Here is a 111,973-nt window from a genome sequence, read left to right as displayed (position 1 = left end):
GCGGGGGTCAGGAAGCGGGCGTTCACGATCGTCCTCCCGGCGGGTCGGCTTGTTGCGCGCCAGGCTACCGGGTGCTGCGCGGGGTGCGGGCGAGCACCCACGCCGAGCCCAGCGCAAGCGCGGCCAGAGCGAAAAGGGCCGCACCGGGGGTCGAGTAGGCGGGGGCGTAGGCCACGGGGTCCCCCGTGGTGCTTTCGGTGGTGGTCGTGGCGGCGAGGAGGACGCCCGCCCCGAGCCCCGCGAGGCACGCGCTGCCCACGAGGATGGTGGCTGAAGCGCGGTTCTTCCCGGCCAGCCCGGTGGCTATGCCCGTCAACCCGGCGACGGCGAAGAGGGCGAAGGTGAGCGCCAGGGTCAGCAGGACGGTCGCCGGGGAGTGCCCTGCGCCCTCGACGACGTAGGGCTCACCGTTGGTGTCAACGAAGTCCGCTGGGCCGCGCGTGACCAGGAAGAGGTCGAAGCGGGAGTACCAGGGGTTGGCAGCCAGCTTCGCGTGCGCGGCGGCCGAGACGGCGGCGGAGAGCGCGGCGGCGCCCAGGAGGGTGAACGCCGCACCCCCGCGCACGAAGCGCCCGTAGCTGGCACCGAGCTGGTCCAGGGCGGGCCAGTTGGCGGCCAGAGAGGCGTTCAGGGCGAGAAACATGGCCCCGGCGAGGATCGTCCAACCGGTGCCGGACCCGGCGACGAAGCGGCCGCCCGCGCCAGCCAGGGCGATGAGGGCGACCAGCGCCACGGGGACGAGGAACTTGTGGGGGCTGAGGAAGAGCTTCATGTCGGTCACGCCTTTCGGGATGCGAGCAGGTCGATGAGCTGGGCGTCGTCGGGGTAGTCCAGCGTCGTGCCCGGCAGGGCGCGGTCGAGGGGCTGGGCGAGCTGCGCCCGCCACGCGGGGCCGAGCGTGGAGACGTCGAGGACGTCCAGGCCGGCGAGGACCTGCTTCCGGTCCCCGGCCTCGCCGCGGAGCACGGGGAAGCGGGTGCGGGCCTCGTCGAGAGCCACGGGGTCCGCCACCTCCCGCTCGGAGACGCGGATGACGTGCTCGGCCAGCCCGGCGAGGTCCTCCGCGCGGTGCGAGGCCATGACGACGGTGCGCCCCGGGTCGGCGGCGATGAAGTCGATCAGCCGCGCGCGCAGCCGGGTGCGGGTGTCGATGTCCAGGCCGTCGAAGGGTTCGTCGAGAAGCAGAAGCGGCTCGTTCGCTGCGAGGGCGACGGCGAAGGTGAGCTCGCGGCGCTGGCCGACGGAAAGCGTGCTGAGGCGTGAGCTTTCGGGAAAACCAAGGGAGATCTCGTCCAGCGGCTTGGCCTCGGCGGCCCAGGCGAGGTGGTCGCGGACGGTGCGGCCGACGAAGAGGGCGTCGGCGGCCGCGGGCACGAGCGCCGCGCCGGGGCCGAACAGGGAGCGCAGATAGTGGGTCTTGCCCGCGGCGTTGGGGCCGACGAGGCCGTAGAAGCCGGGGGAGCGGTCAGGGGAAAATTCCAGGGTCATCGGTTTCGCTCCTTGTCGATCATGTCGGTGAGTTCCTCCGCGCCGATGCCGAGCTTGTCCGCCTCGCGGAGCAGGGGGCGGAGGAAGTCGGCGGCGAAGGCGGCGCGCCGGGTGGCCAGCACCTGCTCGCGGGCGGTGGGGAGCACGAACATTCCGAGGCCGCGGCGCTTTTCCAGGAGGCCTTCGTCGAAAAGCGAGGTGAGCGCCTTGGCCGAGGTGGTGGGGTTGACGGAGTGGTAGTGGGAGAGCTCGTTGGTCGATGGGACGCGGTCGCCGGGGGCGAGGCGGCCCGAGGCGATGAAGTCGCGGAGCTCGTCCGCGATCTGCATGTATATTGGTTCACCACTCATGTGGGTAACCATATAACCAAGGTGCGGGACGGCGCAAGGCCCACGGTTTAGAATCGGAGAACATGACTGACAAGCAGCGCGTTCTCTCCGGAATCCAGCCCACCGCGGACTCCTACCACCTGGGCAACTACCTCGGCGCCCTCAAGCAGTGGATCGACCTGCAGGACGGCTACGACGCCTTCTACTTCATCCCGGACCTCCACGCCATCACCGTGGAGCAGGACCCGGCGGAGCTGCGCGAACGCACCCTCAAGGGCTGCGCCCAGCTCATCGCCCTCGGCATCGACCCGGCGAAGTCCACTCTCTTCGTCCAGTCCCACGTGCCCGAGCATGCCGAGCTGACCTGGGTCCTGCAGTGCCTCACCGGCTTCGGCGAGGCCTCCCGCATGACCCAGTTCAAGGACAAGTCCGCCAAACAGGGCCAGGACCGCACCACTGTCGGCCTGTTCACCTACCCCATGCTCATGGCAGCCGACATCCTCCTGTACTCCCCGCAGCTCGTGCCGGTCGGCGAGGACCAGCGCCAGCACCTCGAGCTGACCCGCAACCTCGCCGAGCGCTTCAACTCCCGCTTCGGCACAACCTTCGTGGTGCCCGAGGGGTTTATCCCCGAGGGCGCCGCCAAGATCCAGGACCTGCAGGAACCGACGGCCAAGATGAGCAAGTCGGGGGCGAACCCGAAGGGCATCATCAACCTCCTCGACGACCCGAAGACCTCCGCCAAGCGCATCAAGTCCGCCGTCACCGACAACGACGGCGTCGTTGCCTACGACAAGGAGAACAAGCCCGGGGTGTCGAACCTGCTGGTCATCCAGTCGGCGCTCACCGACACGCCTATCGACGCCCTCGTCGCCCGCTACGAAGGGCAGGGCTACGGCGCCCTGAAGACCGACACCGCAGACGCGCTCGAGGCCTTCACCACCCCGCTGCGCGCCCGCTACGACGAGCTCATGGCGGACCGCGGCGAGCTGGAGGGCATCCTCGCAGCCGGCTCCGAGCGCGCGCGGGACGTCGCCGCGCCGCTTCTTGAACAGGTGTACGAGCGCGTCGGCTTCCTCGCGCCCGCCACCCGTCGCCGCTAACCGTGCGGTGGGCCCCGCGCCCGCCGGGCAACTTCCTCTACGATTAGGTGCTGTTAGTCACAAAATTAGAGGAGGAACACCATGGCTACCTCGACCTCGCCGCGCAAGGCGTACATGGACGAGCAGGGCATCGAACGCTCGCGCAAGCAGCAGCAGAAGGGGGCCGTCGACAAGGCGACGGAACAGGCCCCCGCCCTCGGGCACGTGATGCGCATGAACGAGCGCTACACGTCCCAGGACGGCAACCAGCTCGCCGCGGGCATCACCTACTTTTCCGTCCTCGCCCTCTTCCCGCTGACCATGCTCGTCTTCGCCGGCCTCGGGTTCTTCCTCGCCGCCCGGCCCGACATGCTGGAGCAGGTGCAGCAGCAGATCACCGACTCCGCCGGCGGCGACGTCGGCACCGCCCTGTCCGGCGTCGTCGACTCCGCCGTTGAGCAGCGCGGGGCGGTGGCCGGCATCGGCCTTCTGACCACCCTCTGGTCAGGGTTGGGCTGGATGAACCACCTGCGCGTCGGCATCTCCGCGATGTGGAAGATCGACGGCGACGAGGGCGGCAGCTTCGTGAAGAAGAAGTTGGGTGACCTCCTCGGTCTCATCGGCCTCATCGTGCTGCTCCTGCTCGCCTTCGGCGTCACTGCGATCGGCACCTCGCACTACACCACCGACGCGATGAACCAGCTCGGCCTGGGCAATTTCCCCGGCGCCCGCGCGCTGGTCTGGCTCGTCGGCCTCGTTGCCGGCCTCATCGCCAACTTCCTGGTCATGGCCTGGCTGGTCGTGTTCATGCCGCGCACCAAGGTGCCGCGCAAGTCGGGCCTCCAGGGCGCGGCGCTCGGCGCCGTTCTCTTCGAGGTGATCAAGCAGTTCGCCACCTTGATCGTCTCCGCGGCCACCAACAACCCCGCCGGCGCCATCTTCGGCCCGATCATTGCCCTGATGGTCGTGCTCTACCTGATCTGGCGCGTCGTCCTCTACGTCTCCGCCTGGACGGCCACCACGCCTGAGTCCCTGGCCGCGGCGCCCGTGGAGATCCCCGAGCCCGCCGTGATCAACGTCCGCGCCGGCGCCGCCACCCAGGCGGGCGGGCAGGACCGCAGCGGCGCGCTGCTGGGCATCGGCGCGGCCGCGGGCGCTATCGGCGTCGGCGTCCTCTCCCTGCTGACGCGAGACTGACCGCCGCAGCCGCGAGAGCGGCGACGGCAACCCCGGCGACGATGGCGACGGAACGCCACGGCGTCCCAGCATCGTCCGGCCCGGCCGCCACCACCGGTGGTGCGGCCGGGCTTTCTTCGCTGTTGTCCGCCTCCGTGGGAGTGTCCCGCTCCCGCTCCAGCTTCGCGACGCCCCCGCGGCCGACGAACCCGTACGACTCGTGCAAAAGCCGCTGCGCCTGCTCCCACGGCCGCGCCTTGTCCGCCGTGGTGTCCAGCACCACCGCGAGGAGCCGGTGCCCGTCGTGGTTCACCGCCCCGACGAAGGTGTGGTTCGCGTCGTCGGTGTAACCGGTCTTGCCGCCGATGCCCTCCGGGTCGTTGAGGTAGAGGTGGTTGTCGTTCCACACCTGGTAGCCCGGCAAGTCCTCGTGGCCGGGGAAATCGTAGAACTCGGTGTCCACGATGTGGGCGAACGTGTCGTTGTTGAAGGCCGCGCGGTAGGAGAGACCGAGGTCGAACGCCGAGGAGGACATGCCGGGGGCGTCCAGACCGGAGTAGGACACCGCTCGCGTGTCGGCCATGCCGAGGCGCTGCGCCAGCTCGTTGACCTTGCGCAGCGCGGCCTCGTCACCGCCCAACTCCTGGGCCAGCGCGTGGGCGGCGTCGTTGCCCGACGCCAGCAGCAGGCCGTGGAGCAGATCGTTGACGGTGTAGGTCCCGCCCTCGACCAGGCCGACACGGGAGCCCTCCTGCGCGGCGCTGTCGTGGCTGGCGGTGACGGTGGCGTCGAGAGCAAGCTCGTCGATGGCCACCAGCGCGAGCAGCACCTTGATGACGGACGCCGGCCGGTACCTGCCGTGCGGGTCCTTCATCGCCACGACCTCGCCCGTGTCTAGGTCGGCGACGAGCCAGGCGGAGGCGAGCACGGACTCGTCCACGGTGAACCCCGGCGGGGCGCTCACGCCGCACGGCCCGGAGTACGCGACGGGCAGGGGAGCCGGGCTCGTGCCGGGAGCGAGGGCCTCCGAGGTCGAGACGGGTTCGGGTGGCCACGTGGCGCGCGGGCAGGAATCGGTCTGGGGGGCCGTCTCGCGAGACTCAGGGACGAAGCTCTCGCCCTCGTAGTGGCCGCGTACGGGCGCCGCCGGAGCCGGGGTGAGCTCCGGGGCGGGCGCCCCGGGTTCGGCGAGTGCAACCGGGGCGGAGGGGGCGGCGCCCAGGCACAGGGCGAGGGAGGCGGCGAGAACGAGGCGGGTGCGCGTGGTTGTGGGCATCGCGCGGAATTCTACGCTGCGGGCCGCCCGGGGCCGCGCGTGGTTGGGGTTGGCTCACCTAAAAACGCGCTGACCTGCGCAAACTAAGGCTTCCCTTGGTTGCGGACGTGTCAGCGGAGGGCTACAAATACATGCATGACTACAGCAGATGCAACATCAGACGTGACCTCGGCGGGACTCAACGAAAAACTGAACAAGCTGCGCGCCGGCGTGCTCGGCGCCAACGACGGAATCGTTTCCACGGCCGCGGTCGTGCTCGGCGTGGCCGGCGCGACCTCGGACATCAAGGCGATCGCCACGGCGGGCATCGCCGCCGTGATCGGTGGCGCGGTGTCCATGGCCCTGGGCGAGTACGTCTCGGTGTCCTCCCAGCGCGACACCGAGCGCGCCTACATCGCGAAGGAATCCGCCCTCCACGCCGAGGACCCCGACGAGGAGTTCGCGCACCTCGTGCGCGGCTACATGCGCGACGGTCTGAGCGAGGAGACCGCCACGCAGGTGGCGAAGGAGCGCACCGCCTCGAACCCGCTCAAGGCGCACCTGGAGCTGCACTACGGCATCGACGAGGAGGACATCGTCAGCCCGTGGTCTGCCGCGATCGCGTCCTTCATCAGCTTCTTCCTCGGCTCCATGCTGCCGCTGGCCGCCGTCCTGCTCCCGCCGGATCCGGCGCGCGTGGTCACCACCTTCGTGGTCACCCTCATCGCGCTGGCCGGGACGGGCGCCGCCTCGGCAAAGATCGGCGGTGCGGACCCGAAGAGGGCGGTCGCCCGCCTCGTCATCGGCGGCGCCCTCGGCCTGGCGGTGACCTACGGCATCGGCTGGCTGTTCGGCACCACCGCCCTGTAGCGGACCGCCCGGCTAGAACTTGGAGAACCGCTTGACCAGCTGGTTCTCCATCTCCTGCCAGGCCTGCGCCTTGTCGTCGAAAGGCGCGGAGGGGACGTAGCCCGCGGCCTCGGTCGAGCCGAGCATGTAGGCCAGGTAGTCCTGCATGCGGGGGTTGGCCAGCAGGAACGAGTTGAGGGAGTCGTCCTTGGCCCAGTCGGCGGCGTCCGCGAGCAGCTCGTAGGCCTTGCTCATCTGGGCGGTGTCAACGGCGTCGGGGCCCTTGCGGATGTCCTCGGCGAGGCCGTTGAAGGAGTAGGAGTTGTCGGGGTGGACGGCGACCTCGAGCTCGCCGGCGTTAGCGGCGCTGGTCAGGTCCGACCACGTCGAGGCGCCGGCGAGGTCGTGCTCGTCGTTTTCGATGATCCAGCGCGTCAGGTGCTTGGCGGTGGGGAAGGTGAAGATTTCGCCGTAGCAGCCCAAAAAGACGGGGGCGCCGCCGAGGTAGGTGCGCAGCGTGTAGACGCTCTTGCCCTGGATGCTCACGCGCACGGGGTCGATCCCCGCCTGCGCCCAGATCGAGGCGTCGTACGGGTCGGCGTCCGCCGCGGCGGCCTTCTCCTCTTTCGCGGCGCGGGCGCGTTCCTCCTCGCGGTCCTGCTGGGCCGCGCGGATGCGCTCCGCGGCGGAGGCCACGGCCTCCTCGCCCAGCGACGCCCGATCCGCGACCCGGACCGCGCCGTCGAGCGAGTGGACCACGTTCTCCCAGTTGGCCAGCACAACGCGGCCGACGCCCGACCACTCGCTCTCGCCGTTTTCGCCGGCGTAGTGCTCCGACCCGCGGGCGACGTTGTTCAGGATGGAGTGGGAGGCGAAGAAGATCCGGGCCTGCTCGGCGCTGGCCACCTCGGCAAGCGAGCGCGCTACCTGGAAGACCCCGCCCAGAGCGGCGACGTTCACGTAGGAGGGGCGCCCGGCGAGGTAGTTGGGCGCGCCGACGATGTCGTAGTGGCGCTCCTCGGCGGGCACGACGCGGTCGTCGCCCGCCGCCTGGAACTGGGCCCACTTCGGGTGGTCGCTGAGGTCGTGGCGCGGGGTGGCCTCCAAGTAGGCGAGCAGTTCCTCCGGGGAGGAGAAGACGATGACCGACTCGTCGTCGCCGAGGAAGGCCTGCCACTCGGAGCCCTGCTCCTTCCAGGTGGGGGCCCACAGCGTGTAGAAGTCTCCTGCGGTGAGGGAGAGCCTGACGGGGAGGATTGCGCGGGTGCTCATGGGGGATTACTCTACTAAACCTCCGCGCCCGGGCTCAGCCGGTCGGGCGCCAGAAGCCGTGGAAGGCCATCCCGATGTTTTCCGTGCGCACCGGGTTCATCTGCACGGGGTCGCCCGCCTCGATGTACATCCCGTCGCCGGCGTACATGGCGACGTGACCGTCCCACACGGCGAGGTCGCCGGGCTGCAGCTGGTCGTAGCTGACCTGCCGTCCGATCGCCTGCTCGTGCGCCATGCGCGGCAGCTCGACCCCGGCCTGCCGGTAGGCCCAGGAGGTCAGCCCAGAGCAGTCGAAGCCTCCCGGCCCCGTCCCACCCCAGGCGTAGGGGGTGCCGAGCTGCGACTTCGCCGCCTCGACGGCCGCTCGCCCAGCAGCGCTGCCCTCCCCGCCGGCGGCAGGTTCCTGCGGCGCGGCGGGTGCGTGCTCGGTGGCCTCCGCGGCGGCGGGTTCCACCCCGGCCGCGAGGGTCTGGAGCTCGCGGGTCGCGGAGAGCGCGCTGGCGGAGGGCTCGAGGCTCGGCTGGTCGGCGGCCTCCGCGACGATCCGCGCCAGCGCGGCGGTGGGCGCGGCGAGCTCGGCCTCCAACCTGGCGAGGCGTTCCTGCGCGCGGGCGAGGGTGCTCACCGTCGCGGAGGCGATGCCGCCCAGCGCTCCGGCCGCGGTCACCGGGTTGAACACGAGGGGGAGCAGGGAGGCGGCGTTCGCCTGGTACTGCGCGGCGAGAAACACGAGGTCCCGGCCCGCCTCCTCGACCAGGGAAGCGGCCTGCGTGGCGTTCTCGACGATAGCGCCGCGGTCGGAGGCCAGCGCGTCAGCGGCGCCAAGGACCCGGGAGGGGTCGCCGCCGACGGCCCCCGCGAGCTCGGCGGCAGCCGCGAACAGCGGGGAGGGAACCGGTTGGGGAGGTGCGAGGGGCGCCGGCACCCGGGCGAGGATCTCAGCGGCGACGTCGGCGGGGGAGATCACGGCTCCAGCACCCCCAGGGCCCGGCCGAGGCCGGCGTCGACGGCGCGGGCTGCGCCGACGGTCGCGTCCATCGCCACGGCGAGGCGGGAGGCCTCCGCGCGCAGGGCCTCCGTGCGCTCGTTCACGCTGCCCACCGCCGCGGCCAGCGCCTCGGTGAAGGCCCGGGCGGGGCCGGTCGCGGCTGCGGGGGAGTGGGCGAGCGGGCGCAGGGCGGCGGCATCCGCGCGGAGCTGGGCGGTCAGGGTGTCAAGGGCGGGCGGGTTGAGGTGGAAGACGGGCAGGGGCGCGGCGGATGGAGGCGTCATGGCCTTATTGGACTGCCGGGCCCGCCGAACGGTTCCCTCCGGCGGCGAATCGGCCGTTAGCATGTGGGGCATGGACATTACCGTCGTCAAGCACCCCCTCGCCGCCGCCCGGCTGACCCTCATGCGCGACGCGCGCAGCGACAACGCCGCCTTCCGTGCCGCCCTCGCCGACCTCGGCGCGATGCTCATCTACGAGGCCTCCCGCGACCTCGAGGTGGAGAACTTCGAGTGCGTCACCCCCGTCGCCACGACCGAGGGGCAGCGCCTCGCCCAGCCGCCGATCATCGTCCCCGTCATCCGCGCCGGCCTGGGGATGATCGACCCCGCGCTGTCCATGATCCCCGACGCCCAGGTCGGGTTCATCGGGCTCGCCCGCGACGAAAAGACCCACGAGCCGGTGCCCTACCTCGAGGCGCTGCCGGAGGACCTGGCGGGCCAGCCCGTCTTCCTCGTCGACCCGATGCTCGCCACGGGCGGCTCGCTCGTCCACGCCATCCGCCTCCTCCAGGAGCGCGGGGCGGACAACATCACCTGCATCTGCATGGTCTCGGCGCGGCCGGGCGTCGCCAAGCTCGAGGCCCTGGGGGCGCCGATCCGGCTGGTCACAGCCGCCATCGACCCCGAGCTCAACGAGGACGCCTACATCGTCCCGGGGCTCGGCGACGCCGGCGACCGGCTGTACGGCCCGCGCAACATCAACCTGTAGTAGCCTGAGCTCACCAACGGGGGACATTCAGCGGGGGGCTGAGAACTCATGGCAGACGTGTTGCCGAAATCGTACTGGGCAAGCTACGGCTACGCCCTCTCCGCGCGGCTCAAGGTGCTGCGCGCCATGCGAGGGCTGACGCAGCGCCGCCTGTCCGAGCTGTCCGGGGTCTCGCGCAGCCTCATCTCCAACCTGGAGCGCAACCACTACAACTGCGCCCGCAGCGCCGACCCGACGCTGTCCACCCTCTACCGCCTGGCGCACGCCCTGCACGTCCCGCCCGCGGCGCTGCTGCCCGGCGTGGACGCGGCGGTGGGCAGCCGCTGCCAGGAAAGCGCCACGGCGCTGCCCAGCGTCAGGGTGGAATGGCCGCTGACCCCCGAGGACACCGCGCGCTTCGAGGAGTCCTACCTGCTGGCGGGCCCGGTGGAGGACGAGCCGCGGTTCGCGCTGATGCTGGGCGGCCGCGAGGGGCGATAACCGCAGGTTGCTAGACTCGCACAACAGGACACCGTCGCTTGAGGAGGATCGAGGAGGATCACCGTGCGCGTAGCCGCTGACGTCAGCGCCTGGCTGGAGAAGAACCATGACACCGTCATCGGATGGCGCCGCCACCTCCACGCGCACCCGGAGCTGTCCAACCAGGAGGTTGCGACTACTCAGTTCATCTCGGACGTCCTCACCGAGCACGGCCTGAGCCCCGTGCCCTTCCCGGGCACAGGCCTCTACGTCGACCTGGGCCCGGCGGAGGGCGACCGTCTTGCCTTCCGCGCCGACATCGACGCGCTCGGGGTCTCCGAGCTCACGGGCCTCGAGTTCGCCTCGGGCACCCCGGGGGTGTCGCACGCCTGCGGCCACGACGTCCACACCACCGTCATGCTCGCGCTGGCCTGCGCGCTGTCGGAGGTGGAGCTGAGCCACGGCATCCGCATCATCTTCCAGCCGGCGGAGGAGGTGATGGGCAGCGGGGCCGTCGACGTCATCGAGTGGGGCGGGCTGACCAACGTCGCCGCGATCTACGCGCTGCACGTCGAGCCGCGGCTGCGCGTCGGGCAGGTGGGGGTGCGCGCCGGGGCGATCACCTCGGCCGCCGACATCCTCAACATCGAGGTCACCGGCCCGGGCGGGCACACCTCCCGGCCGCAGATGACGGCGGACGTGGTCTACGCCCTCGGCTCGCTCATCACCCAGCTTCCCGCGCTTCTCTCGCGCCGGGTCGACCCCCGCACGGGCACCGTCATCGTGTTCGGCAACGTGGAGGCGGGCATCGCGGCGAACGCGATTCCCGAGCGCGGCCTGGTGCGAGGCACCGTGCGCACGGCGGACATCGGCACGTGGCGCAGCCTGGAGGCGCTGATCAGCGAGCTCGTCGAGCAGGTGGTCGCCCCCACAGGCTGCGGGTTCAACCTGCGCTACGAGCGCGGGGTGCCGCCAGTGCTTAACGACGACGTGGCCACCGCCCTGATCGTCGACGCCGGCCGGGCCATCGACCCGCACGGGGTCGTCTCCGCCCAGCAGTCCTCCGGCGGCGAGGACTTCTCCTGGTACCTCGAACACGTGCCCGGGGCGATGGTCCGCCTCGGCGCGTGGTCGGGCAAGGGCCGCAAGCAGGACCTGCACCAGGGTGACCTCAACGTCGACGAGCGCAGCATCGGCGTCGGGGTGCGCCTTTTCGCCTCCCTGGTAGACAAGTATTTTGCTGCAGTCGCCGGCGAGGGGGGCGGGCTGTACACTGGCAGCTGATTTTTGACTGTAGGGCTGTCAGCGTGTCTTAATTCGTCTGCAAGCAGTTCCCGTGCAAGCGAGTACTGAAGGGCCGCGAACCCCAGGGGGCGGCGTCGTGCGAAGGAGAAGAGCTTAGGTGTCAAAGAAGATCGTCATCATCGGTGGTGGCCCGGCCGGCTACGAGGCGGCGCTGGTTGGTTCGAAGTACGGTGCGGACATCACGTTGGTGGAGGATCACGCGGTCGGCGGCTCCGGCATCAACCTGGACGTTGTGCCCTCAAAGAGCTTCATCGCGGGCGCCAACATCAAGACCGACCTGCGCCGCGCCGACGACATGGGCCTGAACCACGGCCTGGGCGAGGCGCGCCTGCTTTTCACGGCGCTGAACAACCGCGTCGTCGCCCTGGCATCCGAGCAGTCCCGCGACATCCGCCTGCAGCTCGAGCGCGCCGGCGTGAAGATCGTGCGGGGCCGCGGGGCCTTCTCCACCGCGCAGACCGGGCACACCACCCACAGCGTGAAGGTGACCTACCCGAGCGGCGAGTTCGAGCGCCTCGACGCCGACATCGTGCTGGTGTGCACGGGCGCGAACCCGCGCGTGCTCAAGGGCGCGGAGCCCGACGGGGAGCGCATCCTCAACTGGCGCCAGGTCTACGACCTCATCGAGCAGCCGGAGCACCTCATCGTCGTCGGCTCGGGCGTGACGGGCGCGGAGATGGTCTCGGCGTTCGCCGAGCTGGGCATCAAGGTCACCATGGTCTCCTCGGGCAGCCGCATCCTGCCGCACGACGACGCCGACGCCGCCGACGTGCTCGAGGAGGTCCTCGCGGACCGCGGCGTGTCCCTGGTCAAGGACGCCTACGCCGACTCCGTGGTCAACACCGGCGACGGCGTCATCGTGCGCACCAAGGACGGCCGCGAGATCAAGGGCAGCCACGCCCTGATGTCGATCGGCTCCGTCCCCAACACCGCCGACCTGAACCTCGAGGGCGCCGGCGTGGCCACCACGCCCTCCGGGCACATCCACGTCGACCGCGTCTCGCGCACCAACGTGCCCGGCATCTATGCCGCCGGCGACTGCTCCGACCTCATGCCGCTGGCCTCCGTGGCGGCCATGCAGGGCCGCATCGCCATGCACCACTCCCTCGGCGAGGGCGTGGAGCCGCTGCGTCTGAAGACGGTGGGCAACGCCGTGTTCACCCGCCCGGAGATCGCGGCGGTGGGCGTGAGCGAGAGGCAGATCACCAACGGCGAGGTCGACGCCGACGTGATCAAGCTCGACCTGTCCACGAACCCGCGCGCCAAGATGCGCTCGCTCAAGCACGGCTTTGTCAAGATCTTCGCCCGCAAGGGCTCCGGCCAGGTCCTCGGCGGCGTCGTTGTCGCCCCCACGGCCTCCGAGCTGATCCTCTCCATCACCATCGCGGTGACCAACAACCTTACGGTGCAGCAGCTGGCCGAGTCGATGGCCGTCTACCCCTCGCTGTCGGGATCGATCACCGAGGCGGCACGCCGCCTCGTCACCACCACCGACCTGGACTAGGCGTTCCTGCTCGGCGCCCCTACTCGGCGCGGTACGCCGGGAAAGCCCGCTGCGGGCACCGGGTCCGTGGGCACGTCTCGCAGCCCGGCCCGATCGGCGTGGCGGAGGCGGGGGAGAGGTCCAGCCCGTCGGCGTAGACCAGCCGCCCGGCGTGGGAGATGTCGCACCCCAGCGCCACCGCGTTCTCCTGCCGGGGCGTGCCGAACCCGGCCGTCGGCCCCTGCACCATGCGCGCCACCCAGAGGTAGGCGCTGCCGTCGGGCATCACCGAGACCTGCCGCGTCACCCGGTTCGGGGTGTCGAAGGCGCGGTGCACCACCCACAGCGGGCACGTGCCGCCGGACACCGCGAAGGGGAAGGACGTGGTGGACTGGCGCTTCGAGATGTTGCCCGCCCGGTCGGTGCGGATGAAGAAGAAGGGCACCGCCCCCGCGCCGGGGCGCTGCAGGGTGCCCAGGCGCTGGCAGGTGGACTCGAAGCTGGTGCCGAAGCGCGCGGCGACGACCTCGATGTCGTAGCGCGTGGACTCCGCCGCCTCCAGGACCTCCGCGTACGGCATGGTGGCCGCGGCGGCGAAGTACTGGCACAGGCCGTGGCGGGCGACGGAGCGGGCGGAGGGGATCGGGCCGCTCTGCCGGGTTCCGGGGTGGGCGTCGAGGTGGGCGTCGATAAGCGGTGCCTGCGTGAGCGAGGCGTAGTGGTAGGCGAGCTCGAAGCACTGCTGGGCCTCGTTGAGCCCGGTGCGCAGGCGCACCTCGCGGTTGACCGGGTCGAGCACGGAGCGCGGGCCCTCGGAGGGCTGGTTGAAGCGCACCGCGTAGCCGAGCTCGCGGTCGAATACCGCGGCGAGGTGCGTCAGGCGCAGCTGCCGGGCGCGGGCCTTGCCGGCGAGCTCCTCGGCGTTGACGTCGAGGTCGTGGAAGTAGTTGCGGTTGTCCTGGAAGAAGTTGCGCACCGCCACGTAGGGGTTGCGCGCCGCGGCGCCGAGGGTGTCGGGGAGCGCGAGGATCGCGTCGGCGAGCGCGGGGTGGCGGGTCGCGACGTCGGTGAGGACATCGGCGGGGACCCGGGGGAGCAGGCCCGCCAGCTCGGAGACGGTGCGGCGCTCGTCGTCGCCGGAGAAGTAGGTCGGGTCGAGGTTGAACGTGCGCGAGAGCTGGACCAGCACCGACACCGTCAGGGGGCGCTGGTCGTTCTCGAGCTGGTTGAGGTAGCTGGTGGAGATGCCCATCTGGCGGGCCATGTCGACCTGGGTGAGGCCCTGCTGCTGGCGCAGCGTCCGGATTCTGCCCCCCGCGAAATGCTTGGCCACGTTCCCGACCCGTCCTCTCCTCCCGGTGAACTGTGCTTTTACAAGTTTCGCAGAAACGACAGTTTTCTACCGCATATTTTCACCCTTTTAAGAATGACCTGCACCACACTGGCGGCCCTACTATGAGGTGAACCATTGAGATTCTCTACGTGAGGAGCATGACCACCCGATGATCAACCACGAAGTACGCACCCACCGCTCCGCCGAGGACTTCCCCATCGAGGAGCACCTCGCCTACAAGGTGGCCAAGGTCGCCGCCGACCCGGTCGAGGTGCCGGAGGACACCAAGGAGATGATCATCAACCGGATCATCGACAACGCCTCCGTCGCCGTCGCCTCCTACGCCCGCCGCCCCGTCACCACCGCCCGCGTCATGGCCCAGGCCCACCCGGTCAACCAGGGCGGCTCCCAGATCTTCGGCGTCAACGGCGCCTACTCCGCCGAGTGGGTCGCCTTCGCCAACGGCACCGCCGTGCGCGAGCTCGACTTCCACGACACCTTCCTCGCCGCCGAGTACTCCCACCCGGGCGACAACATCCCGCCGATGATCGCCGTCGCCCAGCACAAGGGCCTCGACGGCAAGGCGCTCATCCGCGGCATCGCCACCGGCTACGAGATCCAGGTCAACCTGGTCAAGGGCATCTCCCTGCACGAGTTCAAGATCGACCACGTCGCCCACCTTGGCCCCTCAGTCGCAGCCGGCCTGGGAACCATGTTGAACCTCGACGTCGACACCATCTACCAGGCCGTCGGCCAGGCGCTGCACACCACCACCGCCACCCGCCAGTCCCGCAAGGGCCTGATCTCCTCCTGGAAGGCCTCCGCCCCCGCCTTCGCCGGCAAGATGGCCATCGAGGCCGTCGACCGCACCATGCGCGGCGAGGGCGCCCCCGCCCCGATCTGGGAGGGCGAGGACGGCGTCATCGCCTGGATGCTGCACTCCCCGGACCGCACCTACGTCGTGCCGCTTCCCGCCGACGGCGAGGCGAAGCGCGCGATCCTGGAAACCTACACCAAGGAGCACTCCGCCGAGTACCAGGCCCAGGCCCCGATCGACCTGGCCCGCCGCATGAAGCAGACCATCGCGGACGCCGGCAAGACCACCGCCGAGATCGAGTCGATCGTCCTGCACACCTCGCACCACACCCACTACGTCATCGGCACCGGGGCGAACGACCCGCAGAAGATGGACCCGAAGGCCTCGCGCGAGACCCTGGACCACTCCATCATGTACATGTTCGCCGTGGCCCTCGAGGACGGCACCTGGCACCACGTCGACTCCTACACCCCGGAGCGCGCCGGCCGCCCCGAGACCGTCGAGCTGTGGCACAAGATCTCCACCGTCGAGGACCCGGAGTGGACGCGCCGCTACCACTCCACCGACCCGGCCGAGAAGGCCTTCGGTGCCAAGGCCGTCATCACCTTCGCCGACGGCAGCGTCATCGAGGACGAGATGGCGGTCGCCGACGCCCACCCGCTCGGCGCGCGCCCCTTCGAGCGCGAGAACTACATCAACAAGTTCCGCACGCTTGCCGACGGCATCGTGGCGCCCGAGGAGCAGGACCGCTTCCTCGCCGCCGTGCAGGACCTGGAGAACCTGACCGACCTGAGCGAGCTCAACATCGTCATCACCGACGAGGCCGCCGCGCAGGCGCCGGAGATCCCCGGGGGCATCTTCTGATGTTCACCCCGGAGAAAACGCCGCACGAGCGTCGGCTGGCGCTGCGCGAGTCCCTGAACTCGCCGACCATCACGAAGCTGCCGGGCGCGTTCTCCCCGCTGGTCGCCCGCCTGATCGAGGACATCGGCGGCTTCGAGGGCGTCTACGTTTCGGGCGCGGTGGTGGCCAACGACCTCGGCCTGCCCGACATCGGCCTGACCACCCTGACCGAGGTAGCCAACCGCTCCCGGCAGATCGCGCGGGTGACCAACCTGCCGGTGCTCGTCGACGCCGACACCGGCTTCGGCGAGCCGATGAGCGCGGCGCGCACCGTCGCCGAGTTCGAGGCGGCCGGCCTCGCCGCGCTGCACCTGGAGGACCAGGTCAACCCGAAGCGCTGCGGGCACCTCGACGGCAAGGAGGTCGTCCCGCGCGACCTCATGGTCCGCCGCATCACGGCGGCGGTGCGCGAGCGCTCCGACGACGCCTTCGTCATCTGCGCCCGCACCGACGCCGCCGGCATCGAGGGCATCGAGCAGGCCATCGACCGCGCCAAGGCCTACGCCGACGCCGGGGCCGACCTGATCTTCACCGAGGCGCTGTACTCGGAGGAGGACTTCGCCCGCTTCCGCGAGGCCGTGGAGATCCCGCTGCTGGCCAACATGACGGAGTTCGGCAAGACCGTCCTCATCCCGGCGCAGCGCCTGGAGGAGCTCGGCTACAACGCCGTCATCTGGCCGGTCACCACCTTCCGCACCGCGATGGGGCAGACGGAGCAGATGCTGCGCGAGATCGCCCAGACCGGCACCCAGGAGGCGTGGCTGGACCGCATGCAGCACCGCTCGCGGCTCTACGAGCTCGTCCGCTACGACGAGTACAACCAGTTCGACCAGTCGGTGTTCACCTACTCCGTGGACACCTACAGCCAGACATTCGAGAAGTAGTAAAGGAGACCACGTCATGACCGAGCAAGAAGTGAGGAAGGGCCTGTACGGCGTTGTCGCCGACTACACCGCCGTGTCCAAGGTCAACCCGGAGACCAACTCCCTGCTGTACCGCGGCTACCCGGTGCAGGAGCTGGCCGAGAAAGTGTCCTTCGAGGAGGTCGCCCTGCTGCTGTGGAACGGCGAGCTGCCCAGCGACGCCGAGCTGCAGGACTTCTACGCCAAGGCCCGCGCCCGTCGCGGTCTGGACGAGGAGCTCATCGGCGTCATCGAGGCCATGCCCAAGGACTGCCACCCGATGGACGTGCTGCGCACCGCGGTGTCCTTCCTCAGCTCCCGCGACCCGCACAAGTTCACCCCGAACGCCGACCACATCCGCGACATCGCCCTGACGCTGCTGACCAAACTGCCGACCATCGTCGCGCTCGACATCCGCCGCCGCAGGGGAGAGGGCTACATCGAGCCGGACCCCAACAAGGGCTACGCGGAGAACTTCCTCTGGATGGTCTTCGGCGACGGCGAGGGCTCCCCGGCGACGATCCCCTCCGACATCGAGGCCTTCGAGAAGTCGATGATCCTCTACGCGGAGCACTCCTTCAACGCCTCGACGTTCACCGCTCGCGTGATCACCTCCACCAACTCGGACACCTGGTCCGCCGTCACCGGCGCGATCGGCGCGCTGAAGGGCCCGCTGCACGGCGGCGCCAACGAGTTCGTCATGCACAACTTCGTCGAGATCGGCGACGTGGACAAGACGGAGGAGTGGACCCTGAACAAGCTTAAGAACAAGGAGCTTGTGATGGGCTTCGGCCACCGCGTGTACAAGAAGGGCGACTCGCGCGTGCCGACCATGGAGGCGTGCTTCAAGAAGCTCGCCGGCGAGCACGAGGACAAGGGAGCGTCCAAGTGGGTCGAGATGTACGACATCATGGCCAAGACCATGTACGAGAACACCTCGATCAAGATCATGCCGAACCTGGATTTCCCGGCCGGCCCGGCCTACTACATCCTCGGCTTCGACATCGAGTTCTTCACCCCGCTGTTCGTCATGGCGCGCATCACCGGCTGGACCGCGCACATCATCGAGCAATACGAGAACCCGACGATCATCCGTCCCCTGGCCGCCTACAACGGCCCCGAGGAGCGCCACATCGAGGGCACCCGCTAAACCCTCCGGACCGGTGAAAGGCGCGACCGGCCTGGCCCATCGGCCCGGTCGGTTTTTCACCCCCGCGGCCCTCCCGCGGCGCCGGAGCCGGTGCCCGCATCCGTAGAATCGAGACGCCGACTGTGCCAGTTGGGCACCTTCGCGCGACCCGTGTTGCAAGCGAAAGGACTACCTCCCAGTGACCCCCTCAGCCACGTCACTTCCCTCCTTCCACAAGATCCTCGTTGCCAACCGCGGCGAGATCGCCGTCCGCGCCTTCCGTGCGGCCTTCGAGACGGGCGCGAAGACCGTCGCCGTCTACCCGCGCGAGGACCGCAACTCCTTCCACCGCCCCTTCGCCGACGAGGCCGTCCAGATCGGCGTGGAGGGCCAGCCGGTCCGCGCCTACCTGGACATCGACGAGATCATCGCCGCCGCCAAAAAGGCCGGGGCGGACGCGGTCTACCCGGGCTACGGCTTCCTCTCCGAGCGCGCCGAGCTCGCCCGCCGCTGCGCCGAGAACGGCATCACGTTCATCGGCCCCTCGGCCGAGACCCTCGACCTGACCGGCGACAAGGCCGCGGCGGTCCACGCCGCGGAGCGCGCCGGGCTGCCGGTGCTCAAGGACTCGGAGCCGTCTGCCGATCCGAAGCAGCTGGCGGAGTACGCCAAGGACTTCGAGTTCCCAGTCTTCGTCAAGGCGGTGGCCGGCGGTGGCGGGCGCGGGATGCGCTTCATTGAGCGCCAGGAGGACGTCGAGAAGCTTGCCGCGGAGGCCTCGCGCGAGGCGGAGGCCGCCTTCGGCGACCCGAACGTCTACGTCGAGCGCGCGGTGATCAACCCGCAGCACATCGAGGTGCAGATCCTCGCGGACTCGCACGGCAACGTCATGCACCTGTTCGAGCGCGACTGCTCTCTGCAGCGCCGCCACCAGAAGGTCGTGGAGATCGCGCCGGCGCAGCACATCACCGCCGAGCAGCGCGAGCGCATCTGCGCCGACGCGGTGCGCTTCTGCCGCGAGATCAACTACGAGGGCGCGGGCACCGTCGAGTTCCTGGTGGACGAGAAGGGCAACCACGTCTTCATCGAGATGAACCCGCGCGTGCAGGTGGAGCACACCGTGACCGAGGAGGTCACGGGCGTGGACATCGTGCGCTCCCAGATGTACATCGCGGCCGGTGCCTCGCTGGAGGACCTGGGCCTGAGCCAGGAGGCCGTCTCGCTCACGGGCGCGGCGCTGCAGTGCCGCATCACCACCGAGGACCCGGCGAACGGGTTCCGCCCCGACTCGGGCCTGATCACCGGCTACCGCTCCCCGGGCGGGGCAGGCGTGCGCCTCGACGGCTCGGTCGGCGTGGGCACCGAGATCACCCCGAACTTCGACTCCCTGCTGGTCAAGATGACCTGCCGCGGCAAGGACTTCCAGGTGGCGGTGGATCGCGCCCTGCGCGCGCTCAACGAGTTCACCGTGACGGGCGTGTCCACCAACATCGGCTTTTTGCGCGAGCTGCTCTCGGACCCCGACTTCCGCTACGAGCGCATCAACACGAACTTCATCGCGGAGCACCCGCACCTGCTGGAGGCCCCGGCGGCGGCGGACGACGCCGGCCGCATCCTCGACTACGTCGCCTCCGTGACGGTGAATAAGCCGAACGGCCCGCAGCCGACCACGATCCGCCCGTCGAAGAAGCTTCCCTCGCGCGAGGGGTACGGCGAGCTGCCGCGCGGCTCGCGCGACGACCTGCTCGAGCTCGGCCCCGCGAAGTGGGCGGAGAAGCTGCGCTCCCAGACGGCCCTCGGCGTCACCGAGACGACCTTCCGTGACGCCCACCAGTCGCTGCTGGCCACGCGCATCCGCACGAACACGCTCGTGGCGGCCGCGAAGCACGTGGGCCACCTGACCCCGCAGCTGACCTCGGTGGAGGCGTGGGGCGGCGCGACCTACGACGTCGGCATGCGCTTCCTCCACGAATCGCCGTGGATGCGCCTCGACGAGCTGCGCGAGGCGATGCCGAACGTGAACATCCAGATGCTGCTGCGCGGGCGCAACACCGTCGGTTACACGCCCTACCCGGACGCCGTGACGAAGGCGTTCGTCGGCGAGGCGGCCCGCTCCGGCATCGACATCTTCCGCATCTTCGACGCGCTCAACGACGTCTCCCAGATGCGCCCGGCCATCGACGCCGTCCTGGAGACGAACACCACCGTCGCCGAGGTGGCGATGGCCTACTCAGGCAACCTGCTCGACCCGGCCGAGGACCTGTACACGCTGGATTACTACCTCAGGCTGGCCGAGGAGATCGTGGGCACGGGTGCGCACGTGCTGGCCATCAAGGACATGGCGGGCCTCATGCGCCCGGCTGCGGCGGCGAAGCTGGTCGCGGCGCTGCGCGAGCGCTTCGACCTGCCGGTGCACGTGCACACCCACGACACTGCGGGCGGCCAGCTGGCCACCTACCTGGCGGCGGCGAACGCCGGCGCCGACGTGGTCGACGTGGCCTCCGCGCCGCTGGCGGGGACGACCTCGCAGCCCTCGATGTCGGCGCTGGTGGCGGCGTTCGCCGACACGGAGCGCGACACGGGGCTGTCGCTGCAGGCCGTGAGCGATCTCGAGCCCTACTGGGAGGCGGTGCGCCAGGTCTACGCCCCCTTCGAGTCCGGCATCCCGGGGCCGACGGGGCGCGTGTACAAGCACGAGATCCCCGGCGGGCAGCTGTCCAACCTGCGCACCCAGGCGAACGCGCTGGGGCTGGGCGACCGCTTCGAGCTGATTGAGGACTACTACGCGGCGGTCAACGAGATCCTGGGCCGCCCGACGAAGGTGACGCCCTCGTCCAAGGTGGTCGGCGACCTGGCGCTGCACCTGGTCGGGGCGGGGGTGGACCCGCACGAGTTCGCGGAAAACCCGCGCAAGTACGACATCCCGGAGTCTGTGATCGGCTTCCTGCAGGGCGAGCTGGGCACCCCGCCGGGAGGCTGGCCGCTGCTGCGCGACAAAGCGCTGAAGGACAGGACGGTCGTGGACCACACGGTGCAGGTGCCGGCCGAGCTGGAGGCGGAGCTGTCCAGCGGGGACCACAGGGTGCGCCGCGCCGCGCTGGACAAGCTGCTCTTCCCGAAGCAGTACGAGGAGTTCCTCGAGCACCGCCGCACCTACGGCATCACCGACCAGCTTTCCGACCGCGTCTTCTTCTACGGCCTGGTCGAGGGCGAGGAGAACCTGATCTACTACGGCGAGGTGGACGAGGAGAAGACCCCGCTGGTGGTGCGCCTCGAGGCGATCGGCGACCCGGACGAGAAGGGCATGCGCCAGGTCATCCTCACGGTCAACGGCCAGGTGCGGCCGCTGTTCGTGCGCGACGAGAGCGCCGAGTCGACCGTCGCCGAGGTGGAGAAGGCCGACCCCTCCAACCCGGGTCACGTCGCGGCCCCCTTCGCGGGTGTGGTCAACGTGACCGTCGCGGCGGGCGACGAGGTCAAGGAGGGCGACCAGGTCGCCACGATCGAGGCGATGAAGATGGAGGCCTCCATCTCGACGCCGAAGGACGGCACGGTCGAGCGCGTCGCGCTGACGCAGGCGACCAAGGTCGAGGGCGGGGACCTGGTGGTGGTCATCTCCTAGGCACCGCTTGACGACGCCCATCCCGCGCCCCGGACACGGAGCGCGGGATGCTTTTTTGTTGTAGTTTCGTTACCGTTCCTTTGTTCGACCGAAAGAGGAAACGCATGGAACCGAGGCGCGCACTGGTTACCGCCGCCGCGACGTGCCTGCTCGCCAGCCCCGCCGCCGCCCTCGCCCACTGCGGCCGCACCGGCGACCGGGTGCGGGTGGAGGGCCCGGACGGAGTCCCGGGCGAGATCGGGACGCTGACCCGCTCCGAGCGCTACGTCAAAGGGCAGTCGTCCAACGACTGGGCGACGATCCGGTGGGACGACGCGGCCGAGGTGCGCCCCAACACCCACTCCGGCGACGCCCTCGTCTCCCCGGGCGAGCTGGCGCAGGGCGACAGGATCTGCCGCTACGGCGCGACGACGCAGCGCACGGTGTGCGGGAGCTACATCGGCAGCGTGGGTTCGAACATCTACTGGGACGCCGAGCACGGCCACCCGGGCGACTCCGGCGGGCCAGTGTGGGCCGAGGGCAAGGGGTTTGTCGCGGTCTACTCGGGATCGAACGACGTGTTCTTCCAAAACGGTTTCTTCCCCGGCGGCCGGAAAGTTTCCGCGGAGCGCGCCTCGGCGCCCGCCGGCGGGCCGGTGGTCCTGCAGGACGAGGAGATGCGCCTGATCGCCGACTACTTCAGCGTCCGGCGCCCCGCGGCCCAGGACCTGCAGTTCCGCTAATCCGCTACTTCAGCTCGAGGAGGACGGCGCCCTTGTTCACCTGGCCGCCCTGCTCGGCGGCGAGCCCCGTCACCACGCCCGCCTTGTGGGCCTTGACGGGGTTTTCCATCTTCATCGCCTCGAGCACGAGCAGGACGTCGCCCTCGGCGACCTCCTCGCCCTCGGAGACGTTGACCTTGATGACGGTGCCCTGCATGGGGGCCGCGACGGCGTCGCCGGAGGCCGCGGCCTGAGAGCCGGAGGAGCGGCGCTTCTTCTTCCGGCGCCGCGGGCCCGCGCCGAAGACGAGGGAGGAGGGCAGGGCGATCTCGATGCGCCGGCCGTTGACCTCGACGGAGAAGGTGCGCGTCTCCTCGGCCTCGTCGTCCTCCGGGGAGTCCGCGCCCTCGGTGGAGGCGGGGAGGTCGTTGGCCCACTCCTCCTCGATCCAGCGGGTGTAGACGTCGAAGCATTCGCCGTCGCCGACGAATGCCGGGTCGTTGAGGATGGCCTGGTGGAAGGGAATGACGGTGGGCAGGCCCTTGACCACGTACTCGTCCAGGGCGCGCTTGGCGCGCTGGATGGCCTCGTTGCGGTCCTCGCCCGAGATGATGAGCTTGGCCAGCATGGAGTCGAACTGCCCGCCGACGACCGAGCCGGCGCGCACGCCGGAGTCGACGCGAACGCCGGGGCCGGTGGGCTCGGCGTACTCGGTGATCGTCCCCGGGGCGGGCATGAAGTTGGCGGCCGCGTCCTCGCCGTTGATGCGGAACTCGATGGCGTGGCCGCGGGGGGCGGGGTCTTCGGTGTGGCGCAGGGGCTCGCCCTGGGCGATGCGGAACTGCTCGCGCACGAGGTCGATGCCCGTGGTGGCCTCGGTGACGGGGTGCTCGACCTGGAGGCGGGTGTTGACCTCCAGGAAGGAGATCAGCCCGTCGCTGCCCACGAGGTACTCCACGGTGCCGGCGCCGTAGTAGCCCGCCTCCCGGCAGATCGCCTTGGCGGAGGAGTGGATGCGCTCGCGCTGCTCGTCGGTGAGGAAGGGGGCCGGGGCCTCCTCCACGAGCTTCTGGAAGCGGCGCTGCAGCGAGCAGTCGCGGGTGCCGACGACGATCACGTTGCCGTGCTGGTCGGCGAGCACCTGGGCCTCCACGTGGCGGGCCTTGTCCAGGTAGCGCTCCACGAAGCACTCGCCGCGCCCGAAGGCGGCGATGGCCTCGCGGGTGGCGGACTCGAACAGCTCGGGGATCTCCTCGCGGGTGTGGGCGACCTTCATGCCGCGCCCGCCGCCTCCGAAGGCGGCCTTGATGGCCACCGGCAGGCCGTGCTCGTCGGCGAAGGCGACGACCTCGTCGGCGTCGGCGACGGGGTCCTTGGTGCCCGGGGCCATGGGGGCGTTGGCGGCCTCCGCGATGTGGCGGGCCGTGACCTTGTCGCCCAAAGCCTCGATGGACTCGGGGGAGGGGCCGATCCAGGTCAGGCCAGCGTCGATGACGCGGCGGGCGAACTCGGCGTTCTCGGAGAGGAAACCGTAGCCGGGGTGGATCGCGTCCGCGCCGGAGTCGGCGGCGGCCTTGAGGATCTTGTCGATGTCCAGGTAGGACTCGGCCGCGGTCGCGCCTCCCAGCGCGAAGGCCTCGTCGGCCAGACCGACGAACGGGGCGGAGGAATCCGGCTCCGCGTACACGGCCACCGACGCGATCCCCGCGTCCTTGGCCGCGCGGATGACGCGGACCGCGATCTCGCCGCGGTTGGCAATCAGTACCTTCGTCAATTGAGACACGAATCAATCCCGTCTGTTTCGAGTTAGTTCCCGCTAGAAAGTAGCGGAAATGAGGGGCGTTATGTTACCGCCCCGGGGTGGGGCGGCAAGCATTTGTCCCCCTAACTTACTACTCCGTAGGTTCCGGGCGCGACTTCTCCACCGGGACACGCACCATATTTCCCCATTCGGCCCACGAGCCGTCGTAAAGCGCGACGTCCTCGAAGCCGAGGATGTGGCGCAGAACGAACCACGAGTGGGCCGAGCTTTCGCCCATCTCGCAGTAGGTGACGGTGCGCGCGGCGGGGTCGAGGCCGGAGTAGACACCCTCGATCTCGGTGCGCGTCTTGAAGCGCGCGTTGGGGTGGACGGCGTCGCCCCACGGGATGTTCAGCGCCCCCGGGATGTGGCCGTGGCGCAGGAAGCCCGGGGCCTTGCCGGCGCCCGGCTGCGGGGTCCCGGCGTAGGACTCGGGGGAGCGGGCGTCGATGAGCTGGGCCGGGCGCGACGCCAGCAGCTCGGAGACGAAGGCGCGCACCGGCTCGTCGCGGCGTTCGACCACGGGGTACCGGGTTGCGGGGTAGGCGGGGACGGCGAAGGAGGTGTCGCGCTCCTCGCCCATCCAGGCGTCGCGGCCGCCGTCGAGAAGCCGCACGTCGGGGTGGCCGAAGAGTTCGAAGACCCACGCCGTGTAGGCGGCCCACCAGTTGGAGCGGTCGCCGTAGATGACCACCGTGTCCTCGCGGGAGATCCCGCGGGCGCTCATCAGGGCGGCGAAGGCCTCGCCGTCGATGAAGTCGCGGGTCAGGGGGTCGTTCAGGTCGCGCTCCCAGTCGATGCGCACGGCGCCGGGGATGTGGCCGATGTCGTAGAGGAACGCGTCCTCGTCGCTTTCTACCACCCGCAGGCCGTCAACGCCCAGGCGGGCCGACAGCCACGCCGCGGAGACGAACTTCTCCGGGTGCGCGTACTCCTGAAACAGCGGATTCGGATCGAGCTCGATCCCCATGAGCCACCTTCCCTGTCGTGCGTTGTCCCGCACCTGTCGACGCTCCTCTTGCTACCCGCCCAACCTTACCCGCGCGGCGGGCGCCCGGGCCCCGTTGGGGCGACGGGGAGCGGGGCTGTGAACTTAAACACCTTTGAAACCCCCGCCGGGCGGGGTGGGGCGAATGCCCCTAAACTTTTTTCAGGAACGCATGGAAGAAACGGTGAGAAACTCTTCCGTCTGGGTTCCGCTCTGGCTACACGATCGAAAGGGAATCCAGCATGCACAAGGCAATCGTGGTCTTCGAGGTTGAAGGCGGCTCCGACAAGTACTTCGATGGGCACCGCAAGGACACCATGCCCATCGTCAACGCCATCAAGGACGCCGGCTGGCACGCCGAGGTGGTCTACTACCGCCCCGAGTGGAGCGAGGACATCTACAAGCACGTCTCCGAAAACTTCGACGGCTACATCTCGCGCGTCAACCCGGGCAACATCCCCGGCGGCGAGAAGGGCTACTTCGACCTCCTCGGCAGGCTTTCCGACGCCGGCCTGGTGGGCATGTCCACGCCGGAGGAGATGATGGCCTACGGCGCGAAGGACGCGCTGGTGAAGCTGAAGGACACCGACCTCGTCCCCTCCGACACCGCCGCCTACTACGACGTCGAGACCTTCCACAACACCTTCCCGGCCTCCCTGTCCTACGGCGAGCGCGTGCTGAAGCAGAACCGCGGCTCCACCGGTTCCGGCATCTGGCGCGTGCGCCTGGCCGACCCGGAGCTCGCCGCCTCCGTCGAGCCGGGCACCGCCCTGCCGCTGGATACCGAGCTCAAGTGCACCGAGGCCGTGGACAACCACACCGAGACCCGCCAGCTCGGCGAGTTCATGGACTTCTGCGACCAGTACATCATCGGCGACAACGGCATGCTCGTGGACATGCGCTTCATGCCGCGCATCACCGAGGGCGAGATCCGCATCCTCCTGGTCGGCCCCCACCCGGTGTTCGTGGTGCACAAGAAGCCAGCCGAGGGCGGCGACGCCTTCTCCGCCACCCTCTTCTCGGGCGCGAAGTACACCTACAACAAGCCCGAGGAGTGGCAGGACCTGGTGGACATGTTCGCCGAGGCCCGCCCCGTCATCGCCGAGAACCTCGGCGGCGACAACATCCCGCTGATCTGGACCGCCGACTTCATGCTCGCCGACGACGACGAGACCGGCGCCGACACCTACGTCCTCGGCGAGATCAACTGCTCCTGCGTCGGCTTCACCTCCGAGCTCGACATGGGCATCCAGGAGCTCGTCGCCGAGGAGGCCATCAAGCGCGTCGAGGCGAAGCACGCCTAACGACGCCACGCCGGGCGCGCCGGAACGCCTAGCCGAGCAGCTTCTCGACGCTCCCCGGGTCCGCGTCGGAGAGCATCTGGCGACACCGGTCGTACTCGGCGTCGTCGCCGATGGCCCGCGAGGCCAGGGCGAGCATCGCGATGGCCCTGAGCACGCCCAGGTTCGGCTCGTGGCTGGCGGGCACAGGGCCCCAGCCCTTCCACCCGTTGGCGCGCAGCCGGTCCAGCGACCGGTGGTAGCCGGTGCGGGCGTAGGCGTAGGCGACCAGTCTGTCGCCGCCGTCGAGCTCGCGGGCGGCGCGGGCGGCCCACACGGAGGGGGAGTCGGGGTGTTGAAGGGCCGTCTCGTCGGCCAGCAGGTCCTTGCCGTGGGCGGGATCCTCGGGGAGGTGGACGGGCGGTGGGGCCATCATGTCTTTCATCTGCATGCGGCCCAGACTAGCTAATCCCAGAACGAGGAGGCGTCCAGCCCGAAGCTGTACAGGGCGCGGCGAAGCAGCGGCATGGACAGGCCGATGACGCTGGTGGGGTCACCGTCGATCGAGTCGATGAACCACGAGCCGAGCGCCTCGAGCGTGAACGCCCCCGCGCACTCGAGGGGCTCGCCGGAGCGGGCGTAGGCCTCGATGTCGGCGTCGGAGGCGTCCCCGAAACGGATCGTGGTGGAGACGGTTTCGGCGTACCACTCGCCGCGGTGGTGCACGGCGTGGCCGGTCAGCAGCTGCGCCTCGCGGCCGCGCTGCGCCCGCCAGCGGTCGATGGTCGCCTCGACGGTGTGGGGTTTGCCGTGCAGTGTGCCGTCGAGAAGCAGCATGGAGTCGCAGCCGACGGTGACGTCGCCGGGGTGTTCGCCGGCGACGGCGGTGGCCTTCGCGCGGGCGAGGGCGGCGACGACGTCGGCGGGTTCTGCGTCGCCGAGGGAGGCGATGAGCGCGTCCTCGTCGATGTGGGCGGGGTGGAGCACGGGTGTCACCCCGCCCTGCTCCAGCAGCATGCGCCGCGAGGGGGACTGGGAGGCGAGGACGAGGCGCATCAGAAGTAGGTGACGTTGGCGAAGGCGCCCGGGTTGAACACGTCGGGGTGGCGCAGGGAAGACGGGCGGCCCCACAGGTTGCGCTCGGCGGGCTCGGCGGTCGCGGAGGCGGCGGCCTGCAGCTCGGCGAGGACGGCGGTCAGGGCCGCGATCTCGTCGTCGGTCGGGTTGCCCTTGACGACGGTGAAGGTCGGTGCGGTCATGGCGGGTTCTCCTTAGAGGGGGATGTTGCCGTGCTTCTTCATGGCAGGGTAGACCACCTTGCGCTCGAGGAGCCGCAGCGCCTCGAGGACCTGGGCGCGCGTCTGCGCCGGCTCGATGACGGAGTCGACGAGGCCGCGCTCGGTGGCGACGTAGGGGTTGAGGTTCTCCTCGGCGTACTTCGCGGCGTCGGTGCCGAGCGCCTCGGCGGCGGTGGGGGCGTCGGCAAGCGCCACCTGTGCCGTGGGCCAGGCGAAGACGAGGTCGGCGCCGAGGAACTTCGAGCCCATGACGGCGTAGGAGGCTCCGAGCGCCTTGCGCGTCACGACGGTTACCGTTCCCACTTGGGCCTCGGCGAACGCGTAGGCGAGGGCCGCGGCCCCCGAGACGACGCCGGCGTGCTCCTCCTCGGCGGAGGGGATGAAGCCGGGCGAATCGACGAACAGCAGCAGCGGCAGGTTGAAGGCGTCGCAGGTTCGGATGAAGCGGGCGGCCTTGCGGGCGGCGGCGTCGGTGAGGCACCCGGCCAAGACGGAAGGCTGGTTCGCCACCACGCCGACTGCCCGCCCGCCCACGTGGGCGAACCCGGTGACGACGTTGTCGGCGTAGGCGGCCCCCAGCTCGAGCAAGTCGCCGTCGGTGACTGCGGCGATGACGTCGTGGACGTCGTAGGCGGCGGCCTCGTCGTCGGGCATGAAGGCGTTCAGGTCCTGCGCCTCGATCTCGGCGGGCGCGGTGACGGGGGAGGCGGCGCGGTTGTTCTCCGGCAGGTAGCCGATGAGCTCGCGGGCCAGCTCGACGGCCGCGATGTCGGTGTCGGCGACCAGCTGCGCGAGCCCCGTTTCGTTGGCGTGGATAGCGGGCCCGCCGAGGGAATCGGCGGTGGCCTCCGAGCCGCTGACCTTCGTCACGATCGCCGGGTCTGTGAGGTGGACGGCCGCGCCCGCAGCCATGATGACCAGGTCGGACAGCGGGATCTGGGCTGCGGAGAGGCCAGCGGTCGGGCCGGCGACCACCGCGACCTGGGGGATCAGTCCGGAGGCTTGGGTGGCGGCGCGGAGGATCTTCGCCTGCATCGCGGCGGCGACGACGCCCTCCTGGACACGCGGGCCGACGGAGTCGTAGATGCCGACGACGGGCACGCCCGTCTTGGTGGCCAGGTCGTAGAGCTTGAGCACCTTCTCCGCGTAGACCTCGCCGACGGCGCCGTCGAAGATGGTGGCGTCCTGGGAGAAGACGCAGACGCGGCGGCCGTCGATGAGCCCGTAGCCCGTGATCACGCCGTCTGTCGGCGGCTTCGTTCGGTCCATCTTGTAGGCCTCGACGCGGTGGCGGGCCAGCGCATCGGTTTCGACGAAGGACCCCTCATCGAGCAGCTTCTCGACGCGGTCGCGCGCCGTGGCCTTCCCCTGAGCGCGCGTCGCCTCGAAGGCGTCGAGACCGACCGGCGCCTGTGCCTCCTCCAGCCGGTTGCGCAAATCCTGCAGGCGACCAGCTGTCGTGGACATGTCGGGTTTGTCGGATTTGGGGGAAGTCATAGGCCCTTACTCTAATCGGCGGTCCGGTTCGGCGGTATTTGAGCGGAGCTAAACAGTTCCGAATGAGTGGAGTATCGCTCCCGGCGCCGTGGGCGTTTCACGGCACGGGAAGTTCGCGCAGCGTCAGGCGGCGCGTGGAGGGGGTTACGACGGGACGGCGAACAGGGGCGGGTCCCCTCCGGCCGGTTGCGGGTAGCGCGGAGCGCGGTGGTGCAGCCGCATGCCGGGAGCGTGGGCGGCGTCGTCGGTGGTGTTGAAGTGGATCGTCCCGTCCGGGTGAGCGACTCCGACGCGCCCGCTTCTCGGGTCCGGTTGGGCGTGCCTGAGCCCACCGGAGAAGTCTCGGTTGTCGTTGTTGCACCGGTGGTGCTGCCTGCACAGGCCGATCAGGTTCTCGATGTCGGTCGGCCCTCCGCCCGCGTAGGGGAGGAGGTGGTGGATCTCCAGCTCGCTGAAGGGGGTGGTGCAGCCCTCCCACGCGCAGACGCCCTGGGCGGCGAGGAGGACGAGGCGCTGGGGCAGGTTCGCCAGGCGGGTCCTTCCGATGGAAAGCGGCATGCCTGTGGCCCTGTCGAACTGGACGATGAAGTCCGAACCGGACAGCCCGAGACGCAGCAGGTCGTAGCAGTTGATGTCGATGCCCGTGTTCGTGGAGAAACGCGTGGTGTAGTCGGCTTCCGCGAGGTCGTCGAGCGTGATGGAGACAACCACGGAGGCCGCGCCCTGGGCGGATCCGGCATGCCCCGCGCTGGGGCGGGTGGACTCGTAGTGGTTGAAGATGGCTGCAAGCTGGTCGAAGCGGCGTTGCGCCGGCGTGCGCGAGTCCTTGTCCGCCTGGTCCTCCGGCAGGTTGCTCCCCGGGCGCAGGCCTGCGTCGAGGAGAGCCTTGATCAGCGCGGCCTCCCCGGCCGGAGCCGTGATGGTGATGTCGCACGAACCATCGGTGCGCTGGGTTCCGATGCGTGCGGACCGGTTGCGGTAGGGGCCGCGGGGGTCTTTGGGGCGGTCGGGTTTGGGCGCCCGGGCGTTCGCTTGCTCGACGCGGCGGCGCACCCAACGTCGCAGATCCTCGGGGCTCCTCTCTGCCGCAGCTTCGAGAGCGTCGGCGAGCAGCTTCGCCCGGTTCGGGCTGGCGCCGGGGAGCAGGGCCTCGAGCTCCCGGTCGATGATGCGCTGCTTCTCTGCGGAAATTTCTCCGGCGCGGTCTTGTGCGCGTCGGCGGTCCTTCTTCTCCTGCTTGTCGCGGTCGGGCTGGTCACCGGTGTCAGGGTTATCGGGTGCGGGCTCGGGAGGTGCGTAGAGCTTCCGGCCGCGCGAGAGCCGGCTGTATGCCTCGGACCGGGAGATGCCGAGTTTCTCGGTCAGGTAGGCGGTGGGGTAGCGCGAGCCGACGCTGCGGCCAGCATCGTCTCGCTCGCAAATATAGGCGAAGGCGGCGTCGATGGCGGCCTTAGTGTTGGCGATGCGCTCGAGGCGCTCCATGTGCTGGTGCACGTCGGCGAACGTAAGCGTATCGGGGTTAGAGAACAGGCTGGATAGGTCGTCGTAAAGCGATGCGAGTTGGTCGTTGATCTTGCCGATCTTGTCCATGTCACCCCCCTTGGTTATGGGTACAGAATAGCACACATGTTCGGCATGTCAAGGGTTTATCCGAAAAAGTTGTCGCCGATTCCGATCGGTGCCTGTGAGCTGGGATTTCGAAACGTGTTCGAAAGGTCCGGGGTCCATGTCCGGACCGTGTTCTACGTTGAACGCAGTGAAAAACAGAGCCGGGGAGCCGCCACGGCCTGACCGCCCAACGCGACCACCACCTAAGGAGAGGCAACATGTCTGAACGCGACCAACAGGAAATCTTCGACCGGTCCCCGGATACGTTGGAACCGCGTGAGCTGCTCGAGGGCGTCGAGAAGCTGCGCGACAACCTGGCAGACGGGTACACACCTGCCTGGCACAAGGCGGAGAAGCAGGGGGACGGCGTAATTGCCCTCGGGTTCCCCACCTACCCCAGGTGGCTGTGGAACGGGATCTGGTGCGGCATCCACCTGACCGAATTCCTCGGCGTCGACTGGCAGCGCCACCGCGACGACTTCCGCTTCATCACCGAACGGGAAGCCGAGAGCTTCGACCTGGAACAGCTGGCCACGTGGTTCGTCGTCTTCGGCAACCTCGAGCGCTTGGCGGAGGGCTTGATTGGGGAGGGTGCCGAAGACGGCACGGTCTATCTCATCGCGCGCAAGCTTAGCGACGTCATCACCTCCGATCGCCGTACGATGTCGGCGATCGCCGGCAGCGATTGGACAGCCGAGCGCCAGAGGCGCGCGGAGCGCTCCTACCGCGAACAGTACTAATTCGAGTATCCGTCTGAAAAGGAGAACACATGGAAACCGCAGCCATTACCGAGTGGACCTTCGTCGCGGAGACGCCCATCCCCGACGACGTCGCCACCATGCTCGTGCCCGGCGAGCAGGCAGTCGTTGCCTTCAAGACCTTCCGCGACAGCGCCATCTTCACCACCCACCGTCTCATCGTCCGCGACGCGCAGGGCATCCGCGGCAAAAAGGTGGAGGTCTATTCGCTGCCGTACTCGGCCATCAACATGTGGTCCACCGAGAACGCGGGCACGCTCGACTTCAACGCGGAGATCGAGCTGTGGACCCGCGCCGGCAAGGTCAAGATCAAAGTCGGCCGTGACCTCGACGTGCGCCGCATCGACATGCTGATCAGCCAGGCCGTGCTGGGGGCGAAGTAGCGCGGCGGCTCGAGGAAGCCGCCAGCTACGCCCCCGGGGCGGAGGCCGCGGCACGGCGGAGGCGGCGCAGCAGGGCACCGACCCGGCCGTCCACGAGCGCCGAGTGCCAAACGGTCGCACCCATGAAGCGGGCTTGTCCGTCGTAAACGGCCAAGCAGGCAAGCGCTTCTTCCGTGGTCAGAGAATCGACTGGGTGATGCGAGAGGAAAGTGGCGAGGTCGTGACCTCCGAGCGCCTCCAACGGGTTTTCGGGCAGGTGCGGCGCGAGCGCGTCGACGAGCGACGCCCGAAGCTCTTCCGTTTCGGGTAGATCGACGCTGCTGCCTTCGACCTCCTCGACAAGAGGAATGAGCGCGACGATTGAATCGTAGGGGCTGGCCACCGGATCCTCGGCGATTTCCTCTGTCTGAGCAGCGGGCACAGTGTGGCCCCGAAGGTAGAAAAGGATGTCGTCGGTGTCGTATCCGATCGTGGCGCATACTCGCCGGATCAGGCCGACCTTCTGCGTTGTGTTGGTGCTGAGACGTACACCGAGAGCGGGATCGATGGTGCGGTCTCTGCCGGTAGGCGTGGTTGTTGCAGCCACATTCTCGGTAATGAGAAGCGGTTCGTCGGCGGCCGCAGCAAGGACCCCGACCCGATCGAGTTCGAGGAGGATGCGCAGCACGACCACGACGGCTTCTGCCCACGATTGGACCGCCGTTTTCGCGCCTTCGAGTTCGACGGCGACAACCTCTGAACCACTAAAGGACCTCTCCTCCCCGAGCTGTTCAGGTTGATGGACGTCGCGGACGGGTTGGAAGGTCGTCTCCGGGAGCGGCCACAGGTCGGCGGCTCGCCGTGCCAGTGCCTCAGAACGCTCCTCCATTTGGTGGAGGCCCCACTCGGTCTGGGTCTTCACGTAATCGTTGAGCGAATATGGGGATTCGAGGAACCCGCCTTTCATCGTGAGCTTCCTGGAGAAGGGCGAGTTGGAATACGTGGAGTTGTATCCCGTGACGGTGAGGTTCGCGGCCCGGTTGAGCCAGGTCGAGTGAATCGCTTCGGCATCCGGCCCGAGCGCTTCGCGCCAGGTGTTGCTCAGCGTCTGCGGCATGATGTGCTCGATGGTTAGCTCCCCGGCTGCGATGTAGGAGGCGATGTCGGCGACATCCTTGGACTGGCCGCGCTCGAGCATTTGGAAGAAGTAGGGCCGGTAGCTCGCCTTGAGATGGTAGAAGTCGCGGGTCCGGAACGCGTCGAGAAACTCCTCGTCGCCGGGGAAGCGCCCGCTGTGGCCCCGGTTGAGCAGGATGTACGCCAGAATGTCGCTGTAACGTTCATCCGCACGTCGCAGTTTGCGTATCTCGGAGTAACCGTTGGCGAAGGTCTTGTTCAACGTACTCGATGCGACCGAGGCCACAATACGGCGGAAGATGTAGCTCTCGATGATCGCGAGCGCTGAGCCGAAGTCATCAGCGTCGATCATTCCGTCTTTCAGGTCGCGGTAGGTCAGCCACAGGAACGGCTTGACGACGTCACCGAGCACCGCATTGGCTGTCCGCAGCCTGCGGTTGATCTCCGGATAGTCGGTTTCGGCCTGGGAAAGCGCGCGGGCGAACGTCGAGAAGCGGTGCATGTCTTCGACGACCTCGACGGCGCTGCGGGGCGACTTTTCTACAAAAGCCTTGAACGCCTCGAACACATCCGCCTCTTTCGGGGTCTTGGAGGTCTGGGCCGTGATGTACCAGCGGATGAAGTTGTCGGTGTGGAAGCCGACATTCTTCTCCATCTCGTTCCAGTACTTCTCATAGACCCTTGTCTGCTCGCGGTGGGGCAGCCCCATGAGGACGTAATTGCGGATCTTGTCCGCCTCCTTCAAGGCCAGGCCTGTGGAGTTGAGGGACTCGAAGATCCGTTGGGGGTCGTCGTGCGCCTCTAGGTCGAGGTGCATGACCTCGAGACGGGAGATCCCCTGGTCCCAGAGCTGCGCGGCAGTGTATGGCGTGGCCCGGAGGCGTTCCCGGAAGTAGCGGTAGTTGGCGGTGAGCTTGGACTTCTCGTTAAAGAACTCCGCGGGCCCGAAAAGCTTGGCGTAGGAAGCGCTGTCATCCTTGATCGGCTTGAGCTTGAACTTCTGTTCGTCAACCCCTCCGAGCTGGAGGTAGTTGGTCATGAGCTTGCGTCCGAGATCGCCCGAGGGGTCGTCCACTTCGCCGGCCTCGATGGCGTGGACAAGCGCGAGCATCAGCAGGCTCACGGTGGTCATACGCTGTTGCCCGTCGATGACCACCCACGTGAAGGAGTCCTCGGGGTTGCCAACGACGGCTCCGAAGAAGTGCTTGTGACGGCGGGAGGCAAGCATCTCCTCGATGTCGTTGAAGAGCCGTTCGCACTGCTTCGTCGTCCAGTCGTAATTGCGCTGGTAGACGGGGATGACCAGCTTCTTATCGGAACCGTCGAACGCCTTGTAGATGTCGACGACATTGCCCTTCATGAGATCTCCTCACACGTAAAAACCCGGAGGCCTCATGCTATCGGGAAAGGAGAACCCGCGGGCGGCCCATCCGAAACCGCGCTCAAACGCGCCCCGGCACCAACGCCTCGCCGAGCGCACCGCCACCCCGCCCCATAAGATCAACGGCCGTGGACTTTTCCTCTGCGCCTCGCCGAGACGGTGCCGTCGGAGCGGACGGCAAGGGAGCCCGCACGCCCCGCTCCCTGAGCCGCCGCGACCTGCTTCGTGCAGGGGTGGCGCTGCCGTTGATCGGTGCCGCGTGGAGCGTGGCGCCGTGTTCGGTGCCCGAGACAAGTGCGCGGGAGTTGCGGCCCGCGGACGTCGTGAAGCGCTACCACAACGCGGGGCCCGTGACTGGGGGCTGGACCTGCCGGGAATCGTGCGGACGGTTGATCCGAAGCCGAAAACGATCGCCCCCACCTTCGACGCCTGCGGCGGGCCGCAAGGCTCGCTTGTCGACGACCCCCTCCTCGCCACCCTCCAGGAGCTGGCGGTGCCGGCGACTCTGTTCTGGAACAAGCGCTGGATCGACGCCAACCCGGACAGGGCGCGGCAGATCGCGGACAACCCGCTGTTTCAGATCGAGAACCACGGGACGCTGCACAAGCCGCTATCGGTGAACGGCCGCTCGGCCTACGGAATCGCGGGCACGGCCACTGTCGCTGAGCTCGTGGAGGAGATCGAGGCCAACCGCCGTTTCCTGCGCGGGTTCCTGGGGGTGGAGTCGAACTGGTTCCGCCCGGGCACCGCGTTCTGCGACGACGTCGCGGTCCGCATCGCCGGGGACCTCGGCGTCAGCCTCGCCGGTTTCGCCGTCAACGGCGACGCGGGGGCGACGGTGCCCGGCCCTGTGGTGGCGAGCAACCTGGTGCACAGCGCGCCGGGTTCGATTGTGATCATGCACATGAACCAGCCGGGGCGCGGCACCGCCGAGGGCGTCCGGGCGGCGATCTCCCAGTTGCGGGGGGCGGGCTTCACCTTCGTGAAGCTGGGTGCCGCGACGGTGTAGAGGTCATAGCCTTCCGCAGGGGCATCCGTACGGGGTGATTCCGATTCGGAATCTCCCCGCGAGGCGTTCTACCCCTCGTATGACGCGAGGTAGCGGATCTTCGGGGTGATCGTCACCCGCCCCTTACCTTCGTGGTCGCGCTTCATGATGAGCTTTGCCGCGGCGATCTGGCCGCGGGTGGGAGGGACATCGGTTTTCGGGACGTAGACATCGCGGGGCGCGGTCTTCTTCACGGCGACGCTCCTCTCATTGGTCAAAGTTCTGGGTGACTTCTTCGATGACGGCATCGATCAACAGATTCTCATTGTCCCCCAGGAAAGGTAGATCATCAAGAGCATCGAGTACCGCGACCCCGATGGGCACCTTCGCTGGATCGCCCGATGCGCACAACTCGGTGGCCCAGCGGAGCTCTGAGTGCCATTCCTTCAACAAATCCTGCTGACGGTTCCCCTTCATCGTCCGCGACACACCCGCCCACGCCCCCAGAGCCGCACCGATGGGGCCGATAGCTGCCGTGCCCGCTGCGAGCACGGCTAGGCGTTGCGTCGGGGAGTCTACGGCGAGCGCCACCAGGTACGTCGCGGCAAGCGGCACCGAAATACAGGCCACGAAAAAGGTCCAGAACGGCGTCCCTCCGATTTCCCCATGTTCCCTCACTCGCCAGAATCTTAGGAGCGAAACCGGCGGCCCGCAGCCCCCCACCCCCCAGGGCAAGAACAAAAGGGCAAGAATCCACCGAAATCCGGCGAAACCGGCGATTCTTACCCTTCAGTTCTTCACCTAAAGCGCGGAGCCCGACACCTACACCACGGAGCCCGACCGCGGGTACATCCCGTCGGCCCCGAGCCGCGCGTCCGCATCCAAAAGCAGCGCGATCTCGCCGTCGTGAACGTCGCCCGGGGCGAAACGGCGGTTCTCCACCTGCGTGAACAGGTCGCGCCGCCTGGTCATGCCGGCCTCGAGCCAGCCGGCGCCGGCCCGCAGCCGGGCGGTGGCCCGCGAGCGCCACCCGGAAACCGAACCACCCGAGGCCGCCAGCGCTGCCTCGAACACGCCCGGGTGGGCGAGGACCACCAGCGCGCCGACGTGGCCGAAGCCGAGGGAGGTCAGCGCCGCGGCTTTCACCGCGCCGGCGCCCAGCGCCAGCGGGGAGCGCAGCCACACCAGGTTGGAGGCCTTGGCGCCCACCAGGGGATCCACGCAGTCGAGGGAGGCGTTGGCGGGGATGAGGCCGGTGGAAAGGACGTCGATAAGCCCGCCGACCTGGAAGAGCGCGGCGCCAGCCTTGGCGTGGCCGGTGAGCGTCTTCTGCGAGATGACGTACATCGGCGCCCGCTCGTCGCGGCCAATGGCGGGCCAGAGCAGCGAGTGCAGCTCGGACTCGTTCGGGTCGTTGGCGTTGGTGGAGGTGTCGTGCTTGGACAGCACGGTGACGTCGTCAGCCGTCAAGCCGAGCGAGGCCAGCGAGCGCGCCAGGCGGGACTCCGTGCCCCCGCGCGCGGCACCGAGCACGCCCAGGCCGGGCGCCGGGATGGAGGTGTGCGCGCCGTCGCCGAAGGAGGAGGCGTAGGCGATCACCGCGCGCACCGGCAGCCCGAGGTGAGCCGCCACCGAGCCGCGCGCGATCAGCACGGTGCCACCGCCCTCGGCCTCGAGGAAGCCGCCGCGGCGGCGGTCGTTGGCCCGCGAGATGAAGCGGTCGGAGATGCCCTTGGCGCGCATCGCGGCGGTCTCCGCGGTGGCGTTCATCTGGCCGAAGCCCTCCAACGACTCGACCTGGACGTCGTCGATACCGCCGGCGACGACGAAGTCCGCCTTGCCCACGGCGATCTTGTCCACGGCCTCCTCGATGGACACCGCGGCGGTGGCGCACGCCCCCACCGGGTGGATCATCGAGCCGTAGCCGCCCACGAGCGACTGCATCGTGTGCGCCGCCACCACGTTCGGCAACGCCTCCTGCAGGATGTCGGTCTGGCGCTCCTCGCCCAGCAGGCGCGAGACGAAGACCTTGTGCAGCGACTCCATGCCGCCGATGCCGGTGCCCTGGGTGGAGGCGACGTCGACGGGGTGGACGGCCTGCATGAGCTCGGCGGGGGTGAAGCCGGCGGTGACAAAAGCGTCGACGGCCGTGACCAGGTTCCACACGGCGATGCGGTCGAGGTTGTCCACCATCTGCGCCGGGATTCCCCAGGCAGCGGGGTCGAAGTCGTCGGGCATCTGGCCGGCGACGGTGCGCGTGAGCGTGGCCTTGCGGGGCACCCGCGCGCTCGCTCCGGCGAGCCGGGTGACGGTCCATTCGCCGTCGACACGCTCCACGCGCGTCTTCGCGGGGTCGGCCTCGGCGATCTCGCGGGCAGCCGCCTCGCTCTCCACGGTGAAGGTGACGTCGCGGTCGAGGAAGACCTCGGCCAGGTCGATCGAGCCCTTGTCGGTGAGGAAGTACTTGTCCGTCAGCTCGCGCACGCCGGCGCGGGCGACCACCTCGTCGCGGAAGCGCTCGTAGATGTCGGCCTCGTCGACCTCCGCGCCCGACGCATCGTACCAGCCGGGGGTCGGGTCCTCGGCCCAGCGCACCAACCCGGTCATCCACGCCAGCTCCAGCACCCCGGCGGCGGTCAGCTCGACGGAGCCGTCGCGGCGCATGCCGTACTCGGCCTCGCGGCGGGTGCGCCCCGAGCCCCAGGAGGAGACCTCGCCGACGCCGACGATCACGATCATGTCATCGAGCCCGCAGCTCACCTCGCCGACGGCCACGCCCTCGGGCTGGGCGGGGTTCGCCACGTTCGGCAGGGCCTTGATCGAGCCTTCGCTTGTAGACGCCCCTCCCGCCGCCTCGTGCACAGCGGCGTTACGGGCCAGCTCCGCGATGGAGACCCCGGCCTCGTCCAGGCCCCCGGTCAGGTCCAGGTCGAGCGGCGCCTCGGCCGCCCGCGCGCGCGACTCGGCGCTGGCCAGCCCCATGAGCTCGGCGGAGATCTCCTCCGGGCTCCACACGCGGATGCCCGCCTCGCGCGCCGCCGGGATGAGCGCGTCGTTGCCGCCCATGAGCGCGGTGCCGGCGACCCAGCCGATGCGGGCCTGGGCGAGCGTGACGCCCTCGGGCCAGCCGGTCTCGGCGGACCACTTGTTCACGATCGCATCGAAGGCCGCCTTGACCTCGCCGTAGGCGCCGTCGCCGCCGAAGGTGCCGCGGTTCGGCGAGCCCGGCAGCACGACGTGCGTGCGGGTGGCGGGGAAGTCGTCGGACGCCTGGGCCAGCTCGGACAGCCCGGCGATGGTGCGCTCCACGGACCACAGCAGCAGGCGGGTCTGGGTCTCGGCGTTGCCGCCGACCTCCGCCAGCGAGCCGGACACGCCGGGCGCGGCGAAGGGGAAGGCGAGCGTCGGGGTCAGCGCCGGCTTGACCACGCGTACCTCGTTGCCCACGGTCTCGCGCTGCTCGGCACCGATCCAGCCGATGAGCGCGTCGATGTCGCGGTAGCTGGACAGGTTGGCGGGCACCAGCCACAGTGCCGCGCCCGCGGAAGCGTGGTCGCGGTAGAGCTCGCGGGCGAACTCCTTGCGCGCCTGGCTCACGCGCGAGGCCGTCATGACTACCGTCGCGCCGTCGGCGAGCAGCCGCTCCACCAGTGCGGTTGCGATGGAGCCGGGGGCCGCGCCGGTGACCAGGGCGACGTCACCCGCGAACTCCAGCTCTGGCGTCTCCCGCGCCGCGAGGGCGATCTCCGCCAGCGGGCCGGCGTAGCCGTTGTCCGCGTACCACTCGGCCTGCGCGGCCACCGTGGCGCCCGTGCCGGCGAAGCGTTCGACGCCGATCGAGGCCTGGCCCAGGGCCACGCGCGCCAGGTCTTCGCGGGCCTGGGCCCAGCGGTCGTCGAAAAGCACTGCCTTGCGCGCGTCGAAAACCGGGGTGACCTGCTGCACCCAGCCAGACCCGAGCTCGGCCTCGATCGTGTCGACGATCGTGGTGTCCGGCGCCTCGACCTCGGTGCGCTCCTCCTCGACGCCCAGCTTGGAAAGCAGGGTGCGCGCGGTGGAGACGAGCGCGTCGGTGACCTCCTCCTTGTACGCGTCGAGCGCCGCAGAGTCAACGACCCCGCCGCCGGCGGCGGTGTTCGCGGAGGCCCGGCTGACGCTGTGCCCGTGACGTGCGGCGACGGCTTGCACGGCGGCGTCGACAAGCGCTGCCGCGTCGGCCTTGGAGGCGACGTCCGGCAGCGTGTTCAGGCTGCCGCCGCGCACCGATTCCTCGGCGCGGGTGCCCAACAGGATCTCCGCTTCGACGTGCGGGGTCCAGGTGGCGGGCAGCCCCCACGCGCCGGTGACGGTCTCGCCGACGAAGGCGGGCTTGAGCCCGGCGGCGCCGAGCAGCTGGCGCAGGCGCGCGGTGATCGCCTCGGTGAGGACGGAGCCGAAGGGGGAGTACCCCGGCGCGGCCTGGTTGACCCGCTCGCGCAGGGTGGCCACGTCGGCCTCGGCGGCGCCGTCGATGGAAGGCACGCCCAGCTCCGCCGACATGTCCATGAGCAGCTGGTTGCGGCGCGAGGACACGCCGCCGGTGAGCTCCTCGATGTTGTCGCTGTCGTTGATCTGGTCCAGGCGGACCTTGTTCTGGAATGCGAACAGGACCATGATCGCCTCAGAGGCGTTGAAGGGCAGATGCGCCGCCGGGGAGCCGCCGGGCGCGGCAGCCGGCGCGGGCGCTGCCTCAACGGCGGGAGCCTCGGCAACCGGCGCCGGCGCCGCAGCCGCCGGGGCCTCGGCAGGCGCGGAGGTGGTGTCCTCCGGCTCGGCCTCGACCTCCGGCTCGGGAGCGGCCACGGCGTCGGCCAGCATGACGCGGTCCTGCTCGGCCTCCACGTTGAGCACCGGGATGCGGCGCCCGACGACGTCCATCTCGCGCTTGGCCAGGTTGGTCAGCGTCGGCGACGCGGCCAGGCCGACCTCGATGATCTGCTCGACACTCCGGATGAGCAGGTCCTGGGTTTCAATCCAGCGGACCGGGGAAGCGAACTGCCAGGCCAGCAACTCGATCAGCAGGGTGCGCGCAATCCCCGGGGTGGCGGGGGTGGCGCCTGCGAGGCGCTCGGAGGGGACCTCCGCGCAGACGGAGTCAATGAAGTCCTGGGTCAGCTCGAAGGGGCGGGCCACCAGGTTCGGCACGTAGCGGCCGACCAGGATGTTCGCGTCGATCTCGGCGGGAAGCAGCTCGTCGAGCTTCTCGGCGAAAGCCGGCACGCCGTCGCGCAGCACGCGGGAGTGGAAGGGCACGTCGATGCCGGGCACGGTGACGTAGGCGCGCTCGCGGACCGAACTCGCGGCCTGCGACAGCGCGGCCAGGCCCTTCTTGGTGCCGGCGACGGAGTACTGCTGACCGGAGATGTTGTAGTTGACGATCTCCAGAAACTCGCCGGATTCCTCGGCCACGCGCGCCACGTAGTCCTCGACCTCGTCGGGGCCCACGCCGATCATGTTCGGGCGCAGCGCGCCCATCCCGTAGTCGGAGTTGCCCTCGGCGTCGCGCGGGACGAGTGAGCCCATGGCGGAACCGCGGGAGTAGACGATGTCGATGACGGCCTCGAGATCGAAGATGTTCGCCAGCGACGCCAGGGCGGTGTACTCGCCGAGGGAGTGGCCGGCGAACATGGCACCGTCCGCCAGGGCGTTGTCCACCCGCAGCCGCTCGGTCTGGGCGTAGGCGACCACGGCGAGCGCGACTTGAGTGAACTGCGTCAGGTGCAGCACACCCTTCGGGTGCTTGAACTCGGTGCCGCGCACGGTCATCGCGGTGGGGTTCTCGTCGATAATGCGCTGGATGGAAAAGCCCAGGTTGGCCCTGGTGTGACGGTCGGCGCGGCGCCAGATCTCGCGGGCGGCGGGGCAGGCGTCGCGGTCGCCCTTGCCCATGCCCTCCGCCTGCACACCCTGGCCCGGGTAGACGTAGGCGGTGGCGGGCTGGGCGAGCAGCGCCTGGCCGCGGGAGACCACGTCGCCGCCGATGCGGCAGGTCACCTCGAGCGCCGGGCGGATGCCGGCGCGCCCGACGCGCTCGACGGTGATCTCCACTTCGTCGCCCAGCTGGACCATGCCGTACATGGAGTAGGTCCAGCCCGTCACCGCGCCGTGGCGCCCGGCGAGGTGCTGGGCGGTGGCGGAGAGCCACATGCCGTGAACCAGCGGGGCCTCCAACCCCACCAGCCCGGAGGCGTTGTAGGAGGAGTGGATCGGGTTGTAGTCGCCCGAGACCAGCGCGAACGGGGTCATGTCCCGCGGGGCGGTGACCACGGCGCGGTCGACGAAAGAGCGCGGGGTGGCCTCCACCTCGACGGGTGCTCCGCCGTAGGAGGGGGCCGAGCTCGGCGGGGTGGCTACGGTGGCGCGGCCGCGGATGGCGAAGCGGTGCATCTGGGTGGCCACGACCTTGCCGTCGGAGGCCAGCTCCAGCTCGACGGTGACGATGCGCCCGGAGACGGATTCCTCGATGGAGGAGCAGTGGGAGGTCACGTCGATGGTGCGGCCGTCGGCGAGTTCGTGCAGGTCGGCACGCAGGTTGATCACGTGGTCGAGGTGCACGGCGTTGAGCAGGCCCTCGATGACGGGGAAGCCGTCGGCGAGCTGGCCGGAGCCGAGCGCGGTGTAGATGGCGGGCCAGCAGGGGCCGACCAGCACGTCCGGGGTGCCCGCCTTCACGTCCGCGCCGAGCGCGGCGCCGGTCACGGCGGTGTGCGCGGCGAGAAGCGAGGCGGGGAAGGTGAAGGAGGATTTCGCCACGCCGAACGGCGCGTCCTCGGCCCGGGAGCCCTCGATGATCGCCGGCATCTCGGTGATCTCGTCGCCCGCCTCGGAGGTCGAGCCCACGCCCGCGAGGCCGGCTAGCAGGTCGAAGACGGCTGCGGGCAGGCGCTCGTCGGACACGACCGGGGAACCGCCGGTGGCGACGCCCTCCGGCAGGTCAATCGGGATCATCACGTCGCGCACGTAGAACGGGCGCTGGTCCTCGGGCAGGTCGTCCCAGTAGGAGTCGGTGTTGATGCGGATGGCCCACTCGCCGCCTTCCTCGATGATGTCGAAAGCGTCCGGATCCATTGTGTGGGCCGGGTTTTCCATCAGGTGGCCGTGCCACACCATCGTCGGGGCGGCGCGCAGGTACTCCTCGACACTCGCGGCGTCGCCCAGGCGCGCGACAACGTCCCGGGGGGTGGACCCGGCGTCGAGAAGCGAGCGCGTCGCCGCGGCCTCGAAGCGTGCGAGAAGATCGGCGACCGGCTCGTTTTTCTTCGTGATGCCGGCGACCGCGACCGGGCCCGGGATGATGCGCACCTGGTCGGCCGTGTAACGGGGGTCCTGAGCTTGCCACAGCGTGTCCTTGCCGAACCACGTCTTCAGGTCGCCGTCGATCGCCGGCACCCACGGCATCGGCTTCGGGTAGGCGTGGTGCAGGCCGATCCACCACGCGGCGTCGCGCGGGGAGACGGTGATCTCGCGCGCGGCGGGGTAGGCGCTGAGAAGCTTCGCGACGGCCTCGCGCGGATCAATCACGTCGCCTTCGGGGAAGAGCGTTTCGATCTCGCCGTGGTCCACCTCGTTCAGGCGCGCCTCGATGCGGTGCAGCAGCGACACAAAGCGCGCGTCCCAGGAGGCGTCGACGAAGGGGTAGCCGAGCTCCACGAAGCGCTCCACCCACTGCGCGTAGGTCATCTCCTCGACCTCGCCGAAGTAGGGCTTCGAGGTCTTGGACAGGGCTTCGATGATCTCGTCGCGGCGCTTGTCGTACTCCTCCAGCGCCATGTTGGTGATCAGGCGCGAAGCTTTGGCAAAGGAGTTGTCCAGGTCGTGGATGTCGGCCAAGAGGTGGCTCTGCGAAGAAGCGACTCCGTTTCGGCCCGTGCCGCGGGAGACCCAGCCGCCGTTGTCCTCCGGCTTCAGTCCCGCGGTGTTGACCAGCAGGTCCTTGACCGAGTCAGTGGCCTTGGCCTCCCTGGTGGCCATGGCGACGGTGCCGATGAACACGGCGTCGACGGGCATGAGCGGAAGATCCCAGCGGGTGGCCCAGTCGCCCGTGATGAGCTCGGACGCGCGCTCCGGGGAGTAGACGCCGCCGCCGACGGTGAGGATGGCGTTGCCGTGCTCGCGCACCCCGCCGTAGGTGTCGATCAGCAGGTCATCGAGGTCCACCCAGGAGTGGTGTCCGCCGGCGTGGCCGTCCTCGACCATGAGGATCACCGGCACCTCCGGGTTCGCCGCGGCGATCTTCAGCGCGTCGCGGATCTGCTTGGCTGTGCCCGGTTTGAAGGCGATGTAGGGGAAGCCGTCGGCGCGCAGGGTGGCCAGCAGCTCGGTGGCCTCGTCGACCTCCGGGATGCCGGCGGAGATGCACACGCCGTTGAACGGGGCTCCGGCCGCGCGCGCCTTGGGCACCATGCGGGTCTGGCCGAAGTGCATGTTCCACAGGAAGCGGTCGAAGAACATGGTGTTGAACTGGGCGGTGCGGCCCGGCTCGAGGTGCTCGACCAGGGTGTTCTTGTGCTCGTTGAACACCTCCTCGGAGTACATGCCGCCGCCGGCGAGCTCCGTCCAGTAGCCGGCGTTCGCGGCGGCCGCGACGATCTCACCGTCGGCGGTGGTGGGCGTCATGCCGCCGAGGATGATCGGCGAAAGCCCGGTCAGGGAGGAGAAGCGCGTCTGCGTGTAGGTCTTGCCGTCCGGCAGGCGCACGAGGCGCGGGGCGAAGCGTGAGTAGTCGGCGGCCTCCGGGAGCGTTTTGCCCGGCACCGCGAGATCGTCGCGCTTGGTGGGGGTGTCGACGGTGACCACGGGGACGCCGGAACCGGCGGTCAGCTTGGTGGTGATGGTGGCCAGGGACGTGTCCAGGCTGAGAATGTGGCTCGCCCCGGCGTCGATCAGCTCGCGCACCTTCGCGGGCCAGTCGTGCACGTCAGCGAGGATCGCCTGCGCGAGTTCGCGCGGGGTGGTCTCACCCAGGTCGATGCCGCAGCGCTGCGCCCAGTCCGCGGCCATGTCGACCCCGGCGCTGTTGCCGGCGCGGTGGAAGGGGTAGGCGACAGGCAGCTCGTCGAAGACGGGGACGATCTCGGAGCCGCCGTACTCCGCCGCCTCAAGCTTCGCGTTGTACGCGGCCGCGGCGGCCTCGATGCGCTCCCGGGCGGCCGCGAGTTCGTGGGGTTCGCCGGCCAGCACAATGTGGCGCGGCCCGTTGATCACGGAGATCAGCTCGCCCGCCAGCTTCTCGACGTCCCCCCGGCGCACACCCCGCACCGAGAGCATCCGGGAGGCGGAATCCGTGGAACCGTGAGAGGTGGATGCGGCGGCGCCGAGGATCAGGGCGAAGGCAAGCGCGTGCTCGGGGTGGCGCACAGCGGCCACGCCGAGGCTGCCCTGGGAGTGGCCCGCCAGCGTGGAGTTGTCCACGTCGAGGCCCACGTCGCGCAACTGCTGCACGGCCGCGATCTGCGCCAAGACGATGCCGGGGACGCTGACGGCGGGGAACACGTCGATGTCGGCCGTGCCCGCGGCCCGGTCCGGATCCATCACTGTGCGCAGGCGCTCGACAACCCCCGGCACCGCGGAAGCGAGGGGGCGGGCGACCGGCCCGGTCAGGGCCCGAGCGGCGGCGAGCAGCTCCGCCAGGCGGGCGTGGGTCAGGGGGCTGGCGGAGGCGTCGGAAAGCGCGGCCCGCCAGTTGGTTCCCTGCCCCTGAAAAACAACAGCCGGCGACGTCAGGGACAGAAGGGGAGTGAGAGTCATGAAAAGTCTTTCCTCGAAAAGTGTGGTGGGCTGGGGCGCTTAGAGCGGGATGTTGCCGTGCTTGCGGGCGGGGCGGGCGACGGTCTTGTCGCGGTAGAGGCGCAGGTTGGCGGCTACCGCGGTGCGGGTCTCCGAGGGGAGGATGACGGCGTCGACAAGCCCGCGCTCGGCGGCGAGGTAGGGGTTCAAGATGGCGTCCTCGTACTCGCGCTCGTAGCTCTTGATCAGCTCGGCGAGAGCCGCGTCGTCCATGCCGGACTCGCGGGCGGCCTTGATGTCCTTGCGGTTGATGAAGCCGACGGCACCCGCCGAGCCCATCACCGCGATCTGGGCCGTGGGCCAGGCAAGGTTGACGTCGGCGCCCAGGCCCTTGGAGCCCATGACGCAGTAGGCGCCGCCGTAGGACTTGCGCATGGTGACGGTGATCTTCGGCACGGTGGCCTCGGCGTAGGCGTAGAGCAGCTTCGCCCCGCGGCGCAGGATCCCCCCGTGCTCCTGGCTGGCGCCGGGCAGGAAGCCGGGGACGTCGACGAGCAGGACGAGCGGGATGTTGAAGGCGTCGACGGTGCGCACGAAGCGGGCGGCCTTCTCGCTCGAGTCGATGTCGAGGCAGCCGGCGAAGACGCTGGGCTGGTTGGCTAGGAAGGCGACGACCTCCCCGTCGATGCGGGCGAGCGCCGTGACGACGTTCTCCGCGCGCTGGGCCATGATCTCGAAGTACTCGCCGTCGTCGGCCAGGCGCGTGATCACCTCGCGCACGTCGTAGGGCTGGTTGGGCGAGTCGGGGATGATCGCGTCGAGCTCCTCGTCCACCGGCGTGATCGCGGGCTCGGGTTCGGCGGGCTCGGCCGGGGGCCTGTGGCGCGCGCTGTCGGGCAAAAAGCCCACGAGATCGGTGACCCAGTCGAGGGCGTCCTCGTCCGAGGAGGCGACGTAGTGGCAGTTGCCCGCCGTGGTCATGTGCGTCCACGCCCCGCCGAGCTCCTCCTGAGTGATGCACTCGCCGGTGACGGTGGTGATCACGTCGGGGCCGGTGACGAACATCCTGGAGGACTGGTCGACCATGACCACGAAGTCCGTCAGCGCCGGCGAGTAGGCGTTGCCGCCGGCGCAGGAGCCCATGATCACGGAGATCTGGGGTACGACGCCGGAGGCCTCGACGTTTTTGCGGAAGGTCTGGGCGATCCAGTCGAGGGAGACCGCCCCCTCCTGGATGCGGGCGCCCGCGCCCTCGTACAGGCCGATGAGCGGGCGGCCGGTGGTCACGGCGAGCTGCTGGATCTTCACCATCTTCTCGCCGTAGACCTCGCCGAGCGCCCCGCCGAAGACGGTGCCGTCCTGGGAGAACACGCAGACCTCTCGTCCGTCGATGGTTCCCCAGCCGGTGACGATGCCGTCGGTGACGGGGCGACGGGCCTGCATGCCGAACTCGTGGGTGCGGTGGCGCACCAGCTGGTCGGTCTCGACGAAGGAGCCCTCGTCGAGGAGGTAGTCGAGGCGTTCGCGGGCGGTGAGGCGGCCGGCGTCGCGGACCTTGTCGTGGGCGGCGGCGCCCATCGGGCTTTCGGCTTCGGACCGGCGCCGCTTGAGGTCGGCTATCTTCTGCGCGGTGGTCTGCGGCCCGTCGAGGGCGTCCAGCTCGCTGAGGTGGGAGGAAAGGGTCATGCGGGGGAGTTTAGGGTTCCGCGAAGCTAATTAGGGCAAGGAAACCACCGTTACTTACGTTTTAGTAGGTTACTGGGAGGTAAGTTATCGCCCTGGCGTGGCATTATGCTCTCACTGTGATTTCCGCCACCTATTGATCCCGGAGGCCCCATGCACGTCGGAACCGACATCGTCCACATCCCCGCCTTAGCCGCCCAACTGGCGACGCCCGGCTCGCGCTTCACTGCGGTCTTCACCGACCGCGAGCTGCGCGCCTGCGCGGGCAAGCCGGACACCGCGGCCTCCCTGGCCGCGCGCTGGGCCGCGAAGGAGGCGTACATCAAGGCGTGGTCCCAGTCCCTCTACGGCTCGGCACCGGTGCTCGCCCCGGACGCCGTCGACTTCGCCGAGATCGAGGTCGTGCCCGACGCCTTCGGCCGGGTCGCGATCGCGCTGCGTGGCGAGGTCGCCCGCGTCGGGCCCGCGGCGGCGTCGCTGTCGCTGTCGCACGACGGGGATTACGCCGTGGCGGTGTGCCTGGTGGAGTCTGCATTCATTTGAGGGTCTACTAGAAACATTTCCAGTAGATCTTCCAGCCAGACCCTTTGTGCAGGTGGGAGGGGTTTCCACTGGAAAGCTACTGGAAACCCCGCCCTTGCCAGTAGAAATAGAAAGGGCAGGTCGGGCTAGAAATCTACTGGAAATCTACTAGAAACCGCGCCGATTCAACCAGCAACTCAACTACGCAAGTGGAGGCCTGGCAAACCATCGCGCTCGAGGATCTTTGGGTGATTTCCCTTGCCACTCGATGAGCTCCGCTGCCTCGAGCTCGTTGAGGGCACGGCGGGCAGCAGGCCGGGAAACGCCTAGTTTGTCCGCAACTTCGCCGGTTCCGAGGCCGCTGGGCTGGGTTTGAAGCAGGGCCAATGTCCTGGCGGACTGCGGAGACAACCCCGCCAGTGTGGAAGTGTTCATACGTCGAACGGCTCGCAGTCGGAGAATTACTTGTCCACCGGTCTGCTGATACTCCGGATCGAGGAATCCGACGCGCCTCAATTCAGCGAAAATGCGGCGTATCCCCTCTCCCAGTTCTTGGCCAATACCTAAGTCGGTCATCACCCGCGCGATATGGGGGTTGCGCGCGAAGCGGGAAATTTTCTCCGGCTCCCGGGGGTCGGCCAATCCCGGAAAGCGGCCTGGCGAAGAGATTTCAATGCGGCTCGGAAAAATTTCGAACCTGATGTGGTCCCCCATTAAGCTGTAGGAGCGGTGAATTGCCGCGTTGACGAGGCCCTCCATCCAGGCGTCGTCGGGGATTTGGGTATCTACTGCGAATCTTCCGCCAAGCCCGAATCGGGACACGGAGGGCAGTAGTGCCCGAATGTGTGTGGAGGCTTCAGCCAGCTGTTGGGGGAGGGGCCCGCCAAATCGGCTATCCGACTCAAGCTGCTGCTGTGCTCCCGTTGCCCGCTCGTCGTCGAGGTACTTCAATACGCGAATCTCCGCGTTAGGGAAGTGCTCCTGCGGATTCCTGCCAAACAAGAGGAGCCCCGCCACCGACACTTCGCCTGACCGAGTAATGAGTCCGCGTGCCCGAAGGGCATCGGCGGGGGAGCTGGAGCCAATGCATTTTGCAAATCGAGCAACTTCATTTTCGTCGAGGTCTGCGGTGGTGGCACCGGGGACACCGGAAGCGTCGAAGAGCTGCTCGCCCTTTGAATAGCGGAGTTCCTGCTGCTGGGCGAAGTTGAGTTTGACGGATCGGTCTCCAAGTCGGAGATAGCAATTTCCGTCGGTGGTGAAGTGAACTCGTTCTCCGGGCTCGACTTCGAAAACGAGGACAGATTCGAGCTTCTGGACCTTTACCCGCACCGAAGGGTCCGTGTGGTTGATTGCTGTGGAGCGCAGGGTGTTTTCTTTTTCGGCGCTTACGGGATCTTCGGTCTTGCCGTTATCCGTGATTCCGACGACGAGTGTCCCGCCCTCAGCGTTGGCGAACGCAACAAGCGTGCGGGCGAGATCTCTGGGTGCTATGCGCCAGGACTTTCGGTCGAACCATTGATCCTCTGCGCGTGTGCGGAATTGTTCAAGGAGAGGGGCCACCATGCTGGAAACTCTACTGGAAGCCTTTCCAGTAGAGTTTCCAGCTCGCGCTTTTGTGCAGGTGGGAGGAGTTTCTACTGGAAATCTACTGGAAACTCAGCCTTTCCAGTAAGGGGTGAAAGGCAGGTCAGGGTGGAAAAACCACTCGAGATCCACTGGAGACCCACGCCACCCGGCGCACCCACCGGGGCGCGCCGGGTGGCGTCGAAAAGCAATAAACTGGCGCGCATGACAGTTCAGAACATTCAATTCATCCAGGACGAGGTCGCCGAGGTGTGGCGTGACGTCCGCTGGGCCGAGTCCGTCGGCTCCACCAACGCCGAGCTGGTTGCCGACGGCCAGCCGGGCGACGTCCTCATCGCCGACGAGCAGACCGCCGGGCGCGGCCGCATGGGGCGCGAATGGGTCACCCCGAAGGGCTCCCAGCTGTGCCTCAGCGCCCTGGTGGAGGCCGAGCCCGCCGACCGGATCGGCCTGTTGCCGCTGGCCACCGGCCTGGCGGTCACGGATGTCGTCCCGCAGGCGCGGCTGAAGTGGCCGAACGATGTCCTGGTGGGCGACAAGAAGCTCGCCGGCATCCTGGCGGAGGCTGACTTCAACGGCGAGACGCCGCGCGTCGTGGTTGGCGTGGGCATCAACGTGGCGTGGCGCCGCGAGGAGCTGCCGGTGGACAACGCCACCTCGCTCAACCTCGAGGGAGTGGAGGTGGAGTGGGACCAGTTTGCGGCGGACGTGCTGCTCGCGCTCGGCCGCCGCTTCGAGCAGTGGCGCACCGGCGACGCCCAGCTGCTCGAGGACTACCGCGCGATCTGCGCCACCATTGGCCAGCCCGTTCGACTCGAGCGCGGCGGGGGCGACGTGGAGGGTGTTGTCGAGGGCGTGTCGGACACGGGCGAGATCCTTATCGACGGCACCGCCTACTCCGCGGGCGACGTGACCCACCTGCGCCCGGCCAGCTAGTATCGCCAGCCGTGGCCGGAATGAACGTGGAGGAAGGCGAGGTGCTCCTCGCGGACACCTGCGTGCCCGTCTCCGCCCTGGTCTTCCCTCTGCTGGAGACGATCGTGCTCACCGGCGTCTGCTGGATGGCCATCGGCTGGATGGACTCCCACGCCGTCGCCGCGGGCTTCCGCAACCTCGTGGTCGGGCTGTGGGCGCTGCTGGTGGTTCTGCGCTTCGTCGTGCCGGCGGTGTCCTCGCGGCGCAACCGCTTCGTGGTCACGGATCGCCGCGTGCTCGCGCGCAGCGGGCGTGGGGGAGTGGACTCCATCCCCCTGGGGCAGATCCACTCCGCGCGCCGCTCCCGCGGGGGTCTGTCCCTGGCGGTCTACGGTTTCGAGCAGCCGCTGCACTACCCGGCGGTGGGCAAGGCGAAGAAAGTGGAGAAGCTGCTCAACGGCCAGCTCCGCTCCGCCCGGTACCACTAGCGCCGTGCCCGGTTACTAAGGTGGGTGGGCGTGAAGGATTCCGCAGCAATGCCCACCGTCGCCGTCGTGGGTGACGGCCAACTCGCCCGCATGATGCACACCGAGGCCATCGAGCTCGGCCTGAACACGCGCGTTCTCGCCGGCTCCCCGGACGCCTCCGCCGCCCAGGTCTTCGGGGAGGTGCGCCTGGGCGACTACACGGACCTCGCGGCGCTCGAGGACATCGCCGCGGGCGCCGACGCGGTCACCTTCGACCACGAGCACGCGCCCAACGGGCACCTGCAGAAGCTTATCGACGAAGGCGTGGCCGTCGAGCCCCGCCCCGCCGCCCTCCTCTACGCCCAGGACAAGCTCGAGCAGCGCACCAGGCTGGGAGCGATCGGGGCGCCGGTGCCGGAGTTCGCCCCCATCGCCTCGGCCGCCGACGCCCGCGCGTTCTGGGGGCGCGTCGACGGCGCCGTGTGCCTCAAGGCCACCCGGGGCGGCTACGACGGCCACGGCGTGTGGTTCCCCGCGGGCGAGGAGGAGTTCGCGGAGCTCGTCGAGGACCTGCTGGCCAAGGGCACCCCGCTCTACGCGGAGCGCAAGATTGCCTTCGACCGGGAGCTGTCCGCCATGGTGGCGCGCAGCCGCTCCGGCGAGGTGCGCGCCTGGCCCGTCGTCGAGTCGATCCAGGACGGCGGGGTGTGCCGCGTGGCCATCTCCCCGGCGCCCGGGCTGGGTGACGAGCTGGCCGAGTACTGCCGCGACCTGGCGGTGCGCATCGCGGAGGAGCTCGACGTCACCGGCGTGCTCGCCGTCGAGCTGTTCGAGCACGGCGGCAACGTCACCGTCAACGAGCTGGCCATGCGCCCCCACAACACGGGCCACTGGACCCAGGAGGGGTGCGTGACCAGCCAGTTCGAGCAGCACCTGCGCGCGGTGCTGGACTGGCCGCTGGGCGCCACGGACCCCGTCGCTCCGGTGACGGTGATGGTCAACACCCTCGGCGGCGAGACGGACCCGGACATGCCGATGCGCGAGCGCGTCGCCGAGGTCATGCGCCGCTACCCTGAGGCCAAGGTCCACATCTACGGCAAGGGCTGGCGCCCGGGCCGCAAGATGGGCCACGTCAACGTCACCGGCACCGACCTCGACACCGTGCGCGCGGTGGCCGAGGACGCCGCCCACTTCATCGTCAACGCAGAATGGAAGTAGCAATGCAGCCGATTGTCGGCCTGATCATGGGCTCCGATTCCGACTGGGACACCGTCGCCCCGGCCGCCGAGGTGCTCGCCGAGTTCGGCCTGCCCTTCGAAGTCGGCGTCGTCTCCGCCCACCGCACCCCGGAGAAGATGCTCGCCTACGCCAAGGGCGCCCACGAGCGGGGCCTGAAGGTCATCATCGCCTGCGCCGGCGGCGCCGCGCACCTGCCGGGCATGGTCGCGGCGGCCACGCCGCTGCCGGTCATCGGGATCCCCCGCGCGCTGAAGGACCTCGACGGCCTCGACTCCCTGCTCTCCATCGTGCAGATGCCGGGCGGGGTTCCCGTGGCCACCGTCTCCATCGGAGGAGCGAAGAACGCCGGCCTGCTCGCCGCCCGCATCATCGGAGCCTCGGACCCGGCCGTGCTGCAGAAGATGGCCGCCTACCAGGCGAACATGGCCGCTGAGGTGGAGCGCAAGGACGAGGCCCTGCGCACCCGGTTGATGGGTGAGTAGCGAGCCCATCCTGGTCCTCGGCGCCCGCGTCATCGACGGGCGCCCCTCCCGCATGCTCGAGGCACGCTTATCGACGGCCCTTTCGCTGTGGCAGGACAATCCGCAGCGCCCGCTGGCGGTGAGCGGATTCGAGGAGGCCGGCGCGATGGCCGCCTGGCTCACCGGCCGCGGCGTGCCGCGCTCCGCGATCACGCTGGAGCCCGACGCGAACTCCACCAACGAGAACTTGGAGAAGACCCGCCAGCTCTTCCCGGACGCGGCGTACCTGACCGTAGTGACCAACGGCTTCCACGTCGCGCGCACCCGGGTGTGGGCGTGGCACCTGGGCATCCCCGTCGAGGTGACCGGCGCGCCCACGCCGGGGCGGTCGAGGCTGAGGAACTACGCGCGCGAGGTGGTGGCGCTGCCGCACTCGGCGGCGCGGGTGGTGTGGCGTCGGTTGGCGTGGCGGCTGCGGGGTGGCCGGCCTTCCGGCTGAGAATCCGGACTGACGGGCGCACGCGTGTTCGCTTTGCTGGTTGCCCGCGTCGCGGGAATTCATATTATGTCAACCATGCTGAGCCACGTTGACTCCGAATACCTGTGGCAAAGGGAACTCTGCGCAGGTCACGCCTACGATTTCGAGCAGCTCCAACGCGAGGTGGACCGGCGGGTGGATGAGCTGCTCGACGAGTGCGTCGAGAGGGCACGATTCCTCATGGGCCTGGACGGAAGCTACGAGGAAGACGCGTGGTTCGCCAACCTGGACGCGATGGCGCGCGACTTCGATGTCGGCGAGGCGGACGGCTCCGCCGCGCTCTGGCCGTGGGAGGAACCCAACCTGCAGGCGGCCCGGACGATGGCCTCCACCGTGCCCTTCGGGAGGTTCCACCCCGACAGCGTCGAGCTGGGGTGGTAGGCACGCCCCCTCCCACAGTGGGCCTCAGCCAGAGGCGCCGGAGCGCCAGCGCCGCCACCTCCGCACCAGCCACCACGTGGCCAGCACGAGCGCGCCCGCCAGGAGACCCGGCCAGATCGCCGGCTCCGGGCGAAACAGGTTGAGCACCGCCTGGATCAGCGCCAGCGCGGCGAAGAATCCGACGAAGCCGATCAGCGTCTGCCAGAGCAGGTCCTTGCGTGTGTCCACGGGGTTGTAGTCTAGGCCCGCTGCGGCGCGGCGCGGCTCACTCCCGCACGTCGGCCACGTAGCCCGGCCCCGCCACGGGCAGCCCCTCCGCGAGCCAGGCCTCGAAGCCACCGTCGACGTCCGCGACGTTTTCCAGGCCCATGCGCTGCAGCTGGTGGGCCGCCACCGAGGAGGAGTAGCCGTGGCGGCAGATCAGCACCCAGGGCTGGGTCCACGACACCGCCTCGGGGATGCGCCATTCGAAGGTGGGGTCGAGGCGCCAGGGCAGGACGGTGAGGTCGATGACGATCGCCCCCGGAATGTCGCCGCCGCTGGCGCGGTGGGCGGCGGTGCGGACGTCGACAAGCAGTGCCCCGGAGGTGAGGGCCTCGAGGGCCCCGCGCGGCGTGAGGCGGGTGATGCTGGCGCGCGCCTCCGCGAGCAGGCCGAGCGAGCCGCGCATCAGCCCTTCACACCGCCGGCGGTCAGGCCCGAGACGATGCGGCGCTGGAAGACGAGCACCATGATGATCAGCGGGACCGTCACCAGGGAGCCCGCCGCCATGATCGCGGCGTAGGGGTACTCGAAGGCGCTCGGCCCGGAGAAGCGGGCGATGGCGACGGTGACCGGCTCGGTGGCGGTGGTGGAGAGCTGGCGGGCGAGCATGAACTCGTTCCAGGTGGTGATGAACGCGAGGATCGCGGTAGTGAAGATCGCGGGCGCGGCCAGGGGCAGCAGCACGAGGCGGAAGGCCTGGCCCCGCGAGGCGCCGTCGACGCGCGCGGCCTCCTCGAGGTCCCAGGGCAGCTGCTGGAAGAATGAGATGAGGGTGTAGATCGTCAGCGGCAGCGCAAACGAGATGTTCGGGATGATCATCGCCCGGTAGGTGCCGATCCACCCGAGGTCACCGAAGAGCTGGAACAGGGGGGTGACCAGCGCGATACCGGGGAACATCGACGCGGCGAGGATGATGCCCGTGATGATGCCCTTGCCGGGGAAGTCCAGCCGGGCAATGGCGTAGGCGGTGAACACGCCCACGAGCACGGCGAGCGCGGTGGTGGACAGGGAGATGATCAGCGAGTTGCCGATCGCCCCGAGGAAGTCGTTGCCCTTGTCCGTGGCCAGCGCGTCGCGGAAGTTGTCCAGCGTGACGTGGGTGGGCCAGGGGGTGGTGTCGAAGGTGTGGGAGGAGTCCCGCAGCGCGGTGATGAGCATCCAGTAGAAGGGGGCGAGCCCCCAGAACATGATGAACACGACGCCGACGTAGTGCCCGATCTTTTTCATCGCACGGCCTCCTTCGCTTCACGACGCCCGAACAACCGCCTCTTCGGCCTGTCCGCGCCCCCGACGTCCGCGCCGAGGAAGCGGATCATGATGAACGCCACCGCAAAGATGAGCAGGAAGATCAGGGTGGACAGGGCGGAGGCGGAATTGAAGTTGCCCTGGCGCATGTCCTCCACGACCAGCTGGGAAATCGTCGCGGTGGGCGAGTTGGACGACCCGGAGATCATGATCACCGGCAGGTCGTACATGCGCAGCGCGTCGAGGGTGCGGAAGAGCACCGCCACCATGAGCGCGGGGCGCACGAGCGGCATGGTGATGCGGGTGAACTGCTGCCAGCGGCTCGCCCCGTCGACACGGGCGGCCTCGTAGACGTCCTTCGGGATCATCTGCAGCCCCGCCAGGATGAGCAGCGCCATGAACGGGGCGGTCTTCCACACGTCGGCGATGATGACGGCGCCGCGGGCCGCCCACGGGTCCGTGGTCCAGGCGATGTCGGTGCCGAGCAGGGAGTTGACGATGCCCGCCGGGGCGAACATGAATTGCCACAGCTTCGCCGTCACCGCGGTCGGGATGGCCCAGGGGATGAGCACCGCGGCGCGGATGAGGGCGCGCCCGCGCATCTCCGTGTTCATCACCATCGCCATGGTCATGCCCAGGATGGTCTCCAGGGCGACGGTGACCACCGTGAAGAACAGGGTGATGCGCACCGCCGGCCAGAAGTCGGTGGCCAGCACGCCGGGCGGGCAGGCGCCGACGACGCCGGAGGGGGACATGCACCGGTTGTTGATCCAGTACAGGTAGTTCTCCAGCCCGGCGAAGCCGCCGTCCGTGAACACGCCCGTTTTCGGGTCGAGGCGGCGGTTGCCCTGGAAGGACAGCCAGACCGCCCGGACGATGGGGTATCCGATGACGGTGGCGAGGACGATGAGCGCCGGGGCGACGAGCCCGGCAGCCTTGCCGGTGTCGCGCTGCTTCCTGGTCGCGGTAGTCATGTGCTCCTCACGGTGTGCGGGTGATGGTAGGGAGTGTAGCGGGCCACAGCGCGCGAAACGCCCGCACCGCGGAATTCGGGTGCGGGCGTCGGCTGTCGACCTCGCCGGTCAGTACGGCTAGGAGGCCTGGTTGATAGCGGCCGCCATGTCGCGGGTGGCGTCATCGACGCTCTTGCCCGCGGTCAGCGCGGCGTAGGAGTTGTCCTGGATGGCCTTGGAGATCGCCGGGTAGAACGGGGAAACCGGGCGCGGCTTCGCGTTCTCGAGGGACTGCTTCAGGGCCGGCAGGTACGGGTGCTCCTTGATGAGGGCCTCGTCGTCGTAGATGGAGGCGAGCACCGGCGGGAAGGACTCGGCGGCGAAGGAGCGCTGGTTGTCCTCGGAGATGATGAACTCGATGAAGTCCTTGGCGGTCTGCTTCTTCTCGGAGTTGACGTTGATGCCGTTGTTGTAGCCGCCGAGGGTGGACACGCCCACGCCGTCCTTGCCCACGAGCGGCTGGACCTCGAAGTTGATGCCCGCCTCCTTCGCGTTGGCGTACATGTACGGCCAGTTGATGGCGAAGGCGGTGTTGCCTTCGGTGAAGGCGAGGTTCGTCTCCTCCTCGGTGGCGGCGGTGGACGCCTTGGCGATGGTGCCCTCGGCGTAGGCGTCGACAAGCGCCTGCAGGCCCGCCTTGGCCTCGTCGGACTCGACGGTGGGCTCGCCGTTGTCGTCGAGGACCTCGCCGCCCCAGCCGTTGATGAAGCCCAGGGTGTTCACGGTCAGGCCCTCGTACTGCTTGAGCTGGGTGGTGAGGCAGTCCTTGGTGACGGACTCGCAGGCGGCCTTGATGTCCTCGAAGGTGTCGGGCGCGGAGGCGACCTCGTCGGTGTTGCGGAACAGCAGCTGGCCGTTGGTGTTCTGCGGCAGGGCGTAGAGCTTGCCACCGTAGGTGGCGGACTCGACCGTCGCCGGCAGGAGGCCCGAGGTGTCCACCTTGTAGTCGCCCTCGAGCGGCTCGAGCCACTGGTTGGCGGCGAAGTCGGCGGTCCACACGACGTCGAGCGCCATGACGTCGTAGTCGGCGTTGCCCGCCTGGAGGGACTGCACGAGGGTGTCGCGCTGGTCGTCGGCCTCGCCGGCGAGCTCGGAGAGGGTGACCTTCTCGTCCGGGTGCTCGGCGTTCCACTTCTCGATGATCGGGATGATCTTGTCGGTGTCGTTGCGGCCCATCGCGAAGGTGATCGGGCCGCGGCCCTCGCCCTCGGAGGCGCTGGAGGAGGCCGCGGAGCTGGAGCCCGACGCGGAGCTCGACCCCGACTCAGATTCGGAGGAGCAGGCGGTCAGGGAGGCGGTTGCCAGCGCGGCCGCGCAGAGCACCACGCCGGTCTTACGGGTTGCCGTGAAGTTCATCGTGAGCACCTTTCAGTATGTTCGGTGCCTTCAATGTAGTTTCTGGGGGTAGTTTCCGGGTGCGGGATGGCACCCGGACATCGGGGGTCTGCCCCTATGCGGGGGTGGCGCCGGGCACAACCGGGCAGGAGGGCCGGCGGTTAACCGCCGGTTGCAAAATGGCTCACGTTTTCCGCCTCGAGAATCGAGCGCAGCCGGTCCGCGGAGGCGAGCCCCGTCACCACGACCACGGAACCGTCCGCCGCCAGCGGCGCCAGCACGCGCTCCTCGAAGCTCGCCGCGTCCGTCCACGGCTCGACGTGGTAGCGCCCGCGCTCCACGCCCGGGCGCGCCCACTGCGCCAGCTGCGCGGTGGTGCCGAAGTAGTCGTCGCCGTAAAAGCGCACCGTCGGCCCGAAGTCGACCGCCCCCAGCGGCAGCTCGCCGCCGGACTCGACGACACCGCGGCCGAAGGGGTCGGAGGAGACGACCACCACGTCCGCCGCGCCCTCCCACTCCGCGGCCCTGTCGGCGGTGGTGAACACGACCTCCGGCTCGCCCTTGAAGGCGTCGGCGCCCGCGAAGGCGGGCCGGCGCGAGGAGTTGTACGCCCCGAGCGCGACGACAGCGGCCTGCCACGAGACGGGGACGTCGATAAGCACGGGCGAGCCGGGGGAGAGCTCGAACTCGCCGTCGAGCATGTTGGCCACCTTGCTCGCCCAGTTATCCAGGGTGAGCGCGGAAAACTCCATCCGCGTGCCAGCGGCCTCGTCGTAGACGGTCAGCCGCGGGCTGGCGGGGTTTGTGTCCAGCAGGGGGGAGAGCATACTCATGGGCGCCCATCATAGGCGCGGCGCTAGTTCACGCAGCGGGGCCCGTCGCCGCCCGCGTTGATCACCGGGCCGACCTCGGCGGCGCCGAAGTCCTCGCCCGGCGTGCCCACCGTTTCGTCCTCGCTGGGCTGGTGGGCGGCGGAATCGGAGCGCGGCCCGGCGTAGTCCTCCGCCACGACCACGATGAGGCTCGTGGGCTCGAGGCCCTCGTTGGCCGTGATCGGCAGCCCGCCCAGGGCCTGGGCGAGCTCGACGGCTGCGGGGTCGGACGGGTTGAAGGCGACGACCTGGGAGAAGCTGTAGACGCCCGGCACGGCGTTGGAGACGTTGGCCACGTCGGCGCCCTGCTCCGTGAGGTGGCCCCCGACGGCGGCCGCCAGCCCGGCGGACTGGCCCGCGTTGAGCATGTACAGCTCGACGCCCCGCACGGCCTCGGAGAGCCCGGCGCCCGGGTCGCCCTGCTGGTCCTGCGGCGCGTCCCCGGCGCCCTGACCCGTGGCGTGCTGCGGCGAGACGACGTCCTCCATGAAGGTGTGCACCTGCTGGATGTCCACCGTGACGATCGACTCGCCGTAGTCGCCGGTGCCGTTGACGGAAGTCACCGGGATGGTGGTGAACTCGACGTTGCCCCCGGCGAGGCCCGACATCTGCTGGGCGAAGCCGACGATGTCCCAGCCCTGGTCGAGCGTTACCGAGCGGCCGGCCGCGTTGGACAGCTCGCGCAGCTTGGCGGGGTTGGTCAGGGTGCCGGCCGAGAGGATCTTCTGCACCAGCGAGGCCATGTAGGCCTGCTGGCGCACGATGCGGTCGAGGTCCCCGCGCGGCAGGTCGTGGCGCTGGCGGACGAAGGAAAGCGCCTGCGCGCCGTTGAGCGTCTGCTGGCCGGCGGGGAAGTTCGCGCCGGAGAGCGGCTCGTTGACGGCCTCGTTGAGGCACACGTCGACACCGCCGACGGCGTCGGTGAGCAGGGCGAAGCCGAGCAGGCCCACCTGCGCGAAGTGGTCCACCTGCACGCCCGTGAGGTTGGACACGGCGTCGATCAGCCCCTCCTGGCCGGCGCGCGCGACCTGCTGCTCGAGGGCCGCGCCGTCCGCCATGCCGCGGGCCTTGAGCTCCTCGCGCTTGGCGCCGGCGTAGGCCGCGTAGACGCCGTTGATCTTCATGTTGCCGTACTCGTCGTCGTGGACGTAGGTGTCGCGCGGGATGGAGGCGGCGGTGGCGCGGGAGCCGTCGGCGGGCACGCGGATCACCATGATGGTGTCGGTGTTGATCTCGCCGTCGGAGACGCCCGCGTTGAGGCGCGCGAGCTCCTCCTCGCTGAGGGGGTTGCCCTGGGCGTCGGTGCGCGAGTCGGAGCCGACGAGGAGGATGTCCACGGCGCCGTCGAGGGTGGCTTCCTTCCTGTCCTTGCCGATGTTGAGCTCCGAGGCGGACAGGGAGCCGCCGAGACGGCCGACGGAGAAGTGCCCCACGCCCGAGACGACGATGAGGGCGGCGGAGGTCATCGCGAGGATTCCTTTGACTACAGGATGGCCCGACTGGGTGATGTCCCTCGTACGGGAGGGGGCCGCCTGGATGTCGCGGGCACGCCTGTAGCTGTCGTTCACGCGTGGCAGTATACGACATGCGCCCGCGAAAACGTGCGCCGTGAAGCGGGAATGTCGCCCGACGTGGGTATGCTGTTGCGCATTGTGGAAAAGGTGGAAAAGGCAAACCAGACGGCCCCGGCGGGTCGGGCCGGCGAGGGCGCGGCGCCCCTGGCGGTGGTCACGGTGACGTATTCCCCGGGGGAGCACCTGCGCCGGATGGTCGAGTCCCTTCAGGGGGCCACGGCCGGGCCGACCCTGCTGGTGTGCGCCGACAACGGCTCCCGTGACGGGGTGGCGGAGGAGATCGCCGCGCGGCGCGGGGACGTGGAGTTCTACCCGACCGGGGGCAACATCGGCTACGGCGCCGCGATCAATGCGGCCGTGCGGATGCTGCGGCCGAGGCGGGAGGCCGGGCAGATCGACGGGGAGTACTTCCTCGTGACCAACCCGGACGTCAGGTTCCTGCCCGGCAGCGTCGACAAGCTGCTCGAGTGCGCCCGGCAGCTGCCGGAGGCCGGCGCCGTGGGGCCGCGGATCGAGGAGGCCGACGGCTCCGCGTACCCCAGCGCCCGCGAGGTGCCCAGCCTCGTCACCGGCATCGGGCACGCCCTGCTTTACGACGTCTGGCCGGCCAACCCTTTCTCCGCCGCGTACAAGGCGGGAGACGACATGGACACGCAGCGCGTGGCGGGCTGGCTCTCCGGCGCCTGCCTGCTCGTGCGCTGGGACGCCTTCGAGCGCATCGGCGGCTTCGACGAGCGCTACTTCATGTACATGGAGGACATCGACCTCGGCGACCGCCTCGCGCGCGCGGGCTGGACGAACGTCTACTGCCCGAGCTCGGTGATCGCGCACGACCAGGGCCACGTCGCCGACAGGTACTCGCGTGTCACGGTGCCCGCGCATCACGCCTCCGCGTACCGTTTCCAGGCGGACCGCCACCCGAGGTGGTGGCAGGCTCCGCTGCGCTGGGCGCTGTGGGCCGGGTTGAAGCTGCGCGGCGCGGCGCTCGCGCGGCGCGCCCGCCGGGACCCGGACGGGCAGGAGTGACTGATTTGGCTGAAGCGAAAGGACGGCAGATGGCGGATCCGAAACACACCGACGCGGTGGTGCTGGTCGGGGGGCGTGGCACGAGGCTGCGCCCGCTGACGGTGTCGACGCCCAAGCCGATGCTGCCCACGGCCGGGTTCCCCTTCCTGAGCCACCTTCTGGCGCGCATCCGCAAGGCCGGGATGACGCACGTGGTGATGGGCACCTCGTACCGCGCCGAGGTGTTTGAGGAGTACTTCGGCGACGGCTCGGACCTCGGCCTGGAGATCGAGTACGTGGTCGAGGAGGAGGCGCTGGGCACGGGCGGGGCGATCCGCAACGTCTACGACCGCCTGCGCTACGACAACGTGATGGTCTTCAACGGCGACGTGCTTTCCGGGGCCGACCTGGGCGAGATCCTTCAGACGCACGTCGGCTCCGACGCGGACGTCACCCTCCACCTGGTGCGGGTGCCCGACCCTCGGGCCTTCGGCTCGGTGCCGACGGACGAGGAGGGCAACGTCCTGGCGTTCCTGGAGAAGACGGAGGACCCGCCCACGGACCAGATCAACGCGGGCTGCTACGTGTTCAAGCGCTCGGTGATCGAGTCCATCCCCGCCGGCCGCGTGGTTTCGGTGGAGCGCGAGACCTTCCCCGGCCTGCTCGCGGGCGGGGCGAAGGTGGTCGGGCACGTGGACGCGTCCTACTGGCGCGACATGGGCCGGCCGGACGACTTCGTCCAGGGCTCCTCGGACCTCGTGCGCGGCATCGCCTACTCGCCGCTGCTCGAGGGCAGGACGGGGGAGTCGCTTGTCGACGACTCCGCGGGTGTTGCCGGCGGAGTGATCCTCATCGGCGGCACGGCGGTGGGCCGCGGCTGCGACATTGGCGCTGGCTCGCGCATCGATGACTCGGTGATCTTCGACGGCGTGACCATCGAGCCCGGGGCGGTGGTGCGCGACTCGATCATCGCCGCCGGTGCGCGGATCGGGGCGAACGCCCGGATCTACGGCTGCGTGATCGGCGAGGGCGCCCGGATCGGCGCGCGCTGCGAGCTGCAGGGCGGCATGCGCGTGTGGCCGGGCGTGGAGATCCCCGATTCGGGAGTGCGCTTCTCGCCCGACGCGTAGGCGACACGCCGGGAAGGGGCCGGGTTAGTTGCACCCGGCCCCCACCCCTACTACATGTAGTACCCCCGCCCTCTGCCCCCGCCCGCGGGCAGATGTGACTCGTGTGACGAAAGTGGCGAATGACGTGCGCCTCGCCCTCAATCCCCACCCGAAGGCGCCAAATGTGTTGCGGCTATTTAGTGCTACGGTGTGTAATCACTCGTGTAATCACAGTGATGTAAGCGTGACATAAACGTGACCCGTCCCTCCGGCCGCCGGGGCGGAAAGCGGGTGGCAAGCGGTTCGCATCACGGGGACCACCATCGACCAGAAACAACGGAGGAAGGGGACGGCGTGGAAGATATGGCTGGAAACGCCATTCTCCGTGGCGCAGCTGCGGGCGGGATGACCCTTGATGAGCTGTTTGGCACCGTCGAGCAGGAGTGGCAGGACCAGGCGCTGTGCGCGCAGACCGACCCGGAGGCGTTCTTTCCGGAGAAGGGCGGCTCGACCAGGGAGGCCAAGCGGATCTGCCAGGCCTGCGCCGTACGCGACGAATGCCTCGAGTACGCGCTGGAGCACGACGAGCGATTCGGTATCTGGGGCGGCCTGTCAGACCGCGAGCGGCGCCGACTGAAGAAGCAGATCGGCTAGAAGTCCTGCCGGGGCCTACCAGGGGAACTCGGGGTCGATGTCCCGGGGATCCAGGTTAAGGTAGGTGGCCACCAGGGCGGTCAGAACCCACGTGAGGAGTTCTGAGCGCTCCATTTTAGTTTTTGCCCGCCGCTCCACCGGCATGCGGAACACCACGAAGCGCGCCCGGGTCGGGTTTCCCTCCCGGTCCACCCCGGCCTGGAGGATGCGCCCCAGGGGGACGGGGCCGTCGGCGACGATCTCGTCGGGCAGGACGGTGCTGTCGGCGCGCAGCCGCATGCGGGGGATCGTGTCCACGGCGAGGTCCACGCCGGCGAGCTGCTCGAAGTAGGTGTTGTGCAGCGGGGCGTAGGCCTCCAGGACGAGCTGGTCGAAGGCCATCGAGCGGGTCCGGTAGCGGGGCACGCCGACGGGTAGGAGGGGTCCGCGCGCGCCCCGGCCGTGCGGGTCGCGGGCGGGCCGGAGGTGAAGTGGCTGGTGTTCGCGCTCCTCGCTCATGGCTTACCATGTTAAGCCGGGCGTGCCCGCGCCGCGGCCGGCCACGCCGCGTGTCTCTATCGAAATCTCTAGGAGAGGTTTAGACTTGGCCACCGTGAATACCTACCGTCGTTGTTGCCGTCCCGGCTGCGGCCGACCTGCTGTGGCTACCCTCATCTACGCCTACGCAGAATCGACGGCGGTCGTCGGTCCCCTCGCCCCGGTCCAGGACCCGCACGCCTGGGACCTGTGCGAGCGGCACTCCGCCCACATCACCGCGCCCGTCGGGTGGGAGCTGGTGCGCGTGGAGCAGGTGGAGATAGACGACGACGAGCTCGACGAACTCGACGCGGCCGACGCCGAGGGGATGGGCGGCATCTCCGGGCTGGACAAGCTCGACGAGGCGGACCTGACCGCGCTCGCCGCCGCGGTCCGCGAGGCGGGGAGGGTGACCACGGGCCTCGTCGAAACCGGGGCGGACCCCATCGAGTACGCCGCCACCAAGGACTTCAACGATCCGGCCACCTCGAACCACCCCGTGCACCGCACCAAGCGCATTGAGGAGCACATCGCGGCGGCCAAGGCGGTGCGCCGCTCCCACCTGCGCGTCGTGCCCGACCCCGAAACGCCGGACGGGGGCACTGAACTAAGATAGCCCGCATGGCTATCAAGCGTGATCGCGACAGCATCGACAGGGTAATCAAGGCGTACGACGTGCGCGGGGTCGTCGGCGAGCAGATCGACGAGGACTTCGTCGCGGACGTCGGCGCCGCTTTCGCCACCATCCTGCGCGGCGAAGGCGAGACCCGCATCGCTGTCGGGCACGACATGCGTCCCTCGTCCCCGTCCCTCGCCGAGGCCTTCGCCCGGGGGGCGGCGGCCCACGGCCTCGACGTGATCGAGCTGGGCCTGACCTCCACCGATGAGCTCTACTTCGCCGCCGGCACCCTCAACTGCGCTGGCGCTATGTTCACCGCCTCCCACAACCCGGCCCAGTACAACGGCATCAAGCTCTGCCGCGCCGGGGCCACCCCGGTGAGCACGGACACGGGGCTCGGGGAGATCGCCCGCATGCTTGTCGACGGCATCCCGGCCCACCGGGGCGAGCCCGGGGGCGTCGAGAAGCGAGACGTGCTGCAGGACTACGCGGCGTTCCTCCGCGAGCTGGTGGAGGTGCCCACCGACCGGAAGTTGGTCGTGGCCGTCGACGCCGCGAACGGCATGGCGGGGCTGACGGTGCCTGCAGTGCTCGGCGACATGGACGTGCGCCCCCTCTACTTCGAGCTCGACGGCACCTTCCCCAACCACGAGGCCAACCCCCTCGACCCGAAGAACCTGGAGGACCTGCAGAAGTTCGTCGTGGAGCAGGGCGCCGACATCGGGCTCGCCTTCGACGGTGACGCGGACCGCTGCTTCGTCGTCGACGAGCAGGGCCGCCCGGTCTCGCCCTCGGCGATCACCGCGCTCGTGGCCACCCGCACCCTCGAGCGCAACCCGGGGGCAACGATCATCCACAACCTCATCACCTCGCACGCTGTGCCCGAGATCATCGGCGAGCTCGGCGGCACGGCGGTGCGCACCCGCGTCGGCCACTCCTACATCAAGGCGGAGATGGCGCGCACGGGCGCGCTGTTCGGCGGGGAGCACTCGGCGCACTACTACTTCTCCGAGTTCTTCAACGCCGACTCCGGCCTGGTCGCCGCGCTTCACGTGCTCGCCGCCCTGGCGGAGCAGGACGGGCCGCTGTCGGCGCTGATGGGCGAGTTCGACCGCTACGTCGCCTCCGGCGAGATCAACTCCGAGGTCGCGGACCAGGACGCGGCGACCCAGCGGGTGCTCGACGCCTTCGCGCAGCGCATTGACACCGTCGACCGCCTCGACGGCGTGACCGTGACGCTGAAGGGGACCAAGGCGTGGTTCAACGTGCGCGCCTCCAACACGGAGCCGCTGCTGCGTCTCAACGTCGAGGCGCCCACCCGTGCTGAGGTCGACGCGCTGACCGATGAGATCCTCGGAATCATCCGCGCCTGAGCGAGCGGGGTGGCCCCGAGGCGCCGACGCGCCACGTAGCCTGGGGGCATGACGGACGACTATTTCACGGGCGCGGGCGGCTACGACCGCGAGGCGGTGCGCTTCTTCGACGTCGCGCACGAGGGCGCGCAGGTCCGCGCGGTGGCAGAGGCGACCGGGGCGCTGGAACGGCTGCGGGGCATGCAGCCGCGCAGCCTGGTCATCGTCGCCACCGACCAGATCTCCCGCGCCGCCGCCGAGGCGGCCGTCGAGCTGCGCGCCCCGCTGCCCCTGCCCGTGGTGGTGACCCGGGTCCTGCCCGACTACGTCGGGCCCCTGGACATCGTGGCGGTCGTGGGGGAGTGCGAGGACGATCACCGGACGGGGGAGGACACCCGCTCGCTGCTCACGGCGGCCGGGCGGGGCGCGGAGACGGTCCTGGCGGGTCCCGCGCGCGGGCCCATCACCGAGGACGCCCCGGCGAGCACGCTCGTGCTTGACGCGCCGCCGACCGCGGCCGGGCCGTCCCCGCTGCGTGCGATGGCGCTCGTCTGGGCGCTCCTCGACGCCCCGGGCACGCCTCCCGAGATCACCGCGGAGTTCCTCCGCTCGCTTGCCGACGAGGTGGACGCCGAGCTGGCGGCGCTGTCGCCGCAGCGCGACGAGTCCGTCAACGCCGCCCGCCAGCTGCGCGCCTTCGCGGCGGGGGCGAACGTTGTCCACACCGGCCCCGGCCCGTGCGGGCGGGCGGTCGCCGCCCTCGCCGCGCGGATCTGGAGCGCGCGGGGCATGCCCTCGGGCTTCGCCGCCCCTGTGGAGGAGCTGCCAGCTCCCGACATCTTCCACGACCCCTACCTCGACGAGGGGGCCGCGGTGGTACCGTTGAGGGCCGTGGTATGGGCGGAGGCGGCCTCGTCTCTGCCCGCGTCGCGCGCCGAGTTCGCCGAGCCGACCGGTCTCGGCGACTCCTCCGCGGCCGCGCGACTGGTGGTGCGCGCGTTCGCGGCGACCGCGATGGAGGCCTGAGAGACGCCGAGATGAATGGAGTCAGACATGGAGAAGCTCGACGGGATCCTCCGCGCCTACCCGTGGGGTTCGCACTCCCTAATCGCCCAGCTGCAGGGGCGCCCCGTCCCCGCGGCCAAGCCTGAGGCGGAGGTGTGGTTCGGGGCGCACCCGCTGTCGCCCTCCACCATCGCCGGCGAGGGGCTGGACGCCCTCATCGCCGAGGATCCCGCGGGCGCCCTCGGCGCCCGCGTGCGCGCCGAGTTCGGGGACAAGCTGCCCTTCCTGCTCAAGCTGCTCGCGGCGGACGAGCCGCTGAGCATCCAGGCCCACCCCTCCAAGGAGCAGGCGGAGGAGGGCTTCGCGCGGGAGAACGCTGCGGGTCTCACCCTCGACAGCCCCGACCGCAATTACCGGGACGCCAACCACAAGCCGGAGCTGGTGGTGGCGCTCACCGAGTTCCACGCCCTCGCCGGGTTCCGGCCCCTCCCGCTCACGCAGGAGCTTTTCGACGCCCTCTCCAGCCCCACCCTCGACCGCTACGCCGCCATGATCGACCCCGCACGGGAGGAAGAGAGCCTGCGGGCGGTGTTCACCACCTGGATCTCCATCCCGGCGCAGCGGCGCGGGGAGCTGATCGCCGAGGTCCGCACCGGTGCCGAGGCCCGCGCGGCGGAGCAGACCTGGATCGGGCGCACCGCCCGCAACTTCCTCTCCATCGCCCAGCAGTACCCGAACGACCCGGGCGCGCTCGTCGCGCTCCTGCTCAACCACGTGGAGATGCAGCCGGGCCAGGGGCTCTTCCTCGCGGCGGGCCAGCTCCACGCCTACCTGCGGGGGATGGGGGTGGAGATCATGGCCAGCTCCGACAACGTGCTGCGCGGGGGCTTGACCACAAAACACGTCGACGTGCCGGAGCTGGTGCGGATCCTCCAGTTCACCCCGGCCCCGGAGCCTTTCGTGGAAACGCGCGAGCTCGGGCCCGGCGCGGTGGGCTACGACGTGCCGTGCGCGGACTTCCAGCTCAGCCGGCACGCGCTCGCGGCGGGGGAGTCCCTGGAGCTGAGCGACGGCGGCCCGGCCATCGTGCTCTGCACCTCCGGCGCTGTCCGCGCGGGGGGCGTCGATCTCGGCCCCGGTGAGGCGGCGTGGGCGCCGGCCTCGGAGGGCGGGGCGAGCGTGAGCGCGCGGGGCGGGGACGCGGACGTCTTCTACGCCAGGGTGCGCTCCTAGAAACGCAGGTAGCCGCGCACCCGGCCCCACCAATTCTGGTCCTCCGACCCCGGGGTGTACTGCTGCGTCACGGCGGGGTCCGGGGCGGGTGTCGGCGCGGGGGCCTCGGGGGCGATCACCTCGGGCTTCTCACCGTTATCCAGCGGCGCGGAGGGCAGGCCCGGCGCGGGGCTCTCCGCCGGCGAGGTCGGCTGGGCGGGCGCGGTGGTCCCCGTGGTGTCGGTGCCCTCTGCGGGGGTGGGGGCCTGGGTCGGTTCGGCGGCCGTCGGGTCCGCGGGGTTCGACGCGGCCGAGGCCTCTCCTGCGTCCTCGCGGGCGACGGACGTGGGCAGGATGTTGGAGGGGCGGTAGACCTGGGTCGGCGCCACCGAGCGCGGCGCCGAGTTCACCACGGCGTTGGGGGGAAGCAGGGGGTCGCGGGCGGAGGCGGCGCCGCCCGCCTCGGCGGGGAGACTGACGGAGTCCACGTCCTGCCCGCCCTGCGCCGGGTTTGCCTCCGGGGCGGGGGAGGAGGTCTGCGGTGCGCGCGTGGAGGAGGTCGTGCTGCGCGTGCCGGCGTCGGTTGTGGCGCTGGTCGAGCTGGCCTCGTATCCGGCCTCGTCTGCGGGAGTGGGCAGCGACATCTTCCACACCACGATGCCCGTCACGATCGCGGCGACAACGCCGATGATCATGAACACCGTGACCCGATGCCGCGAAGCGCTCATCCCCGTCTCCTCTCGCGCACCCGGCGCCGTTCCAACCCCGCGGGACGTAGGTCCCCAAAGTTACAAATTCATAACATTCTTACTGCTTTTTATATCACAAACCGCGCATGTGCGAAACCCCCACGGCCGCTTCGGCCTGTGATATGTGTCATTGCCAGCGCGCTCGCCGCCCTGCCCGTCCGGCAGCGTGTGCCCCGACACGAAACGCGCACTATGTTGGGCCAGTACGGGGCCCCGGGGCGCTTCCGCAACCGGTCCTGGAAGCCGCCGGAGGGGCCCGAATGCAGGAACAACAGCAGATCCGACGAATCACACCACTACCGAAGGAGCACAGATGAGCACGTGGGACACCGAGGTTTTCTCCGCCGAGGCAAACGTGGACTTCCTCGACGACCTCGCCGAGCTCGAAACCGAGGAGATCGTCGACGCCGTCCGGGACGCCGTCCTGCTCGCGTCGAGCGACACGGCGACCCAGGAGGAGATCGACAACGGCCGGGCCGCCGCCACGATCGCCGCTATCTGGGCGGGCGCCCCCTTCAGCGCCGGCGAGGTCGCCGACTCCTACGAGTTCATCCGGGGCGGGGTGGCGGACGTCGATGAGCAGCTCGCCACCGCCGCTTCCGCCCTCCTCGAGGACGTGGGCGACGACACCGACACCGACGCCGACACAGAGCAGTTCATCGAAGCCCTCTCCTGACGGGCGGCCGGGCGTGTCCGGCCCCTCCGTTACAGTGGTGTCCGTACCGGGGCGACGAAGCGCCCCAGGCAACGACACGAAAGATGCGCAGACATGACTGAGACGCCGCGGGTGGCCGACTACAGGATCGCCGACATCGCCCTCCACGAGGTGGGGCGCAAGCAGATCGACCTCGCCGAGCACGAGATGCCCGGCCTGATGCAGCTGCGCCGCGAGTACGCCGCGGAGCAGCCGCTGGCGGGGGCGCGCATCGCCGGCTCGATCCACATGACCACGCAGACGGCGGTGCTCATCGAGACGCTCACCGCCCTCGGCGCCGAGGTCCGCTGGGCTTCCTGCAACATCTTCTCCACGGAGGATCCCGCGGCGGCGGCCGTGGTCGTCGGCAAGCACAGCTCCCCCGAGAACCCGCAGGGCGTGCCCGTCTTCGCCTGGAAGGGCGAGACCCTCGAGGAGTACTGGTGGTGCCTCAAGCAGGTATTCTCCTGGGGCGAGGGGATCTTCCCGAACATGATCCTCGACGACGGCGGCGACGCCACCCTCGCCGTGATCAAGGGCTCCGAGTTCGAGCGCGCCGGCGCCGTGCCCCAGGCGCAGCCGGGGGATCCGGACGAGCAGATCGCCTTCTACGACATGCTGCGCGAGACCCTCGCGGAGGACGCGCGGAAGTGGCGGAGCACCGCCGAGGAGGTCCGCGGTGTCACCGAGGAGACCACGACCGGCGTGCACCGCCTCTACCACTTCGCCAAGGAGGGCGTGCTGCCCTTCCCCGCGATGAACGTCAACGACGCGGTGACGAAGTCGAAGTTCGACAACCGCTACGGCACCCGGCACTCCGTCGTCGACGGCATCAACCGCGGCACCGACGTCCTCATCGCCGGCAAGAAGGCCCTCGTCTGCGGCTACGGCGACGTGGGCAAGGGCGTGGCGGAGGCCCTCGACGGCCAGGGCGCGATCGTCTCCGTCACGGAGGCAGACCCGATCAACGCCCTCCAGGCGCTCATGGACGGCTACCGCGTCGTCACCGTCGACGAGGCCATCGCGGAGTCCGACATCGTCATCACCGCGACGGGCAACCTGGGCATCATCACCTTCGAGCACATGTGCGCGATGAAGGACCACGCGATCCTGGGCAACATCGGCCACTTCGACAACGAGATCGACATGCACTCGCTGACCCACCGCGACGACGTCACGCGCACGCCGATCAAGCCGCAGGTCGACCTGTTCACCCTGCCGTCGGGCACGTCTATCATCGTCCTGTCGGAGGGCCGCCTGCTCAACCTCGGCAACGCGACGGGCCACCCCTCGTTCGTCATGTCCACCTCCTTCGCCGACCAGACCATCGCCCAGATCGAGCTGTTCACCAACTCCGCGAACTACGGCAACGACGTCTACCGTCTGCCCAAGATCCTCGACGAGAAGGTCGCGCGCATCCACGTCGAGGCCCTCGGCGGCACGCTGACCACGCTGACGAAGGAGCAGGCGGAGTACATCGGCGTCGACGTCGCCGGCCCCTTCAAGCCCGAGCACTACCGCTACTAGCGCCATGATCATCGCGGTAGAAGGAATCGACGGGGCCGGCAAGAACACCCTGGTCACGGCGGTGCGCGAGGCTCTCGGGGCGGAGAGCGTCGCCTTCCCCCGCTACGGCGAGTCCGTCCACGCGGACCTCGCCCGCGCAGCGCTGCACGGCGAGATGGGGGACCTGCCGGACTCCGCCCACGGCATGGCCACGCTCTTCGCCCTTGACAGGGCGGGGGCGAGGGAGCTTCTCGACGCCCACGCGGGGCGCATTCTCATCCTCGACCGCTACGTCGCCTCCAACGCCGCCTACACGGCGGCGCGCACCGGCGACCCGGCGGACATCGAGTGGGTCCGCGCGCTCGAGTTCGACCGGCTCGGCCTGCCGGTGCCGGACCTGCAGGTCCTCGTGGACACCCCGCCCGAGGTGGCGCGGCGCCGGGCGCTGCGGCGCGAGGCGGCCGACGCCGCCCGCGCGCGGGACGCCTACGAGCGCAACGACCGTCTCCAGCGCGACACCTTTGCCAACTACGAGCGCCTCGCCGAGACGGGCTGGGTGAGTCGGTGGGTGCGTGCGACGGAGCCCGGCACTATCATTCAGGCAGTTGAGAACTACGAGAAGGAGCAGCGATGACGCCGAAGATTCTGGTGGTCGACGACGATCCCGCCATCAACGAGATGCTGACGATCGTCCTGGAGTCCGAGGGGTTTGAGGCGCGCCCGATCATGGACGGCGCTGCGGCGGTGCCCGCGTTCCACGATTACGACCCCGACCTCATCCTGCTCGACCTCATGCTTCCGGGCATGAACGGCGTGGACATCTGCAGGGAGATCCGCAAGGAATCCGCCGTGCCCATTGTCATGCTCACCGCCAAGACGGACACGGTGGACGTGGTCCTCGGCCTGGAGTCCGGGGCCGACGACTACATCACCAAGCCCTTCAAGCCGAAGGAGCTGATCGCCCGCATCCGCGCGCGGCTGCGCCGCACGGGCGACGAGCCGGCGGAGGTGCTGGAGATCGGCGACCTCACCATCGACGTCCCCCAGCACATGGTGACCCGCGGCGACGAGGAGATCGCCCTGACGCCGCTGGAGTTTGACCTCCTGCTGGAAATGGCGCGCAAGCCCCACCAGGTGCACACCCGCGAGGAGCTGCTCGAGACGGTGTGGGGCTACCGCAACGCCTCCGACACCCGCCTGGTCAACGTCCACGTGCAGCGCCTGCGCTCCAAGATCGAGCACGACCCGGAGAACCCGGAGATCATCCTGACCGTCCGCGGCGTGGGTTACAAGACCGGCAAGCCGGGGGTGTGATCCCCTGAAGGCGTATCCGCTGCGCAGGCTGCGCGAGAACATCGCCGAGGCCTGGCGCACCTCACTGCAGGTCCGGTTCGTGGGCACGGTGCTCATTGTCTCGACGATCGTGATGCTCGTGCTCGGCTTCGCGCTGGCCTCGGTGGTGACGCAGCGGATCACCGCGACCAAGATCGACCTCGCCGCAGGCGAGGTGGAGCGCGCCCGCGCGGTCGTCGAGGAGCAGATCGACAGCTCGGGAACCTCGAGCTCGCTGCAGACCCGGCTGAACTCGGCCCGCACGGCGGTGACCCAGCGCTCCCAGCAGAACACGGAGGCGCCGACGGTCTACGAGCCCGTGCTGCTCATCCAGGGCGGCGGCGGGCAGGCCATGTCCTCGCCCGAGGGGTTCAACATCCCCCAGAGGCTGCAGACCTTCGTCTCCGAGGGCAACGTGGCCTACCAGTTCGCCTCCGTGGACCGGACCGACGGCTCCTCCTACAACGCGCTCATCGTGGGCACCCCGACCAGCGCTGAGGTCCCGGACCTGCAGCTCTACCTGGTCATGAACATGGAGAGCGAGACGGCCACCCTGGCGCTGATGCAGGGCCTGCTCGCCACGGCCTCCATCGTGGTGGTGGTGCTCCTGGTGGGCATCGCGTGGCTGGCCTCGCAGCAGATCGTCTCCCCGGTGCGCTCCGCCTCCCGCACCGCGGAGCGCTTCGCGGCCGGGCACCTGCGCGAGCGGATGCCCGTGGACGGGGAGGACGAGATGGCGGTGCTCGCTATGTCCTTCAACAACATGGCCGACAAGATCTCGCGGCAGATCAACCAGCTCGAGGAGTACGGCGACCTGCAGCGCCAATTCACCTCCGACGTCTCGCACGAGCTGCGCACCCCGCTGACCACGGTGCGCATGGCGGCCGACATGATCGCCGCGGAGGAGGAATCGCTGGAGGGCCACACCCGCCGGGCCTCCCAGCTGATGACGCGCGAGCTCGACCGCTTCGAGGAGCTGCTCGGCGACCTGCTCGAGATCTCGCGCCACGACGCGGGCGTGGCAGACCTGGCCACGACGAAGCTCGACGCCCACGCCCCGGTCTGGTCGGCGTGGGAGCAGACCAGCCACCTCGCCCGCGAGCTGGACGTGGAGGTGGAGCTCCGCCTGCCGGAGGAGCCTGTGCTCATCGAGGGTGACCCGCGCCGCATCGAGCGCATCGTGCGCAACCTCTTGGCCAACGCCATCGACCACTCGGAGGGCAACCCCGTGGTGGTGGAGATGGTGGCCAACACCGAGGCGGTGGCGATCACGGTGACCGACCACGGTGTCGGCCTCAAGCCGGGCCAGGAGGAGCTCGTGTTCAACCGGTTCTGGCGGGCCGACAAGTCCCGCAAGCGCCACTCCGGTGGCACGGGCCTGGGCCTGGCCATCGCGCGGGAGGACGCCCTGCTGCACCGGGGCAGCCTCGACGCGGCCGGGACCCCCAACGTCGGCTCCCAGTTCAGGCTGGTGATCCCGCGCGACCCGGAGGAGGGCTTCTCCTCGGCGCCGGTGGAGCTGGCCGCGCCCCGGCCCCTTCCCGCCGGGCACGACACCGCTGAGGAGGACCCCGATGCGCGCTAGCAGACCCCGCCGCGCCCTCGCCGGCGCCCTGGCGTTCGTGGCGGCGACCGCCACGTCGTGCGCCACCCTGCCGTCGAACACGGAGCCGCACGTGCTGCGCAGCTTCGAGCCCGAGTCGGCCACCGCGCCGGTCATCGCCCCCAAGCCGGGCAGCGACCCCGACCTCCTCCTGCGCGACTTCTTCGCCGCGTCCGCGGTGCCGACGTCCAACTACGAGGCGGCGCGCAGCTTCCTCACCCCACAGGCGGGGGAGGTGTGGCAGCCCACGGAGACGACGCTCGTGGTGGACCGGCTGAGCATCAACACCGTCGCCGGCGGCACCGGGGGGCGCCGCAGCTTCAGCGTCCAGGGCAACGTGATCGGGGAGATCCAGCCGGGCGGGGTGTTCAACCCCAACCGCGCGATCTACGACGCAACCATGGAGCTCGAGCAGGTCGACGGCGAGTGGCGGATTTCCTCGCTGCCCAGCGGGGTTGTCATCGAGCGCACGGAGATGCGCAACAAGTACCAGCCGCACTCGCTGTACTTCTACGGCAGCAACGCCTCCGAGCTCGTCGCCGACAGGAGGTGGATCTACGCGGAGCGGGACTCGCTGACCTCGGATCTGCTCAGCATGCTTATCGACGGCCCGTCCGAGCGCATCCGGCCCGCGGTGCGCTTCGACCTGCCGGCGGAGGCCGCGTACGTCGGCTACGAGAAAGGCGCCTACAACTTCACCGGCTTCGGCTCGGTGAGCGAGGAGAACCGGATGCGCTTCGCCGCCCAGGTGGTGTGGGTGCTGTCCCAGGCGGGCACCTCGGGGCCGATCTCGATCACGACGGACGGCGATCCCCTCATCGCGGGCATCGACAGCTTCACCACGGACGACTTCGCCGACGTCAGCCCCTTAAGCGACGCGGCGGGGGAGAAGAGCACCTACTCGCTGTCCAACGGCAGCCTGTTCCGCCTGGGCGGAGGGGAAACCGCGCCGGTGGACGGCAAGCTCGGCCAGGGCGGCACGATCGCATCGGTGGACGTGAGCAACTCGGGCAACTACGCCGCGGTGCTGGGCAAGGAGGGCGATCAGGCCTTCGAGCTGGGCACGCTGGGCGGGGCCGCCCAGGAGGTGATGCGCGGGAAGAACTTCACGCGCCCGACCTTCGAGGCCGACCGCAGCGCCGCCTGGGTGGCCGAGGACGGCAAGCGCATTGTCCGGGCGGTGCGCTCCGCGGCGACGGGGGAGGTCGTGAGCAGCGAGGTCGCCCTCGAGCTGCCGGAGGGCGTGGAGGGGAACATCTCCGTGCTGCGGCTCTCGCGCACCGGGGCTCGGGTGGCCATGGTCATCGACGGCCACCTCTACACCGGCATCGTCTCGGTGAGCGGGACGGGGGCGCGCTCGGTGGTCAACGTCATGGAGTACGCCCCCGACCTGGGTGGCAGCGTCATCGCCGCGGACTGGAACCCCGACGGCTCGCTGCTCGTGGGCACGAGCGCGGAGGGCTCCCCGGTCGTCCGCGTGGAGCAGGACGGCTCCTCGACCACCACGCTGTCCAGCGGAAACCTCACCGCCCCGGTGGTGGCGGTGGCCTCCTCGGCGGGCATGTACTACGCAACGGACGCGAACGGCACCCTGCAGCTGCCCGCCACGGGCGCGCCGGACAACTCGAACTGGCGCGAGGTGCCGGGCCTGCAGGGCGTGCGCGCGGTGCCGATCGTCGCGCGCTAGGGCGGGACGCGGTGCTCGAGTTGCTCCTCCCGCGGCGCTGCGGGGGATGCGGCGCCCCGGGGGAGCACCTGTGCGGCGCCTGCCGCCGGGCGCTCGCGCAGCCCCCGCAGCGGGTCAGCCCGCGGACCCACCCGCACGTGCCCACCTTCGCCTTCGGCACCTACGCGGGCGCCCACCGCGGGGTGGTGCTGGCCATGAAGGAGCGCAATAACCTGGCGCTGCGCCGCCACCTCGGCGCCGTTGTCGCGGCCGGCCTCGAGCACCTGGAGGCGCGCGGGGAGATCCCCGCCGGCGCGGGGCTCGTCCCGGCGCCGACCCGCGCGAGTTCCGCCCGGGCGCGGGGCGGGGACCCGGTTGAGGCGGTGTGCCGCGCCTCGGGCCGACAGACATGGCCGGCGCTCGCGCTGGCGCCGCGCACGGCGGACCAGTCGACCCTCGGGGCGGAGGAGCGGCGGGCGAACCTGGCCGGGGCGGTGCGCGCCGCGTTCGTCCCGGCCGGGCCCGTGATCGTGGTGGATGACGTGGTGACGACGGGGGCCACGCTGGAGGCGAGCGTCGCGAAGCTTCTCGCCCTCGGCTGCGACGTCGCGGCGTGCGTGGCCCTGTGCGCGGCCTGAGAGGTGAATTCTTTTTGAATCCTTTTAGGGCCCATTGGTTATTACCAGTTGTATAGTGGTGGTAGTCCCCCGTTCCGACTACTCAAGGGAGGAAGCAGATGACCTCTGCAGACAACAACGAAGTCCTGAGCCCCGAGGCCCAGGTGACCATCACTGGCCGAAACGTTGAAGTCCCTGAGCACTTCCAGGACCGTGTGAACGCGAAGCTCGCGAAGATTGAGAAGCTCGACCCGACGCTGACCTTCTTCCACGTCGAGCTGCAGCACGAGCCCAACCCGCGCCGCGAGGCCCAGGCCCAGCGCATCCAGATCACCGCGACCGGCAAGGGCCACCTCGCCCGCGCCGAGGCGAAGGAGGACAGCTTCTACGCGGCGCTGGAGTCCGCCGTCGGCAAGCTGGAGCGCTCCCTGCGCAAGGTCAAGGTGCGCCGCGAGATCTCCCGCTCCGGCCACCGCGCCCCCAAGTCGACCGGCGAGATCGCGGCCGAGCTCGAGGCCGAGGCACGCGAGGCGCGCGCCGAGTCCGCACAGGAGGACAACGCCGACCCGTACGCCGGGCTGGTGGAGGACTTCCAGCCGGGGCAGGTCGTGCGCCGCAAGGAGCACCCCGCCACCCCGATGAGCGTTGACGACGCCCTCTCCGAGATGGAGCTGGTCGGCCACGACTTCTACCTGTTCGTCGACGAGGCCACCTCCCGCCCCTCCGTGGTGTACCGCCGCCACGCCTTCGACTACGGCCTGATCGCCCTGGCCGAGGATGCAGAGGCGTAGGCTTCGCCCCTCCCACCGCCCGGCCCTTCCCCGTGAAGGTGCCGGGCGGTCTTTTCGTAGGCTTCTTTCAGCGACGCGGGCGGGCCGGTGGCGGGCCCGTGCGTACAATGACGGGTTGATACTCAATTCGCTTTTTACCGAACGAAGGACAAAACGCACGTGTTTGGACTGTCAAAGCTGCTCCGCGCCGGCGAAGGCCGCACCGTCAAACGCCTGAGCAAGATTGCCGACCAGGTCATCGAACTCGAGGACGATTACGCGGCCCTTTCCGACGCTGAGCTCAAGGCCAAGACCGGCGCGTTCCGCCAGCAGCTGGCCGACGGCGCCACGCTCGACGACATCCTTCTCGACGCCTTCGCCGCCGCCCGTGAGGCCTCCTGGCGCGTTCTCGGCCAGAAGCACTACAAGGTGCAGATCATGGGCGGGGCCGCGCTGCACTTCGGCTCCGTCGCCGAGATGAAGACCGGCGAGGGCAAGACCCTCACCTCGGTACTTCCCGCCTACCTCAACGGCCTCGGCGGCAAGGGCGTCCACATCGTCACCGTCAACGACTACCTGGCCAAGCGCGACGCCGAGATGATGGGCCGCGTGCACCACTTCCTCGGCCTCGAGGTCGGCGTGATCCTCTCCGAGATGCGCCCGCCGGAGCGCAAGCAGGCCTACGCGGCGGACATCACCTACGGCACGAACAACGAGCTCGGTTTCGACTACCTGCGCGACAACATGACCCGCTCCGTGTCCGACATGGTCCAGCGCGGGCACAACTTCGCCATCGTCGACGAGGTCGACTCGATCCTCATCGACGAGGCCCGCACCCCGCTCATCATCTCCGGCCCCGTCGACGGCTCCAGCCAGTTCTACACCGTCTTCGCCCAGCTCGCGCCGCGGATGAGGGAGGGCATCCACTATGACGTCGACAAGCGCAAGCGCACCATCGGCGTGACCGAGGAGGGCGTGGAGTTCGTCGAGGACCAGCTGGGCATCGACAACCTTTACGCGCCCGAGCACTCGCAGCTGGTCAGCTACCTCAACAACGCGCTGAAGGCCAAGGAGCTCTTCGAGCGCGACAAGGACTACATTATCCGGCAGGGCGAGGTCCTCATCGTCGACTCCTTCACCGGCCGCGTGCTCGCCGGGCGTCGCTACAACGAGGGCATGCACCAGGCGATCGAGGCGAAGGAAAACGTCGAGATCAAGAACGAGAACCAGACGCTCGCGACGGTCACGCTGCAGAACTACTTCCGCCTCTACGACAAGCTCGCCGGCATGACCGGCACGGCCGAGACCGAGGCCGCCGAGCTGCACCAGATCTACGGCCTCGACGTCGTGGCGATCCCGCCGAACAAGCCGAACCAGCGCGTCGACCGCGACGACCTCGTCTACAAGACCCAGGAGGCGAAGTTCGCCGCCGTCGCCGAGGACATCGCAGAGCACGTGGAGAAGGGCCAGCCCGTCCTCGTGGGCACCACCTCCGTCGAGCGCTCCGAGTACCTCTCCCAGCTGCTCACCCGCAAGGGCGTGAAGCACAACGTGCTCAACGCCAAGCACCACGAGGAGGAGGGCCGCATCATCGCCGAGGCCGGCCTGCCCGGCAAGGTCACGGTGTCCACCAACATGGCCGGCCGCGGCACCGACATCGTGCTCGGCGGCAACCCCGAGATCCTCCTCGACGCCAAGCTGCAGGCCCAGGGCCTCGACCCCTTCGAGGACGAGGAGCGCTACCAGGAGGCGTGGAACGAGCAGCTGCCCAAGGCGAAGGAGCGCTCCAAGCAGCTCGGCGACGAGGTCCGCGACAACGGCGGGCTCTACGTCATCGGCACCGAGCGCCACGAGTCGCGCCGCATCGACAACCAGCTGCGCGGCCGCTCGGGCCGCCAGGGCGACCCCGGCGAGACCCGCTTCTACCTCTCCATGCGCGACGACCTCATGGTCCGCTTCGTCGGGCAGTCCATGGAGAACATGATGAACCGCCTCAACGTTCCCGACGACGTCCCGATCGAGGCGAAGATGGTCTCCAACGCCATCAAGGGCGCCCAGGCGCAGGTGGAGAACCAGAACTTCGAGATGCGCAAGAACGTGCTCAAGTACGACGAGGTGCTCAACGAGCAGCGCAAGGTGGTCTACCGCGAGCGCCGCGAGATCCTCGACGCCAAGGACATCAAGGAGCAGGTCCGCCGCATGATCACCGACACCGTCGGTGCCTACGTCGACGGGGCCACCCGCGAGGGCTACGTCGAGGACTGGGACCTCGACGAGCTGTGGAGCGCCCTCGAGTCGCTCTACGGACCCTCGGTCACGGCCGCAGAGCTTGTCGACGGCTCGGAGTACGGCCGCCCCGGCGAGATCTCGGCCGAGCAGCTGCGCGAGGCGCTGACGCAGGACGCGCTGGCGCAGTACGCCAAGCTGGAGGAGAACGTCTCCGCGATCGGCGGGGAGGCGCAGATGCGCAACCTCGAGCGCATGGTCATCCTGCCGATCATCGACACCAAGTGGCGCGAGCACCTCTACGAGATGGACTATCTGAAGGAGGGCATCGGCCTGCGCGCGATGGCGCAGCGCGACCCCCTGGTGGAGTACCAGAAGGAGGGCGGCGACATGTTCAACGCCATGAACGAGGCCGTGCAGGAGGAGACGGTGCGCCAGCTGTTCATGCTGCGCCGCCAGTTCGAGCAGCAGGCCGCGGCCCCCGAGCAGGGCAGCACGGCCCAGGCCTAGAGCACCTTGAAGGACACCAGCCTCCCGTCCGCGACGCGGGCGGCGTAGGCGAAGCGGCGCCCTCCTGCCTGGACGGTGCCGAAGAATTCCCCGCCCTCGCGGGCGTGGCAGGTGAGCACGCGCACCGGCCCCGCCGGGGCGTTGGCTCTGCGGCGGGCGTTGATGTGGCCGCGCACGCCGGCGGCGTAGCTGGCGTGCCGCAGCGCTGCCGCGTCGCGCATGCCGAAGGCGGCGTCGAGGGCGACGAGGAGCAGCGGGGAGGGCCTCGCCGCGGGCCGCGGCTGCGGGCGGGGAGCGGGACGGGGGTTGAACGGCGGGTCGGGCCGCGGCTGAACGAGCACCTTGATGTGCCGGTGGCCGGGGACGGGGTAGTACATGGATTCCTCCTCGCGCGGGTAGGTGCAGGGAGGGGCGGACGCGGTACGGGGCAGGTAGTATTGTGGCACTCGCGCGTGCTGTCGCGCCCGCGAAGCGGCACACTTTAGTAGGCACGAAAGAGACGGAAGACACCTAATGCAGGGACTGATTATTGACTACGCGGGAGTGCTCGACCTCGACGACGCGGAGGACCGGAAACGCTGGACCGCCCTCATCGAGGCCGTGAAGGCGCAGGGCATCTCCACCGCGATCCTCTCCAACGCCGAGTCGGAGGGGCGGGAGGCCGACGCGATCCGCGAGTGGGAGTTCCGCGGCGTCGTCGACGCCGTCGTGCTCTCCGGCGACGTGGGCTGGGAAAAGCCCGAGCGGGCCGCCTTCCAGGCCGCGGCCAGCGCCATCGACGTTCCGCTGGCGGACTGCGTCATGATCGACGACGACATCATGAACGTCCGGGCCGCCGTCGAGCACGGGATGATCGGCATCCTCCACACCGCCTTCGAGCGCACCGCCGTGGAGATCCAGTCGCTCTTCGGCATCGAGGGTGAGTTCTAGTGCGCGTTTACGTGCCGGCCACCTTCGGGATGCTCAAGACCCTCGCGGCCGAGGGGGTGCTGCACGCCCGCAACGGCTGGGCGTTCGCGGTGACTCCCGAGCTGACCGAGTTCTACACCTCTGGCGACCAGGAGGAGCTGGAGGAGATCGCCTTCGACGAGGCCTCGCGCACCTCGCTGCGCCTGCTCACCGTGGGCGACGAGACCGACTTCCCACACAGGCGCGTGGTGGTCTCCGCCGACGTCGAGGGCGCGGAGGGCCACCCGGACATGGGGGAGGCCGTCGTGAAGCTGGGCGGGCCCGTTGGGCTCGCGGACGTCGCCGCGATCCACGTGGACGTCAAGGAGGCCGAGGAGGCCACCGCCCGCGCGATCGAGAACATCGACGCCGCGGAGCTGGGAGACGAGGACGCGGAGCTGGCCGTGGGCGACGCCCAGGACAACTACATGGCCTTCTTCGACCCCAGCGAGCTACCGTTCCTCATCGAGCTGCTTTAGCTCCCACTCGTTGTTCGAGCCGAGCGCGGCGAGCAGCCGGCGCACGGCCTGCGCGCGGCGCCATCGCACGGTGGAGGGGTCGAGCGCGTCCCAGGCGCACTCGGGGTCGGCGGGAGGGCCGAGGTGGGTGCAGCCGCGCGGGCAGCGCTCCGTCTCCTCCTCGAGGTCGGGGAAGACCTGGATGATTTCCTCGGGGGAGACGTGCGCCAGGCCGAAGGAGCGGATCCCGGGGGTGTCGATGATCCAGCCGCCGCCCGGCAGCTCCAGGGCCACGGACTGGGTGGAGGTGTGGCGGCCCTTGCCCACGCCGGAGACCTCGCCCGTCTCGCGCCGGGCCTCGGGCACAACGCGGTTGACCAGGGTGGACTTACCGACGCCCGAGTGGCCGATCAGGGCGGACAGCCGCCCCCGCACGAGCTCTTCGAGCTCGGCGGTGGGGTCGTCGATGCCCACCTCGAACACGTCGACGTCGAGGTCCTCGAGCTCGGCGCGGAAAACGGCCGGGTCGGCCAGGTCGGACTTGGTCAGGCAGACCACGGGGGTGACCCCGCCGACGAAGGCGGCGATGAGCGCCCGCTCGACGAAGCCGGTGCGCGGCGGGGGATCGGCCACGGCGACGACGATGAGCAGCAGCTCCGCGTTGGCGACGATGATGCGCTCGTAGGGGTCCGTGTCGTCGGCGGTGCGGCGCAGCACTGAGGTGCGCTCCTCGCGCTTGACGATGCGCGCGAGCGTGTCCTTGGCCCCCGAGGTGTCGCCGACGACGCCGACGCGGTCGCCGACCTCCACGGAGGTGCGCTTCAGCTCGCGGGCGCGCATGCACTGCACGACGGTGCCCGCGCCGTCGAGGACGACTCCCCAGCGCCCCCGGTCCTTCGTGACCACCATGCCGGCCACGGCGTCGGCGTGGCGGGGGCGGTCCTTGGTGCGGGGCCGCGAGCCCTTGCCGGGGCGGACGCGGACGTCGGACTCGTCGTAGTCGGAAAAGCGGCGTGCCACCTTCCCTACGCCCCCACCATGCCCGACCACATGTCGGCGAAGCCCGGCAGGGTCTTCGCGGTGGTGGCGATGTTCTCCACCTTCACGCCCCGGGTGGTCAGGCCGATGATCGCGCCCGCGGTGGCCATGCGGTGGTCGGCGTAAGAGTGCCAGGTGCCGGGCTGCAGCGGGGCCGGGTGGATGCGCAGGCCGTCGGGCAGCTCCTCGCAGTTGCCCCCGAGCCGGTTGATCTCCTCGGTCAGCGCCTTCAGCCGGTCGGTCTCGTGGCCGCGCAGGTGGGCGATGCCGGTGAGCTCGGAGGCCGTGGTGGCCTGGGTGGCCAGAGCGGCGACGGTCGGGGCGAGCTCGCCGATGTCGCCCATGTCGATGCGGATGCCGCGCAGCGTGCCGCGCTGCGGGCCGCGCACCTCGAGGTCGTGCGTCGCGCCAGCGGCGTGCAACTCGACCTCGCAGCCCATCCGGTCGAGGATGTCGCGGATCACGTCGCCGGGCTGGGTCGTGGAGATGGGCCAGTTCGGCACGCGCACCACGCCGCCGGTCACCGCGGCCGCGGCGAGGAAGGGGGTGGCGTTGGACAGGTCGGGCTCGATGGTCCACGTCCGCCCGCCGATGGGCTGGGGCGCCACCGACCACGTGTTTCCAGCGGCGGTGACCCGGACGCCGGCGTGGGCGAGCATGTCGACGGTCATCTCGACGTGGGGCATCGAGGGCAGCGTGCCGCCGGTGTGGCGCACCGTCACGCCGCGCTCGAAGCGCGGCGCGGCGAGCAGCAGCCCGGAGACGAACTGGGAGGAGCCGGAGGCGTCGATGTCCACGAGCCCGCCCTCGGCGCGTCCGACGCCGTGGACGGTGAAGGGCAGCCCGTCGCCCGCGACGCGCACGCCGAGCCGGCGCAGCGCGTCGAGGATGGTGCTGATGGGGCGCTGGCGGGCCTGCTCGTCGCCGTCGAAAAGCACCGCGCCGTCGGCGAAGGCCGCCACCGGCGGGAGGAAGCGCATGACCGTGCCGGCTAGCCCGCAGTCGACCTCCGCCCCGCGCAGCGGCGCCGGCCGGACCTCGAGCGTCCCGTCCGGGCTCTCGGAGAACTGCGTGCCCATCGCCTCGAGGGCGCCGCGCATGAGGTCCGTGTCACGGGAGCGCAGCGCGCCCGCGATCGTCGACGGCTCCCCGGCGAGCGCGGCGAGGATGTAGGCGCGGTTGGTCATCGATTTCGACCCCGGCACCACCTGGGTGTGGGTGATCGGTCCCGAGGCGAAAGGCGCAGGCCACAAGTCAGTCATGCGATCAATCATAATGGAGGCATGTGCGGTCGTTTTGTACTCTTTACCACCGGGTCGGACCTCATCGACGCGATCGGGCAGTTGCCCGGGGCCGCCCCGGTCTCCGCGCCCGACGGGACCCCGCCCCCGCGCTACAACATCGCGCCCACCCAGCAGGTGCCGCTCGTGCGCTTCGCCGACGCCGGGGCGCAGCTCGACGCCGCCCGGTGGGGCCTGCTGCCCGCCTGGAAGAAGGACGAGACCGGCCCGCCGCTGTTCAACGCCCGGGGCGAGACGGTGGCGGAGAAGCCCTCCTTCCGTGCGGCCTTCGCCCAGCGCCGCGGGCTCATGGTCCTCGACGGCTACTACGAGTGGAAGCAGGTGGACGGCCGGAAGCAGCCCTACTACGTCGCCCCGGGCGAGGGCCTGCTCTACGCGGCGGCCCTGTGGGACACGGGGCTGGGTCGCTTGTCGACGACCATGGTGACCACCGCGGCCCCCGAGAACATGGCGTGGCTGCACGACCGCCTGCCGCTGTTCCTTGCGCCCGAGGAGGTCGAGCAGTGGGTCGACGGGTCCCCGGCAGACGCCCTCGAGCTGGTCCACCCCTCGCGCGTGGCCGACCGGCTCGCCGCCCGGGAGGCGGCGCAGGAGGTGGGCAACGTGCGCAACGACTACGCCGAGCTGATGTCTGCGAACTGAGCCCCCGCCAGTGCCGCCAGGTCGGCCGGGGCGAGGCGCACCGACAGGCCGCGCTGGCCCGCCGAGACGGTGACGGTGTCGAGGTGGGCCACGGTGGCGTCGAGAAGCGTGGGCAGCCGCGTCGTCGTGCCGAGAGGGGAGATGCCCCCGACGACGTAGCCGGTGGCGCGCTGGGCGCGAGCGGGCTCAGCCATCTCGGCGCGCTTCCAGCCGAGCGCCCGCGCGGCGTGCTTGAGGCTCAGGTGCCCGGCGACGGGCACGCAGCACAGCGCGAGCTGTCTGTCCGGGCCCGAGACGACGAGGGTTTTCAGCACCGCGGCGGGGTCGATGCCCAGCTCGCGGGCGGAGTGCTCGCCGAAGTGGTCGCTGCTGGGTGCGTACTCGAGCACCTCGTGGGGTGTGTCTGCCAGCGCCTCGAGGGCGCGGGTCCTGCGTGCCATGGCTGCTCCTTCTCGTCGCGGTGGTGGCCGTGCCCCTCCCATGTTCTCAGAGGTACTGCGGCCCGACGCTACAATGTCCCCTATGGCCGACACTGACCTGCACGAGCGCTTCACCGAGGAGGCGATGCCGCTGCTGGACCAGCTCTACGGCGGCGCGCTGCGGATGACGCGCAACCCCCAGGACGCCGAGGACCTGGTCCAGGAGACCTACCTCAAGGCGTTCAACGCCTTCGACAGCTTCAAGCAGGGCACCAACCTCAAGGCGTGGCTGTACCGCATCATGACGAACACGTACATCAACAGCTACCGCAAGAAGCAGCGCCGGCCCCTGGAGACCTCCGCGGACGAGATCACCGACCACCAGCTCTACACCTCCAGCTCCCACGAGTCGACGGGCCTGGAGTCGGCGGAGGTCGAGGCGCTGAAGTCGATGCCGAACTCGCGGATCTCCGAGGCGCTCAACGCGCTCAACGAGGACTACCGCATGGTCGTCTACTACGCAGACGTCGAGGGCCTGGCCTACAAGGAGATCGCCGAGGTGATGGACATCCCCCTGGGGACCGTCATGTCGCGCCTGCACCGGGGAAGAAAACAGCTCCGGGAGATGTTGAAGGACGTAGCGAACGAACAAGGCATCGGACTCGAGCGAGGGAGTAAGGACTGATGAGCGCCGGACACGAGCACAACCCGAGCTGTCAGGAGGCGAAGGCGCTCCTCCGCGAGCTTCTCGACGACGACACCACCCCCGAGCGCGCCGCCCAGATCAGGCAGCAGCTGGACTCCTGCCCGCAGTGCTTCAGCCAGCTCCAGGCGGAGCTGGCGGTGCGCGGGCTGGTGCGCAAGTGCTGCGGAGAGGCGCACGCCCCCGAGCCGCTGCGGCAGCGCATCATCACCTCGATCAGCACCGTGTCCGTGACGCGGTACCGGTTCCAGGGCTGAGTCCAGCCTCGAGTTGCCCCACAAAGGAGACACCCCCGTCTCGCCTTTCGGCGGAGCGGGGGTGTCTCGTGTTGGGAGCGCTTAGGCGTTGGGACGCTTGCCGCGGTTGGCGCTCTTCTTGCGGCGATCCTTGCGCTTACGACCACGCTTGCTCATGGGGGCCTCCTTGTTGCCGGGTTGAAAAGGTACAGGTTGTCTACTTTATCGCCCCTGCGCAGAGGCCGGGAAATCGGGTGCCGGGGCCCTTAGGCGCTGAGGCGCTGGCGGTTGCGGGCGCGCTGCTTGTTGCGGCGCTTCAGAGCGCGGCGCTCCTCCTCGGAGAGGCCGCCCCAGACGCCGGCGTCCTGGCCGGTCTCGAGGGCCCACTTGAGGCACTGGGAGGTGACGGGGCAGCGGTTGCAGACCAGCTTGGCCTGGGAGATCTGGGCGAGTGCGGGGCCGGAGTTGCCGACGGGGAAGAAGAGTTCGGGGTCCTCGTCGCGGCAGATTGCGTCGTGGCGCCAATCCATGGTGAATGCTCCTTGTGGTTTGTGTGGGTACTGCGGTCGTATGGTGTGCGCGCGCCACAACGCCGCCCCGGTGCGGGGTGGCGTAGAGCGGAGTGCGCTGCCAGGTTTCGGGCGGGTTCCGTGGGCCCGTCATCCGTTTCCCTGGTATTCACCCGGCGTTGGCCGGGAGTTAAAGCCTGGGCAACCAAGTCTTTATTTTTGCTACCCGAGAATGATGGCACGTAAACAGCAGTTGCGCTAGAGGTAAACGTCGAAAAGTGACGCATATCATATCCAGGCGCTGAATCAAAACGAATTACAGGGCGGGCTGGACGGGCGTACACGCGGACTCCTGTTGGTCTCTACCTGCGCGTATGTGGGAAAGCTGGGGAGTACGTGGAGGGGCCCGAGGTCAAATCGCCGGGCGCCGCGACCGGCGGGCTAGACTGTCCGGGTGACTACGAACCCAGACAAGAGCGACAACCCGGTCCCGAGCGGCCGAGCACAGGCCGGAAATGCGGAAGGCGAGCCGCCGGCGGTGCTCCGCTTCGGCGCGATCGTGGTCCTCGTGCAGTGCGCGGCCCTGTTCGCCTACGCTCTCTGGCTCGCCGTGACGAACCTGCGCGGCGTGGCCGACAACAGCGTCGAATCCGAGTCAGCGGCGGCGCAGTACGTCGGGGTGGGCACGGCGGTGTTCATCGTCATCGTCTTCGGTTTCGTCGCCTACTCCGCGGTCCGCATGTTCCGGGGCCGCTCGACGGGCAGTGGCGCGATCGTCCTCATCGAGGCCATCCTCATCGGCGTGGCCTTCTACATGTTCAGCGGCGGCGCGGTGCTCCTCGGGCTGGTCACGCTCCTGTCCGCGGCGCTCGCGCTGGCCATGATCTTCCACCCCGCGTCCTGGGAGTACTCGCGGGCGGCGTACGCGCGCCGCTAGTTCGCCGCGAGGTAGACCAGCTCGGAGCCACGCTTCTCGACGACCCCTGCGCCCGCCGAATCCACGAACACCGGCCCGGCATACCCCGCCCGGTCGACGGGGATGACCGTCTCCGTCTCGCCCGTGTCCCAGTTGGCCACCGCAACACCCCGCTCGGTGGCGTAGAGCAGCCGGTCGCCGGCGGCGACGCCGGTGCCCAGTGCGTCCCCGATTGTCGCGGTGAGGCGCAGCTCGGTGGGGCTGAACAGCAGCAGGCGGCCGCCGGAGAAGTACGTCATGTGGTGGGGCAGGTCGGCGTTGGCGGGGACGTGGAGGGTGGCGTCGATGGTTTCACCCTCGCCGAGCCCCGGAGCGGGCGCCGAGGCGAGCGCGCGCCCCTGCTTGTCGTAGCTGCTCACGGTCGCCGCGGCGGGGTCGTAGACCGCCGCGGCCTGCTGGCCCACGGCCACGAGGTAGGCGCCGTCCGGGATGGGGACGCTGGCGTGGATGTCCGGCTCGCGCGAGTCCTTGGGGGTGGTGCTCTGGAGGCGGAGGAACGACCCGTCCCCGCAGCTTTCCGTGACGGCGAGCAGCTCGGTGCGGGTCAGCGCGGACGTCTGAGTGCACTGGTGGGGCTGCATCCCGGCCTCCTGGGGGGCCTCGACGGCCCCGTACTCGACCGTGCGGACGAGGTCGGAGCGCCACAGCTCGGTGCGGGTGGAGGAGGAATAGCCCACCTTGTCGTTGGAGCTCAGGCCCGCCACCTGCTCGGGGGCGGGGGCGGAGCGCGTGCCGGCGTAGTGCCCGGTGAGGGCCTCGATGGCGACGACGTCGCCGCAGCCGGCGGGGGCGCGGTAGGTCGCCACGACCTTCCCCCAGGCCTGGCTGAGCGAGCACAGGGCAGCGTCGCGCTCGTAGGTCCAGGCGGTCTCGCCCTCGGCCGTGGTGGCGGTCAGCGTGGTGCCGGAGTGGGTGATGAGCAGGCCCTCGGCCACGAGGGGGCGCCGGCCCGGGGAGTCGTCGGGGAGCCGGAACGTCTCGCTCAGCGCCGCAGGCGCCGCCGCCAGCTTGCCCTCGTCCGCCAGTTCACCGGCGGCGGGCGTGAGCTCGGCGGAGCGGATGGGGGCGGTGGCCACGGCCGCCGCCACAGCGACCGCGCTGACCGCGGCGATGATCCCGGTGGCGACAAGGTCGCCGCGGGTGCGGCGCAGGGGCGGGGTCACCGGCGCCTCCTCCTCGTTGCGCTCGCCCTGCGCGCCTTGCCCGCCTTGTCCGGGCGGTCCGGGCGGTCGCGCAGTTGGCGCGCCGGGCCCACCTTCCCGGCCGCGTTGGAGGGGATGCCGAGGGCGTCGTAGAGCTCCGGAGAGGTGGAGAACCAGGAGGGAAGCTCGCCCATGCCGAGGCCGAGATCGCCGTCGATCATCTCCCACTTGTGGCCCTCGTCGAAGCCGACCAGGGTGACGGCGGTGCCGGAGTGCTTCGCGCGGCCGGTGCGCCCGATGCGGTGGACGTAGGTCATGGGGTCGTCCGGGGTCTGGTAGTTGATCACGTGCGTGACGTCGTCGACGTCGATGCCGCGGGCGGCGACGTCCGTGGCCACGAGAATCTCCACCTCGCCGGAGCGGAAGGCGGACAGGGAGCGCTCGCGCGCCTCCTGGCCCATGTCCCCGTGCACGGAGCCGACGGGGAAGCCGCGGGCGGCCAGGTCGTCGGCCACGTCGGCGGCGGTGCGCTTGGTGCGGGCGAAGATGATGGTCCTGCCGCGCCCCTGGGCCTGGAGGATGCGGGCGGTGACCTCGGGCTTGTCCATCCTGTGGGAGTAGAAGGCCACCTGCCGCGTGGTGGCGTGGGTGGGGGCGGCGTCCGCGGCCTCGGCGCGGATGTGCACCGGCTTGTCCATCATGGAGCGCGCCAGCGTGAGGATCGGCCCGGGCATCGTCGCGGAGAAGAGCATGGTCTGAAGCGGCGCGCGCAGCGCCGACCACAGCTTCTGGATGTCCGGCAGAAAGCCCATGTCGAGCATCTCGTCGGCCTCGTCGAGGACAAGGACGGCGACGCGGTCGAGGCGCAGCTCGCCGCGGTTGTGGAGGTCGATCAACCGGCCCGGGGTGCCCACGACCACGTCGACGCCGGCCTCCAGCGCCGCGACCTGCTCCTCGTAGGGGCGGCCGCCGTAGATCGTCGTCAAGCGGACCGGCGTGTGCTTCGCCGCGGCCTCGAGGTCCTCGCCGACCTGCGCCGCGAGCTCGCGGGTGGGCACGATCACGAGGGCGCGCGGGGTGCCGTCGAGCTCGGCGATGTCGGCGTCGTCGAAGACGCGGTCGATGAGCGGGACCCCGAAGCCGTAGGTCTTGCCCATGCCCGTGCGGGCCTGGCCGATGAGGTCGCGCCCCTCAAGTGCGATGGGGATGGCCAGCTCCTGGATGGAGAAGGTGGAGGTGATGCCGAGCTCGGAAAGGGCGTCCACGATCTCGGCGGCAACGCCGAGCTGCGCGAAAGTCACCTCGGCGGCCGGCGGTCGGGGGCTGTCGGCTGAGTAGGGCACACGAGTATCTTAGCGCCAGGCCGTTACAATGGGACCAACGCAGCGCGCCAAGCCGCGCGCTCAACCCCCTGTACAACGAAGGACAGTGATTCAACCGCCATGGACATCAAGATCGGCCTTGCCGAAAGCCCCCGCGAGCTCGTCATCGCCTCTGCCGGCGACCAGGACGAGATCCTCGCCCAGGTGACCCGCGCGATCGAGGGCGGGGAGCCGACGCTGACGATGAGCGACGAACGCGGCCGCAAGTTCGTCGTCCGCACCGAGAGGATCTCTTACGTGGAGGTGGGCAACACCACCGCCCGCGCGGTTGGCTTCGCCTCTTAAGCGCGGGCTACATTAATTCGCTATGACGCCACGCCACGCCCCCGCCCCCGAGCAGCGCGGACCGGAGGGGCAAGAGTCCTTCTTCGTCCGCTTCGCCAGGGAGTACGGCTGGCGCGCCTACGCCATCCCGGTGCTCGGGGTGGTCACGGCTTTCGTGCTGGTGAACATGGTGCAGAACCCGGGGGAGAGCGCCGTCGCCGGCCCGCCCGCCGCCACGAGTGAGCAGGCCGCTGCGGGGTCCGAGACGCGGACGCCCGCGGCTCTTCCCGAGGGCGAGCCGGGGCTCGAGCAGCTGCCGCCGGGCGGCCCCTTCACAGAGCGCGGGGCGGGCACCTACCACGAGGCGGGCGTCCCCGGTGCCGCCGCGGGGCAGGGCACGGAACAGGTCATCCGCTACGTCGTGGAGGTCGAGGACGGGGTCGCCACCTCCAGCTACGGCGGCGACGACGCCTTCGCCGCGCTTATCGACGCCACCTTTGCCGACCCCCGGGGGTGGACCAACGACCCCCGCTTCCGCTTCGAGCGGGTGAGCGGGTCGGACAATCCGAACCTGCGCATCCAGCTGACGTCGGTGGGCACCGCGCGCGAGCGCTGCGGCGGGGAGCTCAGCCTCGAGGTGAGCTGCCGCACCACCATCACCGGGGAGAGCACCGTGGTGGTCAACGAATCCCGCTGGGTCCGCGGCGCCGCGCCCTTCGAGGGCGACCTGGGCCGCTACCGCCAGTACCTGATCAACCACGAGGTCGGCCACGCGCTCGGCTTCGCGGCCCACGAGCCCTGCCCCGCCAACGGGGCGCTGGCGCCGGTGATGATGCAGCAGACGCTCAGCCTGAGCAACGCTGAGCTGCACTCTATCGACCCCGAGGAGATCTATCCGGACACCGGAGAGACGTGCCTGGCAAACCCGTGGCCCTACCCGCGCCCGGCGGTTTTGTAGGCTCGCAGGCGTGAGCGAGGAGGAGCGAGTGGACGACACGGTGGATGGCGCAGTGGACTCAGTGGGCGCAGTTGACGGGCGCGGGGGCATCCCGGACCACGTGCTGGCCGCGTTCCAGCTCGAGGGGGACACGCCCGCCGCGACGGGCCCGGCCTGGGGCAACGGCGCGCGCTTCGGGCGGGTGGTGGTCTCCCGCGCGGTGCCCACGGCGGCCTGGTCCGCGAAGGTGCGGGAGCGGCTCTCCGTTCCCGGGCTGCGCGTGTCGCGCCCGGTGCGGGCGACCGACGGGCGCTTCGTCGTGGGCGGGTTCGCGGCGAGCGACTTCGCCGAGGGCGAGGTGAGCTCCCGGGTGGACGAGGTGATCGCGGCCGCGCTGGCCTTCGATGAGGCGCTGGCCGGGGTCCCCGCGCCGAGCGTGGACCGGACCGACCGCTGGGCGGAGGCCGACCGCGCGGCGTGGCGCGGCGCCGAGATGCCCGCCGCGGCCCGTCCCGCGCACGCCGACTTCTTCTACTCCTGCCTGTTTGCGGGCACGCTCCCGCCGCTGCTGACGGACATCGCCCCGACCGCCGAGCCGCGCCCGGCCGGCTACACGGCTGCGCTCGCGCTTGTCGACGGCCTCCTCGCCCACGCGGTGGACGAGCGCGTGGTGGCCCGGTGGGCGCACATCCCGGACCTCCCGGAGCTCGCCGGGCGCGCCCTCGACTACAGGGAAATCCTGGACGCCCACGAGGGGCCGAACATGAGTTCGGAGATCGCCCGGGTCCGCTCGCTGCTCGTGTCCGCCTAGCCTGACACAATGAGGGGCATGGATTCAGCCCCCTCGATTCCCGGCGCCGCGGTGCCCGTCGCTCCGCGCGCCTTCCTCGTCCCCCGCAGACGCAACCTCGCCCGCCGCGAGTGGCCGGTCCCGCCGCCGGGCCACGGCACGTGGAAGGTCACGGGGCGCGCCGGGTCGGGTGTGTCGAGCTTCATCATTGACACGGCCGTCCGGTCCATCGAGTCGGGCGCGGACCCGCGCGGGGTGCTGGTTCTCACCGCCTCGAAGGAGTCCGCCTCCCGCCTGCGCGTCGAGCTGTCGGACCGGCTGGCCGGATCCGGCTTCGTCACCGACGCCCCGCTTGTCCGCTCTGTGCACTCGCTGGCCTTCGCGCTGGTCAGGCAGCGCTCGGAGGAACCGATCCGGCTGATCTCGGGGGCAGAGCAGGACGCCGTCATCCGCCAGCTGCTGCAGGGCCACGCCGCCGACGGCAGGGGCACCTGGCCCGCCGAGCTGCGCCCGGCGCTGCCGCTCGTCGGCTTCGCGCGCCAGCTGCGCGACTTCCTCCTCCGCGCCGTCGAGCGCCGCCTCGCGCCCGAGGACCTGCGGGCGCTGGGCGCGGCGCACGCCCGGCCCATCTGGACCGCGGCCGGGGACTTCCTCCACGAGTACCAGCAGGTCATGGCGCTGAGCGGGGCGCGCAACCTCTCCGCCTCGGAGCTCGTCTCCGCCGCCTCCCGGATCCCGCTGGAGGGGCAGTGGCACACGGTGCTCCTGGACGACGCGCAGAACCTCGACCCCGCCTCCTCCGACCTCGCGCGGCGCCTGGTGGAGGCGGCCGACCTCGGCGTGGTCGGCGGCGACGCCGAGCAGTCGGTCTTCCACTTCCGCGGCGCCTCGCCGCAGTTCCTCCGTACCCTCGGCGGGCTGGACCACGAGGTCATCGACCTCGGCGCGAGCAGGCGGAACCCGCGCCGGGCGGCGGTCATCGCCGACTCCGCCGCCACCCAGCACGCCGTGCTTGTCGACGCCCTCCGCCGCGCCCACCTCGAGCAGGACGTGGCCTACCGCGACATGGCGGTGGTGGTGCGCTCGACCGGCATGCTCGAACCAGTGCGCCAGGCGCTGCTGCACGCCGGGGTCCCGGCGGTGCTCAACCCGACCGACGTCGTGCTCAGCGAGCAGCGCATCGTCGCCTCGCTCCTGCTCGGCTTGCGCGCGCTGAACGAGGAGCTCAGCGCGAGCGAGTGGCGCGACCTGCTGCTCGGCCCCGTCGGCGGCACGGATCCGGTGACGCTGCGCCGCCTCCTGCGCGGCCTGCGTCGCTGGGCGCCCGAGCAGCGGGCGGAGGAGACGCTGCGCGGGCTCCTCGTGGCCCGGGCTGGCCTGCCCGACTTCGGCACCGTCCTCACCGACCGCGAGCTGGACATCCTGCACCACGTCCGCGCCGTCCTCGACGCCGGGCGCACCGCCCAGGAGGAGGGCACCGTCGAGGACGTCCTGTGGGCGGTGTGGAACGCCACCGGCCTGGCCAACAGGCTGCTGGCCGCGGCCCTGCGCGGCGGGGCGGGCGGCTCCCAGGCGGACCGCGACCTCGACGCGGTGATGGCTCTGTTCGACGCCGCCGGCGACTTCACCGAGCGCCTCGCCACGGCGGGGGTGGAGTCCTTCATCACCCACATCAGGGAACAGGTCCTGCCCACGGGCGTGCGCGACCGCCGCACCGCCACCCCCGACGCGGTGGCGCTGCTCACCGCCCACGGCGTGGCCGGGCGCGAGTTCCGGCGCGTCATCGTGGCCGGGGTGCAGGAGCAGACCTGGCCCTCCCTGGGCGAGACGGGCACGATCTTCGGGCAGGAGGACCTCGTCGACCTCATCGACAACGGCGTCGACCCCGCCGTCCCCGTCTCCCACAAGGCCGAGCGCCTCACCGAGGAGCGTCGCCTGTTCGCCCTCGCCGCCAGCCGCGCCACCGAATCTCTCCTCGTCGTCGCGGTCGACGACCCCGACGGGGACGAGGTGGTGGAACCCTCCCGCTTCGTCGCGGAGTTCGAGGCGGAGCACGGGATCACGGCGCGCCGCGTCACCGCCGGGGACTACCCGGTGGACCCCGCGGGACCCGGCGCCGACGCATCTACCCTCCGCGTCCTCGCCCGCGACGAGCTCATCGCCGAGCTGCGCCGCGCCCTCACCGCGGAGACCAGCGACGGGGCCACCCGCGCGCAGGCGGCGCGCCAGCTCGCGCGCCTCGCCCTGGCGGGGGTGCCCGGGGCGGACCCGGGGCAGTGGTGGGCGGTCACTGGGGCGTCGACAAGCGAGGCGCTGAACCCGCGCCACCGGCTGTCGCCCTCGCGCATCGAGAGCCTGTTGGAGTGCCCGATGCGCGCCGTGCTCGAGCGCATGGTCGGGCTCGATGCCTCGCTGAACATGGTGTGGGGCTCCATCGCCCACGCCTACTTCGAGGCGCTCGGCAACGGCGTCGACGAGACCGTCGCGCGCCGGGCCGCGCTCGACGCCCGCCGCCGCGCGGACGACGCCCCCCGCTGGAAGGCGGAGCGCGACGTCGCCGACTTCGAGGCCATGCTGCTGCGCGCCAGCCGGTGGCTCGACGCCACCCGGGGCACGTTCGAGCAGGTCGCCGTGGAGGCGGAGGTGGACGTCGAGGTCGCCCCCGGGCTGCGCATCGCCGGGCGGGTCGACCGCCTGGAGCGCGAGGCCAGCGGCGCGTACCACGTGGTCGACCTCAAATCGGGCTCGGCGGTGCCCACCAAGGCGGAGGCCGAGGCCAACGCCCAGCTGCAGGCCTACCAGCTCGCCCTGTCGCGTGGCGCCCTGCGCGACGGCGCCGTGGTCACCGCCGCGCCCGGCCAGGACCCCCTCGAGGTGGGTGGAGCTGTGCTGGTGTACCCGAAGCCGGAGGCCAAGTCGACCACCACCCGGGAGCAGGCCCGGAAATCTGCGGAGCAGCTCGCCGATTTCGCCGCGGCGATCGAGCCGCTGCCGGCCGCCATGGCCGGGCCCGAACTCCTCGCGCGCACCGGCGCGCACTGCGACCGCTGCGCTGTCCGCGCGCTGTGCCCCGTCCAACCAGAAGGCCAGGTGACCCCCAATGCCTAACCCCACCCGCCGCGAGGACATGAGCCCCGTCGTCCTGTCGCGCTACCTCGGGCAGCCGTTCCCGCCGACGCCGCAGCAGGCCGACATCATCGGCGCCGAGCCGGGCCCGCTGCTCGTCGTGGCGGGCGCGGGCGCCGGCAAGACCGAGACGATGGCGGCGCGCGTCGTGTGGCTCGTGGCCAACGGATACGCCCGCCCCGACGAGATCCTCGGCCTCACCTTCACCCGCAAGGCCGCCCAGGAGCTGGGCAAGCGCATCCGGGACAGGCTCGGGGTGCTCGCCGCGAACACCGAGCTGGTACGCCGTCTCGACCCCTCCGGCCAGCTGGCGGAGAACCTCGAGGTCATCGCCCCCACGGTGTCCACCTACGACGCCTACGCCGGCGAGCTGATCCGCGAGTACGGCCTGCTCGTCCCGGTCGAGCCCGACGCGCGCCTCATCACGGCGGCCGAGCTGCACGCCATCGCCCACGACGTGGTGCGGGACTTCAACGGCGAGCTGCTGGCAGAGGAGGGGAACAACCTGTCGGTCGGCGGGGTCGTCGACACCCTGCTCGCGCTGGTGTCCTCCATGGGCAACGAGCTCTCCGACCCGGCCGCGCTGCGCGAGCACGCCGAGATCTTCCTAAAGGAGACCGAGGAGCTGCCCAAGGGGCCGCGGGCTCGCGTGGAGTTCACCAAGACGTTGGCCGGCTGGCGCGCCAAGCAGGAGGAGCGGGCGAAGTTCCTCGCGCTGGTTGAGGCGCTCGGCGCCGAGCTGCGCCAGCGCGGCGTGGTCACCTTCAACGAGCAGATGTCCGTCGCGGCCAAGCTCGCGCGCGACCACGCCGCCGTGGGCCAGTCGCAGCGCCGCCGCTTCCGGGTGGTCATGCTCGACGAGTACCAGGACACCTCGCACGCCCAGCGCGTGCTCCTGCGCAGCCTCTTCGGCGAGGGCCGCGACCCCGGTCTGACCGTCACAGCGGTGGGCGACCCGATGCAGGCCATCTACGGTTGGCGCGGGGCCACGGCGGCGAACCTCGCCGCCTTCGTGGAGGACTTCCCGCTGCCCGGCGGCGCCGCGCCGAAGAAGCAGCTCACCACCTCCTGGCGCAACCCGCCCGAGGTGCTCGGGCTGGCCAACACGGTCTCCGACGCCCTCCTCGGCACGGGCGAGGCACGCGCCGTGGCCGCGCTCGAACCGCGGGAGGGGGCGGGCGCCGGCGAGGTCGCCCTCGGCTTCTTCGCCACCGCGGAGGAGGAGATCGCCTTCGTCGCGGACAACCTCGCCGAGCAGTTCGCCGCCGGCGGGGAGTTCTCCGCGGCCGTGCTCGTGCGCAAGAACAAGACCTCGGCGGAGGTCGCGGAGGCCCTCGAGGAGCGGGGGGTGCCCTACGAGGTGGTCGGGCTCGCCGGGCTTCTCGACGTCCCCGAGGTTGCCGACACCGTCGCCATCGCGACCATGCTCGTCCGTCCCGACGACTCCGCCGCCGCCCTGCGCATCCTCGCCGGCCCGGCCGTGGGGCTGGGGCTGAAGGACCTCGACGCCCTGGCCGGCCGCGCAGCGAACCTGCGCGGGGCCGACCGCGCGCCGGAGCACCCGGCCGCAGACGACCCGCTGCAGCACCTGGAGGAACAGCTGGAGAGCCTCGTCGCCGAGGCCGAGGACATCATGGCTGCCGCGGACCGGCCCGCCGGCCTGACGGACGCGGTGGCCGATCTCGGCGAGCCCGAGCGCTACAGCGCGGAGGGGCTGGCCCGCCTGCGCGACCTGGCGGCGAAGCTGCGCGCCCTGCGCACCCGCAGCCTGGGCAAGCGCCTGCCGGATCTGTTCGCCGACATCATCTCCGTCTTCGGCATCCGCACGGAGGTGCTGGCGCGCAGCTCCGCGGCGGGCACCGTGCACCTCGACAGGCTGCTGGCCGAGGTGGCCGACTACCCCGGGGCGAGCGTCGACGCACTCCTCGACTACTTCGAGCTGGCGCGCGCCCACGAGGACGGGCTCACCCCCGGCAGCGTGGCCGTGCGCACGGACCGCGTGCAGATCCTCACCGCGCACAAGGCGAAGGGTCTCGAGTGGGACACCGTCGCCGTCGTCCACGCGGACTCGAACACCTACAACGCCAAGGCGGAGACCTTCCTCACCTTCGTCAAGCACCTGCCGGGCGAGGACTTCGAGGCCTTCGAGGAGGCGGGCGACCGCACGGAGTTCGAGAAGGCCGCCAAGGCCTACGTCGACGACCGCCGCGACGGCCTGGCGGAGGAGTCGGCGCGGCTGTTCTACGTGGCCATCACCCGCGCCGCCCGCAAGCTCCTGGTCACCGCGGCCAGGCGCAGCCCGGGGGTGGCCCGGGAGAACGAGCCCTACGAGCACTTCGCGGCCCTGCACGGTCTCGTCCCCGGGGACTGCGTCGTCGCCTGGGAGAGCGAGGGCGGCGACGCCGACGAGCCCGCCGCGCCGGTGCCGGCCAAGGAGGGCTTGTGGCCGCACCTCGCCGTCGCGGCGGGGCAGGCCCGCGCCGCCGAGGCGGTGCGCGGCGCGATGGGCGAGCTCCCCCCGGCGGCGGCGGGCGAGCTGTTCTCCCTCTGGGAGCGCGACACGGAGGCGCTCATCCGCGAACACGAGGCGCTGAGCAGCGCCGAGGTCCCCGTCGTCGTGCCGGGGGAGCTGACGGCCTCCGACATCGTGGCGCTGAAGGCCGACCCGGCCCAGTTCGCCCGCCGCGCCCGCCGGCCCGTGCCGTTCAAACCGAACGCCTACGCCAAGCGCGGTACGGCGTTCCACGAGTGGATCGAGCAGTTCTACGGGGCGCGGCCCCTCCTGACGGAGGACGAGCTGCCCGGGGGCGAGGAGCCGGACGTCGACAAGCGCACGCTCGCGCGGCTGAAGGAGAACTTCGAGGAAAGCCCGTGGGCGCGGCGCACCCCCGCCTTCGTCGAGCACCCCTTCGAGCTGGCGCTCGGGGAGTCGGTGGTGCGCGGGCGCATGGACGCGGTGTTCGAGGACGCCGACGGCTGGACCGTCGTGGACTGGAAGACCGGCGGCAAGCCCACGGCGGGGGAGATGGAGTCGCTGAAGCTGCAGCTCGCGGTGTACCGGGAGGCGTGGAAGCGCATCGCCGCCGACGGACGCGAGGTGCGCGCGGTCTTCTTCTACGTGCGCACGGGCGAGACCTACAGTCCCGCCGACCTGCCCGGCCACGGGGAGCTGTCGCAGCTGCTTCGGGATTCCTCGCGTGAGGGGCTAGAGTTCGTAGCGGAAGCAGGACGATGAGGGGTTGTCAGCGTGAAGTGGATCGGTAGCATCATGCCGCAGATGACGTGGCGCGACAGGTTTCAGGGCGACGCGCACGTCGTCGACACGCCGGTCCACACGCTTCTCGACGTCGTCCGGATCCCCGCCTCGGAGAGGTCCTCGCCGTGGCTGCTGATCAGCCGCCGCTTCCTCTACGCCACGCTCATCGTCATCGGGGTGTCGATCGCCGTCTACTTCGACAAGGACGGCTACACCGAGCCCCTGACCTTCATCGACGCGACCTACTACTCGGCCGTGTCGCTGTCGACCACCGGCTACGGCGACATCACCCCCGTCACCCAGGGGGCGCGCCTGATGAACATCCTGGTCATCACCCCGCTCAGGATCGCCTTCCTGATGCTTTTGGTCGGCACCACCCTGTCCGTTCTGACGGAAGATTCCCGCAAGACGCTCCAGATTCAGCAGTGGAGGAGAACCGTGCGCAACCACACCATCATCATCGGCTACGGCACGAAGGGCCGCTCCGCCGTCGACGCCCTCCTCGCCGACGGCGCCTCCCCGTCCAGCATCGTTGTCATCGACGCCGACGCGGCCGTGCTCACCCGCGCGGAGAACCGCGGCCTGGTCACGGTCCACGGCAACGCCACGAAATCGGACGTGCTCAACATCGCCGGCGTACGCCGCGCGCGCTCGATCGTCGTCGCGCCCTCCTCCGACGACACGGCTGTGCTTGTCACGCTGTCCGTGCGCGAGCTCGCGCCGGCCGCGATGATCGTGGCCAGCGTCCGCGAGAGCGAGAACCAGCACCTGCTCATGCAGTCCGGCGCTGACTCGGTGGTGGTCTCCTCCGAGACCGCCGGCCGCCTCCTCGGCCTGGCCACCGTCACCCCGCCCGTGGTGGCGATGATGGAGGACCTGCTCAGCCCCGACGAGGGCTTCGCGGTGGCGGAGCGACCCATCGGCGACGACGAGGTGGGCGCCAACCCGCGCCACCTCGCCGACGTGGTCCTCGGCGTGGTCCGCTCGGGCGAGCTCTACCGCATCGACTCCCCGGAGGCGGAAACGGTGGAGCCCGGCGACCGGCTGCTCTATGTGCGCCACAACCGCGACTCTTCCTCCACGTCCGACAACATCCTTCCCGCAGAGTAGAACTGCCCCACCATGACGATTGACCTTTCGCTTCTCGACGACGACCAGCGCGTCGCCGCCACCGCCCCGCGCGGGCCGGTGTGCATCCTCGCCGGCGCCGGCACGGGCAAGACGAGGACGATCACCTACCGCATCGCCCACCTGATCGACCAGGGGATGGTCTCGCCCAACAAGGTCCTCGCCGTGACGTTCACGCAGCGCGCGGCGGGGGAGATGCGCGACCGCCTGCGCACCATGGGCATCGGCGGGGTGCAGGCGCGCACCTTCCACGCCGCCGCGCTGCGGCAGCTGCGCTACTTCTGGCCGCAGATCGCCGGCGACATGCCGTGGCGCCTGCTGGACAACAAGTTCCCCCTGGTGGGCCGCGCCGCCCGCGCGGCGGGGCTCGACTCCGGCAAGGAAATGGTGCGCGACCTGCTCGGTGAGATCGAGTGGGCGAAGTCGTCCGTGATCGGCGCCGATGACTACGCCGCGCGCGTCGCCGGCACCAGGCGCACCCCGCCGGCCGACCCGGCGAAGGTCGCCGACGTCTACCGCATGTACGAGGAGGCGAAGTCGAGCCCGGAGGGGATGCTGCTCGACTTCGACGACCTCCTCCTGCACGTCGCGGGGGCGCTCGAGAACGCCCCGGCGGTGGCGGAGGAGTTCCGCACCCAGTACCAGAGCTTCGTGGTTGACGAGTACCAGGACGTCACCCCGCTGCAGCAGCGCGTCCTCGAAGGCTGGCTGGGCCAGCGCGACGACCTGACGGTGGTCGGCGACGCCAACCAGACGATCTACTCCTTCACGGGCGCGACCCCGGACTACCTGCTCAACTTCTCGCGCACCTACAGCCACGCCACAGTGGTGAAGCTGCAGCGCGACTACCGCTCGACCCCGCAGATCACCGACCTGGCGAACACGGTGATCGGCAAGGCCACCGGCCGCGTCGCCGGCACCCGCCTCCAGCTCGAGGGCATGCGCCCGCCGGGCCCGGCCCCCACCTTCAACGCCTACGACGACGAGCCCACCGAGGCCCGCGAGGTCGCGGCGGCCATCCGCAAGCTTCTCGACGCCGGGGTCGCCGCCCGGGAGATCGCGGTGCTATACCGCATCAACGCCCAGTCCGCCGCGTTCGAATCGGCGCTCGCCGACGCCGGGATTGTCTACCAGGTGCGCGGGGGCGAGGGCTTCTTCCAGCGCCCCGAGATCCGCGAGGCGATCTCCGCGCTCGTCTCCGCGGCCCGCCGTCCCGACCTGCCGGACGAGCCCGTCACCGTTGCCCGCGCTGCCCTCGCGCCGCTGGGCCTGACCCCCACCGAGCCGGAGGGCGCCCAGGCCCGCGAGCGCTGGCAGACCCTCTCCGCCCTGGTGGACCTCATCGAGGAGATCGTCCAGCGCGGCGAGGCGGAGAACCTGGTCGATGTCCTGCGCTCCCTGCGCCAGCGCGCCGAGGCGAAGCAGCCGCCCGCCGTCGACGGGGTGACCCTGGCGAGCCTCCACGCGGCGAAGGGCCTGGAGTGGGACGCCGTCTTCCTCGTGGGGCTGGTGGAGAACACCCTGCCCATCTCGCACGCCATCAAGGCCGGCGACGACCAGGTGGAGGAGGAGCGCCGCCTGTTCTACGTGGGCGTGACCCGTGCCCGGGAGCACCTGCACCTGTCGTGGTCGCTGGCTCGCCAGGAGGGCGGGCGCAAGAGCCGGACGCGCTCGCGCTTCCTCGACGGGATCGCCCCGGAGCTCGAGGTGGAGAAGACCCCGCAGCGGCTCAAGCGGGCCCGGGCCTGCCGGGTGTGCGGCAACCCGCTGGACACCTCGGCGGAGAAGTCGCTGGGGCGCCACGCGGAGTGCGAGCCGGAGTACAACGAGGACGCCTTCCTCGCCCTCAAGGCCTGGCGCCTCGACGTAGCCAGGGAGGCGGGCGTGCCGCCTTTCATGGTCTTTTCCGACGCGACGCTGCTGTCCATCGTCGAGCAGTTCCCGGCCACACCCGAGGAGCTTCTCGACGTCTCCGGGGTCGGCCCGGTCAAGGTGCAGAACTTCGGCGAGGGCGTGTTGGAGACCATCGCCCAGTTCCGCTGAGCCGGATTCGGCCGGGCTGCTCAGTAGCAGACGGGGCAGCGCGGGTGCGGGCGCAGCGTTTCCGCAGCCCACGGCACGGGTCCGAAGGGGTCGACGACGACGCGGGTGCCCCGGGCCGGGTAGTCGGCTGACACGCCCGGAGGGTCGGGCGCGCCGCTGAGGCGCCGGGCGAGCCGCGCGACGGCGGCCGCCCCGGCGGAGACGACGAGGGGGTCGGGGAGCGGCCGGGCGTCCCGGATCAGTCGGAGCACCGCCGGCCAGTTCGCGTCGCGCTCGAGGTGGTAGAGGTGCGCGCAGTGCAGGCACGGCCCGCCGCGGCCGAGGCTGAGCGGCCCGGCGAAAACGCGGGCGTCGACGAGCGTGACGGGCAGGACCGCCCCGCCGCGGTTGCGGGTCAGGTGGGCCAGGTGGGCGGTGGTGGTGAGATCGTCGACCACGATCAGCGGGGCCGCGTCGTCGCTGCCGGCGAGGAAGCGCTCGGGGCCCTCGTTGTGCAGCGGCGAGCGCACGCGCACCCCGGCGGCGGCGAGGAGGGGGCGCAGCGCGGCGGCGAGGGGACCGCGGCCGATGATGAGGGCGGTGGGGGTGGCGTCGGTAAGCAGGACGCGGTAGGCGACGAGGTCGGCGACGAGGCCCGTGGTCTCCTCGGCGGTCATGCCGCAGTCGGCGGCCGCGCGCTCGATAAGGCGGTCGAGCCGGGTGGGGGTGTGCAGCGCGCGCAGCACCGGAACGAGCCGGGGTGCGGCGGGGGTTTCGACGATCCCGCTCCGGGTCGCGTCGGCGCCGAACTGCAGGCTGGCGGGGCCGCGCGCGATGACCGTCGCGCCGGGCGCAAAGCGCAGCGTCGTCGAACCGTTGAGTGCCTGAGCCATGCGTGATCTTCCCCCCGAAAGTCGGCCACCCGCGAACACCCGCGAACGTCACGGCCCATTGGAGCACACCTAGACTGGTTTGTCATGGTTCATGCCCCCTCCGATGACGCGTCCGAGCAGCCCCGGCGACCCGAGGTGCGCGTGATCCGCTCCGCGCGGCGGCGGCGCACCGTGCAGGCCCGGCTGGTGGGCGGGGTCGTGGAGGTGCGCATCCCGGCATCGTTTAGCGCGAAGCAGGAGCGCGAGACCGTCGAGGAGATGCTGGAGCGCGTGCGGCGCAAGTCCATGGCCTCGGCGCGCTCGGATGCCGGCCTGCTCGAGCGGGCCCGCCGCCTTAACGAGGAGGTGCTGGAGGGGCGGGCGACTATCGGGGCCGTGCGCTGGGTGAGCAACCAGGCGACGCGCTGGGGGTCGTGCACCGTGGCGACGGGGGAGATCCGCGTCAGCGACCGGCTCAGGCAGGTGCCCGACTACGTCCTGGACGCCGTGCTGGTCCACGAGCTGACGCACACCTTCATCCCCGGCCACGGCGCGGAGTTCTGGCGGTGGGCGGACAGGGCCCCGAAGGCGGAGCGGGCGAAGGGCTACCTCGAGGCCCTGCAGAGGTTCGGGGGTTAGAGCTCGGTCCCGTCCTCGCTGCCGTCGTCCTTGCCGTCGCCGTCCTCGCGCTTGAACTCGGGGTTGTTGCGCAGCTCCTCCTCGAGCTTGGCGAACTCCTCGTCGAAGCTGGTGTCGGGCTGGTCGTCGAGGAGGGTGTCGATGAACGCGGCCGGGTTGTCAAGGTCCTCCGCCGTCGGGAGGAAGTCCGGGTGGTCCCACACGCCGTCGCGGCGCTCCTGGCCCACGGCGTTGTCGGTGCGGCGCCACAGCTCGGCCGCTTCGCGGACCTTGGGGGCGCCGAGCTCGATACCGACGATGTTGGCGAAGGCCCGCTCGGCCGAGCCGCCCGTCGCGCGGCGCCGCGCCCACGCCTCGGCGAGCTGTGTGGCGGAGGGGATGCGCGAGCCGAGGGCGGAGTCGACAACCACGTCGACCCACCCCTCGACGAGGGCGAGCAGCGTCTCCAGGCGGGAGGTGGCCACCGAGTTGCGGGAGGTGACGCGGGGGGAAAGGTCCTGGCCCTGCAGCTCGTTGAGCTTCTCCTGGATCTGCTGGGGGTCGCCGCCCTCGAGGTTGAGGGAGCGCGCGATCTCCTCCAGGTGGGAGGTGTCGAGCTCGAGGCCGGCTGCGTACTCCTCGACGGAGGCGACGAGCCTCTCGACAAGCCACGGGACGTGCTGGAACAGGCGCTGGCGTGCGGCCTCGCGGGCGGCCAGGTAGACCATGACCTCCTGGCCCGGCAGGGAGAGCTCCTTGGCCATCGCGGCGGCGTTGCGGGGCAGGATGGCGGCCACGCCCGCCGGGGCGATGGGCAGGCCGAAATCGGTGCCGGTGAGCGCCTGCCGCGCGAGGTCGCCGAGGGCGTGGCCGAGTTTCATGCCGAAGTTCATCGCGTTCATCTGGTTGAACATGCCCGCCATCGGCCCCATCATCTCGCGGGCCTCCTCGGGCATGGCCTCGATCTGGGCGCGGTTCATGTGCTCGGCGACGGGATTGACCAGCCTCTTCCAGGCGGGCATGGTGCTGGAGAGCCACTCCTGCGAGCTCCAGGCCGCGGGCCGGGCCCCCGAGGCGGGCAGCGAGGTCGCCTCGTCGAGCCAAAGATCCGCGAGGCGCAGCGACTCGGTCACCGCCGACTGCTCGGCGGCGGGGACGGGCTGCGAGCCCCCGAGGCGCTGGCGGGCCATGCGCTGCGCCAGCTCGAAGTTCACGGCGTCGCCCTCGGATTGGCTGTTCATGCTCGAACCCATTCCGGAGAGCATCTGGCCGAACTGGTTCAGCAGGTCGCCCAGGTTGCCGCCCTGGGCGCCGCCGCCGAAGCCGAAGGCGCCGAAGGGGTTGTCGTCGCGGTTCCTGTCGCCGTTGCCGCTGTTGTCCCCGTCATCCCTGCCGTCGTCATCGCCGCGGCCGTTGAAGGGGAAGGAGAACCCGAATCCGTTGCTCATGCGATCAACACTACCTACGGCCGGCCGGGTGGGGCGAGGGCCTCGCGGAACGCTGTCAGCGAACAGCAGGCGGGGACAGGCGGGGCGGTGGGTTAGGATTGCTAACCGTGAAAGCTGGACGCAAGGAACGCCCCGACCATGCCTCACCTCAGCCGAGGCGCCCGTGGAGGCCCCGGTCGAGGCGCTGGACCACCGTGGTGCTGGGCGCGGTGCCGGTGGCGGCGATGACGCTGGCGCTGAACCACATCCCGTTCACCGACATCTCGCTCGCGGTGCCGTATGCGGCGCAGGGGCCGGGGCCGACGTTCAACACGCTCGGCGACGTCGACGGCACCCCGGTCGTCGACGTCGAGGGCGCGCCCACAGACGAGACGTCCGGCAACCTGAACATGACGACGGTGTCGGTGCGCACCAACATGACCCTGGCGCAGGCGCTGGGCCGCTGGATCGGGGCGGGGGACACCATCGTGCCGATCGAGCAAGTGCTCCCCCCGGACCTGAGCGAGGAGGAGATGGAGGAGGCGAACAAGCAGTCCTTCGTCGCCTCGGAGGCCGCCGCGACGGTGGCGGCGATGCGTTTCCTCGGCCGCCCGACCAGCGTGGTCGTGCACGACACGGTGCAGGATTCCGCAGCGGCAGGCAAGCTCGAGGCGGGCGACGTCATCTCCGCGGTCGACGGCGAGGAGATCGCCCAGCCGAGCCAGGTACAGGACCTGGTCCGCGCGCACGCGCCGGGCGACACGCTGCGCCTGGGCATCGAGCGGGGCGAGGAGAAAAAGGAGGTCGACGTCACTTTGGGCGCCAGCCCGGAGGATGCGGCGGTGCCGCAGCTGGGCATCCTCATGACCTCGGCCCCGGCGGACGGGGTGACGGTGACCTACAACCTCAACGACATCGGGGGTCCGAGCGCCGGGATGATGTTCTCGCTCGCGGTGATCGACAAGCTCTCGCCGGGCGAGCTCAACGGCGGCAAGTTCGTCGCCGGGACGGGCACGATCGCGGAGGACGGCTCGGTCGGGCCGATTGGGGGGATCTCGCACAAGATCGAGGCCTCGCGGGAGGCGGGGGCGGAGCTGTTCCTCGCCCCGGCGGGCAACTGCGCGGAGGCGGCCCGGGCGGACGCGCGTGGAATGACCGTGGCGAGCGTGGCCACGCTCGATGACGCCGTCCGCGCCATGGACGACTTCGCCGCAGGGCGCGACGTCGCGGCCTGCACGGGGTAGCGGGCGCTAGGAGGGATTCGCGGGGGTCGTCTCCGCGGTGGTCTCGGTCGCGGTCTCTCCCGCAGCGTCCTTGTCCGCCAGCCCGAGCTTGTAGATCCGCTCGCGCGGGTCCTCCTGGTCGGAGGAGATGAGCTGCTGCATGACCTGGCCCTTCTCGTTGTCCACCACGGTAATGATCGCGGAGGTGCCGAGGGTGGACCAGCCGACCACGCGCGTGCCGTTGTCCTCGACGATGCGGGAGCTGCGCAGCTCCGTGAGCAGCTGGGTCGTGGAGGCGGCCTTCGCGTCGGAGTCGAACAGCTGGAACTGGCCGATCTCGGGCCCGGAGCAGTCGTAGGAGCCGGCCATTCCGGTCGGGCTGCACGTGTCGAACTGCGCGAAGAGCGAGGCGGGCGCGAGCGTGGAGAAACGCGCCGCGACGTCGTCGACAAGCTTGCGGTCGCTCGCGCTTGTCGACGTCACCTCCGCCGCCCCGGTCGTCGTCGATGCCTCGGTGGTCTCAGCCGCCTCGGTCGTCGCGGTTGTCGCGGTTGTCTCTGTGGCCTGGCCCGTCGGGGAGCCCGGCTCGGTGGTCTCGTCGCTCGCGCAGCCGGCGAGGGCCAGCGCCGCGGCCGTCACGGCAGCGGCGGCGAGGCGGGCGGGGGTGTGGCGGTGCACTCGGGGCTCCTTGGGTCGGGGGCGGGCAGGCTGAATGATGGGCTCAGTCTAGTTCAAACTCCCCGGGGTCCTGCTCGAGGCCGAAGCGCAGCGCGGCGATGACGTGGGGCGCGACCCCGGGCCCGCCGCGCAGCTCGATGTCGTCCTGGGCGAAGGGGCCGCGCTCCTCCAGCTCCTCCTCGGTCGGGCGGAGCTGGAGCAGGGTCAGCTCGAGGTCCTCCTCCACCGAGCCGCCCGAGCCGCCCTGGTCGCGCAGAACCCCGGAGAACAGTCGGGCGTTGCGGGGGCCGTCCGTCTCAGGGGCGCTGGCGTCGCGGAAGAGGATCTCCTGGGCGAGCACGACCCCCTCCACCTCCCGCGGCCAGGCGAGGCGGGCGACGTACTCGGCGAGCTCCTCGGAGCCGGGCAGGATGTGCTCCGGCAGGTTGTCCTGGACGACGAGGGTGAGCGGGGCGTCCGCGGCGCCGGGTTCGAGCTGGTCCACGAGCAGCTCGGTGGGGACGAGCGCGAAGAGGGTGGGGCCGGCGTCCCAGCCCTCGGCGTGGACGAATTCCACCGCTTCCATCATCGCTTTGTTGAGTGCTTGCTGTGACAGCATCGGGAACCCTTCTCGCTGCTCGGCCGTTGATCAATTTAAGCTAGGACTCTAGTACGCGTTCCCTCAAAACTATTTCTAAGGAGCAGGATTGGCTACCCGCCTCACCCCGCCTCGCCCGCGCGCGAACAAACCGAACAGGGCGCTTGCCGTCACGATGGGAGTGGTCGGTGCGCTGCTCTTCCTGGTGCCGCTGCTGACAGGCTTCTACACGGACTGGCTGTGGTTCGGGGAGCTTGATTTCCGCGGCGTGTTCGGGAAGGTGATCGCCTCCCAGGTGGTCCTGTTCGCCATCTTCGCGCTGATCGGCGGCGGGGTGAGCTACCTCGCGGCGTACTTTGCCTGGCGCGGCCGGCCGAAGGAGACCGTCGGTAACCCGGCGCAGCGCGCGTCCATCGACGCCGGCGTCCGGGTCCTGTTGATCTGGGTCCCCATCGCCGTCGCCCTCTTCACCGGCCTGGCGGGGCAGCGCACCTGGCGCACGTTCATGCTGTGGCTCAACGGCACGGACTTCGGCACCGCCGACCCGCAGTTCAACCGCGACCTCGGCTTCTACGCCTTCGCCCTGCCGGCCCTGAACGTCATCGTGGGCATGCTGTCCATGCTGCTCGTGGCGGCATTCGTGCTCGGCCTGGTCGCGCACTACCTGCTCGGCGGGATCCGGGTGGGCAGCAACGTCTCGGGCATCAGGGGCTACGTCTCCCAGGCCGCCCGCGTCCAGCTGGCGGTGACCGCCGGGCTGTGGATGGTGGTCAAGGCCGTGAGCTACTGGCTGGAGCGCTACGGGCTGCTCTACCAGCAGAACGACATCTTCACCGGCGCGTCCTACACCTCCATCAACGCGATGCTGCCGGCGAAGATCATCCTCACCGTCATCGCGGTGATCGTCGCGGCGGCGTTTTTCGCCTCGATTGTGTTCAAGGACTTCCGCGTCCCCGTCCTCGCGACGGTGCTCATGCTGTTTTCCGCCCTCGTCATCGGCGGGGTGTGGCCGGCGCTGCTCGAGCAGTTCTCGGTCAAGCCGAACCGCCAGGCCAAGGAGTACGAGTACATCGGCCGCAACATCGAGGCGACGCGCCAAGCTTACGGGCTTACCGACGCCACAGTGACCTACGAGGAGAACTGGGGCGGCGACGCTTCCGGCAGCGACGTCGCGGGCGACGCCGCGACGCTGGGCAACATTCGCCTGCTCGACCCGGACATCATCTCCCCGACGTTCACCCAGAACCAGCAGCTGCGCAACTTCTACGGCTTCCCGGAGACGCTCGCCATGGACCGCTACGAGGTCGACGGCGAGATGCGCGACTTCGTGGTCGCGGCCCGCGAGCTGGACCCGAACGCGCTGCGTGAGAACCAGCGCGACTGGATCAACCGCCACACCGTCTACACCCACGGCAACGGCTTCGTGGCGGCGCAGGCGAACACGGTCGACGAGGCCGCGCAGGACGCGGGCTCGACCCGCGGCGGCCTGCCCATCTTCACCGTCTCCGACCTGCAGGCCAACGCCCAGGCACAGGCCAGCGACGATGCGGAGCAGCTGGGCATCCGCGTCGACGAGCCGCGCATCTACTACGGCCCGGTGATCGCCAGCGCCGAGGACAACCTGGACTACGCCATCGTCGGCGACAACGGCCAGGGCCCGGTCGAGTACGACACCGACACCTCCACCTACACCTACTCGGGTGAGGGCGGCGTCAACGTGGGCAACTGGGTCAACCGCGCTGCCTACGCCATGAAATACCAGGAGCTCAACATGCTCCTGTCCGACCGCGTGGGCTCCGAGTCGAAGATCCTCTACGACCGCGACCCGCGCGAGCGCGTGGGCAAGGTCGCCCCGTGGCTGACCACCGACTCCAAGACGTACCCGGCCGTCGTCGACGGCCGCGTGAAGTGGGTCGTGGACGGCTACACCACCCTGTCCGACCTGCCGTACTCGACCCGCACCTCGCTGACGGACACGACGCAGGACGCGCTGAACCCCGACGGGACCACCCAGCGCCTCGTGAACAAGAACCTGGGCTACATCCGCAACTCGGTCAAGGCGACCGTCGACGCCTACGACGGCAGCGTCGACCTCTACGCCTTCGACGAGTCCGACCCCGTCCTGCAGGCCTGGATGAAGGTCTTCCCGGACACCGTGCGCCCCGCCTCGGAGATCTCCGACGACCTGCGCGAGCACCTGCGTTACCCGGAGGACCTGTTCAAGGTTCAGCGAGAGCTGCTGGCCCGCTACCACGTCGATGACCCCGGCGTGTTCTTCAACAACGACGCCTTCTGGTCCGTGCCGAACGACCCGACCGCCCCGGAGGGCCGCCAGGAGCTGAACCAGCCGCCGTACTACGTCGTCGCCGCCGACCCGGAGACGAAGAAGCCGTCCTTCCAGCTGATCACCCCGTTCCGCGGCCTCAACCGCGAGTTCCTCTCCGCCCACATGTCCGTGTCCTCCGACCCTGACAACTACGGCAAGATCACGGTGCGCGTCCTGCCCACCAACACCCAGACCCAGGGCCCGAAGCAGGCCCAGGACGCGCTCATGTCCTCGGACCAGGTGGCCCGCGACCGCACCCTGTGGCAGGGCTCCAACGACCTGAAGAACGGCAACCTGCTCACGCTGCCGGTCGGCGGCGGGGACATCCTCTACGTCGAGCCGATCTACTCGCAGCGCAAGGACCAGGCCTCGGCCTTCCCGAAGCTGCTGCGCGTGCTCGTGTTCTACCGCGGCCAGGTGGGCTATGCCCCGACGGTGTCGCAGGCGCTGAGCCAGGTGGGCATCAACTCGGACGCCGCGCAGGACATCCAGGTGGCCAACGAGGGCGGGGGAGACACCCCGGCCGAGCAGCCAGCCACCCCCGCGGCCTCCGGCAACCGGGACGACGCGCTGAAGCAGATCGACGACGCCCTGCGCAACCTCGAGGGCGCACGCGACGGCTCCTTCGAGGAGTACGGCCGGGCGCTCGACGGTCTGGACAAGGCGGTGGAGGCGTACAAGAACTCCCAGTAGCGGCCCCGACCAGGCGATTTGGCCTTCTGCGTGACGGTGGATATAGTTACTTCTCGTTGCCGGGAAACGGCAGCAGGTGAAGTAAATATCACCCGTCGCGGGGTGGAGCAGCTCGGTAGCTCGCTGGGCTCATAACCCAGAGGTCGTAGGTTCGAATCCTGCCCCCGCTACTAGATTGAAACCCCCTCTCTGGTAAGGAGAGGGGGTTTCGTCATTCTGGATCCCGGCCGGTTGCCCTCACACCCACATCGGCCCGACCTCAGTCTTAACGCCCAGCGGCTCGATGTGCACGACGGTTTCCGCCCCGCCGAGCTCCTTCGCCAGGCCCTCCTCGACCATGTCGGCGTAGGAGTGGGAGTGCTCGACGGTCCAGTCGCCGGGGACCTGCATGACCACGTTGATGAGGCGGTCGCGGCCGAAGGCGATGGTGCGGACGCTGGTGAAGGTCACGCCCGTGTCGGTGGAGAAGCGGTCGAGGAAGGCGTCGATAAGCTCGAGCTCCTCGTCGGGCAGGGCCTGGGAGAGCAGCCCGAGGATGGAGTTCTTCAGCAGCCGGTAGCCGGTGAAGAGGATGTTCACGCCGACGGCCAGGGCGATGATGGGGTCGAGGATCTCCCAGCCGGTCAGCGCGACGACGGCGACGCCGACGAGGACGCCCACGGTAGTCCACACGTCGGTGATGAGGTGGTGGCCGTCGGCGTCGAGGGTGGCGGAGCGGTAGCGTTTGCCGGCCTTGATCAGCGCCACGCCGACGGCCAGGTTGAGCACCGAGGCGAGCGTGGAGAGCAGGAGGCCGATGCCCGCCTGCTCGATCGGCTGGGGGTGGAGGATGCGCTCGATCGCGGTGTAGATGATCGCGATGGAGGCGACGAAGATCATCGCGCCCTCGACCTGGGCGGAGAAGTACTCGGCCTTGGCGTGGCCGAAGGGGTGGTTGTCGTCGGCCGGCTTCGCCGAGATCTTCAGCGCCCACAGGCCGACGACGGCGGCGACGACGTTGATGACGGACTCGATGGCGTCGGAGAGAAAGCCGACGGAGCCGGTGACCGCCGCCGCCGCCAGCTTGAGGGCGATGGTGGCCAGCGAGGCGGCGATGGACAGCCACATGAAGCGCTCGAGCAGCTTCTGCTCTTGGGCGGGCGTGCGGGTGGACAATGTTTTCCTCCGGTTCGGGGGCGCCGGAGGGCAAAGAAAAAGAGACCTTCCGGCGCCGCGTGGTGCGGGCCGAAGGTCTCGTTCACTCTCTGCGCGAGAGCTGACAGGCCGGGCTGTGACGCCAGTGTGTCGACCTGCCACTGCCTCGCGGCTGGATGCCGCGCGGAGGAGCTACTCCCCTTCATCGCGGATAAGCCTAGCACGCGCCCGCGCGGTGCAGCCCCAGAGCAGACCTAAAGCAGCTCGAGCACCGCCTCGGCCACGCCGGTGGCGCTGGTGGGGTTCTGGCCGGTGACGAGGCGGCCGTCGACGACGACGTGCCTGGTCATCGGCACGCGGGCCTTGACAAACTCGCTGGCCTCGGCGCTGAGGCGCTCTTCCAGGGAGAAGGGGACGTCGGAGGAGCGGCGGGCGAGCTTCTCCTCGGTCCAGGTGAACCCGGTGACCTTCTTCCCGTCGAGCAGGTGGGTGCCGTCGGGCAGGGGGACGTCGAGAAGCCCGGCGGGGCCGTGGCAGACGGCGGAGACGATTTTGCCCCCGGAGGCGAAGTGGGCGAGCGCCGCCTTGAGGGCCTCGTCATCGAAGTCGAGCATGGCGCCGTGGCCGCCGATGAGGTAGATGCCCTCGTAGGCGTCGAGGACGACGTCGGCGAGCGCGGGGGTGGTGTCGAGGTGCTCCATGAAGTCGGCGTCCTCGTAGCGCTTGTTCGTCCCGCCCATGAGCATGTAGGGGGCCTGGAGGCTGACGGGGTCGAGCGGCACCGCGCCGCCGGCGATGCTGGCCAGGTCGACGTCGTGGCCGGCCTTGGTGATGGTGTCGTAGAAGTGGGTGTATTCGCTCAGCCACATCCCGGTGTGGATGCCGGTTTCCTGGTAGCGGTGGGCGCTTGTCGATACTGCGAGGAATTTCATGCTTCCACATCTACTCCGTGTTCGTTCGCCCCGCCGGGCAGGCTGTGAAGCCGCACCCCGCGCCGCGCGGCCTCCGGCCCGAAGCGCTCGACGAAGCGCGCCGAGCGCACCCCGGAGGCGCAGTACACGAGCACGTCGGCGCCCTCGCCGAAGTTGTCCAGCACCCCGAGGGCCCGCTGCGGGTCGTCCTCCCACGCGCTCACCGGCAGGCTCACGCCGGGCCGCGGGAGGTCGCGCAGCAGCTTCTCGTGGGGCTCGCGCACGTCGATCGAGGGCAGGGAGAGCAGCTTTGCGACGCCACCCTCAGCGCCCCCGGGCACCGCGCACGCCGCGGGCGCGTACTCGCCGAAGCCGGTCACCAGCGTCCGCTCGGGGTCGCGCGCCACGGTGAACGCCCTGATGCTCCCCGCCAGGGCGTCGTAGATGCGGAGCCTGCCCACCTGGGACTCGCCGACGCCGGTGAGGTGCTTGACCACCTCGGTGGCCATCAGCCCGCCGACGACGGAGGTGGTCACCCCCAGCACCCCGGCGGTCGCGCAGTCCGGCACCGAATCGGGGTTCGGCTGGGTGGGGTAGAGGTCGCGCATGCCCGCCGACTCGGCGGGCGCGCCGGGACCCGACCACCACAGGGCCACGTCTCCGCGGTAGCGCAGCACCGAGCCCCAGACCAGCGGCGTGCCGGTGATCTCGGCGGCGTCGGCGGCGAGGAACTTGGTGGCGAAGGTGTCGGAGCCGTCCACCAGCACGTCGACGCCGCGGAGCAGCTCGCGGGCGTTGGCGGGGGAGAAGCGGGCGTCGAGGAGCTCAAGCTCGACGCCCGGCTGGAGCTCGCGCAGCCGCTCGCCCGCGACCTCCACCTTGGGCCGGCCCACGTCGGCGGCCCCGAAGAGGATCTGGCGGTGGATGTTGCTCAGGCTGACGGTGTCGTCGTCGATGACCGTGATTCGCCCCACGCCGGTGGCCGCCAGCGACTGCAGCACCGGGCAGCCCAGCCCGCCGGCGCCGATGACCAGGACGTGTGCGCGGTGCAGCGCCGCCTGCTGGGCGGGGCCGAAGCCGGGGAGGTTCATCTGCCGGGCGGTGCGTACCATCTCGTCGCGGGGGAGGCCGAGGTGCGACAGGTCACTCATAAATCCCACTCTATAACCCCGAGCAACTACACTGCGCACCCATGACGAACGACCACACCCGCGCACGGCGGGGCCTGCAATCCGACCCTCTCATCTTCTACACCTCCGTGGGGTTCATCGCGGCGTTCGTGACACTGACGGTCGCGTTCGGCGACCGCGCGCGCCGGGCGTACTCGGCAATCTCCGGCGCGCTCATGGACAACTTCGCCTGGTTCTACATCGGCGGCGTCTCCGCGGTGCTGGTCTTCCTCATCGTTGTGTTCGTGTCCAAGTACGGCAACCTGCGCCTCGGCGAGGACGACGGCGAGCCCGAGTACAGCCTGCCGGTGTGGTTCGCCATGCTCTTCGCCGCGGGCATGGGCGCGACGCTGCTGTTCTGGGGCGCGGCCGAGCCCCTGCACCACGCCTTCAACCCGCCGCGCGGAGACCTTGAGCCGATGAGCCGCGGCGCGATCCGCCAGGCCTTCGAGTTCACCTACTACCACTTCGGCATCCACATGTGGGTGATCTTCACCCTGCCCGGGCTGGCCATGGGCTACTTCAGCTACAAGCGCAAGATGCCCGCGCGGATGTCCTCGCTGTTCTCGCCGCTGCTGGGCAAGCGCGTCTACGAGTGGCCGGGCAAGCTTCTCGACGCCCTCGGCATCATCGGCACCGTCTTCGGCCTCGCCGTCTCCGTCGGCCTGGGCGTGCTGCAGATCTCAGCGGGGATGAACATCATGTGGGGCGTGCCGCTGATCACCCCGGTGCAGCTGGGCATCATCCTGTTCATCACGGGCGCGGCCTGCCTCTCGGTCATCTCCGGGCTGGACAAGGGCGTCAAGATCCTCTCCAACCTCAACATCGCCGCGACGGTGTTCCTCATGCTCTTCGTCCTGTTCACAGGCCCCACCCTGCGC

101 protein-coding genes, 1 tRNA gene and 1 pseudogene (2 of these 103 cut by a window edge) are annotated in these 111,973 nt (G+C 70.0%); 57 read left to right on the top strand and 46 right to left on the bottom strand.

Annotated features, from left to right (window positions below; translation table 11 throughout):
- The 4 genes in view from DYZ02_RS04735 to DYZ02_RS04720 are tightly spaced (at most 38 nt apart) and all read right to left on the bottom strand, a layout consistent with a single transcriptional unit that may run on beyond the window.
- Nucleotides 1–26 carry the beginning of a hypothetical protein gene (locus DYZ02_RS04735; protein WP_115685216.1) on the bottom strand. The gene continues 571 nt to the left of window position 1, outside the view, so 26 of the gene's 597 nt are visible here — the first part of the coding sequence; the start codon lies at nt 24–26; its stop codon lies off the left edge, out of view.
- Between the two features lie 38 nt (nt 27–64).
- Nucleotides 65–772, bottom strand: a complete 708-nt coding sequence (locus DYZ02_RS04730) for a hypothetical protein (protein WP_115685215.1) — start codon at nt 770–772, stop codon at nt 65–67.
- 5 nt (nt 773–777) lie between these two features.
- The gene (locus DYZ02_RS04725) at nt 778–1,488 is read right to left on the bottom strand and encodes an ATP-binding cassette domain-containing protein (protein WP_115685214.1); all 711 of its coding nucleotides are present in this window, start codon (nt 1,486–1,488) and stop codon (nt 778–780) included.
- The gene (locus DYZ02_RS04720) at nt 1,485–1,838 is read right to left on the bottom strand and encodes a GntR family transcriptional regulator (RefSeq protein WP_115685213.1); all 354 of its coding nucleotides are present in this window, start codon (nt 1,836–1,838) and stop codon (nt 1,485–1,487) included. The genes DYZ02_RS04725 and DYZ02_RS04720 overlap by 4 nt, the downstream gene beginning before the upstream one ends.
- 62 nt (nt 1,839–1,900) lie before the next feature.
- Here DYZ02_RS04720 and trpS point away from each other — a divergent pair, with 62 nt between their 5' ends.
- Both trpS and DYZ02_RS04710 read left to right on the top strand, forming a co-directional pair.
- Nucleotides 1,901–2,920: a tryptophan--tRNA ligase gene (trpS, locus tag DYZ02_RS04715; RefSeq protein ID WP_115685212.1), complete on the top strand. Its 1,020-nt coding sequence runs from the start codon at nt 1,901–1,903 to the stop codon at nt 2,918–2,920.
- Between the two features lie 81 nt (nt 2,921–3,001).
- On the top strand, nt 3,002–4,096 hold the full coding sequence (locus DYZ02_RS04710) for a YhjD/YihY/BrkB family envelope integrity protein (protein ID WP_115685211.1): 1,095 nt from the start codon (nt 3,002–3,004) through the stop codon (nt 4,094–4,096).
- Here the strand turns inward: DYZ02_RS04710 and DYZ02_RS04705 are convergent.
- Nucleotides 4,056–5,351, bottom strand: coding sequence for a D-alanyl-D-alanine carboxypeptidase family protein (locus tag DYZ02_RS04705; RefSeq protein WP_115685210.1), 1,296 nt, complete (start codon nt 5,349–5,351; stop codon nt 4,056–4,058). The genes DYZ02_RS04710 and DYZ02_RS04705 overlap by 41 nt on opposite strands.
- 135 nt (nt 5,352–5,486) lie before the next feature.
- On the opposite strand from DYZ02_RS04705, the gene DYZ02_RS04700 reads away from it, so the two are divergent.
- Nucleotides 5,487–6,200, top strand: a complete 714-nt coding sequence (locus tag DYZ02_RS04700) for a VIT1/CCC1 transporter family protein (RefSeq protein WP_115685209.1) — start codon at nt 5,487–5,489, stop codon at nt 6,198–6,200.
- A gap of 12 nt (nt 6,201–6,212) precedes the next feature.
- Here the strand turns inward: DYZ02_RS04700 and DYZ02_RS04695 are convergent, their stop codons facing one another.
- The 3 genes from DYZ02_RS04695 to DYZ02_RS04685 are packed head-to-tail and all read right to left on the bottom strand — an operon-like array spanning nt 6,213 to nt 8,723.
- Nucleotides 6,213–7,451 carry a hypothetical protein gene (locus DYZ02_RS04695; RefSeq protein ID WP_115685208.1) on the bottom strand — a complete coding sequence of 413 codons (1,239 nt, stop codon included), beginning with the start codon at nt 7,449–7,451 and terminating at the stop codon, nt 6,213–6,215.
- 34 nt (nt 7,452–7,485) lie between these two features.
- Entirely contained in the window at nt 7,486–8,418 is a 933-nt protein-coding gene (locus DYZ02_RS04690) for a C40 family peptidase (protein ID WP_115685207.1), read from the bottom strand.
- Complete coding sequence (locus DYZ02_RS04685; RefSeq protein WP_115685206.1) at nt 8,415–8,723, bottom strand: hypothetical protein; 309 nt, start codon at nt 8,721–8,723, stop codon at nt 8,415–8,417. The genes DYZ02_RS04690 and DYZ02_RS04685 overlap by 4 nt, the downstream gene beginning before the upstream one ends.
- Before the next feature lie 70 nt (nt 8,724–8,793).
- On the opposite strand from DYZ02_RS04685, the gene upp reads away from it, so the two are divergent.
- From upp to DYZ02_RS04665, 4 genes are all read left to right on the top strand, one after another.
- The gene (upp, locus tag DYZ02_RS04680) at nt 8,794–9,429 is read left to right on the top strand and encodes a uracil phosphoribosyltransferase (RefSeq protein ID WP_115685205.1); all 636 of its coding nucleotides are present in this window, start codon (nt 8,794–8,796) and stop codon (nt 9,427–9,429) included.
- Nucleotides 9,430–9,477: 48 nt separating this feature from the next.
- Complete coding sequence (locus tag DYZ02_RS04675) at nt 9,478–9,909, top strand: helix-turn-helix domain-containing protein (RefSeq protein WP_115685204.1); 432 nt, start codon at nt 9,478–9,480, stop codon at nt 9,907–9,909.
- A 63-nt stretch (nt 9,910–9,972) separates the two neighbouring features.
- Complete coding sequence (locus tag DYZ02_RS04670) at nt 9,973–11,172, top strand: amidohydrolase (protein ID WP_115685203.1); 1,200 nt, start codon at nt 9,973–9,975, stop codon at nt 11,170–11,172.
- Nucleotides 11,173–11,290: 118 nt separating this feature from the next.
- Complete coding sequence (locus DYZ02_RS04665; protein WP_115685202.1) at nt 11,291–12,697, top strand: NAD(P)H-quinone dehydrogenase; 1,407 nt, start codon at nt 11,291–11,293, stop codon at nt 12,695–12,697.
- Nucleotides 12,698–12,716: 19 nt separating this feature from the next.
- Here DYZ02_RS04665 and DYZ02_RS04660 read toward each other — a convergent pair whose 3' ends face one another.
- Nucleotides 12,717–14,009 carry a helix-turn-helix domain-containing protein gene (locus DYZ02_RS04660; RefSeq protein ID WP_115685201.1) on the bottom strand — a complete coding sequence of 431 codons (1,293 nt, stop codon included), beginning with the start codon at nt 14,007–14,009 and terminating at the stop codon, nt 12,717–12,719.
- A gap of 169 nt (nt 14,010–14,178) precedes the next feature.
- On the opposite strand from DYZ02_RS04660, the gene prpD reads away from it, so the two are divergent.
- The 5 genes from prpD to DYZ02_RS04635 all read left to right on the top strand — a co-directional run bounded on the left by prpD (nt 14,179) and on the right by DYZ02_RS04635 (nt 22,104).
- Complete coding sequence (gene prpD, locus DYZ02_RS04655; RefSeq protein WP_115685200.1) at nt 14,179–15,690, top strand: 2-methylcitrate dehydratase PrpD; 1,512 nt, start codon at nt 14,179–14,181, stop codon at nt 15,688–15,690.
- The gene (gene prpB, locus DYZ02_RS04650; protein WP_115685199.1) at nt 15,690–16,613 is read left to right on the top strand and encodes a methylisocitrate lyase; all 924 of its coding nucleotides are present in this window, start codon (nt 15,690–15,692) and stop codon (nt 16,611–16,613) included. The genes prpD and prpB overlap by 1 nt, the downstream gene beginning before the upstream one ends.
- A gap of 16 nt (nt 16,614–16,629) precedes the next feature.
- Nucleotides 16,630–17,781: a bifunctional 2-methylcitrate synthase/citrate synthase gene (locus tag DYZ02_RS04645; protein WP_115685198.1), complete on the top strand. Its 1,152-nt coding sequence runs from the start codon at nt 16,630–16,632 to the stop codon at nt 17,779–17,781.
- 178 nt (nt 17,782–17,959) lie between these two features.
- Nucleotides 17,960–21,382, top strand: a complete 3,423-nt coding sequence (locus DYZ02_RS04640) for a pyruvate carboxylase (protein WP_115685197.1) — start codon at nt 17,960–17,962, stop codon at nt 21,380–21,382.
- Between the two features lie 104 nt (nt 21,383–21,486).
- A complete protein-coding gene (locus tag DYZ02_RS04635; protein WP_115685196.1) occupies nt 21,487–22,104 on the top strand; it encodes a chymotrypsin family serine protease in 618 nt (205 codons plus the stop codon).
- A gap of 4 nt (nt 22,105–22,108) precedes the next feature.
- On the opposite strand, the gene DYZ02_RS04630 is transcribed toward DYZ02_RS04635, so the two are convergent.
- Nucleotides 22,109–23,866, bottom strand: a complete 1,758-nt coding sequence (locus DYZ02_RS04630) for an acetyl/propionyl/methylcrotonyl-CoA carboxylase subunit alpha (RefSeq protein WP_115685195.1) — start codon at nt 23,864–23,866, stop codon at nt 22,109–22,111.
- Between the two features lie 109 nt (nt 23,867–23,975).
- The gene (locus DYZ02_RS04625) at nt 23,976–24,854 is read right to left on the bottom strand and encodes a sulfurtransferase (protein ID WP_115685194.1); all 879 of its coding nucleotides are present in this window, start codon (nt 24,852–24,854) and stop codon (nt 23,976–23,978) included.
- 260 nt (nt 24,855–25,114) lie between these two features.
- Here DYZ02_RS04625 and DYZ02_RS04620 point away from each other — a divergent pair, with 260 nt between their 5' ends.
- Nucleotides 25,115–26,176 carry a Cj0069 family protein gene (locus tag DYZ02_RS04620; RefSeq protein WP_115685193.1) on the top strand — a complete coding sequence of 354 codons (1,062 nt, stop codon included), beginning with the start codon at nt 25,115–25,117 and terminating at the stop codon, nt 26,174–26,176.
- A gap of 28 nt (nt 26,177–26,204) precedes the next feature.
- Here the strand turns inward: DYZ02_RS04620 and DYZ02_RS04615 are convergent, their stop codons facing one another.
- The 5 genes from DYZ02_RS04615 to DYZ02_RS04595 all read right to left on the bottom strand — a co-directional run bounded on the left by DYZ02_RS04615 (nt 26,205) and on the right by DYZ02_RS04595 (nt 30,537).
- On the bottom strand, nt 26,205–26,603 hold the full coding sequence (locus tag DYZ02_RS04615) for a DUF3151 domain-containing protein (RefSeq protein WP_115685192.1): 399 nt from the start codon (nt 26,601–26,603) through the stop codon (nt 26,205–26,207).
- A gap of 14 nt (nt 26,604–26,617) precedes the next feature.
- Nucleotides 26,618–27,208 (bottom strand): Maf family protein, encoded by a 591-nt coding sequence (locus DYZ02_RS04610; protein WP_115685191.1) that lies wholly within the window; start codon nt 27,206–27,208, stop codon nt 26,618–26,620.
- Nucleotides 27,208–27,411, bottom strand: a complete 204-nt coding sequence (locus DYZ02_RS04605; RefSeq protein WP_115685190.1) for an acyl-CoA carboxylase subunit epsilon — start codon at nt 27,409–27,411, stop codon at nt 27,208–27,210. Before DYZ02_RS04605 ends, DYZ02_RS04610 begins: the two co-directional genes overlap by 1 nt.
- 12 nt (nt 27,412–27,423) lie before the next feature.
- Nucleotides 27,424–28,947 (bottom strand): acyl-CoA carboxylase subunit beta, encoded by a 1,524-nt coding sequence (locus DYZ02_RS04600; RefSeq protein ID WP_115685189.1) that lies wholly within the window; start codon nt 28,945–28,947, stop codon nt 27,424–27,426.
- Between the two features lie 144 nt (nt 28,948–29,091).
- Nucleotides 29,092–30,537 carry an HNH endonuclease signature motif containing protein gene (locus DYZ02_RS04595; protein ID WP_115685188.1) on the bottom strand — a complete coding sequence of 482 codons (1,446 nt, stop codon included), beginning with the start codon at nt 30,535–30,537 and terminating at the stop codon, nt 29,092–29,094.
- A 236-nt stretch (nt 30,538–30,773) separates the two neighbouring features.
- Here DYZ02_RS04595 and DYZ02_RS04590 point away from each other — a divergent pair, with 236 nt between their 5' ends.
- Together DYZ02_RS04590 and DYZ02_RS04585 are read left to right on the top strand one after the other, a co-directional pair.
- Nucleotides 30,774–31,295, top strand: a complete 522-nt coding sequence (locus DYZ02_RS04590; RefSeq protein WP_115685187.1) for a hypothetical protein — start codon at nt 30,774–30,776, stop codon at nt 31,293–31,295.
- Nucleotides 31,296–31,324: 29 nt separating this feature from the next.
- On the top strand, nt 31,325–31,696 hold the full coding sequence (locus tag DYZ02_RS04585; protein WP_115685186.1) for a PH domain-containing protein: 372 nt from the start codon (nt 31,325–31,327) through the stop codon (nt 31,694–31,696).
- A gap of 25 nt (nt 31,697–31,721) precedes the next feature.
- Here DYZ02_RS04585 and DYZ02_RS04580 read toward each other — a convergent pair whose 3' ends face one another.
- Nucleotides 31,722–34,172: a DUF262 domain-containing protein gene (locus tag DYZ02_RS04580; protein ID WP_115685185.1), complete on the bottom strand. Its 2,451-nt coding sequence runs from the start codon at nt 34,170–34,172 to the stop codon at nt 31,722–31,724.
- A gap of 400 nt (nt 34,173–34,572) precedes the next feature.
- Between DYZ02_RS04580 and DYZ02_RS11535 the strand changes: the two genes are divergently transcribed.
- Nucleotides 34,573–35,202: a polysaccharide deacetylase family protein gene (locus DYZ02_RS11535; protein ID WP_245945650.1), complete on the top strand. Its 630-nt coding sequence runs from the start codon at nt 34,573–34,575 to the stop codon at nt 35,200–35,202.
- A gap of 68 nt (nt 35,203–35,270) precedes the next feature.
- Here the strand turns inward: DYZ02_RS11535 and DYZ02_RS04570 are convergent, their stop codons facing one another.
- The 4 genes from DYZ02_RS04570 to DYZ02_RS04555 form a co-directional block, all read right to left on the bottom strand.
- Entirely contained in the window at nt 35,271–35,435 is a 165-nt protein-coding gene (locus DYZ02_RS04570; RefSeq protein ID WP_115685183.1) for an RNA helicase, read from the bottom strand.
- A 13-nt stretch (nt 35,436–35,448) separates the two neighbouring features.
- A complete protein-coding gene (locus DYZ02_RS04565) occupies nt 35,449–35,859 on the bottom strand; it encodes a hypothetical protein (RefSeq protein WP_115685182.1) in 411 nt (136 codons plus the stop codon).
- 144 nt (nt 35,860–36,003) lie between these two features.
- Complete coding sequence (locus DYZ02_RS04560; protein ID WP_115685181.1) at nt 36,004–44,967, bottom strand: type I polyketide synthase; 8,964 nt, start codon at nt 44,965–44,967, stop codon at nt 36,004–36,006.
- Between the two features lie 39 nt (nt 44,968–45,006).
- Nucleotides 45,007–46,632, bottom strand: coding sequence for an acyl-CoA carboxylase subunit beta (locus DYZ02_RS04555; RefSeq protein ID WP_115685180.1), 1,626 nt, complete (start codon nt 46,630–46,632; stop codon nt 45,007–45,009).
- A 150-nt stretch (nt 46,633–46,782) separates the two neighbouring features.
- On the opposite strand from DYZ02_RS04555, the gene acpS reads away from it, so the two are divergent.
- Nucleotides 46,783–47,172: a holo-ACP synthase AcpS gene (acpS, locus tag DYZ02_RS04550; protein WP_115685179.1), complete on the top strand. Its 390-nt coding sequence runs from the start codon at nt 46,783–46,785 to the stop codon at nt 47,170–47,172.
- 180 nt (nt 47,173–47,352) lie between these two features.
- Here acpS and DYZ02_RS04545 read toward each other — a convergent pair whose 3' ends face one another.
- Nucleotides 47,353–48,717, bottom strand: a complete 1,365-nt coding sequence (locus DYZ02_RS04545) for an RNA-binding domain-containing protein (RefSeq protein WP_115685178.1) — start codon at nt 48,715–48,717, stop codon at nt 47,353–47,355.
- 225 nt (nt 48,718–48,942) lie between these two features.
- Here DYZ02_RS04545 and DYZ02_RS04540 point away from each other — a divergent pair, with 225 nt between their 5' ends.
- From DYZ02_RS04540 to DYZ02_RS04515, 6 genes are all read left to right on the top strand, one after another.
- Nucleotides 48,943–49,674, top strand: coding sequence for a biotin--[acetyl-CoA-carboxylase] ligase (locus DYZ02_RS04540; protein ID WP_115685177.1), 732 nt, complete (start codon nt 48,943–48,945; stop codon nt 49,672–49,674).
- 20 nt (nt 49,675–49,694) lie between these two features.
- A complete protein-coding gene (locus DYZ02_RS04535; protein WP_115685176.1) occupies nt 49,695–50,141 on the top strand; it encodes a hypothetical protein in 447 nt (148 codons plus the stop codon).
- A gap of 48 nt (nt 50,142–50,189) precedes the next feature.
- Nucleotides 50,190–51,338, top strand: coding sequence for a 5-(carboxyamino)imidazole ribonucleotide synthase (locus DYZ02_RS04530; RefSeq protein WP_115685175.1), 1,149 nt, complete (start codon nt 50,190–50,192; stop codon nt 51,336–51,338).
- 2 nt (nt 51,339–51,340) lie between these two features.
- Nucleotides 51,341–51,841, top strand: coding sequence for a 5-(carboxyamino)imidazole ribonucleotide mutase (gene purE, locus DYZ02_RS04525; protein ID WP_115685174.1), 501 nt, complete (start codon nt 51,341–51,343; stop codon nt 51,839–51,841).
- A complete protein-coding gene (locus DYZ02_RS04520; RefSeq protein ID WP_245945649.1) occupies nt 51,834–52,319 on the top strand; it encodes a YdcF family protein in 486 nt (161 codons plus the stop codon). Before purE ends, DYZ02_RS04520 begins: the two co-directional genes overlap by 8 nt.
- Nucleotides 52,320–52,394: 75 nt before the next feature.
- Nucleotides 52,395–52,739, top strand: a complete 345-nt coding sequence (locus DYZ02_RS04515) for a hypothetical protein (RefSeq protein WP_147291477.1) — start codon at nt 52,395–52,397, stop codon at nt 52,737–52,739.
- Between the two features lie 24 nt (nt 52,740–52,763).
- On the opposite strand, the gene DYZ02_RS04510 is transcribed toward DYZ02_RS04515, so the two are convergent.
- From DYZ02_RS04510 to DYZ02_RS04480, 7 genes are all read right to left on the bottom strand, one after another.
- A complete protein-coding gene (locus DYZ02_RS04510) occupies nt 52,764–52,967 on the bottom strand; it encodes a PEP-CTERM sorting domain-containing protein (RefSeq protein ID WP_115685172.1) in 204 nt (67 codons plus the stop codon).
- A 37-nt stretch (nt 52,968–53,004) separates the two neighbouring features.
- A complete protein-coding gene (locus tag DYZ02_RS04505) occupies nt 53,005–53,409 on the bottom strand; it encodes a rhodanese-like domain-containing protein (RefSeq protein WP_115685171.1) in 405 nt (134 codons plus the stop codon).
- On the bottom strand, nt 53,409–54,230 hold the full coding sequence (locus DYZ02_RS04500) for a carbohydrate ABC transporter permease (protein ID WP_115685170.1): 822 nt from the start codon (nt 54,228–54,230) through the stop codon (nt 53,409–53,411). Before DYZ02_RS04500 ends, DYZ02_RS04505 begins: the two co-directional genes overlap by 1 nt.
- Nucleotides 54,227–55,222 carry a carbohydrate ABC transporter permease gene (locus DYZ02_RS04495; protein WP_115685169.1) on the bottom strand — a complete coding sequence of 332 codons (996 nt, stop codon included), beginning with the start codon at nt 55,220–55,222 and terminating at the stop codon, nt 54,227–54,229. Before DYZ02_RS04495 ends, DYZ02_RS04500 begins: the two co-directional genes overlap by 4 nt.
- 117 nt (nt 55,223–55,339) lie before the next feature.
- Nucleotides 55,340–56,617, bottom strand: a complete 1,278-nt coding sequence (locus DYZ02_RS04490; RefSeq protein WP_115685168.1) for an ABC transporter substrate-binding protein — start codon at nt 56,615–56,617, stop codon at nt 55,340–55,342.
- Nucleotides 56,618–56,757: 140 nt separating this feature from the next.
- On the bottom strand, nt 56,758–57,429 hold the full coding sequence (locus tag DYZ02_RS04485; RefSeq protein WP_115685167.1) for a TIGR03089 family protein: 672 nt from the start codon (nt 57,427–57,429) through the stop codon (nt 56,758–56,760).
- A gap of 23 nt (nt 57,430–57,452) precedes the next feature.
- Nucleotides 57,453–59,036, bottom strand: a complete 1,584-nt coding sequence (locus DYZ02_RS04480; protein ID WP_115685166.1) for an LCP family protein — start codon at nt 59,034–59,036, stop codon at nt 57,453–57,455.
- Between the two features lie 84 nt (nt 59,037–59,120).
- Here DYZ02_RS04480 and DYZ02_RS04475 point away from each other — a divergent pair, with 84 nt between their 5' ends.
- The 3 genes from DYZ02_RS04475 to DYZ02_RS04465 all read left to right on the top strand — a co-directional run bounded on the left by DYZ02_RS04475 (nt 59,121) and on the right by DYZ02_RS04465 (nt 61,810).
- Nucleotides 59,121–60,068: a glycosyltransferase family 2 protein gene (locus DYZ02_RS04475; protein WP_425451003.1), complete on the top strand. Its 948-nt coding sequence runs from the start codon at nt 59,121–59,123 to the stop codon at nt 60,066–60,068.
- Between the two features lie 29 nt (nt 60,069–60,097).
- A complete protein-coding gene (gene manB, locus DYZ02_RS04470) occupies nt 60,098–61,177 on the top strand; it encodes a mannose-1-phosphate guanylyltransferase (protein ID WP_115685165.1) in 1,080 nt (359 codons plus the stop codon).
- 342 nt (nt 61,178–61,519) lie between these two features.
- Nucleotides 61,520–61,810, top strand: coding sequence for a WhiB family transcriptional regulator (locus tag DYZ02_RS04465; RefSeq protein WP_414646280.1), 291 nt, complete (start codon nt 61,520–61,522; stop codon nt 61,808–61,810).
- Between the two features lie 15 nt (nt 61,811–61,825).
- Here DYZ02_RS04465 and DYZ02_RS04460 read toward each other — a convergent pair whose 3' ends face one another.
- Nucleotides 61,826–62,308, bottom strand: a complete 483-nt coding sequence (locus tag DYZ02_RS04460) for a metallopeptidase family protein (protein WP_115685163.1) — start codon at nt 62,306–62,308, stop codon at nt 61,826–61,828.
- Nucleotides 62,309–62,402: 94 nt separating this feature from the next.
- Between DYZ02_RS04460 and DYZ02_RS04455 the strand changes: the two genes are divergently transcribed.
- From DYZ02_RS04455 to manA, 4 genes are read left to right on the top strand one after another with little or no spacing between them, the layout of a single operon-like run.
- Entirely contained in the window at nt 62,403–62,942 is a 540-nt protein-coding gene (locus DYZ02_RS04455; protein WP_281268969.1) for a DUF3499 domain-containing protein, read from the top strand.
- A gap of 5 nt (nt 62,943–62,947) precedes the next feature.
- On the top strand, nt 62,948–64,318 hold the full coding sequence (locus DYZ02_RS04450) for a phosphomannomutase/phosphoglucomutase (RefSeq protein ID WP_115685161.1): 1,371 nt from the start codon (nt 62,948–62,950) through the stop codon (nt 64,316–64,318).
- A 48-nt stretch (nt 64,319–64,366) separates the two neighbouring features.
- Entirely contained in the window at nt 64,367–65,323 is a 957-nt protein-coding gene (locus DYZ02_RS04445; RefSeq protein ID WP_115685160.1) for a hypothetical protein, read from the top strand.
- Between the two features lie 27 nt (nt 65,324–65,350).
- Entirely contained in the window at nt 65,351–66,535 is a 1,185-nt protein-coding gene (gene manA / locus DYZ02_RS04440) for a mannose-6-phosphate isomerase, class I (protein ID WP_115685159.1), read from the top strand.
- Here manA and DYZ02_RS04435 read toward each other — a convergent pair.
- Nucleotides 66,532–67,242, bottom strand: a complete 711-nt coding sequence (locus DYZ02_RS04435; RefSeq protein WP_147291476.1) for a hypothetical protein — start codon at nt 67,240–67,242, stop codon at nt 66,532–66,534. The two genes, manA and DYZ02_RS04435, sit on opposite strands and share 4 nt — an antisense overlap.
- Nucleotides 67,243–67,576: 334 nt before the next feature.
- Here DYZ02_RS04435 and DYZ02_RS04430 point away from each other — a divergent pair, with 334 nt between their 5' ends.
- The 9 genes from DYZ02_RS04430 to secA all read left to right on the top strand — a co-directional run bounded on the left by DYZ02_RS04430 (nt 67,577) and on the right by secA (nt 78,187).
- Nucleotides 67,577–67,939: a hypothetical protein gene (locus tag DYZ02_RS04430; RefSeq protein ID WP_115685157.1), complete on the top strand. Its 363-nt coding sequence runs from the start codon at nt 67,577–67,579 to the stop codon at nt 67,937–67,939.
- A gap of 93 nt (nt 67,940–68,032) precedes the next feature.
- Complete coding sequence (gene ahcY, locus DYZ02_RS04425; protein ID WP_115685156.1) at nt 68,033–69,484, top strand: adenosylhomocysteinase; 1,452 nt, start codon at nt 68,033–68,035, stop codon at nt 69,482–69,484.
- A gap of 4 nt (nt 69,485–69,488) precedes the next feature.
- Entirely contained in the window at nt 69,489–70,097 is a 609-nt protein-coding gene (locus tag DYZ02_RS04420; RefSeq protein WP_115685155.1) for a dTMP kinase, read from the top strand.
- Complete coding sequence (gene mtrA / locus DYZ02_RS04415) at nt 70,094–70,777, top strand: MtrAB system response regulator MtrA (protein ID WP_115685154.1); 684 nt, start codon at nt 70,094–70,096, stop codon at nt 70,775–70,777. Before DYZ02_RS04420 ends, mtrA begins: the two co-directional genes overlap by 4 nt.
- Before the next feature lie 28 nt (nt 70,778–70,805).
- Nucleotides 70,806–72,380, top strand: a complete 1,575-nt coding sequence (gene mtrB / locus DYZ02_RS04410; protein WP_425451036.1) for an MtrAB system histidine kinase MtrB — start codon at nt 70,806–70,808, stop codon at nt 72,378–72,380.
- Nucleotides 72,370–74,085, top strand: coding sequence for an LpqB family beta-propeller domain-containing protein (locus tag DYZ02_RS04405; protein WP_115685152.1), 1,716 nt, complete (start codon nt 72,370–72,372; stop codon nt 74,083–74,085). The genes mtrB and DYZ02_RS04405 overlap by 11 nt, the downstream gene beginning before the upstream one ends.
- Before the next feature lie 11 nt (nt 74,086–74,096).
- Complete coding sequence (locus DYZ02_RS04400; protein ID WP_115685151.1) at nt 74,097–74,702, top strand: ComF family protein; 606 nt, start codon at nt 74,097–74,099, stop codon at nt 74,700–74,702.
- A gap of 98 nt (nt 74,703–74,800) precedes the next feature.
- Nucleotides 74,801–75,472 carry a ribosome hibernation-promoting factor, HPF/YfiA family gene (gene hpf, locus DYZ02_RS04395; RefSeq protein WP_115685150.1) on the top strand — a complete coding sequence of 224 codons (672 nt, stop codon included), beginning with the start codon at nt 74,801–74,803 and terminating at the stop codon, nt 75,470–75,472.
- A 159-nt stretch (nt 75,473–75,631) separates the two neighbouring features.
- Entirely contained in the window at nt 75,632–78,187 is a 2,556-nt protein-coding gene (gene secA, locus DYZ02_RS04390) for a preprotein translocase subunit SecA (protein ID WP_115685149.1), read from the top strand.
- Here the strand turns inward: secA and DYZ02_RS04385 are convergent.
- Nucleotides 78,184–78,564, bottom strand: coding sequence for a hypothetical protein (locus tag DYZ02_RS04385; RefSeq protein WP_115685148.1), 381 nt, complete (start codon nt 78,562–78,564; stop codon nt 78,184–78,186). The genes secA and DYZ02_RS04385 overlap by 4 nt on opposite strands.
- Nucleotides 78,565–78,688: 124 nt before the next feature.
- Between DYZ02_RS04385 and DYZ02_RS04380 the strand changes: the two are divergent.
- Both DYZ02_RS04380 and DYZ02_RS04375 read left to right on the top strand, forming a co-directional pair.
- Nucleotides 78,689–79,117 (top strand): annotated as a pseudogene (locus DYZ02_RS04380) (HAD-IA family hydrolase); the annotation flags it as partial.
- Nucleotides 79,117–79,614, top strand: coding sequence for a DUF6912 family protein (locus DYZ02_RS04375; RefSeq protein WP_115685146.1), 498 nt, complete (start codon nt 79,117–79,119; stop codon nt 79,612–79,614). The pseudogene DYZ02_RS04380 and the gene DYZ02_RS04375, both read left to right, overlap by 1 nt.
- Here the strand turns inward: DYZ02_RS04375 and rsgA are convergent.
- Entirely contained in the window at nt 79,588–80,613 is a 1,026-nt protein-coding gene (gene rsgA / locus DYZ02_RS04370) for a ribosome small subunit-dependent GTPase A (RefSeq protein ID WP_115685145.1), read from the bottom strand. The genes DYZ02_RS04375 and rsgA overlap by 27 nt on opposite strands.
- 5 nt (nt 80,614–80,618) lie before the next feature.
- Nucleotides 80,619–81,893, bottom strand: coding sequence for a 3-phosphoshikimate 1-carboxyvinyltransferase (gene aroA, locus DYZ02_RS04365; RefSeq protein WP_245945645.1), 1,275 nt, complete (start codon nt 81,891–81,893; stop codon nt 80,619–80,621).
- A gap of 21 nt (nt 81,894–81,914) precedes the next feature.
- Between aroA and DYZ02_RS04360 the strand changes: the two genes are divergently transcribed.
- Nucleotides 81,915–82,574: an SOS response-associated peptidase gene (locus tag DYZ02_RS04360; protein ID WP_115685143.1), complete on the top strand. Its 660-nt coding sequence runs from the start codon at nt 81,915–81,917 to the stop codon at nt 82,572–82,574.
- Here the strand turns inward: DYZ02_RS04360 and DYZ02_RS04355 are convergent.
- Entirely contained in the window at nt 82,547–83,014 is a 468-nt protein-coding gene (locus tag DYZ02_RS04355; protein WP_115685142.1) for an aminoacyl-tRNA deacylase, read from the bottom strand. The two genes, DYZ02_RS04360 and DYZ02_RS04355, sit on opposite strands and share 28 nt — an antisense overlap.
- Nucleotides 83,015–83,096: 82 nt before the next feature.
- On the opposite strand from DYZ02_RS04355, the gene DYZ02_RS04350 reads away from it, so the two are divergent.
- Together DYZ02_RS04350 and rsrA are read left to right on the top strand one after the other, a co-directional pair.
- Nucleotides 83,097–83,678 (top strand): sigma-70 family RNA polymerase sigma factor, encoded by a 582-nt coding sequence (locus DYZ02_RS04350; protein ID WP_181896890.1) that lies wholly within the window; start codon nt 83,097–83,099, stop codon nt 83,676–83,678.
- On the top strand, nt 83,678–83,953 hold the full coding sequence (gene rsrA, locus DYZ02_RS04345) for a mycothiol system anti-sigma-R factor (RefSeq protein ID WP_115685140.1): 276 nt from the start codon (nt 83,678–83,680) through the stop codon (nt 83,951–83,953). Before DYZ02_RS04350 ends, rsrA begins: the two co-directional genes overlap by 1 nt.
- Nucleotides 83,954–84,034: 81 nt before the next feature.
- On the opposite strand, the gene DYZ02_RS11715 is transcribed toward rsrA, so the two are convergent.
- Both DYZ02_RS11715 and DYZ02_RS04340 read right to left on the bottom strand, forming a co-directional pair.
- Nucleotides 84,035–84,109 carry a 50S ribosomal protein bL37 gene (locus tag DYZ02_RS11715; RefSeq protein ID WP_100227335.1) on the bottom strand — a complete coding sequence of 25 codons (75 nt, stop codon included), beginning with the start codon at nt 84,107–84,109 and terminating at the stop codon, nt 84,035–84,037.
- A gap of 89 nt (nt 84,110–84,198) precedes the next feature.
- Complete coding sequence (locus tag DYZ02_RS04340) at nt 84,199–84,462, bottom strand: WhiB family transcriptional regulator (RefSeq protein WP_115685139.1); 264 nt, start codon at nt 84,460–84,462, stop codon at nt 84,199–84,201.
- A gap of 433 nt (nt 84,463–84,895) precedes the next feature.
- On the opposite strand from DYZ02_RS04340, the gene DYZ02_RS04335 reads away from it, so the two are divergent.
- The gene (locus tag DYZ02_RS04335) at nt 84,896–85,378 is read left to right on the top strand and encodes a hypothetical protein (RefSeq protein ID WP_245945643.1); all 483 of its coding nucleotides are present in this window, start codon (nt 84,896–84,898) and stop codon (nt 85,376–85,378) included.
- Here DYZ02_RS04335 and DYZ02_RS04330 read toward each other — a convergent pair.
- Both DYZ02_RS04330 and DYZ02_RS04325 read right to left on the bottom strand, forming a co-directional pair.
- Nucleotides 85,375–86,580, bottom strand: coding sequence for an Rv3212 family protein (locus DYZ02_RS04330; protein ID WP_115685137.1), 1,206 nt, complete (start codon nt 86,578–86,580; stop codon nt 85,375–85,377). The genes DYZ02_RS04335 and DYZ02_RS04330 overlap by 4 nt on opposite strands.
- Nucleotides 86,577–87,902: a DEAD/DEAH box helicase gene (locus DYZ02_RS04325; protein ID WP_115685136.1), complete on the bottom strand. Its 1,326-nt coding sequence runs from the start codon at nt 87,900–87,902 to the stop codon at nt 86,577–86,579. The genes DYZ02_RS04330 and DYZ02_RS04325 overlap by 4 nt, the downstream gene beginning before the upstream one ends.
- Nucleotides 87,903–88,001: 99 nt before the next feature.
- Between DYZ02_RS04325 and DYZ02_RS04320 the strand changes: the two genes are divergently transcribed.
- The 7 genes from DYZ02_RS04320 to DYZ02_RS04290 are packed head-to-tail and all read left to right on the top strand — an operon-like array spanning nt 88,002 to nt 99,485.
- Nucleotides 88,002–88,226, top strand: a complete 225-nt coding sequence (locus DYZ02_RS04320) for a DUF3107 domain-containing protein (RefSeq protein ID WP_115685135.1) — start codon at nt 88,002–88,004, stop codon at nt 88,224–88,226.
- Nucleotides 88,227–88,248: 22 nt separating this feature from the next.
- Nucleotides 88,249–89,163, top strand: a complete 915-nt coding sequence (locus tag DYZ02_RS04315; RefSeq protein WP_115685134.1) for a DUF3152 domain-containing protein — start codon at nt 88,249–88,251, stop codon at nt 89,161–89,163.
- 10 nt (nt 89,164–89,173) lie between these two features.
- Nucleotides 89,174–89,953: a hypothetical protein gene (locus tag DYZ02_RS04310; protein ID WP_245945641.1), complete on the top strand. Its 780-nt coding sequence runs from the start codon at nt 89,174–89,176 to the stop codon at nt 89,951–89,953.
- Between the two features lie 18 nt (nt 89,954–89,971).
- On the top strand, nt 89,972–93,040 hold the full coding sequence (locus DYZ02_RS04305) for an ATP-dependent DNA helicase (RefSeq protein ID WP_115685133.1): 3,069 nt from the start codon (nt 89,972–89,974) through the stop codon (nt 93,038–93,040).
- Nucleotides 93,033–96,293: an ATP-dependent helicase gene (locus DYZ02_RS04300; RefSeq protein ID WP_245945640.1), complete on the top strand. Its 3,261-nt coding sequence runs from the start codon at nt 93,033–93,035 to the stop codon at nt 96,291–96,293. The genes DYZ02_RS04305 and DYZ02_RS04300 overlap by 8 nt, the downstream gene beginning before the upstream one ends.
- 42 nt (nt 96,294–96,335) lie before the next feature.
- A complete protein-coding gene (locus DYZ02_RS04295) occupies nt 96,336–97,424 on the top strand; it encodes a potassium channel family protein (protein WP_425451035.1) in 1,089 nt (362 codons plus the stop codon).
- A gap of 12 nt (nt 97,425–97,436) precedes the next feature.
- Entirely contained in the window at nt 97,437–99,485 is a 2,049-nt protein-coding gene (locus DYZ02_RS04290; RefSeq protein WP_115685132.1) for an ATP-dependent DNA helicase UvrD2, read from the top strand.
- Nucleotides 99,486–99,505: 20 nt separating this feature from the next.
- Here DYZ02_RS04290 and DYZ02_RS04285 read toward each other — a convergent pair whose 3' ends face one another.
- Entirely contained in the window at nt 99,506–100,357 is an 852-nt protein-coding gene (locus tag DYZ02_RS04285; protein ID WP_115685131.1) for a hypothetical protein, read from the bottom strand.
- A gap of 84 nt (nt 100,358–100,441) precedes the next feature.
- Here DYZ02_RS04285 and DYZ02_RS04280 point away from each other — a divergent pair, with 84 nt between their 5' ends.
- Nucleotides 100,442–100,975 (top strand): M48 metallopeptidase family protein, encoded by a 534-nt coding sequence (locus tag DYZ02_RS04280; RefSeq protein ID WP_115685130.1) that lies wholly within the window; start codon nt 100,442–100,444, stop codon nt 100,973–100,975.
- Here DYZ02_RS04280 and DYZ02_RS04275 read toward each other — a convergent pair.
- On the bottom strand, nt 100,972–102,402 hold the full coding sequence (locus tag DYZ02_RS04275) for a zinc-dependent metalloprotease (RefSeq protein WP_115685129.1): 1,431 nt from the start codon (nt 102,400–102,402) through the stop codon (nt 100,972–100,974). The genes DYZ02_RS04280 and DYZ02_RS04275 overlap by 4 nt on opposite strands.
- A gap of 224 nt (nt 102,403–102,626) precedes the next feature.
- Between DYZ02_RS04275 and DYZ02_RS04270 the strand changes: the two genes are divergently transcribed.
- Nucleotides 102,627–103,625: a YlbL family protein gene (locus DYZ02_RS04270; protein ID WP_115686371.1), complete on the top strand. Its 999-nt coding sequence runs from the start codon at nt 102,627–102,629 to the stop codon at nt 103,623–103,625.
- 6 nt (nt 103,626–103,631) lie between these two features.
- Here the strand turns inward: DYZ02_RS04270 and DYZ02_RS04265 are convergent, their stop codons facing one another.
- Nucleotides 103,632–104,282, bottom strand: a complete 651-nt coding sequence (locus DYZ02_RS04265; RefSeq protein WP_115685128.1) for a hypothetical protein — start codon at nt 104,280–104,282, stop codon at nt 103,632–103,634.
- A 43-nt stretch (nt 104,283–104,325) separates the two neighbouring features.
- Nucleotides 104,326–104,880: a PPA1309 family protein gene (locus DYZ02_RS04260; protein WP_115685127.1), complete on the bottom strand. Its 555-nt coding sequence runs from the start codon at nt 104,878–104,880 to the stop codon at nt 104,326–104,328.
- Between the two features lie 154 nt (nt 104,881–105,034).
- Between DYZ02_RS04260 and DYZ02_RS04255 the strand changes: the two genes are divergently transcribed.
- Together DYZ02_RS04255 and DYZ02_RS04250 are read left to right on the top strand one after the other, a co-directional pair.
- A complete protein-coding gene (locus DYZ02_RS04255; protein WP_425451034.1) occupies nt 105,035–107,878 on the top strand; it encodes a UPF0182 family protein in 2,844 nt (947 codons plus the stop codon).
- A 96-nt stretch (nt 107,879–107,974) separates the two neighbouring features.
- Nucleotides 107,975–108,048, top strand: a tRNA-Met gene (locus DYZ02_RS04250).
- A gap of 67 nt (nt 108,049–108,115) precedes the next feature.
- On the opposite strand, the gene DYZ02_RS04245 is transcribed toward DYZ02_RS04250, so the two are convergent.
- The 3 genes from DYZ02_RS04245 to DYZ02_RS04235 all read right to left on the bottom strand — a co-directional run bounded on the left by DYZ02_RS04245 (nt 108,116) and on the right by DYZ02_RS04235 (nt 111,074).
- Nucleotides 108,116–108,985 carry a cation diffusion facilitator family transporter gene (locus tag DYZ02_RS04245; protein WP_115686370.1) on the bottom strand — a complete coding sequence of 290 codons (870 nt, stop codon included), beginning with the start codon at nt 108,983–108,985 and terminating at the stop codon, nt 108,116–108,118.
- Between the two features lie 281 nt (nt 108,986–109,266).
- Complete coding sequence (locus DYZ02_RS04240) at nt 109,267–109,944, bottom strand: type 1 glutamine amidotransferase domain-containing protein (protein ID WP_115685125.1); 678 nt, start codon at nt 109,942–109,944, stop codon at nt 109,267–109,269.
- Nucleotides 109,941–111,074 (bottom strand): ThiF family adenylyltransferase, encoded by a 1,134-nt coding sequence (locus DYZ02_RS04235; protein ID WP_115685124.1) that lies wholly within the window; start codon nt 111,072–111,074, stop codon nt 109,941–109,943. Before DYZ02_RS04235 ends, DYZ02_RS04240 begins: the two co-directional genes overlap by 4 nt.
- A 41-nt stretch (nt 111,075–111,115) precedes the next feature.
- On the opposite strand from DYZ02_RS04235, the gene DYZ02_RS04230 reads away from it, so the two are divergent.
- A protein-coding gene (locus DYZ02_RS04230; protein ID WP_115685123.1) for a BCCT family transporter crosses the window boundary here: on the top strand, nt 111,116–111,973 show its 5' end (the start). 951 nt of this gene lie beyond the right edge of the window; the window shows 858 of its 1,809 coding nt (coding positions 1–858); its start codon is at nt 111,116–111,118; the stop codon falls past the right edge of the window.

Source organism: Corynebacterium senegalense (genome assembly GCF_900411315.1).
In the GTDB taxonomy this organism is placed as follows: Bacteria; Actinomycetota; Actinomycetes; order Mycobacteriales; family Mycobacteriaceae; genus Corynebacterium; species Corynebacterium senegalense.
This window is presented reverse-complemented; position numbering and strand designations above follow the sequence as displayed.

Excerpts from the sequence above, each read along its gene's own strand:
- DYZ02_RS04730 (WP_115685215.1), bottom strand. The coding sequence starts at position 772 with ATGAAGCTCTTCCTCAGCCCCCACAAGTTCCTCGTCCCCGTGGCGCTG.
- DYZ02_RS04505 (WP_115685171.1), bottom strand. The coding sequence starts at position 53,409 with ATGCGCGGCTCGCTCGGCCTGCTCGCGGAGGCGCGCGCCAGCATCACC.
- manA (WP_115685159.1), top strand. The coding sequence starts at position 65,351 with ATGGAGAAGCTCGACGGGATCCTCCGCGCCTACCCGTGGGGTTCGCAC.
- DYZ02_RS04420 (WP_115685155.1), top strand. The coding sequence starts at position 69,489 with ATGATCATCGCGGTAGAAGGAATCGACGGGGCCGGCAAGAACACCCTG.
- DYZ02_RS04685 (WP_115685206.1), bottom strand. The coding sequence starts at position 8,723 with ATGACGCCTCCATCCGCCGCGCCCCTGCCCGTCTTCCACCTCAACCCG.
- DYZ02_RS04430 (WP_115685157.1), top strand. The coding sequence starts at position 67,577 with ATGAGCACGTGGGACACCGAGGTTTTCTCCGCCGAGGCAAACGTGGAC.
- DYZ02_RS04355 (WP_115685142.1), bottom strand. The coding sequence starts at position 83,014 with ATGGCACGCAGGACCCGCGCCCTCGAGGCGCTGGCAGACACACCCCAC.
- DYZ02_RS04720 (WP_115685213.1), bottom strand. The coding sequence starts at position 1,838 with ATGAGTGGTGAACCAATATACATGCAGATCGCGGACGAGCTCCGCGAC.
- DYZ02_RS04625 (WP_115685194.1), bottom strand. The coding sequence starts at position 24,854 with ATGGGGATCGAGCTCGATCCGAATCCGCTGTTTCAGGAGTACGCGCAC.
- DYZ02_RS04385 (WP_115685148.1), bottom strand. The coding sequence starts at position 78,564 with ATGTACTACCCCGTCCCCGGCCACCGGCACATCAAGGTGCTCGTTCAG.
- DYZ02_RS04350 (WP_181896890.1), top strand. The coding sequence starts at position 83,097 with ATGGCCGACACTGACCTGCACGAGCGCTTCACCGAGGAGGCGATGCCG.
- DYZ02_RS04405 (WP_115685152.1), top strand. The coding sequence starts at position 72,370 with ATGCGCGCTAGCAGACCCCGCCGCGCCCTCGCCGGCGCCCTGGCGTTC.
- DYZ02_RS04260 (WP_115685127.1), bottom strand. The coding sequence starts at position 104,880 with ATGCTGTCACAGCAAGCACTCAACAAAGCGATGATGGAAGCGGTGGAA.
- rsrA (WP_115685140.1), top strand. The coding sequence starts at position 83,678 with ATGAGCGCCGGACACGAGCACAACCCGAGCTGTCAGGAGGCGAAGGCG.
- DYZ02_RS04295 (WP_425451035.1), top strand. The coding sequence starts at position 96,336 with ATGACGTGGCGCGACAGGTTTCAGGGCGACGCGCACGTCGTCGACACG.
- DYZ02_RS04270 (WP_115686371.1), top strand. The coding sequence starts at position 102,627 with ATGACGCTGGCGCTGAACCACATCCCGTTCACCGACATCTCGCTCGCG.
- DYZ02_RS04530 (WP_115685175.1), top strand. The coding sequence starts at position 50,190 with ATGCCCACCGTCGCCGTCGTGGGTGACGGCCAACTCGCCCGCATGATG.
- DYZ02_RS04275 (WP_115685129.1), bottom strand. The coding sequence starts at position 102,402 with ATGAGCAACGGATTCGGGTTCTCCTTCCCCTTCAACGGCCGCGGCGAT.
- DYZ02_RS04560 (WP_115685181.1), bottom strand. The coding sequence starts at position 44,967 with ATGACTCTCACTCCCCTTCTGTCCCTGACGTCGCCGGCTGTTGTTTTT.
- DYZ02_RS04465 (WP_414646280.1), top strand. The coding sequence starts at position 61,520 with ATGGCTGGAAACGCCATTCTCCGTGGCGCAGCTGCGGGCGGGATGACC.
- purE (WP_115685174.1), top strand. The coding sequence starts at position 51,341 with ATGCAGCCGATTGTCGGCCTGATCATGGGCTCCGATTCCGACTGGGAC.
- DYZ02_RS04500 (WP_115685170.1), bottom strand. The coding sequence starts at position 54,230 with ATGAAAAAGATCGGGCACTACGTCGGCGTCGTGTTCATCATGTTCTGG.
- aroA (WP_245945645.1), bottom strand. The coding sequence starts at position 81,893 with ATGACTGACTTGTGGCCTGCGCCTTTCGCCTCGGGACCGATCACCCAC.
- upp (WP_115685205.1), top strand. The coding sequence starts at position 8,794 with ATGGACATTACCGTCGTCAAGCACCCCCTCGCCGCCGCCCGGCTGACC.
- DYZ02_RS04340 (WP_115685139.1), bottom strand. The coding sequence starts at position 84,462 with ATGGATTGGCGCCACGACGCAATCTGCCGCGACGAGGACCCCGAACTC.
- DYZ02_RS04540 (WP_115685177.1), top strand. The coding sequence starts at position 48,943 with ATGACAGTTCAGAACATTCAATTCATCCAGGACGAGGTCGCCGAGGTG.
- DYZ02_RS04635 (WP_115685196.1), top strand. The coding sequence starts at position 21,487 with ATGGAACCGAGGCGCGCACTGGTTACCGCCGCCGCGACGTGCCTGCTC.
- DYZ02_RS04245 (WP_115686370.1), bottom strand. The coding sequence starts at position 108,985 with ATGTGGCTGTCCATCGCCGCCTCGCTGGCCACCATCGCCCTCAAGCTG.
- manB (WP_115685165.1), top strand. The coding sequence starts at position 60,098 with ATGGCGGATCCGAAACACACCGACGCGGTGGTGCTGGTCGGGGGGCGT.
- DYZ02_RS04360 (WP_115685143.1), top strand. The coding sequence starts at position 81,915 with ATGTGCGGTCGTTTTGTACTCTTTACCACCGGGTCGGACCTCATCGAC.
- DYZ02_RS04450 (WP_115685161.1), top strand. The coding sequence starts at position 62,948 with ATGGCTATCAAGCGTGATCGCGACAGCATCGACAGGGTAATCAAGGCG.
- DYZ02_RS04460 (WP_115685163.1), bottom strand. The coding sequence starts at position 62,308 with ATGAGCGAGGAGCGCGAACACCAGCCACTTCACCTCCGGCCCGCCCGC.
- DYZ02_RS04280 (WP_115685130.1), top strand. The coding sequence starts at position 100,442 with ATGGTTCATGCCCCCTCCGATGACGCGTCCGAGCAGCCCCGGCGACCC.
- DYZ02_RS04620 (WP_115685193.1), top strand. The coding sequence starts at position 25,115 with ATGCACAAGGCAATCGTGGTCTTCGAGGTTGAAGGCGGCTCCGACAAG.
- acpS (WP_115685179.1), top strand. The coding sequence starts at position 46,783 with ATGCACGTCGGAACCGACATCGTCCACATCCCCGCCTTAGCCGCCCAA.
- DYZ02_RS04300 (WP_245945640.1), top strand. The coding sequence starts at position 93,033 with ATGCCTAACCCCACCCGCCGCGAGGACATGAGCCCCGTCGTCCTGTCG.
- DYZ02_RS04555 (WP_115685180.1), bottom strand. The coding sequence starts at position 46,632 with ATGACCCTTTCCTCCCACCTCAGCGAGCTGGACGCCCTCGACGGGCCG.
- DYZ02_RS04590 (WP_115685187.1), top strand. The coding sequence starts at position 30,774 with ATGTCTGAACGCGACCAACAGGAAATCTTCGACCGGTCCCCGGATACG.
- mtrA (WP_115685154.1), top strand. The coding sequence starts at position 70,094 with ATGACGCCGAAGATTCTGGTGGTCGACGACGATCCCGCCATCAACGAG.
- DYZ02_RS04515 (WP_147291477.1), top strand. The coding sequence starts at position 52,395 with ATGCTGAGCCACGTTGACTCCGAATACCTGTGGCAAAGGGAACTCTGC.
- DYZ02_RS04545 (WP_115685178.1), bottom strand. The coding sequence starts at position 48,717 with ATGGTGGCCCCTCTCCTTGAACAATTCCGCACACGCGCAGAGGATCAA.
- DYZ02_RS04710 (WP_115685211.1), top strand. The coding sequence starts at position 3,002 with ATGGCTACCTCGACCTCGCCGCGCAAGGCGTACATGGACGAGCAGGGC.
- DYZ02_RS04595 (WP_115685188.1), bottom strand. The coding sequence starts at position 30,537 with ATGGACAAGATCGGCAAGATCAACGACCAACTCGCATCGCTTTACGAC.
- DYZ02_RS04675 (WP_115685204.1), top strand. The coding sequence starts at position 9,478 with ATGGCAGACGTGTTGCCGAAATCGTACTGGGCAAGCTACGGCTACGCC.
- DYZ02_RS04535 (WP_115685176.1), top strand. The coding sequence starts at position 49,695 with ATGAACGTGGAGGAAGGCGAGGTGCTCCTCGCGGACACCTGCGTGCCC.
- DYZ02_RS04695 (WP_115685208.1), bottom strand. The coding sequence starts at position 7,451 with ATGAGCACCCGCGCAATCCTCCCCGTCAGGCTCTCCCTCACCGCAGGA.
- DYZ02_RS04615 (WP_115685192.1), bottom strand. The coding sequence starts at position 26,603 with ATGCAGATGAAAGACATGATGGCCCCACCGCCCGTCCACCTCCCCGAG.
- ahcY (WP_115685156.1), top strand. The coding sequence starts at position 68,033 with ATGACTGAGACGCCGCGGGTGGCCGACTACAGGATCGCCGACATCGCC.
- DYZ02_RS04725 (WP_115685214.1), bottom strand. The coding sequence starts at position 1,488 with ATGACCCTGGAATTTTCCCCTGACCGCTCCCCCGGCTTCTACGGCCTC.
- DYZ02_RS04645 (WP_115685198.1), top strand. The coding sequence starts at position 16,630 with ATGACCGAGCAAGAAGTGAGGAAGGGCCTGTACGGCGTTGTCGCCGAC.
- trpS (WP_115685212.1), top strand. The coding sequence starts at position 1,901 with ATGACTGACAAGCAGCGCGTTCTCTCCGGAATCCAGCCCACCGCGGAC.
- DYZ02_RS04435 (WP_147291476.1), bottom strand. The coding sequence starts at position 67,242 with ATGAGCGCTTCGCGGCATCGGGTCACGGTGTTCATGATCATCGGCGTT.
- DYZ02_RS04290 (WP_115685132.1), top strand. The coding sequence starts at position 97,437 with ATGACGATTGACCTTTCGCTTCTCGACGACGACCAGCGCGTCGCCGCC.
- DYZ02_RS04705 (WP_115685210.1), bottom strand. The coding sequence starts at position 5,351 with ATGCCCACAACCACGCGCACCCGCCTCGTTCTCGCCGCCTCCCTCGCC.
- DYZ02_RS04315 (WP_115685134.1), top strand. The coding sequence starts at position 88,249 with ATGACGCCACGCCACGCCCCCGCCCCCGAGCAGCGCGGACCGGAGGGG.
- prpB (WP_115685199.1), top strand. The coding sequence starts at position 15,690 with ATGTTCACCCCGGAGAAAACGCCGCACGAGCGTCGGCTGGCGCTGCGC.
- DYZ02_RS04305 (WP_115685133.1), top strand. The coding sequence starts at position 89,972 with ATGGATTCAGCCCCCTCGATTCCCGGCGCCGCGGTGCCCGTCGCTCCG.
- DYZ02_RS04580 (WP_115685185.1), bottom strand. The coding sequence starts at position 34,172 with ATGAAGGGCAATGTCGTCGACATCTACAAGGCGTTCGACGGTTCCGAT.
- DYZ02_RS04285 (WP_115685131.1), bottom strand. The coding sequence starts at position 100,357 with ATGGCTCAGGCACTCAACGGTTCGACGACGCTGCGCTTTGCGCCCGGC.
- DYZ02_RS04255 (WP_425451034.1), top strand. The coding sequence starts at position 105,035 with ATGGGAGTGGTCGGTGCGCTGCTCTTCCTGGTGCCGCTGCTGACAGGC.
- DYZ02_RS04610 (WP_115685191.1), bottom strand. The coding sequence starts at position 27,208 with ATGCGCCTCGTCCTCGCCTCCCAGTCCCCCTCGCGGCGCATGCTGCTG.
- DYZ02_RS04700 (WP_115685209.1), top strand. The coding sequence starts at position 5,487 with ATGACTACAGCAGATGCAACATCAGACGTGACCTCGGCGGGACTCAAC.
- DYZ02_RS04585 (WP_115685186.1), top strand. The coding sequence starts at position 31,325 with ATGGAAACCGCAGCCATTACCGAGTGGACCTTCGTCGCGGAGACGCCC.
- DYZ02_RS04605 (WP_115685190.1), bottom strand. The coding sequence starts at position 27,411 with ATGACCGCACCGACCTTCACCGTCGTCAAGGGCAACCCGACCGACGAC.
- DYZ02_RS04490 (WP_115685168.1), bottom strand. The coding sequence starts at position 56,617 with ATGAACTTCACGGCAACCCGTAAGACCGGCGTGGTGCTCTGCGCGGCC.
- DYZ02_RS04485 (WP_115685167.1), bottom strand. The coding sequence starts at position 57,429 with ATGAGTATGCTCTCCCCCCTGCTGGACACAAACCCCGCCAGCCCGCGG.
- DYZ02_RS04235 (WP_115685124.1), bottom strand. The coding sequence starts at position 111,074 with ATGAGTGACCTGTCGCACCTCGGCCTCCCCCGCGACGAGATGGTACGC.
- DYZ02_RS04240 (WP_115685125.1), bottom strand. The coding sequence starts at position 109,944 with ATGAAATTCCTCGCAGTATCGACAAGCGCCCACCGCTACCAGGAAACC.
- DYZ02_RS04320 (WP_115685135.1), top strand. The coding sequence starts at position 88,002 with ATGGACATCAAGATCGGCCTTGCCGAAAGCCCCCGCGAGCTCGTCATC.
- prpD (WP_115685200.1), top strand. The coding sequence starts at position 14,179 with ATGATCAACCACGAAGTACGCACCCACCGCTCCGCCGAGGACTTCCCC.
- DYZ02_RS04445 (WP_115685160.1), top strand. The coding sequence starts at position 64,367 with ATGACGGACGACTATTTCACGGGCGCGGGCGGCTACGACCGCGAGGCG.
- hpf (WP_115685150.1), top strand. The coding sequence starts at position 74,801 with ATGACCTCTGCAGACAACAACGAAGTCCTGAGCCCCGAGGCCCAGGTG.
- DYZ02_RS04495 (WP_115685169.1), bottom strand. The coding sequence starts at position 55,222 with ATGACTACCGCGACCAGGAAGCAGCGCGACACCGGCAAGGCTGCCGGG.
- DYZ02_RS04600 (WP_115685189.1), bottom strand. The coding sequence starts at position 28,947 with ATGACTTCCCCCAAATCCGACAAACCCGACATGTCCACGACAGCTGGT.